Source organism: Thermoplasma volcanium GSS1 (assembly GCF_000011185.1).
Classification (GTDB): domain Archaea; phylum Thermoplasmatota; class Thermoplasmata; order Thermoplasmatales; family Thermoplasmataceae; genus Thermoplasma; species Thermoplasma volcanium.
In genome coordinates, this window is record NC_002689.2 from 1,208,419 (window position 1) to 1,323,761 (window position 115,343).

Sequence of the window (115,343 nt, forward strand, 5' to 3'; positions counted from 1 at the left end):
TTGAAAGCGTAATCTCACTCGTGCCACTAGCTGCAGATGAAACCATTGGAAGCATAAACAAGGCGATCACCAAAACGATGAGTAGGATCGAATATTTCATACTATAAAAAATGAATACCAAGTTATAATCATTTCTATCTTTACTAATTACTGAATCATAATATATACTTCTTAATACGGAGTTGAAATTCATCCAATACTTCCTTAGTGTGCTAATTTTAAATTAATTTGTATGTTATCGATTAAAACAACATCTATACTAAAGGTTGAAGTGGCGCAGTATGTTGCCATCTTTGCTAAAATAGTAAACTACAACTCTTTCTTCGTTCTCTAACTTAAACCTAACTATCATAGAGTATTCTTTCAGAGTTTCGTCGAATTTAAGCCTTTCCGGCCGGATATCATCTATTTTGCCATAACGTTCCTCCAGGTCTCTTTTTATCTTGTCAACTGCTTGATCTGTTTCCATATTTCCCTATGGCTTATGAATAAAAATCTTTTTCGTCATATGTTGAATAAATACAACGTATATTATTACGAAATTTGACATAAATATTGTGTGTCACGCAAAACAATTTATAAAAAAAAGAGATAACAAGGCAAATGCTCACGATCATCGAGATTGTTATCAGGTTTCTATCTATACTCATTGGCGCATTCATAGCCGGATTAATAGGCTCCCTTACCGGACTGGGAGGCGGAACCGTACTGGTACCAGTACTGACGCTCTTCTATGGAGTCCCAATAATATACGCTACAGGCGCGAGTCTTATTTCGACTATAGCGACTTCAGCCGGATCAGCGAGCGCCTATGCGAAGGAAAAGATAGCCAATATCAGGTTAGGCGTTGGCTTAGAGGTAGCAACTACTACTGGTGCAATAGTTGGTTCGCTTACTGCAGTCTATATTTACGATCATCATCTCTCTTGGTTGGTATACGTAATATTTGGTATGGTACTACTGGGTTCATTAATACCAACAATACAAAGAGGAAAATATGAGATACCTAAGATCTTGAAGCCTGACTGGACAACAAGAATATTTCAGCTTTCTGGATCGTACTATGATGCAAAGCTTCACAAGAATGTTGAATACTCCGGAGTAAGGTGGTGGCTTGGCGAAATAATAATGTTCTTTGCCGGGCTTATATCAGGGCTCCTTGGCATAGGAAGCGGGGCCCTCAAAGTGCTAGGAATGGACTGGGCTATAAACTTGCCTATGAAAGTAACTACCACGTCGAGCAACTTCATGATAGGAATAACAGCGGCAACAGGAAGTTCTATATACTGGTATGCCGGATACATACAACCTTTTATAGCAGCTGCCACTGCCATAGGTGTTCTGATCGGTGCTTTTCTTGGTGCGAAAATACTTGTGAGGATAACTAACAGAAGTATTAGGTGGATCTTCTTTGCCATTCTTATGTTTCTAGGAATACAGATGGTTCTCAAGGGCCTTTACATAATAAACGTAATAACAATATCTCCGTACATACAGTTCGCGATATCAACAATAATATCAATTATCTCGATAATAATCCTTTTCCAAGTTATGAAAAAAATAGAGGCAAGGGGTGATGTTTCTTGAAATTTGATAGAGATCTAACAATAAGTTACGCCTTGAGAATTGGCGTTTCCATAAGCATGTTCTTCATTATCGTCGGGGTTATACTTTTATTCGTCAAAAACGGAGGTTCAGGATATACTCTTGCACAAATAGCTAGTTACCATTCGCAGATGAATTCTAAGTTCATATACTTAGGGCTCATACCCAAGGGTCTACTCGATCTAGATGGGATATTTTTTATAGCTACAGGCCTATGGGTACTAGTATTTACACCCATAACCAGTGTCGTTATCGCTCTGGTATCCTTTTACCTGACAAGGAATAAGCTCTACATTGCATTGAGCATTATAGTCCTCTTCAACCTGTTCTTTGCTATGCTTGTGATCCCGCATATTTGAGGATTTGTGCTAAAGAAGGTTTATTAGTGAAATAATAATGATGAAAGGTGTGATCCAATGCTCAGTTTTGAAAGAGTCAGGATCCGGAAAGCAGACCCTGTCAAGCGAGTGGGAACGTTCGAATTAGAGCCATTAGAAAACTACAATGATGGAGAAGCAATAGCTGAGGCCAGCAGATGCATAGGTTGTAATATGTGCTCTGCTGCATGTCCTGCTAGTCTAGATATTGGTGGTTACGTAAGAAGCACAGCCGCTGGAGATCCTGCACAAACGATCAGAATAATAATGGAAACACTTCCGTTTCCAGCAATAATTGGCAGAGTATGCACACATATGTGCGAGGATGTCTGCGTATTGTACGATGGAGGGGGGCCAATAGCCATAAGGCACCTGAAGAGGTACGCAGCTGACAAATTTGATGATTATGGCGAAATATTAAAACCCCAGAAGAGAAAGTTTATTGGAAAGCGTGTTGCTGTTGTTGGCGGTGGCCCGGCTGGGCTGACTGTTGCTTACTATCTCACCTTACAGGGCGTGAAAGTCACTGTTTTTGAAGAGAGGCCTGCTTTAGGCGGGTTTATGAAAACTGGCATACCAAGGTACAGACTTCCGCAGAATGTTCTTGACAAGGAGATAGGGTATATATTATCCAGAGGTGTTCAAGTCAAGCTCAACACTGCTGTTGGACGAGATGTCAAATTCGAAGACTTAATGAAGGAATATGATGCTATTTTCCTGGGTGTTGGAAACCACAAACCACGCATGACCGGCACTCCTGGAAGCGATGCACCTAATGTAATGCACGCTACGGAATTTTTAGAGAGAGTAAGTTTTGGTGAAAAGATAAACGTCGGAGAAACCGTAGCAGTAATAGGTGGTGGTTTCACAGCCAACGACTCTGCTAGGACTTCCTTAAGACTGGGAGCGAAGCACGTATATATAATGTATCGGAGAAGGGACGTGGATAGGCCTGGATATCCAAGTATGAATGCAGACGAGGAGATGGAAGAGGCGGAAGAGGAAAATGTAGAGTATGTATGGGAAGTGACGCCTTTCGAATATGTAAAGGAAAATGGGAGAGTTGTGGCTATGAAATACTGGAAAAACGAAATGGTGTCACAGGGAAAAGGAAGGGCAAAGCCTGTACCAATAAAAGATAAATTCTATACTATAAAAGTCGATATGGTAATTGAGGCTACTGGCCAGGAAACAGATTATTCGTTCCTAGGCAGCTATGTAGAAAAGCTCAGACTTAACGATAGGGGGGAGCCCATAGTTGATCAATACGGAATGACGTCAATACCGGGTGTATTTACCGGAGGGGATTCTACCAACCCTAACAGGGATCTCATAAGTGCGGTTAGGGATGGGGATATAGCAGTTCAGGGTATTTTAAGATACCTCAATGTTATGGATCAGGTATCCTACGATGATCTGCCGCTTTTAGATAGGTTTAAGCCATATTCATATACAGCAGCAGCGGAGGCTTACGCGTCTCGTGGGCTTGAGTAAGCAAGCCACTAAGATCCAACCATTTTTACTGCCGCTGCAGTGTATCCTATTTATTAACCGATGGATTCCAAGAGGGCGGTATTTTACACCTAAATAAAAACTTTTATTGAATATTAACAGCAGATAAAAATAGATGATAATTTTTTAATGTAATAAACACTATAAAATAAATTGATGGCATCTTTTCGCAAATAATTTATATTTTAAGGGTAAATTTGATAGATGTGAAGAGCATAATTTTGATAGTTCTAGACGGATTAGGAGACAGGCCAGGAGAAATTTTAGGCTATAGAACACCACTCCAAGCGGCATATCACCCGAATATGAACAGAATGGCTTCTTTAGGGATGACTGGTTTAATGCATCCAATCTCTCCAGGTATAAGAAGCGGATCAGATACCTCGCACATGTCATTGTTGGGTTACGATCCAAGGGTATACTATCAGGGAAGAGGGCCATTCGAAGCACTTGGGCTGCATATGGATATGAAACCGGGAGATCTGGCATTCCGCGCTAACTTCGCTACGAATAGGGACGGAAAAATAATAGACCGCAGGGCTGGGAGAATTAACGCCGGAAATGACCAATTAGCCAGTGCCATAAGCATAGATATAGGTAACTATAAGTTTAGGGTAAAGAGTGGTGTAGAACATCGTGCTGCACTTGTAGTATCGGGACCTAACTTGTCCGACAAGATCTCAGATTCCGATCCACACTCAGAGGGCAAACCGCCGGAACCTATTCGGCCGCTTGATCCTTCTGCCGACAGTACTGCTAAGATCATGAACGAATACTTAAAAAGAATCAGGGAAATATTAAGGGATCATCCAGTTAACGTAGAAAGAGAGAAGAATGGCCAGATCCCAGGAAATGAGTTGCTTATAAGAAGTGCTGGCAAGGTTCCTGACATTCCATCGTTCCAGGAAAAGAACGGCATCACTGGCGCATGTGTAGTTGGCAGCCCGTGGTTAAAGGGACTTTGCAGACTTTTGGGCATGGCCGTCATTGATGTTCCTGGAGCCGCGGGGACAATAAATTCGAATTACACAGGGAAGATTAAGACTGCTATAGATGCATCCAAAAGATACGATTTTGTTCTTGTAAACATAAAAGCTACCGACGTTGCCGGACATGACGGGGACTATGAGTTAAAGAGAAGGGTTATAGAAGACATAGACATAGCCATGGAACCTCTACTTGGCCAATCGGATAGAATAGTAGTGGCGATAACCGGTGACCATAGCACACCATGCTCCGTAAAAGATCATTCAGGTGATCCTGTACCCATAGTCTTTTACACCGACGGCATCTATTCGGACGATGTAAAGCTCTTTGACGAGGTAAGCGCCATGAAGGGGGCTCTTAGGATAACGACACAGGATGTGCTGAATATCCTTATGGAGATGGCCGGAAGAGCAGAAAAATTTGGATCGTAATTCACCGTTTAATCAACAAATGAGATATTTATTTTTTAATATATATTTAAATTTCAGGCGATCGATAAGTGTAAATACTTTTTCTTATATTGTCTGACGATGGCATACTCCACTGCAGATGAAGGGAAAGCAAAATCCGAGATCAAGGCTAATACAAATCCATACTCTCAAGAAGCAGGTGTTTTATATACCTTGCTTTTTTCGGTTCTTCTATGGTGGATGCCAGTGATTGGCCCTGCGTTAGCGGGTTATCTAGGTGGCAGAAAGTCTGGCAGCATAAGGGCCGGCCTTATATCTTCTCTAACGGTTTCAGGTCTCTTCGTTATAGTTTCGATTTCGCTTCTACCCTACAAGGATAGTATTCTGGGGAAAGTAGGTCAGTACATTTCCTATGGTGTTTTGCCCATATCCGGCTCAAATTTGGTCTCTGTCTCTAATTTAGCCACTTATCTTTACTCTTCGGTAGGTTTTGCTTACACCTTTTTTCTGCTTGTTCCTTCTTCGTTGATGATAGTCGTGATTTTCTCCATACTTGGAGGCTTCGTATCCAACCTGCGAAGATCTGAGACCGGAAGTGAGGAAAAGTTGGAACCTGTAGAAGAAGATGAAGATGTAGAAGACAATAAGTACGATTATCTATAAAAGATAAAAAATATTATTCAACTGATCTGAGTCTTGTCCCCAACGTTTCGGGCCCAATCCATTGGCCAATGAATATTATGATTGCCCCAATCATCAACAGCACTGCTGTCGAAAACCAAATGTTAGTAGATGTATCTATCGATTTGAAGAGATAGTTATGCATCAAAGGAACATATATACTAAACCAGCCGCCAATGAAGATGCCTGATGAGTAGCCGAACCCCACTCCTGAGGCCCTAACAGCAGTTTTAAACCTCTCAGACAGGTAAACAGGAACAATACCCCATGGACCTTGTGTAACTATTCCTATTATTATTGACATTAACACTGCCAATGGTACGTTTCCAAGCTCTGCTGCTCTCATAAGGCCGTAATACATTGGTACTGATATTATTATAGTCATTATTGCCCAGATAAGAGTTAGCTTTCTCCTGCCAACTTTCTGGCTGGCTATTCCAAATCCAAAAGCGCCGAAGAATGCCCCGGCAGTACCTATCGTATACACCGTAGTTGCCAGCCCTAAATTTGAAGACCAGGCAGACGGTGCATGTTCAAGTATCGTTGGAACATAGGCAAAGAGTGCGTATGCATAAAAGAACATACCAGTCATCCAGATCATGACCTGCAAGAAATCCTTTCGAACAGGTTTCTTGAACAAATCGATAAATGGAGACCTCCTAATCTTATTCTTTTCCTTTAATTCAGTAAATATTGGGGTATCCTTCATGGAAAGCCTTATGGCTAATGCAATAGCTGCTGGAATCAAAGTTGTAAGGAAGAGGTATCTCCAAGCATAACTAACAAGGCCGGTTTCACCGTATATGTGAGTAAACACAGCAACTGTAGCTGCTGCCGCAAGAGCACCGAATGAGAAGCCGCCTTGGACGAGGCCACTTATCAGCCCACGCCACCTAAACGGGGTCCATTCCATAACAAATGGATGGCCGGCAGAGTACTCGCCGCCTGCGAATATGCCAACAAATATACGGATAATTATGAAGAGGACGAACGACAGTATGCCAACGCTTGCATACGTCGGAAGTGCAGATGTAAGGGCACTTACGATCCCAAGCCCTAGGACAGTTATTATGAGATCTGTCCTTCTACCAAGCCTATCGCCTATATGCCCAAATATCGCGGATCCAACAGGCCTAAAAATTATGGTAAGAGAATACGCAAGTATCACCGAAAAAACTGCAATGAGAGGCGAAGACGGAGGCAAAAGCACGGCAGCTACAACAGGTGCAATGGACAGTATCATTGTTAGATCAAAGGAATCAAGCAAGAATCCAAGAAACTGGGATCCTGTGGCCTTTGCAGAATCTCTTCCAAATCTTTCAAGGGCTTTAAACCCTTCAATATTTGTAGTATCAGCCATTGCTACGTCAACTCGTAGCAATATTAATATTTTTCTACATTTATCTAATTAATTATTCTACACATTTATTTTTGATAAGCTATTATTGTTTTGCTGTCAATTAAATTAGAAATTTCTTCCGACCTAAAGCCAAATTCCTTTAGCACATCTATAGTATGCTGCCCCAATACAGGCGGGGCGGAAAATATCTGCCCAGGAGTCCTGCTCATCTTAAGAGGGGAGTTTATAAGCTTTACCTTGCCATAAATGTCGCTAAACACACCGACTACCATGTCCCTATAATTGACCTGATCACTCTTCAACGCTTCTGATACAGTGTTTACCGGTGAACAAGGTACACCATATTTTGTGAGTTTGCTGTATGCTTGTGAAGTCGACAGCCTTGTTAGATATTGCTCTATTACAGGAACAAGTTCGTACCTGTTTTTTACCCTCAACTCGTTTGTCATAAACCTAGGATCCTGCTTCAGTTCTGGCATTTCAATTGCATCACATAGATTTTCCCATATTTTTTGGCTTCCAGCAGTTATTACAATGTATCCATCCTTTGTTCGGAAGGCCTGATAGGGGGCTATGCTGGAGTGCGCCGATCCGAGCTTAACAGGGTCTTTGCCCGTTGCAAAAAAGTACGTAGCCTGATGCGTAAGAATACCTACTGCTGAATCTATCATTGCTGTATCTATGTACTGGCCTTCTCCAGTTTTATCCCGAAAGCGTAATGCGGATATTATAGATATTGCTGCAAACATACCAGTAACTATATCAACTATAGGCACTCCAAATTTTACAGGCCCACCATTAGGTTCCCCAGTTATACTCATAAGCCCGCTAAACGCCATAACACTTAAATCGAATCCGGATAACCCCATGTAAGGACCGGTGCTCCCGTAACCAGAGATGCTGCAGTAGATAACATTCTGGTTGACCCTCTTTGCATCTTCGTAAGATATACCGAGCTTTTCAGCTACCCCTGGCCTAAAATTTTCAACTACTATGTCAGATCCTTCAATTAGCCTTAGCGCTATATCTCTCCCTTCACTCTTTTTAAGGTCTACAACTATGCTCTTCTTATTTCTGTTTACACTTAAAAAATAAGCGCTCTGACCGTTCATCATTGGTGGTACCCAGCTTCTTGTTTCATCACCTTCTGGGCTTTCGACCTTTATCACTTCTGCTCCAAGATCTCCTAAGATCATTGTTGCGAATGGACCTGACATTGCCCTAGTAAAATCGATGATCTTTATGCCAGACAATGGCTTATCCATAAACCGTCATGTATATAATAATAAAGAAACTTATGAGACTTATATACTTTAAAACTTTTATTGAAGCGTTTCCTCTATTTTCTTTAGTATACGCCGAAACTCGTCTAATTCGCTATCGGTTAGAGAACTTAATGATCTTTTCAAGAAATCAAGGTATACCTTTTGGCTCTCATTTAGAACTTCTATGCCCTTTTCAGTTATATGAACATTTACTACCCTTCTGTCCTCTCCGCTTCTTGACCTAACTATAAGCCCCTGACTTTCCATCTCATCAAGTGTCCCCGTTATCCACGCAGGTGTAACGTCAGTTAATTCTGCAAGCTTATTCACAGTAGATTCGTCTTCGGAGAGGAGGTACAGTATTCTTACTTCTATCGGCTTCGCTGAGATGTGTGATAGCGATTCACCCATTTTTTTCTTGCTTAGGTTGAATACCCTGATGAACATGTGCCAGATATCCATGAGATTGGTGCATTTTTCTTCGATCATTTCTTTCCATCCCTTCCAGCGTTGACTTTAACTTCAGGACCTACGCTTGACACCGTAATAGACTTTCCGATCTCTTGAACCTGCGCCTCTTTATTTATGTTTTCGTCATAAATAAACCTCTTTCCACGTAACGCCGAAAGAACAGCTGCTATAATGAGTATCCCGGCCCCTGCATAAAATGAATCATGAAGTGCCTTCATGAAAGCAGGTGCCAGAGCAAGCGGGAACCAGTGGGTTCCTTCAAGGATCGATAGTGATGATGGGCTTATTAGAGAAACAAAGCTTGACGGCAGAAGGGACAGTATAGTCCCCATTGGGTTGTATCCAAGAAATGCCGAGAATAACGCCGAAGTTGCTGGGATCTTATCAAATACAGGTATTAGTACAGATGCACCTGCAGATGCTAATGCTGTATTGAATGAGGATGAGAGATAACTAGACAGCGTTATAAGCACTATGGAAAAGAATATACCCATACTCGCAGTCTGGCCTGTGTTTTGAAGGGTGGCTCTCATTCCTGAACCTGTTCCTCTGTAATGAGCTGGCAGTGAGTTCATGACGGCAGTTATGTTCGGTGCTCCGAACATGCCCATGCCAGCACCCATCAAGAATAAAGTGGCTGCGAAAGGTGGATAGCTGAAGTTATATGGGAATAAAGTTAGGAGTATGAAAGCAACTGCACCTATGATCATACCGACAGTCGTTAGGAGTCTGGCTCCTATCTTATCAGATAGGGCTCCGCTTATTGGACCAAGTATGACAAAGCCGGCCATCATTGGTATGGTGTATATACCTGCCCAAAATGGAACGGAGGTGTAGGAATAACCATGAAGAGGCAACCAGATTCCCTGGAGCAGTATAATGACCATAAACATTACTCCGCCCATACCCATCGACTGGAAGAATCCTGCAAAGTTTCCAAATGTGAAACCTCTGTACTTGAAAAGATGCATGTCAAACATAGGCTGGTCAACATGCAGTTCTATGAATGGGAAGGCTACCAGCATTCCGATTCCGATGATCATAGCGGTGAGAACCCATGGGTTTGTCCATCCCATGCTGGATGAACCATAGGGCATTAAACCATATGTTATAGCTATAAGGACTAGCGTAAGGCCACCAGCAAAAGTCAAGTTGCCTGGTACGTCTATCTTTTCGTCCTTTCTCCTTATAGACTGATCTTTGAGCTTTAGATACGACCATGCGGTACCAAGCACACCAACTGGAACACTCACAAGAAAAACATACCTCCAATTTATCGTGGCGAGTATCCCTCCTATTATGAGACCTATCAATGATCCTGCCAACCCTGCTATCTGGTTTATGCCCATGGCCTTCCCCCTCTCACCAGCGGGGAAAGCATCGGTAATTATAGCGGCTGAATTAGCAAAGAGGAAGGAACCTCCAACTGCTTGGATCATCCTGAAAAATATTAATTCAGTTGCAGCTGTTGTCCCCTTGCCAGGCGTTAAGAAAAGCAGTATAGATCCGACGGTAAATATAAGAAAGCCAAAGTTGAATAGCCTTACCCTCCCAAATATATCTGATAGCCTCCCAACAGTTACAAGAAGCACAGCTGTAACTACCATATATCCCATCAATATCCAAAGGAGGTACTGGAACGATGATGGGAGGAAGGGATTTAGGTCGATGCCTCTGAATATCGCAGGAAGAGAAATCATTAGTATCGTAGCGTTTATCGATGCCATAAGCACGCCTATGGTAGTATTCGAAAGCGCTATCCACTTATACTGAACCATGGTTGGTGAATGTTATACATGTATAAATAGATAACTAATAAATTATTTATTAATTAATTACTAAAAAACGTTTTATACTTAAATGAAATCCCCTTTCATGCTTTCAAGAAATGCAACGGTAGCAATCAGCGTTATAGTTCTTATAGTTTTTGCCGGTGTCGCCTACGAAGTTATACACAATTCTTCATCTACTTCAGAAACGCTAAAAATATCAGGTAACATAAAGGTTAAACCTGATCTCAAGCCTTCTCTTACAAAAACCGTAAATAATACAACTTATCCAATATATTTAGTATCGCAAAATACTAACTATATATATCTCAATTTTACGTTAAACTCAACATCCAATACAGTATACGTTTATGACATATCGCCATTAAACTCTAGTACTTACTCATGGACTAATCTGACGTTCTTTAACGGTACTGGAAATTATGTGGAGTTGGCAAATGTTTCTTCGGTGCCTATCAACTACAGCCTCAAACTATATATTAACAAGGAAGCAATACCTATGATGAAACCGGATATCCCGTACGATGTCGTTATTCTATTTATATCGGATCAGGGTGTATCGACCTATCTACCTCTTATATTTATGACTTTGCAATAGAAATGCAAAAGTGCATATGACAAAAAAGTTATATATTCCTAGCTATTCGATTATATATGCCTGAGAGAGCCGTTGAAATGGTGAGGCGTGAAGGGGATAGATACTTTGTCAGACTAAGTGTTGAAACAGCGGTATACACTTCACTGGAAGGCAAGCCTGATGAATTCCTCTTGTTAACAATTGTAGGATCCTATGACCCAAAGTTAAAGATGCTAAAACAAAAGATAAACGAAAAGGCTATATGTAGAACATCGACTTTCAAAGACAGCAGAGGTTTTGATCATCCGAGTGTCATAATACCTGCTGAAATAGTAAGGGAGTATAAGATTGAAGAAGGTGAATACCTGGAACTTCTCATAGAACACATAGTGAAGGAAGATAAAATAGCTGCTATATATCCAAACCTTGAGGTTTTGCAGTCTTACCCATACTGGTGGAGAAAGATAACATAAGCTTATTTTTCTGTATTATAAAATAGTTTCTTACTAGATTTCATCTATTGCGCTATTGGTGGTGTTTATTCGATAGATATCAAATGAAACTCTGCCACTGTTTATAGCTTCCATTACTGCTTTTTCCCTCTCAGTGAGCTTAGATGCACCGCTCTTGACCTCTAAAAATACTATCGATGTTATGTTACCGTTATCCATCCCATCAAAGATTATAAGATCGATAGGGGTACCGATAAACCTCACATCTTTCGGATTATATTTGAATCCTGGAAAAAAAGGAGCTAGCTGTTCACTGACTCTCCCGACCACAACGTCTCTGCTCTTGCTTACAGATTCTCTACGCGCATCCTCTATTTTTTTATTTATCTCCTCCTTCTCTTTCATGGCTTCTTCTCGCGATGCCATTGCCTCGTTTATAAGTTCGTTTGCTTTCTTCAGAGTCATTTCAACCTCATGCTGTTTTAAGAGCACCGATCTCTTAAGCGATACTATATAGAATATAAGCAAAACTATGACGAGAAAAAGAGCAGCCAAAACTAAGATAAGAAATGTAATAAGGTTCATGAAGACTATATTTTCAAGCTGTATTAAACGCATATGGTGCATAACGCTTTATATCAAGTATACTGATCAAAGGGCATATATCTATTGAAGTCATTATCACGCATGAGTGATCAATTTGTACAGGTAAAGTCCAAAAAAATTCATTACATCGAGGAAGGTAGCGGGATTCCGATAATAATGGTACATGGAGCGCGCTTTTCATCAGAAACTTGGGTAGAAGTAGGAACTGTTTCCGCTGTTTCATCTATTCCTATGAGAGTAATTTCAGTAGATCTTCCTGGATACGGCAGATCTGAAGGTGGTCAATGGAAGGACCTGCGGGATTTTATGAATGATTTCATAGATGTATTAGGGATACAGAAAACTGCGCTCTTAGGGGCTTCCCTTGGAGGAAACGTAGTAGCGTCTTTCGCCGTTTCCAAACCCGAAAGTGTACTGGCATTAATACTAGTTGGAGCTGTAGGCATAAGGGATCTTAATGCAGATCTATCTAAACTTGACGGAAAACCCACTCTACTTATATGGGGCAGCAAAGACACCGTTTCCGACAGAAGCAACTACGAAACATACATGAAGTATGTTAAGAGTTCACAGTTCATGAACATAGGAACAAATCATGCTTGCTATTTTGATGATAAAAATACCTTCAATAATGCGGTTGTTTCATTCTTAAAAAAATTGAGGGCATAACTTATTTGGTTTTCCTCATTTTCTCTAATATTTTTATTGCGTTGCTCATGGTGATTTCCTTGGAGGATATCATTTCATTGACAACACTGTCGACTTCCTCCGGCGATGCACCTGCCGATAATGCAAGGTTTCTAGCATGCAGTTCCATATGCCCACGCTGAATCCCCTCAGTGGCAAGGGCCCTAACTGCAGAGAAGTTTTGGGCCAAGCCTACCGCAGCCAGTACCCCTGCGAATTCAGTTGCGTTGCTAACGCCGAGGATCTTCCTGGCTATCCTTGCCTTGTCTATGCTGCCAGTGGTTCCACCTACTGTTCCTACTGCTATGGGGATTTCTATGGTTCCAACGAGATCTCCATTCGAGTTCTTCTCATACTTTGCCAATGGCCCATATCCTTCCAGCGCTGCATAGGAATGTGCGTTAGCTTCCGCAGCTCGCCAGTCATTCATTGTTGCTACTAACACTGCATCTATCCCATTCATTATACCTTTATTATTAGTAGAGGCCCTGTATATATCTACTACGGCCATCCTATAAGCCTCAACTATGTTATCGACCGCTTCCTTGCCTATAATGTCCTTACTGAAAACTGCCGATGCATAGGCCACCCTATACTTTGTAAGATTGCTAAGTATCCTTAAATTGACCCTACCGCCAGTTATTTTTTCTATTTCCGGTGCTACGTATTCACACATGCTGTTAACTACATTTGCACCCATGGCATCCCTAACATCAACGATTAGGTGTACGATCAGCATCCTGTGAGGCCTTTCGTATACGTTTACCTCTATATCTTTAGCCCCAGCTCCAAGCGAAGAGAGAGTTTTGCTCCTTGTATTAGCTAGTTCCAGTATCCTCGATTTATCCCTAAGTATATTCATCTTGGCAAGGTAAAGCGAATCTATGCCTAGAACCTGGATTTCTCCTATCATTACAGGTTCAGTGGCATAAGCGTTGAAACCTCCGCTCTTCCTTGCGACCTTCGCCGCATTGGAAGCTGCAGCAACAACGGATGGCTCTTCGATTGCCATAGGTATCAGGTAGTCCTTTCCATTTATCAAAAAATTTACCGCTATCCCCAATGGCATTTCAATAGTTGTTATCACGTTTTCTATGATCTTATCTGCCTTGTCAATAGCTAAGGATCCATTGGTTCTCAATATGCGAATATCATCATCGCTGAGTCTGCTGAACTCCTTCACGAAATTTAGACGCTCATCAACAGTCATCTTGTAAAATCCAGATACCTCAGATGAAACCATATTCGAATATAATGGTAAATTATAATAATTTTAACCTTTAACGTTACTGCGGACTAGACGACGGCATTCTCCTTATTATAGATCCGTTCTTGAGGGATTCGTACGCTATGTATGCCATAGGTATCAACATGACGATCATAGCTACCCTTATATTAACGATCTGCGCTATAAAACCAAAGGCGGGTGGCAGCAATAGCCCCAAAATGTTGAATATTATATTAAAGGTCGCGAATGCTATTGAAACCTCACTCTTTGATACAGAGGATGAAACGCTCATCGTTGCAATAGGGTATATAGAACCATGGGGAAACCCGAGTATAAACATTGAAAGAAGGAATAGGTAAATATTATCGCTAAATATTAACACAATAAATCCTAATACAGTAGTGACTAGCGATGCAAGCATGAGATCGTACTTATTTTTCGGCGGATAAAATGACATAGATAGCCTTGTGATCATCGATACCCCAAAGAATGTAGCAAGTGCGTAAAAGAAGATAGATGGGTTAATGCCGGAATAGTATTTTGCTATTATACTACCGTACGCTATTATTATTACGAATGGAAAAGAATAGGTAAGGTTTCCGAAGAAGCCGAAGTTGAAGCCTCTATTTTTAAATAATTTCGGTATAGTTTGAACGATCTTCTTTGTAGTGACTTTAGATCTGCCGCTATCTTCTTTTATTTTAAGACGTGATGCTATCACAAACATTAGAATGGCCGAAAGAAGAGGTACGGGAAAAAAGTACAGAAACAGTGAGCGGACTGATACTGACACGGATGATGTGAGATATCCCTGCAAAAAAGTTCCAACTATAAGGCTTATCGAGAGCGCAGACGTATAAAAGCCTAGGACGTTGTCCCGAACTTCGTCGTATGAGAGTGAAATCATAGTGAGCAAGAGCGGAGGTACAAGGCCCATGGATACACCGTCGAGGGCGGATATTGCTGAAACCTCCCACACATTTGATGCCATAAAGTAAAGTGGCATCGTAAAAGCCATCACAAGCAAGGAAATAGCTATGGCCTTGCCTATCATTCCGTTGTTTATCCGCCCATTTATGAAAAGATTGGCGAGCAATCCCGTAACAGCATAGAGAGCAACAGGGAGTGAAGTAAGAAACGTAGTTGTTAAAAGTGTGAACTTAGTCAAAACAGGAATCGAAGTCATTAGCATATTTGTCGTCATACGCATCGTAAACGTAACTGCCAGGATCAATATTATTGTAAGAACAGTTGATCTTGAGAATTTAGGCATAACTATTCACTTCGCCTTGATTTCTTTCTTAAAAATATACTTTTCTAATAAATATTTAATATTTAAAATATATCGAAGTTGGATTGAATATTTTTATTTTAGATGACCTAAATATGTAGGCAGCGTTTAGAAGATTTTACATATTCATAAACGGTAACCCTCTGATGTCTGATATTTCGACTACACTTGCCGGAATAAAACTCGTGAATCCTTTTATGGTAGCTTCCGGCATACTCGATGAAAATGGCTATACCATGAAAGAATTGCTGGAACGTGGGGCAGCAGCCGTTGTAACAAAATCCATTGGCATATCTGAGAGGGACGGGTATCCAACGCCTGTCATAGTAGAGTATGGTGATAGTCTAATAAATGCGGTTGGCCTATCAAATCCTGGCATTGAAAACTTTGGCGAAGAGATTAACATTGCGAAGGAGGCCAAAAGACCTATAATTGGAAGTGTATTTGCATATAATGCAGAAGAATTCACTAAACTTTCGGTGAAGATGGAGGAGTACGGCGTTGACGCAATAGAACTAAATTTGAGCTGCCCCCATGTAAAGGGGTTCGGCCTTGAGGTTGGTTCTGATCCAGATCTAGTTGAAGATATTGTTAACGAAATTAAATCAAAAGTAAAGGTGCCTGTATTTGCCAAACTTAGCCCTAATGTCTCCAACATAATTGAAATAGCAAAAGCTGCTGAAAAAGCGGATGCTTATGTGCTCATAAACACTGTAAAGGCAATGGCAATAGATATATACTCTCGCTCGCCAGTCCTATCGAACCTCTATGGTGGCCTCTCTGGACCAGCTATTAAGCCGGTAGGCATAAGATACGTCTATGAAGTTAAGAAAGAAACTGGCAAGGAAATTATAGGTGTCGGAGGAATATCAAACTACAAAGACGCAATAGAATATATTATGGCAGGGGCATCAGCTGTCCAAATAGGAACTGCCCTATACAAGTACGGAAAAGGTATTTTCCGTGAAATGGAGTGGCAGCTCCGCACCTTTATGGATGAAGAACGGTTTGAAAAAATAGAGGAAATGGTCGGGGTGGCGATCAAAAGATGATAAACCTAAAGATTGAAGAAAATGTTAAAGAATCACAAAACGTCAATACCCTCTATTTCAATTGGGATCAAGATATAAGGCCAGGACAATTTGCAATGATATGGATTCCAGGGTACGGTGAAATACCTATGTCTTTTTCTGGATTAGGGAGGAGAAAATCCATAACAGTAAAGGCTTATGGATCTGCATCCAGAAAGTTGACCGAATTGAAAGCTGGCGATGATCTATTCTTAAGAGGGCCTTACGGAAACGGCTTTGATGTGAGGGAAGGACGAAAACTACTTGTAGGTGGTGGATCAGGCATTGTATCTCTTTACCCTATAGCTGACCAGGAAACAGACGCCCTAATATCTGCTAAAACGCGAGACGAGCTCATATTCAAGGACAGGTTTCCGGAATCAAGGAGATTTATAGCAACTGACGATGGCTCTGATGGTTTCCATGGATTTGCCCATGAGCTGTTACAGCGAATAAACATCGACAGTTATGAAGCTATTTACGTATGCGGCCCAGAACAGATGATGTACAAGGTCCTTCAGGTATTAAAAGGGCGTAAAGTATTCGTACAGTTCTCGCTGGAAAGAACTATGAAGTGTGGCATCGGTATATGCGATTCTTGCTCTCTTGGAGGAAAACAGGTATGCAAAGAAGGCCCAGTATTTAATATTGAAGAGTTAATTGGCAACCCCGAGTTCGGAGTGTACAGAACTACATATTCCGGTAGGAGGATAAGGCTGAATGTGAAATGAAATTGTGATCTAAGGAGGAAATCCTTAATTTTAGTGATTCTATTTTTGGTTATGGAAAAAGCCCTTACTCTCCAACAAATGCCGGACTTTATAGTCTCTACCATACCTAAAGGACAGGCGTCTTATTTAGTATTCGGAGAGCGATCAATAGGAAAAAAGGATGTTATAGATATAGTAATTAAACAATTAGAGAAGATCGGATTTAGAACAGGAGTTGAGCAGGTACCTTCTGTGGGTGAAACGTATAAGAATCAGACGCTCAACTCTATTATGGATAAAATTACAGGTAAAACGGAGGTAAGGGATAAGAATACGATTATAAAGGAGTACGATGAATTTACAAGAAACAACAAGGAAAAGATCGTGATAGCTGTCTATGGTGTTGAGAAGCTATCTATGGAATCTAAGAACTTATTTCTGTATATGTGCAGGATATCAAGGAATCGCAACGTAACTCTTATAGGGACATACAATGCAGACAGTACTGACGAATATGATAGATTCATTAATTTAATAGCAAGCGAGGACTACATCAATATAATTAAGATAGAAAAGCCGACAATAGAAGATATAGCATTTCTAGTAAAAAAGATGGGATATAAGTTACCGGATGACTTCGTAAAAGAAATTGCAAGGCTTACGAACTATAACATTGATTCTATGAAGTATGCACTTAGATACTATCAAGATCTAGGAGTCATAAACGACCGTAAGGAGATCAATACCGTGTCTTTCCGATATATACCTGTCCCGCCAACCACTGAACTATACTATGAAAAAATGATCAATTCCCTGACAGATCTGGAAAAGAACGTGGCGTACCTCATGGTTATGCTAAGCAACGACATCGATGTTGATTCTGCAGCCATTATCCTTAATCGAAAAAGGACTGAAGTGCTCAATATCATTAGAAAGCTTGAAGATAAGGGGCTCGTAAAATTTAATGGCCAGGTTGTAGGGTTCTACAGCGATAAAATTAGAAGAAGCGTTGAAAAAAGCATGAAAACTTCCGATATAGCTTACATGACGAGCCTAATAGAATCGAGCCAATTGTTCATGAGGATGCCCCCGGCTCAAAGAATGCACATACTTATGAAGGCCAATAAGCTAGACGAAATAAGGGATATAATAAAGGAAAAGGGCCAATCTCTTGTCGACGGATATAACTCAGTGGATGAGGTAATAGAAGATCTTGAACAGCTGGGAAATGTGTTTTCTGAGGACTCTGATGTAAAAAAAGTACTCTGCCATGCCTACTACCTTAAAGGGCGTTTTGACAAGGCTATTTCATGCTATATGGATATAAAGCCAGACCATGATTTAGATTCAATGATAGACCTCTCATCGATATATTCTAATATGGGGAAGTTTGAGGAAGCCGAGAAGATATTAGAAGATGCAAAGAATAATTTCACCGATGACTATCCTCAGACGATAATAAGTTATAGGATAGCCGCCCTATATTATAGAATGGGAAGATACAAAGATACTATAGATATGCTTACACCCCTCCTTGGGAAAATTGATGCTGAGAACATGTCTGGAGTTAAAGCTGGTATATTGAATATTCTTGGAAACATTGACATGACTTCGTATAGATATGGCGATGCGCTAAAGAAATACAATGAAGCTCTTGAAATTAACAGAAAGTTATCAAACTATGCAGAGATATCGAGAAACCTTAACAATATAGCCCTTATAGACGTATATACAGGAAAGTACGATCTTGCGATAAGCATACTCAAGGAGTTAATAGAGACTACCTATAGTACCGGCGATCTAGTTTCTAGAATATATGCTATTTACAACCTTTCCGAAATATACTATGTTATAGGAAAACAAGAGTATGCTGAAGGCTACATCCCATTAATGATGAGGATTCTCGACGTAGTAAGCGAGAAGCGTGTTTCTTTCCATATATACCGTTTCCTCACTATGTACTATGTTGGCCTCCTTGACTTTAAGATGGCAAAGAAATATGCAGAGCTTGCGATAGAAAATGCCATAATGGAAGATCAGAAGATAATGGCTATAATTTTTCACAAGATTATAAATTATGTCTTGACTGGCGAAGATCCTAACATTGATACGCAGGAAATAGATAGCACAAACTTTACAGATGATTACACAAGCACCTTCCTCATAGCTCTTGCCTATTACTACAGAATTATAGAAAATCAAGAAATGGCCAAGCACTACGTTGATATGGCTGAAGAAGCTGCATATAAAATGAAAATTCCTTACGTAATCGTAAACGCTTCATTCCACAAGGCAGTTATACTGCTTTCAATTGGAGATCTGGACGGTTTCAGGAGACATTTTGAAAGAATGCAGAAACCTCCCACAACTATCCAGTTTTACGATGATTCATTCGAAATATTCAGATCGATATACGACGGAAACTTTGATGCGATAAAATCTTCGAAATATAGGATCATAGAGGAAGATCACGTAAATGGCACGCTGAAAGGCCTTATGCCAGTAATATTAAATGCATTTGCACTTTATAAGTTCTCTGGCATCCCAGACGATCTGCACCACCTTATAAATGTGACTCCGGAACCTTATTCACGACTACTTGCGTTGATAACGAACTACCATTGAACTCTATTATCCTCTTGGACATAACTAGTTCGTCCATGCCTATATAACTAGCTGTTTCTATTTCTTTGAGGCTTAATTCTCGAAGCCGCAGTATATGAAAACGCACCGCCCTTGTATACGGATCTGCAATTTCGTAGGTTTGTTTTAGGAAATCTGAGTACTTGCCTAATATAAAGGCTTTGAAAACTTCATGATCGGGAAGAGAGCTTATCTCTATGAAAGAATCTCCGATCCTCCCTATTGAATAGAAATAGAATGCCCGACCGTATGAACTGAGTTCTACAATGTCTCTATTCCTATAGTCCATTATATCTGTGTATAGCCCATTTATAGTTTCAGTACTTATCCTTTCCGTCAAAATCTTCTCTTTGAGCTGCTGAAGGTCGCAGTATATAGCACTTTTGCCCAGCTTCATTATCAGATCTCGCACGGATTTGGAAAATGTGTAAGCATAGTTATCGTTAAAATCCATACTCTGGAACGGGGCATTGAGTTGACTCGATGCAACGGAGTTATCATTGAAATTGATCTGCGCCATAGATAAAACATCCTTTGTTTCAAGTGCAAGCACCATTTTCCATATTCTGAATACGGTGCTTCCTGGAAAGATTGATATTGCAGTATTAAGTGTGGATTTGGCTTCTTCAAAGCGCCGGCAAGTAAAGAGTATTGATATTTTATAGTATAGGAAAGAAACGTCAGGTGAATCCTCAATCACTTCATCTATTATTCGAAGGGCCTCCTTGTATCTTCCTAACTTTATTAGTATTTTAACTCTATCCAAGAGGTCATAATAATCATTCATCAAGTTATTTTCATAGGGCCATTTTGTAAATAGATTATTTGCAATCTCATATGTATACTCTACGTCACATATGAAAATCCAGAGACAAAGAGCTTATAGCCACGCCCATATTTTAGCTTTATCTCCTCCCTACCCTTATTTATTGAATTGTAAACTGACTTATCCATGGCTATTTTTACCTTTTCATTACCAAAGAATAGCAAATTCTCCGAAACCCTATCGACTATTTCTGCCTGCAATTCCCTTATGACTTGGCACATGCCGTCAAGGCAGGGCCCGCTCTCAACTCTAGTAGTCAAAAGTATGTACTTGCCGTTTAATGATGAGGTTATATTCTCATCAACTAGCACTTTCCCGGCACCCACCTGAAATTCACACCATGACATATCGATTACCCTTGCTATTTTGTAATCACTTAATAGATTTTAATGATTCAGTTATAACCATTTATTCTACTATCGATTTGGCGATAAAGACTGATCATCGCTTATTTTTGATTTTTTATAGGTACAATGCAAACAACCATAATTAGGAAATTAGAATTTAATCCTCGACAAAATTAGTGGCTTTATCAAATGTCCGTTGACGTTTGGCTTCTTGCCGTCTGCTCAACATCTTCAATTAACGAGCCTTTAAAGGATCTTTTCGAACATGTACGAACACTTCTCGCTACATTCGTGTATGCATTAACATCTCTATCGATATTAAGACCATAGTATTCTTTCCCTTTAGGCTTTAACGAGTGCGACTGCCATGTTACTTATCTTTGAATAATAATATGAAAGCATCTCGTATTCTTCAAGTTAATTATAAATTTACTTTGATAAAGAATATCTTGATATAATATTTTTATCGACAATAATATTCAGCATGAAATTAACCATACCAGTAAATTCGTACATGATATCTTTCAATTTATCGGATGGTGGAATATTCTGTGTTATGGCCTTATAGCATACACAGATATATACTATATATGAATCTACCCGCACCATTTCATGATCCTCATTCATCATCTCATTCGATATACCGATCTATTAAAAATCAACAAAAAAATTGACAACGTCAAATTAGCAAAAAAATTTAACGTGATTACCGCTATATGTCTATGGATTTCGATTTTACAGAGGATCAAAAGCTGCTGCAAAGTACAGCAAAAGACTTTGCAGAAAAAGTTATTGCACCAAATATTGAAAGAATGAGAAAAGACAGACGCATACCAAAAGAAGTTTTCGATGGGTTAGCAAAAATGGGTTTTTTGGGCATGGCTATTCCTGAAAAGTACGGTGGGATGGGAATGGATGCCGTTTCAACAGGTATTGTCGCAGAGCAAATTGCGAGGGCTGATCCAACTGCATCCATACCAGTTCTCTTTCTAGTTGACAACGCATGGTCGTACCTTATAAGCAAATACGGTAATCCTGAAGTCTTTTCCGGAATCCTGCAAAAGGTTGCTAGAGGAAGCCTTATAACTGGCATAGGCTCTACAGAGTCCGGACATGGATCCGATGTAGCTGGCATAGATACAGTAGCCGTGAAGAAGGGCGACGAATATATTGTGAATGGTGAAAAATCGTTCATAAGCCTTGTAAGGGATATCAAGGAAATCGGAGGAGGCTACGTAACAGTGGTAAAGACTGATCCAAAGGCTGGCGCAAGAGGCATTTCATTGCTCTACATACCCTATTCTGAGGAAATAGAGATCGGTTATCTCGAAGAAATGGGTAGGGAAGGGTCCTCTTGGGGCACACTAAGGTTTAATGATCTGCACGTTCCAGCTAAATACTTAATTGGACAGGAAAATAGGGGCTTCAATATAGTGCATGAAGGTTTTGAATTTGCCAGGGGCTTAATCTCGGTTATATCTGCATCAATGGCCTTAAAATCGATAGAAAACGGAGCTGCGTACATGAAGCAAAGGAAAGCCTTTGGAAATTCCATTGCAACCTTCGAGGGGCTTCAATTCCAATTGGCAGACGATGTTGCAAAGATGGAGGCTGCACTTAACTTTGCATACAAGGCACTGTGGATATACGATCAAGAGCAGAGATACGGGAAATATAGCAGATTCCAAGTAAGCAAAATGATAGCCATGGCTAAGCTCATATCTACCACATGGGGATTCGATGCAGTCAATGATGCTATGCAATGGCAAGGAGCCTATGGATATTCAAAGGATTGCCCAGAAGAGTGGGCATTAAGGGGAATAAGATCCTTCCAGCTCGCTGAAGGCTCTAGAGAAATAATGAAAATCATAATTGCCAGAGAAACCTTGGGAAAGGAATTCATAAAATAATTAGAAATTTTTATCTACAATGCTCTTTCAAATTTTTATGGTATATAACCAATAATTACACGTTCATACTCTATCGCGTCGAACTGGAACGGCAACCTTGATATGCTTGGAAACAATAGTTATTTGCGGTGAGATCGAGATGTTTCTTGAAGCTATAAGAGTTCCAAAAGACAGAATTAAAGTAGTCATAGGCAAAGATGGCGAAGTTAAAAAGAAAATAGAGGAAATGGGAGAAGTAAAGCTGACGATAGACACCGCAGAGGCAGAGGTAAGTATTGATCAGCTAGGTGATGCTGTCAAATCGAGCATCGCCAAAAACGTCGTGCAAGCCATTGGCAGAGGATTTAATCCAGGAAAGGCCATGCTCCTCTTTGAAGAAAACATGCAATTGGTAATAATATCACTCAGAGAATTCGCAAAACCAGGGTCGAGCAAGATAACTCAAATCAAGGCTAGAGTGATAGGTACGGGAGGAAAAACTAGAGCTATAATCGAAGAGCTAACTGGATCTTACCTCTCGGTTTATGGGGATACGATATCCATAATAGGTGATTACCTGGCTGTAACGTATGCAGAAGAAGCGATAAACATGATAATAAACGGAAAGAAACACAGAACCGTCTATGCATTCCTTGAAAAGAGAGCTAGAGAGTTGAAGTACAAACGTATTGAGGAGTCATTCGGATGATTGGGAAATCATTATATCTCTGCATGCGATAATGGAAGAAAGCGGGGTGGGGTAGTCAGGAGATCCCGATGGGCTCATAACCCGTAGATCGATGGTTCAAATCCATCCCCCGCTATCTTAATCTTCTTGTTCTAAATTTTTAGGAATTGCATTCTTTATATCTTGGATCATCTCTTCAAAGCTGGTTTTAATCCCATGTTTTGAGAAGAAGGTCGATATATTTTTTATATCCCTCTTGAGGAACTCCGTTGCCATAGGATGATCTATATCCACGGCTTGCGCTAGATCTATAAAATAAACCCTTCTTCTATGGTATAGTATGTTGTACTCGCTAAGATCAGAATGTACCAGCCTTGCAGAAAGCATCTTCTTAATTCCATCGAGCGTCATGGTATATATCTCCTCGGTGACCTGAACATCCTTTAACTGGGGCGCAGGCTTTTCTTTTGTTCCAATATAACCTTCAACCAGTATGTTCTTGAAGAAACCAATTGGCCGTGGTACGGGCACGTGCTTTTCATATAAAGTAAGCATATTCGTATACTCTTTCCTTACCCACAATGAGATGATGCTCATTCTGTCAATGCGCTGCTTCACAAATCTCTGATCACCTTCTATGTATTCCCTTATGTTCATGAACTTGAGCGTAGACATCTTAAATACTTTTACTACAACGTATCTCTTGTCGCTGACTGCACGGAAAACTACAGACTCCTTGCCTGTAGATATTGGAAAATCGAGATAATCTATACTGTACCTTGAAAATGCGTACTTAATTGCTTCTAGAGTTCTACGATCAAAAACAAGGTCAAGGGTCTTTCTATCAAGGTTAGATCTGAAAGCAAATTCATCAAGTTTTATTAATTGTTTCAGGGCAGATTCATCTATCTTTTACCACCTCTACTTGAAAATATCAATTACTTCAGGGAGCATATGATTTCTGCTGAGGTAGCTAGCCTGTGTCTTAGTGTACCTATAGACAACATCCGCTTTTTCGGGCTGGAACTCCCATGGCTTTACTATAACAAGATCCTTTTCCCTAATCCACATTCTCTTCCTCATCCTACCAGGGATCCTGGCATTTCTTGTATATCCGTCTTCGCACATCACTGATAATCTAGACGCACCTTCCATCTTCTCGACAATTCCAAACATTTCCCCTTTTTTCTTGTTTGGAAGGATAACTCTCCCAAGTGATTCTTCTTCTTCATTAAATTGATCTTGATCGACGTTAACGTCCTTATCTTCGTCTTCAGTTTTATCTGGGCTCATTCGTAACTGTATGTATAACAGATATAAAAATATGGTATTATTTATGACGTAGAATTTTATAACTCTGCATCAGGAAATTACTGCTTCACACTTATAGTGTTTATATTGAAGTACCTAGACACAGCGTCCCTGAACAGCTTAATGTTTTTGCCCTCCTTCCCTATCACTTTGCCTATTTCCTCTTGCTTGACACCAACAACTATATCAGTTCTATTATTCTTCCAGCTGATCTGAATTTCATTTACTCCGTACCTGAAGAATATATTCCTCACAAAGGTGAGAAGGTCCCTTGATATCTCAGCAACTAGTATATGTTTATTGATCTTATCCTTCAAGTCAGAAATGACGTCTTTGTTTTTCTTGAACATCTCAGCCATCTTATGCTCTCCAACAATGAAGAGTGCCATATCCTCGTTCTCGACACATTCCATTAATTCAACCTTAGCTATCTTCTCAAATATGGCAATATGCGCCATAATTTCATTATCAACGGTTATCTCCTTCATCCCTATTCCTCATTTCTTGGTTTTCGGATAGCCTTTATATATAATGTCTACCGCACCTGTACCGAGGGTTATGGGCTGTCCTACTATAATATTTTCTGCAACCCCTGCCAGCTTATCGACCTCTCCCATGATGCCAGCCCTGAGGAGGTGTTTTGTAGTTATTTCAAAGGCTGCCCTTGCTAAGACACTGCTCTTCCTGCCAGAAATACCTGTTCTTCCAACTGCACGTACTGACCCGCTGAAGGTCATCATGTCTGCTACAAGCATTAGATGCCTCACATCGACGTTAAGCCCCTGTTCCTGAAGCGTTCTTTGGGCCTCGTTAAGTATTGCATTCCTCGCTGCTTCTATACCTAGAACAGTAGCTATTTCAACTATGTCATTGGTATATGTTCTCGTAGGATCTACTTCATCTACTTCAAGTACGTCTTTGAGATTTGAGCCTTGTGTATAAATAACCCACCTGTGCTCCTTTCCCTCTACTCTGGCAATCGCCCTCTTTATGCCAGATATGCCTTTAATCGGGAGTGCCTTTATCTGCTCCTGGAGCAAATAAAGTTTCTTAAACGACTCTTGTTGTGGCTTCACTATTATCTGACCAGACTCCTCCATCACAGTTACACCCTTAACCTTGTAGATGGCGTTTACAAGATCATCTTGGTTTATGAGCCTGTCATTCATCTTGTTCGGATCTGGCCTAACCGTTATTGTAAGCTCGCCGATATCAGTTATTATATCTGCAACATCACTAACGCTTGTATTTTCCAGCCTTTTAACGACATCCATGACAACTTCATCGTTAGTTTCAAATTCTGGCTTTAGGTATATTGTCATGGATGGCGTACTCGGAATTCTCCTTGCATCGACTATTTCAATTAGTCTTGGCAGGCCAAGGGTGACGTTCATTTCCCTAACGCCGGCGAAGTGGAACGTTCTCATGGTCATCTGAGTGCCCGGTTCACCTATACTTTGCGCGGCAATTATACCTACAGCTTCATAAGGATCTATTAGCTCGTCCTGGATCTCCTCGCCTATTCTCTTCAGTATCTCTCTGTATTTCTTTTCTCCCCATTCTTCCTTTCTGCGAAGTATTTCCTCAGCGACAGACTCAGGTATATTGTAACCAAGCTTTTTTGCCTCCGCTATAACATCAAGCACCTGCGACGAGACCTTTTTTTCGTATTCATACTTCTCCCTTATTTCCGCTGTCTCTCTCTCTGCTATGGCGTATGTCAAAAGTTCATCGATCCTCTTTCCAGATGATCTAAACTCCATTATTGAAATAGGTTCAATTTTCTGTATTTTTTCGATTTCCATTATAGATTTAAGGCCTGATTTCTTTTTCTGAATTACATCGGATTCATTTGAATATGGCGCTACCGAGGATATCGATACGTGGTATGTGAATCTCTTTTTATCTGAAGTCACATAACCTTCAGTAATTCCCTTTGGCACCTCAAAATCAACAGCGTATTTAGCAGGTACAGACTTGGATAAGAGGGACATATTCTTGGCTGTATCTTTCCATATGATCACTTCCGTAAGTATCACCTCCCAGCGTTTTCATCGAACAGAATATAGTTGATGTCTATTGCCCTGCCTTTTTCGCTTCTAGTTGGGTCGATTCCGTCTTCACCGTATTTAATCTGTATGAGCGATCCCACGGTATCCTTGACTTGCCTCTCCTCATCTACTTTTAGATCCTCAAATGCATTAATCAGACGCCGCTGCATGTACCCACTTCTCGAAGTTCTTACTGCCGTGTCAACTAAGCCTTCCCTTCCGCCAATACTGTGGAAGAAATATTCTGTTGGAGTAAGACCAGTCATATATGAAGATTTAACGAATCCACGTGCATCAGCGCCAATGTCGCCCCTCTTGAAGTGGGGCAGCGTCCTGTTGTAATAACCTCTGTTTAACCGGCCTCCTCTTACAGACTGCTGGCCCACAATACCGGCTACTTCTGATATGTTAAGCATGGTAGCTCTGGCCCCTGACCTAGCCATTATGACAGATGGTACGCTTAAACCCAAGTACGAACTAGCTATCTTTCCTGATTCATCCCTTACCACACCAGCCTCCGACAATATCTCTATCTCAAGGGTGTCTTCAACCGATCTTCCTGGTGCAGGTTGAAGCTCGCCACGCTTGTAGGTTTCTATAAGCTTATTTATACGATCCTCGGCCTGGTTGACAAGCTCTTCAATTCTAGCTGTAGCACTATATGGGATATCGTAATCACTTATACCTGTCGAAAATCCGTAATAAGTTATAAAGCCTACAGCGAGCCTAGTCATGCGGTCGATGAACTTCGCAGCCTCGTTCGGGCCAAATTTCCTAAATATTTTGTCAATGATTGCTCCCGAGAACGGGGATATCGCAGCTTCATCTATTGTTCCGTGGATGAGTTTACCATCGACTATAGTTACGTAAGTATCCTCCTTTTCCTTTTCGTACTCACATGTTTCCGAGGATCCAGAACACAGTTTGCTGCGGAATCTAAGGTTTAGCCCCTTTGGGAGTATAGTTGAAAATATATTTCTACCAGAATAATATTTCTTGCCATTTACAATGGTAGCATCGGGTATAAGATCCGGATCGACATAGCACATAATGTGTATCATTTCTTCCTGCGTGAACAAGGGATTGTTGTGCGTAAGGAGAAACATAGCCGTTACGTGATCATGTATTCCACCTATGATCGGGCGGCCAAACCTAGGAGACATTATCTGCTCTTGAACTTTCATTATTATCCTTGCTTCTGCGCGTGCTTCCTCCTTCTGAATTACGTGCAGGTTCATTTCATCACCATCAAAGTCTGCATTGTATGGTGTACATACGGCAAGATTGAATCTAAATGTCTGCCCTGGAAGCACACGGACAGTGTGGCCCATCATCGACATCCTGTGGAGGGACGGTTGCCTGTTAAATAGCACGATATCTCCTTCCATTAGCTGCCTTTCGACTGTCCAACCTATTTCGATCCTGTTTGCATTTTCCTCTGCATTCTGATCAGTAATCTTTATCCTTCTGCCATCAGGCCTTATCACGTAGTTGACCCCAGCCATATATTTACCATATTTATCCCTAGGGTTTCTGCCGCGCTTTATGAATTCTCTCATTTCATCAATGTTGAATTGATTCACAATTACGGGTACTGTAAGTTCTCTTGCAGCCTTCTCTGGTACTCCTACTTCGTTAACCGAAAGGTAAGGTTCTGGGGATATAACCGTACGAGATGAGAAATTGACTCTTTTACCTGATAAGTTTGACCTGAAACGCCCTTCCTTCCCCTTAAGACGCTGTACAAGCGTCTTCAGAGCACGTCCTGATCTATGCCTAGCAGGAGGTATCCCAGGCGTCTGATTATCGAAATAAGTCGTAACGTGAAACTGAAGCAGATCCCATAGATCTTCTATAATCAGCTGTGGAGATCCGTTATCCCTACTTTCCCTCAACCTCTGGCTTATCCTTATTATATCGACAAGCTTGTGTGTTAGATCATCTTCACTTCTCTCTCCTGTTTCAAGGGTGATCGACGGCCTTACGTTGATTGGAGGTACTGGTAATACCGTCAAAATCATCCACTCTGGTCTTGCTGTCTTAGGATTAAAACCAAAGAAGACAAGATCATCATCAGGTATTCTTTCCAGCCTTTCTCTTATTTCCTTTGGGGTTATCTTTACATTCGTGCCTTCCTCCCTAAAAGTAGTAGGCTTGTCTAGGATTATTTTGCTCTGCTGCGCACCACAGTGTGGACATACCATACGCTGGGATGCCAAATCTACGAACCGCTTAGTCATAAGTTCGATATCTTCCGGATCACCCGTCTCAAAATCTACTTTTTGGACTTCAGGCAAATAGGTCTTGATCTCGTCGTCCGTAAGCTTTATTCTCCCGCACGACTTGCAAGTTGCATCAAGAAACATTTTTATTTCTTTCACGAAGCCTACATGAACAACGGGCATAGCAAGTTCTATGTGACCAAAGTGACCAGGGCATTCATCTACCTTCCCGCCACAAGTAGCGCACCTGAGGCCTGGTTCTATAACACCCATATGCAAATCCATAAGCCCGTGTTCAATTGGATACCCATCATCATCATAGGTATCAGCGGTTATAACTTTCACCTGACTCAACTTTCTTATCTCGTCTGGAGAAAGAAGCGCAAATTTAATACTTGAAATTCTTTTAGAAATTCCCATCATTTCATATCACCCAACATAAGACGCATAACAACACCGAGAGATATCAGCTCATCCCTCATGAGCTTAAAGGCGTAACTGGTCTCTATTGGATAGATGTTACCTGTATTGCCGCAAACTGGACACCGAAGAGTTCCCTTTCTCCTGTCGTATATTGCTATATGCCCACATGAAGGGTTACCACACACGTAAAGTACGGTGCCATCGCTCTGATCTAGCAAGCGATCCTTTATTACCATTGCAGCCCCATGCGCAATTAACGTATCTCTTTCCATTTCTCCGAACCTTAAACCACCCTGCCTGGATCGGCCTTCGGTTGGCTGCCTGGTAAGTATTTGGACAGGCCCCCTAGACCTGGCGTGGAATTTACCTGCTACCATGTGGTGCAACTTCTGGTAATATATTACACCCACAAATATGTCGGCCCTGAACTTACGTCCGGTTATTCCGTCGTACATAACCTCTGTTCCAGACTTCCTAAAACCATATTTGACAAGTTCGTCCCTGAGGCTCTTTTCTGGTTCCCCGCTGAAAATTGTACCATCGATGAACTTGCCCGTCCTTGAGGCTATTTTCCCTCCAATCATCTCAAGTATATGGCCAACGGTCATCCTTGACGGTATAGAGTGCGGGTTGAATATAAGATCCGGTATTATACCTTCCTCGGTAAACGGCATATCTTCCTGCGGAACTACTAATCCAATGACGCCTTTCTGACCGTGCCTAGAGGCAAATTTATCCCCTAGTTCAGGAATCCTTTCGCTCCTTACCTTTATTTTAACGACCCTGCTATTACTCTCTGAAACTGTGAGAAAAACGTTGTCTACATAACCGCTTTCGTTTGGTCTCATCGTAACAGAAGACTCCCTTCTTCTCTGCGGACCGAGCCTTTCCTCTCCTTCCTCTAGGAATCTCGGCGGTGAGGTCTTTCCTATGAGGACGTCAGAGCCTTCTACATATGCTTCTGGGTATATTATTCCACTTTCGTCGAGGTTCTTATAATACTCTTCCGCCCTGGCCCCTATTACGTCGTGAGTGGGAATTTCGAACTTATCTTCCTGACCGCCGGGGTATCTTCGCTCTTCAGCTGAATAAGTCCTGAAGAATGTGCTTCTTCCTAGTCCACGGTCTATTGCAGCCTTATTTATAACCAGTGCATCCTGTATGTTGTAACCTTCATAGGATAGAACGGCCACTACAAAGTTCTGCCCTGCTGGCCTTCTGTCGTAATGCGTGTATTCCATCACACGAGTACGTACAAGCGGAACCTGAGGATAGTGAAGCAGGTGTCCTCGCGTATCGGGTCTTATCCTCACATTAGATTGAGCAAAGCCAAGAGACTGCTTTGCCATCGCAGATGCAATAGTTATTCTTGGTGAAGAATTATGCTCAGGATACGGAATTATCGATGCTACAACACCAAGTATCATTGCTGGGTCTATTTCTAAATGTGTGTGCTCCGGAGTTATAAGCGATGGGACTTCGAATTTGTTGTAACAGAATCCGCACTCAAGGATAATATTATTGGAGCCTGGGTTAGACCAGTCAACCATAGATCTGTATAGGTAACTCGAGCAGTGTGGGCATTTTTCGGGTATATTATAGGCATACACTGCTACGTATGCATCTTCCTCTTCTTCTGCATCAAGCCATTCTAATGCACCAACCTTAACAAGGTCTTCGAAGCTGTACTCGTCCTTCCTCAGCTTCTCTATCATGTCTTCGGTTATCACGGTACGGCCGTCCTTAAGAACAAGAAGCGGCCTTCTCAACCTGCCCCTATCGCAGTTAACAATGACCTCATTTGTGTTATCATCATACCTTACATTGATCTCGTCCGATATACGCCCTGCACGACGTTCTTCTCTTAATCTCCGGACAAGATACCTTGGATCGTCGTGGTAACCCACGAAATCTCCATTGAGATATACTCTGCCCTTGTTTGGGCTTTCCTCTAGGACCTCCTTAACGTCCATACCTTTCAGGATCTCCATCACAGTTTCAGAATCTATTCCTTGAGTTACGTTGATGAGAAGGGCTGCGTTTTTAACAAGGCCGCAGTTTTGGCCTTCTGGAGTTTCGTTGGGACATATCCTCCCCCACTGAGTAGGGTGTAGATCACGAGCTTCGAAGTGAGGCTGTGTCCTGGTAAGCGGAGATATTATTCTGCGCAGGTGACTTATTGTACTTAGATTAGAGACTCTATCAAGTAATTGCGATACTCCAGTACGGCCACCGATCCAATTTCCTGTTGACATAGCATGCAGTATTCTTTGCGTCAGCAGATCCTGCCTTACGGCTGGCCGAATCTTTATCCCTCTCTTCCTGTTGTAAGTTTTTTCTAGCTGATATTTTAGGTCCTTCATCACGGATTGGAATGCACTCCTGAACAGTTCGTCCATAAGGTCCCCGGCAAGCTTTATCCTCTTATTTGCCAGGTGGTCTTTGTCGTCTTCCTTCCTTATGCCTAGGCTTAGTTCAAGTAGAGAACGGGCCATCCTTCCAAGATAAATAGCCTTTCTAATCCTATCAGATGCTGAATCGCCCAGATGTGGAAGAAGTGAATGATCAAGCATCTGAGATATCTTCTTGTCCCTAAATTCCTTCGCCTGGCCTGCAGCAAACCTCTTTTCTAAGTATGATATAGCGTCCTCAGTCGTATTTACCCCGTTCGGCGGCAAAATCTTTGGGTTTTTAGAATCCTCTATGTTGGCGTATATGATCGGCTCCATTTCAGGAACTGATGCTATTGCATCGTGGACGTCTACATCACGTTCAAGACCTAATGCTTTCATAAGTATAACTAGTGGCACTGTTCCGGCGACGCTTGGAATCGATACATTTATAGTTCCGTCTGAGCCCTTTTCCATAGATGTTAGGGCACGGAAACCTCCACGCTGTGAGAATACCTTGGCGACCTCAACTTTACTCTCATAGCGATCCTCCCATTCAACCATTATCTTGTTGGGAGCCAGATCTTCCAGGGAAACGATCACTCTCTCAGATCCGCCTATTATAAAGTAACCTCCTGGATCGTCAGGGTCTTCACCAACATATTGGAGTTTTTCCCTGCGCGAAAGGCCAATTGGGCCATTGTTCTTCTCAATATACTGATCTAAATTGCCTTCAGCCAACGTGCATATTTTGGATCTTACCATCACAGGTATGTCTCCAACTTTTATGGTTTCGCTTCCCTTTTCTATACCGTCCTCAACTATTCTGAGCTTTAAAGTAACCGGAGCCATATAATTTAGGTCTCTAAGACGTGCCTCATTTGGCGTTATCTGGTTCGAAGCGCCGGAAGCTTCTTTTATTTCAGGCTTACCGACAAATATTGTTTGTTCTCCGACATAATGCCCGTTTTCTCTTACACGGCCATAGTATATCCTTATGTCGTGCCCACCAGTCTTAGCTGGATCCAAAACAAAAAACCCCGGGTCTGCATCGTCCGATACCTTAGTCTCGTCTACGATCTGCTGCATAACGCTGTTGGGGTTATCAGAGCTTGCATAAAAAGAATTCATTGAATCGAGCTGATGATTTACAATTCCATATTTTTTAAAATAAGCATCAACAATCTCTCTCACTTAAACACCTCAGATGCTACAACGCGATAGTAAACAGAATGGCCCATTGTTGGGCTGTTCCTTATTATCTTAATAACCGTACCATCCTTTATCTTGCCATGAATTGCCTCCAAAGCCTTTATTACAGGATCGTTTGGACTTATTCTCGGCAAAAATTCCTTTTCAATACCAAGTTCCTTCAGTATGGTTTTCTCCTCCTCTTCACTCACAATATGATGTTCCGGAACGAGATTATGATCTAATACATTAAATTTTGCCATCTTCTTCCACCACGCGTGAACGGGCCCGAGGGGGTTCGAACCCCTGACCACCTGGTTAAAAGCCAGATGCTCTACCTGGCTGAGCTACGGGCCCATAATTAGAAGCCTACATAACGAGGCGATTAATAAACATTTTTAGGCTTGATCTCATTAATGGATTATTCCGGTTCAACCGCCTTGTATCTCTTAAGCGAAATTTCGAAGATCTCTCCAGACGATCCAAGCGTGTTCAGTATTTCATCAGTAGTGCTTTGATCTATCCCCATATTCTTAGCTGCTATAACAATGTCTTCATACTTGCAGCCTTTTCCATCCGTATCGTTTTCCTTTATGTAATTCAGTATCTTCGATCTAACTTCCGGCAATTGGGTAGGAGTCGAAACCGAATAAATTGCTGTTTCTATTGCTTCAAGTATTCTCTGATAATCGTATCCTGGAAAATTTTTGATCGATGAAATAGCAGCCTCAGCTTCAACTCTTGAATACCCTAAGCTTATCAATTCATCTGCTTTAGGATCCTGAAGCTTCTGGGCTTCTCTAATTGCATATATTCTGCGCTTGGCAAAGTAATAAGCCTTCAGAGTCCATAGCCTAAGAGCATCTTCTCCTGTTTTAGAAACAAGCTCTGGTCTGATTGAAAAAAGATATACTCCTTCAGATGTGCGGTACGGGTTTATCTTGCCCATAACCATGGCCTTGTCATCTACTTCCAGCGAGTCAACCATTGCCTTTTCTTCTGGATTAAATCCTCCTGAAAATGCTGTAACATAAAAGCTTCCTATGGGATCAGCTAGCGATATTCTAGCCATTCGATCATCGCTTTGCTTTGATGAGACAGTGCCAGCTATCAATATCCTTTTCGCGGATAATCCAAGCGGAGTTATAACGATCGACTTCCCATTTTCTTCGCTCACCTTTGATTCCCTTAACTCAACAGAAAATATCCAATAATCCTGCTCTCTCTTGTTCATCATTGGAACTCCTCCTGTATTGTTTTTTCTATGTCCTTTACAGAATCTGCATCTGCTTCCTTGATTGAACTCGCGTTCATGGTGATCTTATCATCCCGCAGCCTAAGATCACCCGTTACTGATAGGCATTTCCCAAGTATGTTCTTCTTTATGAGCATGTTAGGATTCATGGAAAATGCCTGCGATTTGAATTCCTCAGTATCCATCTTTATGTATGGCAAAAAGCTGTCCTTGTTCAAATAACAGGTAAGCGAACCAGTGCCGTCTGAGAGTAAAAAATAACCAAAAATATCTAAGTATACGGGGGCCCGTGGATGATCCTTACATTTGCCATCTTCAAGTATCTTCTTACAAATGCTGCACTTCGTGAATATTCTACTTCCCTGTCCCACGCTGACTGCAAAACCCGTTATAGTCACACCGCCTATCGGTGATTTTATCTCTGCAATAAAAATTGGCCTTGATCCTACTTCAATCTGTGCTTGAACATTATCGATGCTTGAGTTTTCTCCTATTGATATGCCCATGTACCCGTTGTACTGAGATACCCTCGCATTTTCCACTCTAACTATCTCACCATCTTTCAAGGGTTTTCCAAATGATGATATTCTTACCTTTGCGGTTTCGTCTTCTATGAATCCTTGATAAACTATTTTCGATCCCCTATCACTGTCATAGTTTTTTTCCTTTATTCCGGAGATTCTGCCTATCACAGATACATACGGTGTCGTAAGGGAAAGATCCCTAAGTTTAACAAGCTCCACAGTCCTCTTCACTTCTAAATATTCGTCTGGCTTTAAAACTACCTGTGATCGGCTATCTACGTATATTCTGATCTTTCCGTTGTATAGACTAGAGTAGCAATTCTTTATTTCCACTACATCACCACTCTTTACGGCTGCCGGAAAAGACCAGGCAGTAAACGATACGGTACCGGTATCATCGCCGATTATTCCATAGAAGTATGTCGTTTCTCCCCTGTCGTTTTTTATAGTCTTTTTATTCAAAGACAAGACCTTGACCTTAAGATCTAACCCCTGCCTTGCTGCATCTATATTTGCAATTTTTGACAGCATAACAATACCAATCATCCTGCTTATTTCAAATACCTATTTATTCTTTTTAATGGAGTGCCTCGGTTCCTAGGTAAAATAATCTCTAGACTTGTGATAATTAGTAGCAATACTTAAATGCGATTAAAACTATTCATTTTTGATGGAAATTGAGCAAAGAAGGTGAAAAAAATTTAGAGCCTATATACAACAAGTCCATTAATTTTCAAGGTAAATTTAGGATTGCTTCGAATGTACGTATAAAAGGGTTATCAGGAAATGAACACTTTTTTGATTTTGCTATTATAAACGAAGATGGAACGACCATACCCATCATGATAGCTAAAGATACCCTTGATTCCGCACTTCTAAAGGAATTTGAGAAAAAGTCGCTTGATGTTCAGTCGAGAATAAAAATTGTTGTCCTTCATTATGGCCCTGCCATACTTCAAGAATTGAATGAATTGATGTGGGATGGGAACATAATCGTATTTATTCCTAACACATTGTTCAATTCATATGACGATAGTTTATTGAGCCTGGATGAAAATAGGCCTATAAAAGAAAATGATTCCACGAGATATAAGGACAATTTATCTTTGCTAAAGAAAAAGCGTACGAGATTGGCCATGGTATTAGAAATGCTCTCTTATCTTAAAGATGCTGAAGGAGGCCTTCCCTTAACACGATTGTTTTTCAGATGTAATTTAAATTACAAAAAAGGCGAGGAAATAGTAAAGGGGCTACTTGATTCTGGTATGGTAAAGATTAAAAACGGTAGAAGACAAAAAAATGTGATGATAACGCCACTCGGGGAGAATTTCCTCCGCAATTATTCAAAACTTCATAGTGAACTCCATAAAATCTAGGGATTCCTTAAATTCGGCTTTGTCAAATATCCATCGATATTTGGCTTCCTGCCATCTGCTCCACATCTTTTGACTGCTTCACAGCTTCACCTGGCAGGCCTTTATGGGATCGTTTCAGACATGTCCGATACCTGAATGCAATGTTTATGCATGCATTCACATCACGGTCTATCTCAAGACCGCAGGAATCACACTTCAGGATCCTGCCATGCTCTATTCGGGTCAGTGACCCACATACCGAGCACATCCTGCTGGTGTTCCTTGTTTCCTTTCTTGTCAGCTCTATGACAGGAAGGCCTTCCCATGATGCCTTATACATTACCTGGGATGCAAGCATTCCATATGGAAACGCATTCTTAAGAAGGAACCTGTAATCCTTCCCTTTTCCATCGCCCTTCTTTGTAATCTGATTTATTCCTATAATGTTCTCAAGGACGATCATCTCTTTTTTCGTGGATGCGTTAGAGACAATTGCCTTGCTTGTTTCATGCATGATCTGCTTTACCCTGTTTCTTTCCCTCTTTCCATACTTTGATAAAATCTTCTCTCGAATCCTCCTGTCATTCCTGTGGAAATGGGATTCCTTCTTCCTGTAGCGTTGCTTGATCTCAACTATATTCGAGAGATCGTATATTTCATGATGGAATTCATTCCCTACTGTTATATTCCTTAAATTCCGATCAACACCGACTGTAGTGGTGCATTCAATAGCATCGACATCCCTCCCTATGGTGAGAGAGAGTGTGTACGCCGACAAAGCAAAAGAATGCACTTTCACCATCGATGTTGCATCTCTTACATATGCATTCAGTGGTATGCTTTCGTATTCCCTATTGGCTATTGGGATCATTATGTTTCCGCCAACTATCTTAAACCCATAATATGTGGATAGCATTGGTTTCTCGACGTGAGGCACGGTTGCCTTCTGCTTTTTCTTCAATCTTTTCCTGTATGTCTTCACAAGTGCAACTGCCTTGTTAATGGCTTCTATATAATAATACGAAGGTATCTCGTATTCCTTAAGTTTATGATAAACTTCATTCGATACAGAATTTCTTGATGTAAGATTCTTCTCAATCATAATATTTATCGTGAAATTGACCATATCAGTAAACTTATGCATAAGCACCTTCAGGTTATCAGAAGGATAGAAATACTGTTTTACGGCCTTGAAAGCGTACACAAATACATATACCACTATCATACATAAATTTACTTACAGGTCAAAGGATTAATAGATCAACTAAGATTTGCAAATGTCTTAAATTCAAAAAGTTTATATTGTAGTACCTCTCAATTATATCTTTGCCTTTATCTGTTATGGTAAAGGTGTGCTTTGCTTTATTTTGGTACGTCTTTATCAAACCAGCATTAGATAAATCTTGTGTTAGGGATTTGATAAACTTGTAATTCGTATTGGAACTAAATATTAATTTCGTAATTCCTACTTCTCCGTTATTGGTGTAGATTATTTTAAGTATATCTAACATAATTTCGTTCCTTTCCCTGTTTCTTTTCACAAAATGAAAATTAAGATTTCTTTGCATAAAAATAAACTGATTTCAAATTAATAAATATTTTGTAATTCAAATTCCAAAATTTTACACAAAAATTCGTAGCATTATACTATACGCACGAGAAGGGCTGGGCATCTCTAGTTAGTTGATATTCTTCCGGTTTTAGTTGTTAATACAATCTTATTTGAGCTAATTTGTTATAGATGTTATAGATCCTTTATCATTATACAATAAAAAATTAAAGATAAAGTATAAAAATTAAATCAACTTGGTTTTGAAGTAATCTATAGGCGATCTAAATCAAACCTTCGGACCTATTGCTTGAGCCTGGCCTCTGCTAGCTGCTTTACGGCTTCATCTCTTCCTTTAAATCCATGGAATTTCATAAATTTGCCTTTTTCGAGCTCCTTGTAGTGTTCAAAAAAGTGCTTGAGCTTGTCCTTTTGGTATTCAGGTATATCACTTTCGTTTCTAACTATCGATGAAGCTGGATCTACCTTATCAACAGGGACTGCTAGTATCTTATTGTCTTCTCCTTCTTCATCATTCATTTCTGCAACTCCTATGGCACGGCACCTCACTATTATTCCTGGATTTATTGAAACAGACGAAAATACAAGAACGTCTAATGGGTCTCCGTCCTTTCCTCTTGTGTCTAAAGCAAAGCCATAATTGGCAGGATAGGTCATAGCTGTGAAAAGAACCCTATCCAAAACTATATTATCCAATTCCTCTTTATATTCATACTTACAATTGCTACCCATTGGTATTTCTATCATTACGTAGAAACTTTCTGGAAAATCCTCAGTCTGCTTGTTTTTCATGCATGCTTTAGCCTATCTTTATATTAAAATTTAACTTAATTGCGCTTTCGAAACATAATTAAAATTCTAAAAATTAAACCGCATTCGTAATTTCCACTGCGCTCACTGGTTGTAATCAGCAAGCTAATGATTTTCAAGTAGAATGGGCCCGACCGGATTCGAACCGGTGATCTCCGCCTTGTAAGGGCGACGTCGTAACCACTGGACTACGAGCCCTTAATAGGTGATTTGGATTTAATTTAAAAATCTATTCCTCTCCTTGCTAGTATTCCTCTCTGGTAGGGATGTTTAGGGGATGAGACCTCAGTAACGAGATCGGCTCTGTCCATAATCTCTTTAGGCATCTTCCTTCCAGTAAATACGAGTTCCGTGTGCTCCGGTTTCAATTCAAATATCCTCATAACTTCATCCATTTTTAATAAAGAGTAATATAAAGCCACATTTATTTCATCATATATAAATATGTCCCATCTTCCTGTCTTTAACTCTTCTAATGATCGATTAAAATGGTTAAGTACTGCCTCTCTGTATTCACTCGGTGGATTTCCTTTTTCACAAATTAATACGTTTTTAACCTTTTTTAAGTCTTCATCTGGGATGTCTCCCTTCCATGCTATAAAATAGGGCATGCCAACGAAGTCCACGATAAGTCCATCATCGAACTTTATAGCTGATTTATTTTCTCCATATGTACCAAGCTTCATAAACTGTAGCACATATACTCTGTACCCCCAGCCAAGGGCCCTAAATGCAAGCCCAAAAGCTGCAGTAGTTTTCCCCTTTCCGTCACCGGTAAATACATCGATAAGACCAAGTTTTCCATCTTGCATACTGAATGTTTTATCATTATTCTGTATTTAAAACATGGATAAAGCCAAATGTAATAAATCCATTAAATATGCTAGTGTATGCTTCACCTTATAGTAGCAGATTCTGAACTCGAAACTATACCAGAAGAGATGTTAGATGATCCAGGAGTTAGAAGATTTGCTAAGAAAAGAAATAAAAGAGTTGACAGGATGATACTTGACTCAAATTATATGCACGCATTTATAGATAAATATTATCCAGGTGAATCTAAAAGAAGAGGCAGGCCAGACATTATATACATCCTTCTTGAGATGGCACAAGAATCCATACTTAATAGGAAAAACCTATTAAGAACATATATTCACACGCGGAACGATTTTGTAATAAAAATAAGTCCTATAACGAGAATGCCTAAATCTTATAACAGATTTATCGGACTGTTTGAAGACCTCTTCGAGAAAGAGATCATAACTAACAATGGAAAGACATTGCTTTCGCTCGAAAGAATGAAACTAGACGAACTTCTTGAATCCTTAAAAAAAGATAGAACGATACTACTTCATCCAAAAGGTGAGTTTAAAAAGCCTTCGGAATTTATAAGTACAGAAGATATCGCAGCAATTATAGGCGGGTTTTCAGAGGGAGATTTTAGGTCGGATGTTTCAAATATTCCAGAGAAATACTCTATATTCAGGGATGAGCTTACGATATGGTCTGTTGGATTAGAGATCGTTGCGAGCTATGAAAGAGCAATTGGTCTTCTATAGTTGGTATTTATTCTTTCCTGCTCACGTCAAAATATTCTTTGGAGAGAAAGAGTAAAATATAGCCGCAATATAGCGATTCCACGGATAGGTGGCAGAGTGGTCATGCGTGGGACTGCAGATCCCATTTACTAGGGTTCAATTCCCTACCTATCCTTAATGCAATTAAGTGCAATAATATTTATTTAAAGAAAAGAGTAAGCATCTTAACATTTCTAATCTATATTAATTATATTATCACTTTTTTTCATTGCTACTATGTGTTCTTTTAGCATAGTTTTAGATGTCTCCCCAGCAACATTAGTAGGGCTATTCATTGGTGGCATCCTTTTGTTAGGTATATCTCTAATATATGTTTTTATATATTCAAAACCATAATATTCGAATATATCCTTTATAGCATAGGATGTTGGAAGTATAACAGTATTTACTATTCTATTAGCAACTACGTGAAATGCGTATCCATTGTTTTTTAATATCTTGCCAACATATTTTATTGACATTTGCAAATCATGGTAATGACACTTCTATCGCACATTTCTTGTTCTTTTTTTCTATTTCTTATATAGCTTTGTTCGATAATAGGGTGTTTCATGTTTTAGCAAGAGACGATTTTCATTATCTACCTTGGCTTTTCCCCCGCTTCTCTGTTTGATATCACCACGAGATTGTACGTAATTGCTTTCAGGCCTATCGCAGTATCTTAGTGTCTGTTCACAGTGTACCTGATATTCTCGCACTTCAGTATCTCTTCAAGTATGCCGAAAGTACGCTCTATTTCCCATCTAAGAGGATACATTGAAGCATTTTCTTTTCTCAGGTCAATACCTATTTTCCTGTTTACGGGTAACCTATCAGGAATAATTCCCCCTCTTTTATTGGTATCAATTATTGGTAAAGGATGTGTGTTCTCAAACACAAAGTCATAAATATCAGATGCATCGTAAGCAGAATCTGCAAGAATATATGAGAAATTTCTAATAGAATTTACCATATCGGTGATACAAACGAATCATGCATATTTCCCTTTGTAACAAGTCATTCCATTATAATGGGATAATCTATATCAATTGACATATGGCATTTTCTACCATAAGACCATCCCTTTGTGGTCTTAGACCATCCGGATATAGGGTCTTTGTAATTACCCATACTTTTCTCCTCACTGCAGTTGAATGCTTGCATATATGGATCATAAAAGAATCTATTGTAACAATGGTTTCTATTGAATAAAGAGTGGTAATTTCGTTGTTTACTGCATGGAGGTCTATCATTCTGGCTCTTCGTCAAGGACAATATCATTATGTTGAATTTTTTTCATTTTATTATGTATAAAAATACCACCAACTATTACCCATATGGCAAATGCAATAGGCATTATAGCAAGCAGAAATGTCATTCCGACTAAAGAGTATTCGATAAAGTTTTCAATTTACGTGAGTAGTAAAAGGACTCCTAGTGAGGGAATCGATCCCATGGGTATAGCTTATCGCCATAATCCACCATCTATGTAAAACCTCTTTTTTCCCATCCTTCACTGAAAAGATTGAAATCCTTGTTTGTCTCATCAGCAAGATAGTCTTTCACGCGATCCTTGAGTGATATTCCTATTCCCGGTCTTTGTTCTACCTTCTCATAACCTGATATTATTTCAGGTTTGCTGTCCACAATATCCCACGTCCACTCGGGATAGGCGTACTCGTCGAACATTTCCTGGATCTTAAGGTTAGGAAGTGTCGCATCGAACTGCATTGTAATAAAAGTATTCACCGGACCTTCAGCTTGATGGGGGGCTATTGCAATGTTATAAGCCTCTGCCATTGAGGCTATTTTCTTAGCTTCAAAGAGGCCACCAGTATTAATAACATCTGGCTGAGCAATGTGAATTGCACCTAGTTCAAATGGTTTAATAAAATCAAACCTCGTAACATATCTTTCTCCCGCCGCTATTGGGATACTAGTGGATCTGGCTATCATCGCCATTCCTTCGATGTCTTCTGGAATTACTGGCTCTTCAAACCAACCTATATTTTCAAAACCTTCTAGATATTTGGCAATCTTTAAAGCTGTAGATCTATTGAACCTACCGTGTCCTTCTATTAAGAGTTCTACGTTCTTGCCAACTGCATCGTGGACAGATTCAATTATATCTCTTGCTCTATTCCATTCATTATCGTCAAGAAAACCAGATCCCGCTCCAAAAGGATCAAATTTAAGGGCTCTATATCCCCTTGATACAACACCTGATGCGAGTTTTTTCCAATCATCAATGGTGTCTGCTGAAGTATACCAACCATTGGCATATACTTTTATTCTATCTCTAAATTTTCCTCCAAGAAAAGTATAAACTGGGCATCCAAAGTGTTTACCCATTATGTCCCATAATGCTGTTTCTATTCCACTCATTAAACTAATACTAATAAGATCTTTGCTTCTATTAAATGTCCTCAACATCCAGTTAGTTACGAATTTATCTATCTCAAACGGATTAGCTCCAGTTATAAGATCCCCAAGGTCCCTTATTCTTTCCTTAAGAGAAAACTGTCCATTATAAACTGTAGCCTCCCCTGTACCTACGGTACCATCATTAGTTATGAGTTCAAGAAAGACCCATTTCTTCCAAGGATTTCTCACTATATATGTTCTAATATCTGTAATCTTTTCCTCATACATAAATGACTATGTTTTTAAAGAATATGTTTTTTTGTCCAATTAATAATAGTATCCAAATTTTGTCTCATTCTCGTACGATAATGATAAAAATTTCATAAAAAATACCTTTTCCAAGAGGAAGCAAGATCTAGTGGAAGAACTGGATAAAGAGGTATATGGGATAGTTCTATCGGCTTTAAAATAATTTACGTAATCTCTAATAAACTGTTATTTCCCTAAATTCCTTGAACAAAAAGGAGTGCAAAGAAACGGTTCTTACGAGATGGATTTTGGAGCAAGGTATGGAAATATCGATGATACATGTGCGTACAGATTGTAAAAATTAATTCCATACTGCTTTGTTAGACAAGTATTAGAGGAATATTGGTACGCACAGAATAATATCAATGTATTCAAAGGATATATCAACAGGGAAGATTGCTGATATCCTAGAATAATCATTTCACAATAGATACAGCAGATCAATAATATCACGAATAACAGACATAACAGTTCCGGAAATAAGAAATGTTTACAACGGAAATTGTATAAAAGATACGTTGGAATTTTCATGTATTCAATGTTCTTTTCATTGAGAAGGGATACAGTACAAACGGGCATGTAATATTTGCAATGGTTATACGATATAACGGATAATAAAAAATCCTAGGATTCTACATGAATCCCATAGGAAATAATACAGCATATGGAAATGTATTGATCGATCTAATGAAGAGAGGCTTCAACCAACAGCTTTGTTCATAGTGGACATGCCCGAAATAGGGGAAGAGATCAAAGAATTGTATCCTAGAGCTTATTTCTATTTACGTACAATTCATGCATAAAGGAATTTCCAATCAAATGTAAGAGATCACAATATAAATAAAATCTATTCCGGTCTTAAGTAAATATTGCTATTACGAACTAAAGAAGAAGCAATAAGCATGTTCGATGAATTCAAAAACAAATGGCCAGAGAAGTATACTAAGCCTATATACAATATGGGGAAGAACTTAAACTCACTCCTAAAATACTATTGTCCGAATAAATAAGGAGATCGATACATTCTACTAATCCCATCGAATTAACGAACATAAGATAAGTAGGAGAATAAATATCATCCAACAACACTAAAAGGATAATATAAATGCATGTAAGAGAAATGGACATGTTCCATGTGAGGCATCCTTTATAAAAACACAACATTTAGAACACTAAATTTTCTGCTATTACGCTTATGTATTGACAGTATATATGACAATATCATATTATATTATCGTAACATGATGATGTATGAAGGTGATAATTTATTCAGATATCCATGCAAACCTAGAAGCTATGAAGGAAGTTATCAAGAGGGAAAAATTTGACATTGCAATATTTCTTGGAGATGTTGTAGATTATGGCCCAAAGCCAGCAGAGACCCTGGACTTGGTTATGGAAAACATGGATTATGGTGTAATGGGTAACCATGATTATGCAGCTGCGACGGGTGAAGACTGTAATTGCGCGCCAGATATGCACGATCTGAGCGAATTTTCCAGGAAAGAAGTTACACTTCCGAGCCTGTCCAGTGAAGATCTAAAAAGACTTAGCTCATTAAAGGAGTTCGTAGATACGGAGATAGATGGTAGAAAAATTTTAATGACGCACGCATCTCCGAATAATCATTTATTTGGCTATCTCTTTGCTACTGAGGCGGAGATGGTTTGGAAAGATAAGAGATATTCATCGTACGATCTCATAATGGTTGGCCATACACATTTCCAGATGCTGTATAGGAACAAAATCATTAATCCAGGTAGCGCTGGACAGCCACGTGATGGAGACTGGAGGCCAATGTATGCCATATGGGATACAGATGCTGACGAAGTAATCTTCAAAAGGTTCAAGTACGACAACAACACCACATGGAAGCAGATCAAGGAAATCATCCCAGAGGGATCGCCATATCTGGATCAGCTGAGGAAGTTCTATTTTTGATTCTCCTTATTTTTCGTCACATGTTATTATATTGAGTTCGCCGTTTGCTCGTGGAATGTATATTTTCATATTAACATAGATACGTCATATGGTCAAACTCTAGTAGAACTACAGATTATAAAAGTACCAACAATAACTCCAATTCATAGAAATATATAAGACTAGCCAAGTTAAATGAAAATATATTACAAGAACCAAGCATGATGTAATTAGTTTCGTACATATAGAAGCCATCATATGGTATATCTCAGCATTAACGGTACATTATTCATGTGACTATTTACAGACTTCACCTTATTATTGGTTTTTTTGATAGAAACAAAATATTTCTTTCTATTTGAAATTGATCTTATAAAATGCTGAAAGGCTTAGAACAGTAGCTAACTCGTGCGGAATTATAAAAAATAGATGACCTAATTTTAAACCGTAAAATTTCATAGAAATCAAAGGAAATCCTAAGAAGGCCCGAGCACATTATTATGCGATTATATAGTAAGGTATGATTAAGCACCAATGAGGCCTTTTAAGATAGACAGGCTAGATTTAGATATAGTTGAGATGCTTGAGACTGACTGCTCATTGACATACGAAGAAATTGCCAAAATGACAGGAAAGAGCCTATGGACTATACGGGACAGGATTTTAGCGCTTAAGAAGAGAGGGGTGATTAAATCTTGCAGGGCAGAAATAGACTACGATAAACTCGGGCTTCCATGCAGGGCAATCATAGGCTTCAATGTACCACCAGATAAAATAGACGATTTCGTTGAACAAGCAAAGAAAGACAAAAGGATCAAAAAATTTATAATAACTACAGGTTCCAGACGTTTCCACATAAAGATTATAGGTAAGCAGTGTGGAGAGATCAGAGAATATGCCAGGACAATACTCCCTAAGTTTGGAGTATTTGATGTAGATTTTGAGGTCGTATTAGATGAAATTATTTAGATGATTAGTAGCTGTTCTTTAGTGAATTGCCTCATATCTTCCCTCTTTACCAGATTTTGTACGATTCGATTATTAAGGTGTATGATTTCTTATTCCAACACGAAAATGAAATTTTGAAACTCTGAAAACATATCTAACAAAAATTGTCAAGCCATATTTGGTATGGTAGTTCTACTCATCGATCATGTAGAATGATATGGATGAAATACAACGTTTCGCTAAATCAACCCTTGGTGCAATGCCAAGGTAATAAAACTACTCGATAAACATAACGTTGAAATAGCAAAAGATCAGTTTCCAGAAAATACTACGCTATAACTTGGAAGAACACACCTACCTAAAAAACTCTGGCACTAAAGGCCCTTTCGGTGTTGCCTGGAAATGGGCAGAGTGATTCTGCACTGATACACATCAAACTACCCCAGAAATGTGGGGCCAGTATGCCGGAAGTATTAGATGCTATCAAAGCAGCAAAAATGGCGCCCGTGTCCTCCACTATGGTGCTTATGGGCCCATCAAACCAATAGTAGAGAAATACACTGGTTCGATCAGCAACAGTACAGAAGTGCAAGACATTCTGGACGGGATCAAGACAGAACCTAGGATAGACTTAGTTCCAGAAGATCTATCCGCATTCGCGCCCATATCCGTCGACATGCTGGAAGAACATCTTAAGGAAAAGAGTGATTTGATGTCTCCATTTGAGGTAGAATAGAAGTATCTTTTCCTTATGGCGTTTGCTGTGAGTATTACAATAAAATATGAAGGTGCTAGAAAGTTTACCTTACTGAGTTATTCCTGAGTGTAGGGAAAAAAGAGATGGTGTTTATCTGTATGAAAACTATACTTCAATTCCCAACATTGGTACATAACCGGTGTATCCGTTGGCATGTCTCACTGTGAACCCGACAAAATTACATAAGCGTTAATGTCATAATTTGTAGGGGCGTCATATTGCATGTATCCGGCGGATAAGGAGAGACCAATGCCAAACTGCAAGTACCAAGGCGGAGACATACCACTGCAAGAGCCGTTCCAACTAGTGCAGCCAGCGTAAATGCCAGCATAATATTACCCAGACCTGTTCCAAAGATAATCCAGGATGAGTCTGAATCAGTATACTGTTCTAAAAGGGTTTGTGAAGATAACTGATAAAATTGTGATCCAATATTTCCTATTCCCTGGGCAGCCTGGGCAGAAGTTTATCGATGCAAGCTATTAAATCATTCTATGTTGCTAATGGGTGTCGTGATACCATACTGGATCGAACTCTGTATACTGCTGCCACCTAACTATACATTTACAACTCCAACATCGTAAAAATATTCATACACGAAGCGTGTACCTTAGCAATTCACATACCAAAGTGAATAGTTTGTGCTTCCTACATGGGCGTTAATGTAAACATAACCCGTGGAATTGGCAGTTGAAGAATAAACCGTTTCACCATAGTTGAAATTATAAACGATGCCTGAACTGGCTGAATATCCTGATCCTCCGGCATTGTACTTACTACAAGAGGTGCTTCCGGGATTTAATGCATAACCCACGTTATTAGTTTAAGGGCATCGCAGCGTTTGCATTTGTATATGCTTGAGAATCACCGGATATGTAGGTAAACGTCACCGGTATATGCATTATTGGTATATAGTTTGCATAATCCTGAATCCAATCAAAGCAAGGGCCACCAGGAATTATCGTTGGCAGGGTATAACCATATGGTACCACATTGGCTTGAACTAAAGCGGCAGGTTGAACTTAAAGGAACACTTTTGGTATTTCACGATCCATATTTATAATCAATACCCTTGCCTCATCACCTTCCCTTAGCCACTGCAGATCCTTTAAATTTGGATCAGCAACCTTTACCGGTATATGAAATGCTTTGACAAGATTCTCCGCATCAATATTTGGCTTCAAGAAGTCTTTGTCCGCTACCTCGTTATAATAGCTTTTTGAAAAGCTCCTTAGTATCATATATCCGCCATTGTTCAATATTATAATCTTCAAGGGTAGATTGTACCTTTCTATGGTCCATAAGGTTTGAGGAGTGTACATGAATGAACCGTCGCCTACCACGGCAAGTACTTTTCCTTTTTTTAAAGACATACCGGCTCCTGCTGGCAATGCCCATCCCAACTGTCCAGTTTTAGCAGTAAAATACGAATTATGCTCGTAAACCAAAAAACTTCTGAAAGTTTGTGAAGCTGAAATCGATTCATCTACTATTACATAATCTCTAAATTCCTTGGCTATCTTGCTCATTACGTATGCCGTTCCCATCTTTTTCCTAGCCAAGGTTATTGAAGTTTTTACTGTATAATTAGGTGATCTTGAGAAGTTACATTTTCTTTGTACCAATCCCATTATCTCCCTTAGGAACATTTTTGGATTCATCTGGTAATGTGTACCGATCTTTCCCGAGTTGTCTGTACCAACAAATATAACGGTTTTTCCTTGCAATGGAGGTGGTGGAGTATAAGGATAAAGGGTTATATCCCCACCAACAACCAGGACAAGATCGTGTTGCATAAGTTTCATGTTTAACAGGGCCGATGCAGGTGGGAGATCCCCAGCGTACTGAGGGTCATCAGATGGATAACAGCCCCTGCTCGCCAACGGCTCACAATAAACGGGACATCCAAGTGCATGAGCGAAATCCTTTGCTTCTTCAAAAGCGTCGTAAAGATCTATTTCATATCCAAAGACTATGGCCGGATACTTCGCCCCATTTATCATGTCTGCTATTTCCCTTAAAGCCTTCTTATCTATCCATTCGTAGTCTATTTTATGGAAATCATCAAATTTTTCATTGTATTCTTCATCCATCACATTCATAGGAAAGCTCAGGAATACTGGACCTTTTGGTGGAGCCTCTGCTATTTGATACGCTCTTTTTAACGATCTGTAAATGTCATCGGCCTGTTTCACTTCGTATTTATACTTAACTAGTCCAGATACAAGGCTAGTAAGGTCTCCGGATAATATTGGCTCGTAAAAGATATGCCTATAGTCCTGCTGTCCAGCAGTGACTATGACTGGGGATCGATTATAAAAGGCAGTGTGCAGAAAGGCAATTGAGTTCCCTATTCCAGGAACTGTATGTAGGTTGCACAGCGTAGGCGAACCTGTTACTTGTGCCTTTCCATCAGCCATACCCACAGAAATAGAATCATGCAGCGTTAATACATAGTCATTTACCGATCTTAGCATTGGAATCTCCGTGGTTCCCGGGTTGCCAAATACCTCTTCTATACCAAGTTTTTTGAGGCTTTCGGCGAATATCTCATATCCCTTCATCTACAACACCCTGTTTAAAGGATCTACACCCTGCATGTACCTAATCACATTGGCTACCGTTTCTTCTATAAATCTCCTCTGGCTCTCCACAGTCACACCTGCTATATGGGGGCTGAATAGAGCGTTATCCATCTGAAAGAGTTCAGAAGAAAAATCAGGTGGTTCTCTGTCGTATACGTCTATGCCTGCCTTTATTTTTCCCTGCTTTAGAGCCCAAACTAGATCCTTAGTAACTACAACTTCCGCCCTAGAAGTGTTTATGAATATGCATCCGTCCTTCATCTTTTCAAATTCCTTTCTCCCTATCATTCCCTTCGTAGTTTCTGTGAGCGGTACATGTATTGATATTATGTCAGCAGAGGATATCAATTCGTCCAAAGTTACGTACGTAATACCAAGTTCGTCTTCAACCTCTTCTGGAAGCCTTTTTACATCATAATAAATTATTCCTACACCAAATTGGATAAGCCTCTCTGCAAGCTTTCTCCCTATAGCACCCATTCCAATTATTCCAAAGACTTTCCCCATAAGATCGCGAGAAAATGTCAGAATCGGCCAGTTGCCATTTCGTATTTCCCTGTCCAAGTGCCCGAAATCTTTTAGGAAATATAGAGCCATCCCAATAACATGTTCTGCGACGCTTTCTTTGTTTGAACTAGGAGAGTTGCACATGAGTATGTTTCGGCTCTTAACTTCCGTCACATCGACGTTGTCATATCCCGTACTTGCTACCTGGATAAACTTCAGTCTTGGAAATTTGTCCAGCAAAGCTTTATCAACCTTTGTAAAAGCAGTTACAATTAAGATATCGCTTTCATCGCTTTTAAAGTCAAGATCTGTTATTATGTTAATATCAGGCAGCACTGATGCCGCAAGCTTTCTTATTTCACCAACAGGAAGAAAGTTAGGAAGCACAGCTGATACTTTCATATTAAAATTAATGATAAAATCTATTTATTATTTACCATTTTATATACATAATATAACTAAGATATGAATTTTAAAACATAAATATAAAGCTATAAGTACAAAGGTATGCCTATGGGATAATATGAGATGGATAACAAGGGAAAAGGCTAAAGTGGACAGAATAGCCTGCCCGTGGCTAATATCAAGATTTATCGATCCTGAAGGTGAATTTTTTGTTCCAAAGGATCAAGTATTAGTGAAAGGGAAAGAATTTGGTGCGGTTCCATTCTACGTTCAAGGCTGTGAGCTTACATATTTTGTAGAAAACGGTACAGAATACGTAAGCTTCGATCCTATAATTAGGAAATATGGACTAGATGATCCGGCCTTGCTAGAGCTTGCTAAGATAATGAGAAGCGCAGATCCTGCCCAACCAAACCCTGAGAAGAAGAGATTCGGATTAAAAGTGCTAGCAGAAGGTTTTCGCATGATTTCTAAGAACTATTACGAAAACATGAAGCTCCAATTTCCCGCATACGACGCACTATATGCATATTGCAGATCAAAAATAAATAATTCCGGTAAAACACGAATGTTAATACAAATATTTTAATAACTCAATTTTATTAAAACTTTATGCGAATCAAGTTAACAAGGCTCGTTATAACGTTAGTTATACTGATAGTTTTGCTATTTTCCATGTTCACATCTATAGGCCCACTGCCACCTTTGGCGAAGATACTTAATCCGTCTACAGGTATCTTTTCAGCTCCATCAAAGGATTCCTCATACAGTTATATCCCCGGAGCTGAGAATATCTCTATACAGTATAATGGCCAGAAATACACGGTTCTCGTGTTTAAACAGGCTGACGGGTTCATAGGAGTCGCATCCAATAATTCAAATGCAGTGTTCTATGAACAAGGATACCTAGAAGCACAATACAGGCTTGAAGAACTTGACTTTCTTAAAAGAACGGCTCTTGGTAACCTTTCTGCTGTTGTTGGTCAAACCACGCTAAGTACAGACATCCTGATGAGAGAACTGCAATTTTACAATACAGCAGTCGAAGAATACCAGAACCTGCCGAAGACATCCTTTACGTATGAATCGCTCCATGCCTTTGTTTCCGGAATAAATGCGTACATTCAAAACCTAACTTACTCTAAACTGCCGATATTGTTCAAAATATTGAATTATGAGCCGCACAAGTGGAACGTAACCGACGTGCTTGCAGTTCAGCAGTTATTTTTATGGGAAAACAGCGCGGGTGGATTTGATCCTGTCTATTTTAACATTGCCTTAGAAAAAATGCCTGAAAGCTTAATAAAAGCCATTTATCCAGCATATCCCGCGGGAATACAGCATCCGATAGTTCCGTACAACCTGAATCCAAGTGTATATAACGAAACTGGAGATATTTCCAACCTATCCCTCTACACTCCAAGCTTCAATGTAACTTATTCTTTATCTGCTTCATCCAGTGCTCTCATCTCATTCTACGATTCTGCCCAAAATGGATATTTAGAGGCTTCTAGGCTCTTTACTGGCAACGATATGAATTTGAAGATTTCCTACTCAGTTTTCCACGATTTCGGAAGCAACGACTGGGCAGTAAATGGCATCAAGACGCATAACACATCTGCTCTTTTAGCAAATGATCCACACCTAACAACATCTTTGCCGCCTATATGGATGGGTTTCCAGCTGGTAGCGCCTGGAATGAACGTTATAGGTGTGACATTTCCAGGTTTTCCAGGCGTCATTCTTGGGCACAACCCCTACTTAGCGTGGGGTGCAACAAATGGGCAAATACAAGAAACGTACTTCTATGCTGAAGAAACATCTTCCCAGCATCCAAACAGTTATTTCTTCAATGGATCATGGATAAAATTCAAGATTGAAAATGAAACAATACAGGTAAAAGGTTCAAAACCCTACTTTATGAAAATTTATGTAGCCAAGAATGGTGTTGTAGTCGAGAACAGTTCTTCATCACCCATAGCTATAGACTGGACTGGGTTTATGCCTACTTACGAAATAACTTTCTTCCTCCATATCGACAGAGCGCAAAGCGTATCGCAATTCAGACAGAATCTCACTCAATACTTCAAAGTAGCGATACAAAACTGGGCTGTAGCCGATTCTCGCGGGAATATAGGGATATTCCCTTACGGATTGTATCCTATAGTTGAGAGAGGAAACCCAAGGGGAATACTTCCAGGTACTGGTCAGTATGACTGGATGGGGTTCGTGCCAGTATCACAGTTGCCCTATTTATACGATCCGCAGAATGGCTTCGTATTTTCCGACAACCAGATAACCGTATCTCCAAATTATCCCTATTATATAGGCTGGGACTATGAATCAGGATACAGAGCCGATGAAGCGTATACGCTTCTTAACTCCACATGGGATTTCAATTCAAAAGATATGGAAATGATACAGCTTAACGTACATGATTTTACGACGGATATATTCCTGCACCCATTGCTAAAGGCAATGGACTACTACGGGCTTTCTGGAACCGAGGCATACCATTCGCTTGAAGCCTGGAATGGGGACATGTTGGTAAACTCAACAGCCGCGACCATATACTACTACTGGATTAGGGATTTCGTTAACGATACTTTCATGCCGTATATGCAGCACTATGGCATAAATGAAAGTGACGGATTATACCAGGTATCCTTCTTCCTTGGGAGTGATGATTATTACCATGGGCCACTGATAGAAGACCTTGTAAATTGGACTTTAACAGATCCTAATATAAATTACTTCAATAATCCTGTTACAGGACAAAAAAGAAATGAATCTCAGGTAATGGCAGAAGCAATGAACCAAACGCTCGCATATATGACTAAGAAATATGGGCCGTACTCTACAAGTTGGGAATGGGGCAACATACATAAAAGGTACTTGTCCAGCTTCTTCGGAATAAACGCCATGAACTCCGCTGAATTGCCAGCCGCAGGCGATGGAAATACACTGAACGCCGCCTATGGAACGATCTCTGATTTTGGCCCATCTTGGAGGATGGTTGTTAATATGAGCCACCCAGTAACATCCGTTGGGATATATCCAGGCGGCATATCCGAAAACCCGCTTTCTCCATACTACGACAACACTTTTGTGGCGTGGAATAACGGGCAGTACTATACTCTGATAAGCAGCAAAGCACCAGAGCAATTCTTTTATTTATACCGTGGGGGTGAGGTTCCTTGAATAAATGGACATGGTACACAGCAGCTATCATGGTTGCTATGTCGTTTATCCTCTCATATTATGGACTATGGTTCCTTATATTTATCCCTGGCGGTCTTTCTGGCCTTGCCTTGAACAAGAAATACGAGGCCATTATACCTTCAATCTTTTCCGCAGCTGGCACGTCGCTTTATATGAGTACAGACATAAGTTATAGGCTTAGAGAAGCTTCGCTTTTTGATTCTATTGCTGGCCTGCCTTCAGGCTATTTACTGCCCCTCGTATTAGTGTTAACAATAACCTTTGCAATTTCACTCCTTGGCCTCCTTATAGGTAGTTCTTTCAGCGTCGTAAAAACTACACCTCAGGGAAATTCTATAAAGTGAGAGATAAGTGATGATAGGGGTTCCATATTTATTTTAGCCTCTTGCTTCTGCCCTTCTAAACATTTTTAGGTATCAGTTTGGATCTGAAATCTAGCTTAGTTTTTTTCTATAAATAATTTTGAGTAAATCGTGTGTAAAGGTTAGTATTTATTGATGCATTCGAATCGACATTGTTCTAAGGAATGTAATCAGAGCTACTTCATCTAACGGAATTCCAAAAACTCTTTTCCACAAATATAAAGATCCTAAAGGAGTCAAGTACTACCTTATCGTTTCCTTTTCTTGATCTCAAACAAGGTTTATATGATACACCGTGTTACATTAAGTTCTCGTTTTGCTCTTATTTTAAGGATATAGACCGGGTATTTCTTTGGTGTAACTAAAAGTAAAAGTTATTTCTTTAATTCGTCTAGCTTTTTTCTGTATTCCTCTTCAGATATCTCTCCCTTTGCGTACCTTTCCTTCAATATCTCTGTTGCCCTAGAATTTTCATCTGACATAATACTTCCATCGTGAAAAGCTCCAGCTATAAGATAGATGAAAAGTATGATAACAAGTATGGAAATTGCGGCCATTATGGGCATAAAAAAGTACATTCCGTAATATGGAAGGCCCATCATCCCAAAGTATGGCCCCCTATATCCTACACCATAAATGCCAATCGGTATTAGACTCAAAACTACAACTACTGCTATCAATCCGATCAATATCCACAATATCCTATTTACAAACTTATCCATATAAATTTATATGCTGAAATAGCTAATAATGGTGATTGAAATGCATTTCAAAACTTTATGTTATCCACCTTTAACCTGATCTCGTTTGTCATCCCTTTTCTTTGCCTCTCGATTAAGCCGTAGTTCTCTAGAGAAAAGAGTATACGAGAAACAGTAGGCGCTGAAAGACCAGATTCTCGAACTAGTACGTTCTGCAAAACTATCCCGCCATGTTTCTCGAGTATAGAGACTATCAATTTCTCATTATCTTTGAGTAATAAATTTCCTGATACGGTATTTTCTATACCTGCAGCTAATTTTGGGTAGACAACAAATCTGTACCTTTTAAATATCATATTTAACGACAAGCCAAGCATTAGGGCATTGACGAGTATCACGATAAAATACTCTAGATATTCTAGGGCATTAATTTTGTACCCTATCTCTATAGTCATGACCATCATTGAGGAAGTTATGGAAAGTACTATTATCGAAAATACAGCTATTACTGCAAATAGAATGAGCCTACTATTATCGTATCGTGCGTCTCCATCATCCAGTTTGCTATTCATCCGTAAATAGATTTTATAGACTTTATTAAATTTGCCTAAAGGCTATTTTTTCAGACTAAATGCCTTATAACATACAACGGCACTAAAAAAACAAAACTTTGGAACTATCGTCGTCTAATATTAGTTTACATTAACAAACAATTCAATTTCTTCCATATCCTAGAATATTATCTGAGTTTTCATCGGAACTTGGATGAAAATACGAAAATTTTATTCTGCCTGATCCGCTGCTTCAATGTTCCTAATCTGTCTTAATTCACAAGGATCAACCAAAAAGGAAACATTACTAATTCAAACTGTAAAATACCAAGCAAAAACCCATCACAATTTACATTTTAATTTGGAAAACACTCATTTATTAATCGATTGATTACAAAATCTCAAACATATTATACATGATATCTATGTGTATGCAATGTTTAAAGACGAAAAAACGCCAGATGAATACGCAGAAGAAGCCAGATCCGACATAGCTGCTGGAAACTATGCAGAGGCTATAGAAAAAATAGACAAAGCTATAGATAAGGAGCCAAGGAATCCTTCTCTGCACCTGATTCGGGCAGATGCACTATACAGGCAAGGTAACTATTCTAGCGCTATAGAAGAACTCAATTTTACAGAACATATGGACAAGAACAATCCCGAGTTATTTTCCCTTAAGAGCATATGTTATGGTTCAATGGGTGATTTTAAGAGGTCAAAAGAAGAGGCCGACAAAGCAATAAAGGCAGATCAAAGTTATCCCTTTGCTTACTATAACCGCGCAGCTGCACTCAGGGGGCTTGGAGATGTTGATGGAGCAGAAAAAGATTTTCGAAAATACATAGAAATGCAGCCAAGTGACCCAGATCCTCACTACGATCTCGCAGAAATATACTTTGAAAAAAAAGATTATAAAAAAGCTATGGAAGAGGTAAAAGCAGTCCTAAGAAATGATAAGAGCAATGAAAAAGCCTATGACCTGAAGCTCCAAATCCATCTTGCGACAAATGACGGAGAGGGGTACTTCAAAGCACTTCTTGAAGCTTTCAAAAACACAGAGAATTTCAAATACATAGGAACGCTGACTGACGGGCTGATAGGCATAGGGTCGTACGATACTGCAGAGGACATATTGAAGCAGTTTATAAAAGTCTATGAAAAAGAGCCGTATTTGTACGATCTGCTTGCGAGAACTTACGATCAGGAGGGAAAAGCAAAGGAGGCAGATGAAACTTACAATACGCTTCTTCGCCTTAACAATAGCAGAGAATCCCACATCTATTGGTTCGACTACTTGCTTGATTCTGGCAGATATGACGATCTGCTGTCCGAAATTGAAAAATCAGGATTCAAAGATGAAGAGATTCTTGAAATAGAGTATATTGCCCAAGATGCTTCTGGAAAACACGAAGAAGCTCTGAAAACTGCTGGCGAACTCGTAAAAATGGATCAAACACCGTATTCACGAAGCCTATATGCAACGCAGCTAAGAAAACTTGGCAAATTAGAGGATGCGTTGACATATTTGGGATCTGGTGACCAAGATAGCGATGAAGTTCAATTCGAAAAGTTTAACATATTACTTGAAATGGGAAATCATTCCTTAGCTATGGAATCTCTTAAGAATTCTATAACTGCATCTGATGATGATGAAGAGAGATTAGGACATTTAATAACCGGTATATCGTCCGCAATATCCAAAGCAGATTTTAACACTGTAAACAATTTCCTTGACGGCCTCAAAATGCCGGAAGAAGAAGAGAATATAGCGGTATACGCCCTCAAAGGCATAGTTTCCGGTATATTCGAGAGCTATTCTAAAGGCAAGGATATGCTTATCGGATTGGACGAGGATAGAGATAACGTTTGTGACTTCGCTTCATACTTGGCAAATCTCATGCAAGGAAAGGCAAGTGAATTCTTGAATAAATTTATTGAAGAAAACTGCAAAAAGCCTGAAGAATAAAAATAGAATAGAAAATTATTATTTTTTCAGATTATTACTTATTGTGAAAATTGTACGGATATATGATACTGCAGATCTAGATGATGTGTTAGGCGTTATAAAATCAGCATGGAACTCGCAGAATGTTAACGGCGCGTTTAAAGACACTATTGCATCGATGAGGTACCATGGCGGGATTATACTTGGTGCTTATTCGAACGACAGACTAGTAGGCATGTCGTTCTCATATCCAGGGTACAGACACGGTAGCGTATACCTTTACTCTCATATGACTGGAGTCATAGAGGAGGAAAAACACAGGAACATAGGATACGAGCTTAAGATGAAGCAGAGGGAAGTGGCAAGATCCATGGGATACGAACTCATAGCTTGGACATTTGATCCGGCTAATCCGCTAAATGCCTATTTCAATCTGTCAAAGCTTAAGTGCATCTCACGGACGTATGTAAAGAATTTCTACGGAAGGATGGAAGATGGTATAAACAGGGGTATGCGTACAGATAGGCTAGTAGCAGAGTGGTGGCTAAACATCGATCTTGATGTTGATTATGATAACGTTGTGTTCATAAATTCAGGAAAGGAAGGAAACTACAAACCAATAGAATACTCGAATTCGGATGTCTTAGGTTTTAAGATGCCAAATTCCATAAACTATTTCAGTGAAAATATAGAGAGAGGAAACAACCTAAAAGATATCATAGAAAAGGTTTTCAACACACTCTTTGAAAAAGGCTATTCCATAGTTGATTACAAGAGAGGTGAGGATAATTATTTCGTCTTTAAGAAAATAGAGAATATACCAAGTCGGATATTCGATAGCAATATTCCTATATGATCTTTTCTAAACATATCAATAGTGTATATAACTGAAATCGAAAAATTTTGTCCAAAATCAGAACTGTGAATTGCGTATGCTTTATAGTGAAAGAAATCAGGGGGCGTGAAATAACGTGCCTGGGAAAACAATAACTTATATGATTTAATTCTATATTTTATGTTTTAGACTTTAAAAATCAGGTTTAAATAATTTTTTCTGCTAATAAAATGATGACAAACCCAAAGGTTATAATACTTGGCGGTAGGTTCGGAGGCCTGCAGACGGCCTATGAACTGAAACGATATCTCAAAGGCAAAATAGATATTAAGCTAATAGAAAGAAATCGGTATATATATTTTCGGCCTGCATTGCCACACGTGGCCATAGGGCTTGAAAACCCTGATGATCTAAGGATTGATATATCTGAGGCACTCTCTGCTAAAGGCATTGAGTACATTCAGGGGACTGTTACACGTATAGATCCTGCAAAAAATACAGTAGAGTACAACAAGGAAGGTGCTGGGCCTTCCAAAGAAAAATACGACTACCTAGTAATTGCTTTAGGATCGCATTTAGCTACAGAGCTTATAACAGGTTTCGAAAAATTCGGTTCTAGCGTATGCGAAGCTGATCTAGCGCTAAGTATGTGGAATAAACTCAATGCCTTTAAGGGAGGGAATATAACGCTTGGATCTGCTAAATTCATACAGGACAACAAGAACAGGCCAACAAACAACCCGGATGCCTATGCTCCTCTTTTAGAATCGGCTTGTGAAGGCCCTGTATACGAGATGTCGATCATGCTTTACGACTACTTCAAGGCTAAGGGAATGCTAGACAAGGTCAAAATGACAGTTTATTCGCCTGGCAAATATTTGAGCGATCTATCGGAGACAAATAGAGCAACAGTAGCTGCAATGTATAAGGGTATGGACATAGATATCGTAGACAACTTCGTGCTCAAGGAAGTTACGGAGAAAGAGGTTATCAGCGAGGATGGGAAGAGGCTTCCATCAGATCTCAGTTTTATATTGCCACCATACATGGGCCAACAAATGGTCAAGGATGCAGGACTTGGAGATGAGGCTGGTTTCGTATTAACAGATACAAACATGAAATCCGTAAAGTATGACAACGTATACGCAGTAGGAGATATAAACGCATTGATCGTTCCGAAGATGGCGGCCCTTGCTGTAAAATCTGCAAGAATAGCAGCTGCAAACATAGCCAACAATCTCGGAAATAAAGTTCCAATAGAAGTCTACGATCCCAAAATTGTATGCATAGCAGATGATCCTTATGGAAAATATGCTGTGGCAATTGTAGATTCAACGGCATATGGAGGGAATATATCAGAAGCAGTCCCATCAGCTGCAAATCACCTTAAAAAGAGCTTGTTCACAAGGTACTTTTTGTGGAGCAAGGGAGACCTTGCTATGGATAAATATTTAACGAGCTGGTAAAGATGTCGCTATTAAGCCAACTTAATAATCTGAGTAAAATAACACCGGAAGATATTGAAGTAATACAGAGGCTCTCTAAAATAGCTCAAAGGATACAGGATCTTGGCCTACTTGATGTAATTGAAGGAGTACTAAACGATGAAAGGACCCTAGGACAAATAATAGCATTATTTACGAGTGACACCGTATTAGATATCTTAAACAATAGGGAAAACTTAATCAAGCTTATAGACGTATTATCTCAAGCCAAAACATTAGAGAACCTTACAGAGATACTTAATAAGCTGAGTTAAGCTCACATAAAACATTTATACACCTATATTTTTACATTTAAATATATCCTAAAAACTATCTTCAGTTAGAATTATGACGTATATTTTATATTGTGCTGTCATGAAACAGAAATTTGACAAATTTTATAAACTGGATATAGATTTCGTTAAAATTAGGTGTATCCATGGCAAGAATGCATACAAGAAAAAGAGGAAAATCTGGTTCCAAAAAGGTCTATGGGGTGGAGCCAAATTGGGTCCAATATAGCAAGGATGAGATCCTGAATATTGCAGTTGACTTAAAGAAAAGTGGAATGACATCCTCTGTTGTAGGAATAAGGCTGAGGGATCAATACGGTGTCCCGACGGTTAAAGCTATATTTGGTAAAAAACTCAATAAATTGCTTGCAGAAAAGGGGATAAGAGACGAGATTCCTGAAGATTTAAACAGCCTTATAAAGAGGTACAACAACGTTGCAAAACATGTAGAACTAAACCCAAAGGATCATAGCAATAAGCGGGGAAGAGACTTAATAATGGCAAAAATGCTCAGGCTTGTTAGGTATTATAAAAGAACTGGAGTCCTAGACCAAAAATGGAATTTGAGTAAAGTACTAAGATGATAGACGACATATTGCCTGCCAGTATGGTAGACAAGTACCGCCAGGCTCTCGATCTTATTAAAGAATCGAAATACTTGAAAATAATAACACATTATGACGGCGATGGGACTAGTTCGGCCATAATCTTAACAAGTATGGCCAAAAGAATGGGTAAGAAATTCCATTTGACATACGTTAAAGACCTAAGCCAAAATGGAATAAGACCATTATTGAGTGATGACCTAGTAATTTTTGCCGATGCTGGTTCCGACCAATTAAGATTTTTTCCTGACGCTGAGAATATAATCGTGCTTGACCACCACTTTTATCAGAAATCTAATTATAAGGCACTAAATATAAATGCGAGAGACTTCGGCTACGACGGCACAAGAGGCGCTTGTGGCTCTACAATGGCATATATCATGGCACTTATAGCGAACGAAGAAAACGCAGACCTATTTCCTTTCTTCATGTCAGGTTTAATAGCGGATAAGCAGGACCTTGGGGGTATCTCTGGGTTAAACCAGGTAATCATCGATGCCTATGGATTTAAATATAAAAAAGAAAGAACAATAAATTTAGAAGCACAATCGATGCTGGATTCAATCACATATTCAACTGATCCCTTTTTTGAGGGTCTTACCGGCTATCCTGACAAGGTAAAAACCTTTCTGGCGGACATTGAAATTAGCCCAGACGCAACGCTCAATGAAATTAATGAAGAGCAGAAAAAGAAGCTAGCAAATGCACTCTCTACTCTTCTGCTAAAACAAAGAGTTGGACTGGAGGCATTGGCATACATCGAAAACGATATTTATTACTTCGATGAACTTGGATATAATTCTAAACAGCTTTCATCAATAGTTGATGGAAATGGCAAGATGGGCCAGAATTCAGTACCAGTAGCGTATTTCCTAGGATATCAAAGTTTCAAAGACGAAATGGAGAAGAATTGGAAAATGTTCAAGACAAAATTGATCGATTATGTGTACAGAGCTAAATCCGAACTTTTCCCAGGCAAAAATGTTTCTTACTTTTATGCCCCAGAATCTGAAATGGCTGGTGCAATCTCTGGTATATTAATGCTGTATTTAGCCGACCAGACTAGGCCAGTAATAGGTTTCAGCGTGGGGAAGGAGGATACAAAGGTTTCCTCTCGTGGCACTAGAAAACAAGTAAATAGAGGGTTAAACCTCTCCATCGTTATGCGGGAAGCTAGCCAGGCAGTCGGAGGGACTGGTGGCGGACATGATATTGCTGCAGGCGCAGTTATTCCTAAAGGCCGAGAAATGCAGTTTTTAGAGATTGCAGACAAAATCGTTGGTACGCAGCTTGGGCAAAAAAACGAAACAGTTCTTAATTAGATATTTTATTATCTTCATTCAATTATATATAAATATTATCGAAAAACATTTAAATGATGATTCAATATTAAATTGAATGCCAAGGATTGGAATCATAACATATGACTTCAAGTTTTACCATGATGTGATCCAGTACCTTAGGAGGTGGAAGCTCCCTTTTGTAAGCCTTGAAAACACTTACAGTATACCGGACGATGTTGTTGTTATTATAAGTTCAAAAAACGATAATATTGAACTTCCTGATCAGATAAAGGCTGAAAATGGGCTTGATGGAATACGCAGGGCCATACCAAAGCTGCTGAATAAGTCAAGTTTTGTAGATTTGGTTATAGGCATTGACCCTGGGCCAAAGCCGGGCATAGCCGTTCTTGGTGATGGGATCCTTATAGAAGCTTTTGAATGCCCCCGTGTTACTGAGATCAAAACATACGTAGAATCCATAGCTTCGAGCTATACATATCAAAATATTACATTGAAGATCGGTAATGGCGATAAGCCCAATAGAGACATAATTATAACTCGTGTATCTGAGATAGATATACCGATAGAAATTGTGAATGAAAAGAATACAAGTACCCCCCATAAGATTCACGATAATGCTCTTTCTGCCGCAAGGATTGCTTTAATAAATGGCCTTTACCCGATTAAAAGAATACCAGTAAAGTTTAGCAGGAAAGACGTTTACGAAAAGGAGTTTACAACTTTAAGATCAGCAATTGGAAATGAAATAAAATAAAAATTTACTTTTTGGTTCTCTTCCACTTAGGCTGTGAGGCTCTTCTGCCGGAGCCCATAACCATGATTATCATAACTCCCAAGACTACAGCAAATACGTAGAATATCCAGTCGTAGTTTGGAGGACTTCCATAATAGAATGATGTCGTTATGTAATTGCTGTTTCCATCTATCTTTATATTTGGATTGTTAATCTTAACTATCAAAGTGTGGCTGCCATGTGCAAAATTGGGGTTTACATATGTTACATTGACCTCAACAGTTGAGCCAGGCATTATTTTGGGAACAGTTTTTGCGGCTACCGGAATGCCATCAACGTAAAATGTGGCAGTTATATTATATATAGGATATGAGGTTGGGTTTTTGAGTTCTACGTGAAAGTATACTGGACTAACAACGTCGATAGAAATGGTCTGAGTGTAGTTATATTGAATGCCGTCAAATTTGGCAGAAGTAACTACATACAGATATAAAGTTTGAGGTACAGACGGGGCGACCATACTGAAGGTATACATCGGATTGTTTGCTGAATAATGATGTATAGTGCTTGTAGGACTTATCCCAGTAAGATTTGTTCCGGCGAAATAAACTGTAAAATTGTAGTTAGCGAAGTTAGCTGTGCTAACAATAGTGACGTTAAAAGATTGCCCAGCCCCCACATCTGATGGATATTTTATGCTGGAGGTATAAAATGGAGCAGTAGCAGCATTTGATCCTACACTTGACAGTACCATTAAGAGCGCAAATATAAGTGCAACTGAATAGACGATGTACTTGCTCTTCATTTCTTTCTCCCCCTATACGCTGATAGCGCAAGGCCTACAACAACCGTTATTGCTATAAGTATAAGTCCTATTGTAAGGGACAGATACGGATTCCCGTGGTAATTCGATATAATACCCGTGCCATTGGCAACTACACTCACCTTGGAAAGCTGCGGATAAGTGGCATTCAATTCAATGGATTTATGAATATTGTTGTAAGATACACTCATGTAAAAACTAACAAACGGAGCCGGCGTAGTAGAGGTCGGAATCAAAGTTATGTTGACTATCTTTGATCCGAATGCCGATACGCTTACATAACTTGGATATGTAATATTATAATTCAAAGACCTGAGGCTCTGTATATATGAATTAGATATGCTCAAATTCACCGTTATATTAGCATTGCCAGTGTTATTTATCACTAAAGGCACCTCAACATTCGTGCCATTCACTTCCGAAGGAAGCGAAGAAACCGTATAAGTATAAATAGTCGGGAAATAGGCCTGGATATACTTTGTAGTGTTGCCTAAGGTATAGTTAAGATTAACTGGGATATTTACAAGGCCAGAACTTATTATGGCCTTAGGAGTTACGTTAACAGAAACATTGGCAGACTCACCAGGAATTAACTCTAGCTTTGATACATTGAACGCCATAGCATACAAAGATGTATTCCCGTTCTGAAGTGTTATATTAACAATGGTATTCCCAGTATTAAGTATTGTAATATTGTAATTTATTGGCTTATATAATACCGTATCGTTCACTACCGTGTATCCGAATGTTTTCACCTTAGAGACAAGTGATGTTGAAAAAGAATACACTTTCTGTTCCACTAAATTAAGGTTGATGTATGTAAGCCCGTTCACATAATAAGTTCCAGAAGTTGCGTATGAAATTGTCACATTTTCAGTCGGGAAGTGCCTGGTTGTGGATATGGAAGATCCGAAGGTGTAGTTCCCTGTTGGCAAATATATGTAATTTACTGAACTGTTTACTATAAGCTCACTTGACCCAAGTGAAATACTGACATTTAGATATGTTGGCTCACCGTTTAATGCAGTGTATATGTATACTGGATATGAATTTGAAAGACTTGAATTAAACACCACTGATGTCTCAAACGGATTTATATTTAAGTAGTTAAATGCGGCCATTTTGTGATTTGTACTAATAGAGTAAACGGTAAAGCCCCTTGTGGGCAGCATAAAGCTTGCTACACCTGTAGAATTGGCTCTTCCGGAGGCATAAGTTGATCCGTTACTTAATACGTAGACATATGAGTATGGCGAGTTAGTTAAGATTGTTGTATTTGCGAATATTTCTTTCATACTTACATTTACAGACAAGTTAGTATTTCTATTCAAGTATAGGCTAGCATTTCCATAAACATAGAATGAACCTGTACTATTTGAAAACCTTGAGTTGAAACTTATGTAATAATTGCCAGCTGGCAGCACAAATGACCCGTTTCCTGGTATTACAAAGTAGGATCCCTTTACAAGATAGTTGCCGGATACGTTAAGACTGTTCGTAACGTTAAGATAATAACCGTTCGCTAAACTTATATTACTATATACTGTATTATTCGTTATAGCGATTTCATTGACAGATACTTTAGAGCCTTTCGCATAGTAGACAATATAATTACCTATTGGTACAGGGCCGAAACTTAATTGACTTCCAGTCTTTGTTAACAAACGTACCCCGCTTATATCCGATGTAAAGTTGGCGTAGATTCCGACATCAATGAGATTAGAGCTACTCGGTGTAATAGCAGTGTCGTTATAAATTAGAATGTTTGTTCCATTCCATATGGATAAGTAATAAATGCCAGGCATAATGTATCCGTATGCCTTACCAGAAACCATAGTAAGGTTATAGTTATACAACCCATAAAGGTCGATGTAACCATTAAATTCTGGCTTAAGGCTCTTATTGTAAAGCTCAAATGATGCTTCTATTGTTACAGGTTTCATTCCTAGAGTGATAGGTTTAGCATTCAAACTAATATTCTCCTCTAGGTAGTATGGTGATATCACTGTTGCAACAGGAGAATAAGTAGATAGAGGATATACTACGTTTGAGTATCCTGAATACTCGACAGGAAAGACTTCAATCAGTACGTTACCAGAATACAACAGGACTATTCCAGAGTGTACTGCATCAGTCACGTTGAAGGAATTAGAAATTTTATTGTTGTAAAGAGCGATCGTGCTAATCGATGCATTGCTCAGTTCAACTGTATTACTGTAATTGGATTTGAGATTGATAACCAATTTTCCCGCATAGCTTAGTCCTGCAATAGTGGCAGTCGAATATATTCTATATATTCCAACTGGCAATCGGAAATGAACCGTTGAATTTGAAGAATATGGGTAACCTAAATAACCGTTTTGACCTACTATTGAGTAGTACCCACTTGATACAGCTTTTTCACCTACGTAAGAATCAAGAGAAACGCTGTATGCAGGTGAACCAGAGACATTTAACTGCGTATTTTCTGTAATTTCTATTGTCCGCATATAGGCGGTTCCCTTACCAGATCCGTATATTGTGTATACTCCGACTGGTATAACCACACTGAACTTGCCATTGGAGACGTTTACTGTGTATGTAGCGTTGTTAACTTGACTATCCATATAGAACGTGATTCTGCTTATATTTGAGGCTGAACCGTAAACCATTACCGCAGGCTGAGCTGCCATCGTAATATTGTATACTGAACCCCATCCGGTGAAGTTGACATAGTATTGCCGTGTAGCCGTATTATAGGATCTAGCATATACCGTGTAATTGCCTTCAGGCACGTAAACAATATAAGTACCATTGACAAAGTTTGATGTATAACTGCCGCTTGCTCCTTCTGCATAAACAACCATTGACTTTACAGGCTTTCCACCCACAGTTACATCTGCTCTTATCTGATTATATTTTACAGATATATCGTATACAACCGATGATCCAACAGTAGTATTCAGTATTTGTACATCTTTATACAGTGTCCCATTTGCTAATACTGACGCCGTATAGTCATATGGAGGTATAGGACCGGTTGAATATCCACCATTCAGTATGGGGAATTTAGCGGTATAGTTATAGGTGGAATTATAGAGTATTATAGTGCCATTATTTATAGGCACACTTTTTGAGGTGGAACTATTTAGAGGATATGAAAATTCTACACTTCCGGAGATAGTAGTATTTTTAAGCTGGAAGTTGTGGAAAAAGTAGTAATCGGGAAGTCCTGTTGTTGAATTAAATGTTGTAGTTATTCTTTCCGCCTGTGCATTTGTTATATGGACGTGCCAGTAAGAAATTACGTTAGAACCAACTAGCGTTAGGTGATCAAGCGTTCCAGTACTTATTACTACCGTATCATTGCCGGGTAAACCAACCAGGCTGAAATAACCCGAAGAGTTTGTTAGAACCATTTCATGTGGGATTCCATATTGATCATATATTGTGACGTAGATTCCCCCTACACCCCGACCATCATATGTTGTAACTTTGCCAGTTATGGTGGCACCAGGATAATACGCTACTATTGGGTCTGCTGCAGAACCTATCTCAGATATAGGCGGTAGAAGTTGTGCACGGCCCTTACCTTCTGATACGAGCGTGTAAGCCTGTTGTATTGGGACTATTTTCCATGCGTTCGGATGGGCACTAGTATTGTTGTATGGATTGTAAGGAACTCCTAGGTAAACTAGTTCGAAATTACTCATATTCCAGGCTGGCATAATCTCGTATTGACCAGCCCCATACGATATCCCAGGTATACCATTTGTCTGGCCCACAGCTGAAGGTGGGTATCCTATAAAGAACCTGTAAATAGATGTGTTATAAAATGCCGGCGTGTAGGTTATATTAAGACCAGTGATAGTAGCAGTTGATGGAGTTTGATTCAGTGGGAATGTCCCCTCATCCGTAGACGCATAAATTTGATAAAATGAATACGGAACTATTTCTCCCTGGTAGGAATAAGAAACCTGATCCGTTAAATAAGCTGGAGCATAGAAAATTCCTGGATTAACCCCACTGAACGGGAATAAACTGTGATCTATCTGTACATATTTAACGTTGTAGCCTGTGGCATCTTCCAGTGCGAGGTAAGCACTGTTTAGGATATTGAGCGAATAATGACTAGCGAGATATCCCTTCAGAAACCCATAATATAAATTATCAGATGTAGGAGACTTAATAAAATTACCATATATGCTAGAATTTGAAATCACAGTGTTAAGGAAACTATTAGGGTCAAAATATGCTTTGTAAACTGTACTAATACCCGATTGACCGAGGTATGGAGAAAGCGTACTATTTATTAAGGAAAATGATTTATAATTTGTATAATAGCCTTTAACGAGTAGAGCTATTAATATGGATACTATTTGACTTTGATTCTGCGATAGGAGTATTTGACCAGCGGGTACATATCCTTGCTGGAAATCATCTGCCACTGTTGGATGCTGGCCCTGAAATACTTCCTGGAAACCATAGTCCCACCATGACACGTATGCTGGTCTTTCACCAATAGGAACATTGGTATCCTGTGTAGAAAGCCAAGAAAAAGATTGAGCCAGCGGCTGGCTGGAATTATCTATAAAGAAACCTGAAGATCCAAAGTACTGGCCTGTTGTATTGTTTGATCTCATAAATGCTGGCAGCTCACTTTGTATCTTAGAATTTATTATGTTTGCATTGTTTTCTGGTATAGCTGCATTCACTACCCCAATCCCTGATGGAATAACAAGAACCAGTACAAGTATTACTGCAAATGCAGCATGAACCCAATTTATATTACCCTTTACAGTCTTAGAAAAGCTCGTACTACCAACGTTTCTTTTCCTAACTTCTGTAAGCTTTGCCATATCAATAAAGTATACCAGCAGCCCGCCGCCAAGTATTCCATAAGCTGGTGCTGCCGTTATATTGAACCTAGCGGCTTCGAAGCTCATAAATATTGATACTACTGCAAATACAAGGATGAACATCAGTGCATCGGATTTTTCCTTTACATATTTGTATATGACGTAAACGATACCGCTCATTCCTATTATAAATTGAGCGACGCCAAAGCTGTTTATATATTCGCCCAGCGGAAGAGGAGCCGCTTCCGCTATAGTCGTATAAACCCTTGACTTTATGAAGTATCCAGCACCTGATATCAAGGTATGCATTACAGTAGGTTCTATCTTAAATAGAACGAAAAATCCAGCGAGGGAAACAACGATGGTGAGGGGTACAGTTATTATCCATGGCTTCCGTCCGATTATATTGATGAGAAGGAGAAAAGCTATACCTAAAACTGCAAGTTGAATTTCTGGTATAAACCACCCGTAAAGCTCACCATCTCCATAATAATAGTAAAAGCCCATCAAGAAGCCAAGAGCCATAGCGATTGATGTTAGATACGTCAAATAGCCTGTCGGTCTCCTCGTGAGCAGATTAATAACAGCCTGAACTACTATATAAATCAGCAATATAACTTCAATATATGCGTATCCCTGCCAGGAGAGCATCAGCCCTCCAATGGATGCTCCAGATAATAATGCATAGATTGTTGCCTTTCTATTTCTCTTATAGAAATTGATTATAGATGGGATGTAAGATTTAAAATCCAGCATATTCTGCAGAAACAACGATTTTTTGCTGGTTATAAGAGCCTTTTCAAAGAAATAAATCGTGAGGAAGGCAAAGAAAAGTTCCGGTGTATGCATCCTGCCATCGCTCAGTATTCCGGCCGAAAGGTTACCCGGCATCAGAGCGTAAAGAAACGCAGCAATAATGCCGGCCTTTTTACCGAATATCTCTTTGGCCATCAAATACACTGGAATTATCAGAAGAGCCCCAAAAACAGCATCGAATTCTTCAAAAGCATAATATGCTACCTTGAAAGCACTGCCGAATATTGGCGAAAGTATCGTAGCTACAAATACTATCATCCAGTGGAAAAATGGCGGCCTCGGATTGCCTGAACCTATTGGATAGTGCAGAAATATTTCATGAAGGAGTTGAGTGTGATAAGTTAATATGTATTGTATAATATAATAATTAAAATACGGATCACTGCCACCAGAGTTTGTAAGAAAAGGGTATTGCATGGCCTGTGACCAAGAAAAGTAATTGGCTACAAATAGGTAGAACACAACTAGCAGGCCAAGTGCGATCTCTGTTTCGTATCGTCTTAACACGGATACGAATTCAAATTGGTTTCGATGCTTATCAACGTTTTCTATCATACCGTGAAATCACTAATTAAATCTCCATATAAAAAACTGATCAGACAGGAGTCAAACATTAAGAAAACTTTCTGCTTAGGACTGATGTTTAATGCTAAAATATTCAATACATATAAATTTATCAGACAAATATAAGATCATGCATTCTGCCATTATATATATAGATCAGGTAAAAGCAGAAGTCCTAGCTCCTGATATAACTCAACCCATAGGGAGAGCAAAGTTAACCATAGCAATGAAAGGAGACTGTTTTTACATTTATATAGAAGCACCTGATACAGTATCGCTTAAGGCATCATTAACTTCTATAGCAAGACTAATTCATGTTATAGAAGAGGTGGAGGGAGTATTAGATGGTCGAGCCAAATATTAGTTCATACTTACAAAATCAATTGAAGCAAGCTCAAGAATTAGAGGAAAATATAGAAAAAATAGCAACCCAGAGATACCAGCTGGATCTTAGTTTAAAGGAAATAGAGAAAACCCTTCAAGAACTTAATAAAATAGATGATAAAACTCCGGTTTACAGGAGCATTGGTTCAATACTTTATAAAGTTGATGACAAAAAGAAGCTCATAGATGAGTTGGAAGAGCAGCTTGAACTGACAAAGATAAGGATTAATACCCTTGACAAGCAGCAGAAATCTCTTGAGGAAAAATATAAGGAATTACAGGCCGCAATAAGAGAACGTTATAATCAGGACAATAAGAAAGGTGCCGTCAGTTGATAGATTTTCTCGATGTTCAGGCTTCAACCCCTGACATAAGGATTTCAGTAGACAAGGTCGGTATTCGAAGAATGAAATTTCCAATTAAAATTGGAGACGAAGTAGCCATTTTATCAGCTGATTTATATATTGATATACCCCAGACTAGGAAAGGGGCCGATATGTCTAGAGCTGTCGAATCTATTCAATCGGTTCTTTCTCGGCCGTCAATTAATTTAGAATCACTAGGAATAGAAATATGCAAAGAAGCCTTAGGGCGTTTCAATTACGCATCTAGGGTTGAAGTCAAAATAAACGGGGAATACTATAAAAAATCAAATGGCGGATACGATGAAATTTCCCTTTACATAAGGACAAAATGTGGAATAGATGGTAATATAGAAAACTTAACTGGTTTATCTTATGAGGCAATAACTGCATGCCCATGTGCAATGGAAACAACAAGGGCACTTATTAGCAAAGACATACCTGATTCTGAAAACGTACTCTATTATATCCCAACCGTGACGCATAATCAGAGAAACAGGACAAAGTTAATAGTGAGCAATAACGCAGGCAAGATAAGCTTCTGGGACATATATAAAGTACTAGAATCAGTACAGGGAAAACCGCTGGAATCTCTTTTAAAAAGGATCGACGAAGGCAAACTAGTTTACGAAGCGCATAAGAAACCTAAATTCGTGGAAGATGTTGTGAGGGAGGTAGCATTTGCGGCTGTAACTTTGCTTCCACTATCTGATGATGATATGGTTATAGTATCCTCAGACAGTGAAGAAAGCATACACCCACATAATGCCTACGCAAGTATGAAGAAGAGAGCCTTAGACTTAAAAAAGGAACTAAATCTTTGAGCGTCGTGCTCTGTATTTTCACGCATCTATTTTTAATATCTTTCGCCGATCAACTCCATAATCTTCTTTCTTACCGAAGAGGAGCTATTCAGTTGTCCGTCATACTTAGATATTCTCACTATTTTAACGGTAATTCCCAGCTTATTTATTTTACTTTGTAATTCTGCCTCGTCGAACTTCTGATCGTAACCCAAGGTTATAATGTCTGGTTTAACTTCAATCACCGTCTTCATCATGTCACCTTCATGGCCAAGGATAGCTCTATCGACGACCTTTAATTCTGAAATGAGGGCTAGCCTTGAGTTCTCATCAAATATTGGAATCTTACCATTATTGCGGGCTGTAGAATCACGAGCAACGACAACTACAAGTTCATCTCCGAGTTTTTTTGATTCCTTAAGATAATGAATATGACCCAAATGTAGAATATCGAAAACACCAGTTGCCATTACTCTGATCATCTTAGCTTAATTTTTACTCCATAGATAAATATTTGTAGAAAACCTATCAGCCTGAATATGATAGTAAGAAGATATCTTAAGCAGGATCTTTGCGCTGTGGCAAGACTTGAAGTTCGTTCTTTTGAGATCGGTCCGTATGATAAGGAATATCTAAGGGAGGTACTTGAGAATGCTTCCTCCATTAGTTATATAGCCCAAATATCTGATAAGATTGTAGGCTATATTGTCGCAATGCCTTTGAATTCACAGGAAATAGATATAGAAAGCATAGCGACTGATCCGGATTTCAGAAAAAGATCTATCGGCACGAGACTAATAGCAAGAATTGAGAACGAGTCTAAGTCATTAGGATACCGAAACATAATACTTGAAGTAAGGAAGGAAAACATTGAGGCTATATCATTTTACAGCAGGTTGGGTTTTAATATAAAAGAGTTCATTGTAAATTATTACGAAGAGTATTACAGAGGCTCAAGAGATGCCTATCGTATGGTAAAATCCCTATCTTAATCTCCTGTGCTAATACTAACATCTTTATAGATGTCATGAAATTACCAGTTACAATGTATGAGCCATCTTGCGTGTTCTGCACAGAGATTATACAAAAAAGGAATGCAGCAGTTGTGGCGGAAAACGAATATACAATAGCCTTTATGGATAAGGCACCAGTTGAACCAGGCCACGTCCTGGTAATACCAAAAAGACATTTCATAAACATATTTGACATAGACGACTTCTACTATATTGAAGTTCAGAAAATGGTAAAAAGAGTTTCAAAGGCAGTTCTTGAGGCACTTTCTGCAGACGCGCTGAATGTAGGGCAGAACAACGGGAGATGCGCCAACCAGATAGTTATGCACTATCACGTTCACGTTATACCTAGATGGTGTGATAGGCCATTTAAGTGGGGGAGAATAGAAGCATCTTTTGAGGAGCTCCAAAACACTGCTAAATTAATATCAGAAACTTATGATAGACTGTTTTCTGTTAAGGGCAAGGCTTTATCAAATACCCGGTGATATTTGGCTCCTCCTCATCTGCTTCCCGTTCGCGATTTTTTATAACTTTACTTGAAGTACCGATTCGTTAAAAAATCAACAAGAAATTGACAAAATCCTAGAATGCAAAATTATAATAAGGGATGCATTATTTCTTAATGTAGAGGGTATATGCATGAAGAGCATCGAGGAGTTATACAAAAGAGCGCTCGAGCTTAAAAATAAAGGAATGAGTGATAAAGAAATATCCACAGAATTGCACCTCTCTGTAAATACTGTTACCTGGCTACTTAGCAAAGAATTCTTAAAGGAAGGGGCCGTTCAAGACGTTAAGATTGGTTGGAGGAGCTTAGGTGTCTTTGGTTCCAGAATTATAAGCATTGCAGAGGTAATGAGCGATATAATAAGAGAGGAGATGCAAAGAAACTCATTTGAAGTTGATTCCATACTTGGAATTGCTATCAATGGTATTCCGTACGCAACGATGGTATCGTATCTTATGGACAAGGAACTTATAGTCTACAGACCACATCCAGCACGAAAGGAAGGCTTCTTTAGTTCTAATTTTGCCGGTGTAGAAGGAAAACGTATAGTTATAATAGATGATGTGGCAAGCACAGGTGAAACATTAAAGAGAACCATCACAGACGTAACAAAAGAAGGGGGGAAAGCTGTACTATGTGTTATCTTAGCGTCAAAGATGGGCGTAGACGATCTCAATGGCGTACCAGTGAGGTCACTGCTTAGAACTCGCATAATAGGCGGCACATAATTTATATTTCCTAGATAACGTCAAAAAAAACCAAATATTTAATTAACCTGACTATGCACTATAGTATAAGATTGCTTCATTTAAATTGCTTGATCTTCGGTTAAGCGTTGTTACACAACAGTTATTTATATATTGAATATCCCTCCATAGTGATTTAATTGTTCTGGGCCGATGCAGCAGTTAAGGATTTGATAGGGGAACAGAGAATTTCGACGGGTATATCGCCGTCCGGGCCGATCCATGTAGGCAACATGAGAGAGATACTCACAGGGGATATACTCTACAAGGCCGTTATCAAGAGGGGCCTAAAATCAGATTTCATCTATTTATGTGATGACATGGATCCGCTGAGAAAGGTTTATCCGTTCTTAGATCAATCTTATAGCAAGTATGTAGGATTTCCTCTAAAAAATATACCATCACCGGATGGCGTAGGAGTTTATTCTGATCACTTCTTGAATCCCTTCATTGAAGTGATGAGAAAGACGGGCATTCCTGCCAGAGTAATAAAAACATCAGATCTGTATGGCAACGGGATACTAGCCGATGCTATAGATACAGTTATGGAAAGAAGATCAGAAATCAAAGATATACTTGAAAAAATTACCGGCAGAATGATAGAAGGCGATTTTTATCCATACGAACCACTTTGCGAGAAATGCGGCAGAATAAATTCTACGTCTGTTATATCCTATAAATATCCCTATGCCGAATATACGTGTAAATGTGGTCACCATGGCTTTGCAGATATCAGGCGAGCTGAGGGGAAAATGCCTTGGAGAATAGAATGGCCGGCTAAATGGTACGCACTCAAAGTATCAATAGAACCATTCGGTAAGGACCATGGTGCTCCTGGTGGGTCATATGATACAGGGAAGAGAATCGCGCGTGAAATATTTGGGATTGAACCTCCTCTTCCACTCGTATACGAGAGGATAATGCTAAAAGGAAAAGGTGCCATGCACTCTTCAACCGGACTAGCTATACCTGCGTCTGAAATAATAGATGTAATGCCACCAGAGCTGTTAAGGTTCCTAATAGCAAGGGTTAATCCTTCTCGTCACATAGATTTTGATCCCGGCTTAGGTCTTCTTAATTTGTTCGATGAATTTGAAAGGTATTTGAACAAATACAGAGAAGGAGATATCGATGGAGACAGCAAAGCAATTATAGAGTATTCGTTGATAGAAAAAGAGAAATTATCTTATCCTATAGATTTCAGGCACTTAATAACGCTAATTCAGATTTACCAGAAAAAGGAGGATATATTAAGGGCTGCCATGGCATCCACTAAAGATCAACTTGATGAAAGCGCACTATACGATGAGATAAAATACGCCAAAAACTGGCTTGAAAGATATGCTCCTGACAACGTAAAGTTTAAGCTTTTAGCAATTGACGAAAAGGCTGAGTTAAGCGATCAGGATAGAGCTATACTTTCAAAGTTTCTGGAAGTATCGAATTCAATGGCTTGGGACTCCAACGAGATTCATTCAACGGTCCATAATGTAGCAAAGGATCTAGGCATAGGACCAGATGCTGCCTTCTCAACATTCTACAAGGTATTTATTGGCAAAGAACGTGGGCCTAGGCTTGGATATTTCCTGTTTAACCTCGGCAAAGATTTCACTATAGCAAGGATAAAGAGCGTTTTAGGTGGTAATTCCTGATGACTACCTGTAATATTTCTTTAGAAGTGAAAAAGAAAATAATAAGAACAGGTAATCAAGCTTAAGGTGATTGGCATAAAGATACTTGTAAACTGTGCGCTGCCTTATGCAAACGGGCCGTTACATGTTGGGCATATTGCAGGAGCATACCTCGGTGCAGACGTATTTGTAAGGTTTAATCGCTTAATTGGAAATGAGGTTCTATATGTATCCGGAAGTGATGAATATGGAACTCCTATCACTGTGAGGGCAGAAAAAGAGGGGAAAAGCCCTCAGGAGATCGCCGATAGATACTATGCAGAACACATAGAAACATTCAAAAAACTTGGAATAAATTTTGATATTTTTATGAGGACAACGTATCCCGAGCACAGTTCTGTTGCACAGGAGTTTTTTTTAAAATTGCTAAACGAAGGTGTAATAGAAAAAGGAACAATGATAGCTCCGTACTGCAGAAAAATAGGCAGGTTTATGCCTGATAGGTACATAGAAGGAGAATGCCCCTACTGCGGTTATAAAAAGGCGCGTGGAGATCAATGCGATAACTGTGGGAGAACCCTCGATCCACAAGAACTAATAAACCCTGTGTGCATACTCAGCGGGGAAACCCCAGAATTCAGGGAAACTGAACATTTTTTCCTAAGGCTGGATCTATTCGAGGAAAGGTTGGAAGAGTGGCTAAAAACGAAAACATTCTGGAAGCCAAATGTATTGGCATACACAAGGAATTTTATTCAAGGTGGACTTAAAAAAAGAGCCATAACTAGGGATATAGATTGGGGTGTTAAAGTACCACTCGAAGGCTACGAACACAAAAGGATATATGTGTGGTTTGAGGCTTTGATTGGATATATCACAGGAGCAAAGATGTTTTCAGAGGTCATAGGAAAGCCAAATTATTGGAAAGAATTTTACTTCGATAAGGATGTAAAAAACTATTACTTTATAGGAAAGGACAATATACCTTTTCATAGCATAATATGGCCGGCTATGCTGTTGGGCTACGGAGAGCTTAACCTTCCATACGATATTCCTGCAAACGAATATTTAACTTTCAAAGGCGAGCAGTTTTCGAAGAGCAGGGGCATCGGCTATACTGTTGATGAATTGCTCCGCGTAATACCCCCTGATTACTTGAGGTACTACGTGGCATCCATACTTCCTGAAACAGGCGATTCTGATTTCTCCTTGGAAGAACTTGTTAAAACTGTAAATTCTGATCTTATTGACAAATATGGCAACTTTGTCCACAGAACCTTATCGTTTATCAACAAATATGACTTGAAAATAACTAAGCCTAATTCTCTAAATGATGAGGCCTTCGAATATGCTCAGAACGCCTTCAAAGAATATTGTGATGAACTTTCACAGGTTCATATAAAGAGATCTTTAGCGATCTGGCTAAACTTAGCTATATACGCAAACTCGTACTTCAACAAATCAGAGCCGTGGAACTTAATAAAAACAGACAGAGATCAGTGCAATTATAAGCTTTATGTCTCTCTCAAACTTGCCCAATACCTTACTGCGATGATATATCCATTTACGCCAACATCAGCAAAGGCCATATGGGAACAACTTGGAGTTAACATGGACATTGATTCTTCCTTTTCTATCCTTAATTCAATAAACGATTTCTCTGTGAAACCATCCCGAATACCTTTTGAGAAATTAGACATTGATAAGTTAAAATTATAATTATATTTATAATCAATAATAATTTGTTTTCAGTATACATTATCTTATTTAAGCTTTTTTTTAAATAGGTTAATATATGATTAATATAATAAGCAAATAACGGGGACTTTTCATTATCGTTTCTAAATCAAGCTCCCCAAGAATTAGGTGTAGAAATGGTGCGTAAAAGAACAGGATTGAAAAAGAATGCTATCGGGTTAATGCAGGGTGTATTCCAGTCTATGGGAAAAGTAGCACCGGCAGCAGATATTGCTATTCTGCTTGTTGCAACGTTCTCGATCGCAGACTCTAAAACTATACTTTCTGTAATATTTGGATGGCTAATATACGCTCTCTTTATGGTAACGCCCTATCAATTCTCTAAATACAAATCCAATGCAGGCAGCTATTATGCTTACGCATCAGCTTCAACAGAAAGCGGAAAACTGGGACCGATAACTGCGTTGAGTTTTATGTACTAAGATATTACCGGAGCGGCTTTTGGTATACTAGGTTTGTCGTCATTCATTTTTTTAATATCTCCAAAGATAAGCTCCATACCAGGTTACGATTTCTGTTAACAATGTTAACAGCCACCTTTGGAAGTTATCATCTGTCTTATGCTTAAACTTCGTGGATATAACCCTATACCCTCTATCCCGTTAGCAAAAGCTTCGGGGATTGCTTTCTTTATTATGTTGTACGAAGACTGTAGATCAGCATGAATCAACTTTCCAGTTGCAGATCGGAATATGCCCCTATGAATCCGCTTGCCCATGTATGTGTCATGATGTTCTATGCTCTCATTGTCCAGGAATGAACATTTGCTTGTGTAATCCTCGTTCTGCATTATGACAGTGATCCCAATCTCTTCGGCTTTGTATTTTATCTGGTATATGAGCATGTTGAATGGCAGCTGGACAAAGTTCTGGTTATTCTTCTTTCCCATGTTGGATGAATCCTTCCATCTGTTGTTATGGCCTATAACTATTGTATCGATGTTCATGATCTTTGCATACTCCACAATGGATTTCGAAACCTTATGCATGATGTCCTTGACTTTCCTGTTTCTCTTCATGAAGAGTTTTCTTATCTTCACTGTCTGTTTTCTCTCATTTCCCTGGAGATCGTTTATGCTCCTATACCTTGCAAGCTCCTTGTTGAAGTACTGGTTGATCGATTTGAGCAATCCTGCCTTTACAGCAATCCCTATTTCATGGATGTTGTTACCTATAGTTACAAGATTCCTCACACCGATGTCGATGCCCATGGCCCTTTTCGGTTTTGTTATAGGCATGTCCGCTGTCTCCTTCTCGTACACTATTTCTATCATGTATCCTGTGCCCTGAGGCACTATCCTTACTTCTTTCAGCTTAATTTCATTTTCATTCAGCCTTGTTTTTACCTCCATGTTCATTATCTTAGGGAATTTCAGTATACCATCCCTGATCCTGCACTGCTGATTCGTAAAGACAAGCAGGAACTCACCATCTGTTTCCTTATATCCCGGCAATCTAGGCCTTCCCTTGAATTTATCAGGATGCTTCTTCCATGCTTTCATGGACTTGAAGAATGAATACCATGCCATTACAGTCTTCTTTACTGTCCACTGTGCTGTCTGTGCCGGCAACCTCTGGTAGTTGTTGTGATCCTCTATCTCGGATGGTTCCTGGAATAACTTCACAAGATCCCTATAGCCAGTGAGTTTCTCCCCCTTCAGGAACTGCTGCCTGAGAATGTAGTTGACCTGGTTGTAGAGATTCTTGGAGAGATGGCACATATATGAGATGGTATCATTTTCCTTCAGGTATATCTGTTCTGTTCTCCTAACCTTCATACCCGACCTCGATGTAGTGATTCTTTCGTTTGGAATACATCTTCATGGAGTAAGAGTGCAGCATTGAAACTATTTCTTCAAAGACTTCCTCAGAATCAAGTTTTGTATTGCCTACTTCCGAGATAACAGCTATCTCTGTCCTGTACTTCCTGAACAGGTAACTAAAGAGATCGAAACCAACCCTGCTTAGCCTGTCCTTATAGGTTATTATGACTTTTTCCACCTTATTGTTTATGATCTCATCTAACATCTCAAAGAATCCTTTCCGTTTCTCCAATGATATTCCGGATGCAATATGGGCGTATATTGCACTTATTGTATATCCGTTCATGAAACACTACTGCTTCATCTGGTTCTGAAGATCGTTCTTCTGCTTTGCCGTTGATACACGTTCATACAGCACAGTTTTTCTCTTAACATCCTTGTTAAGGATTTTATAAACGTCTTCCTCATTGTAATTGTATCGTTTGTTCGGCATCACAGTGTACCTGATCCTGCCATCCTTTGAATAGACATGAAGAGTTTTTCTGGATATCTGCAATAAATTCAAAACTTCTTCAGCTTTCATGGTCAATGTATTATACATAATAGGTATACATCATTATCGTTTTAATTAACCATATATTTGGGTAGTCTTTGCTGCTGCATTTACAATATACATAATCGTCATAACGTACATCGGAATAAAGCCGTCCCTTGGCTACAACGCGGTGGCATGACTAGCAGAAGTGCTATTTCTCTTGATTGGAGCAGTAATAATAATTATAAAAGTTGGGAATGGAAACAGTCTAGAACCCTTTTCCATCCCCACTAACTTGGGTGTCGGCTTCTCTGCCATAATGTTCGGATCAATATTTTCAATATTGGATTTCACTGGAACGGGAGTAGTTACGACAGTATCCGAAGAGATGAGAGAGCCAAAGAAGAATATAGGCCGCTCAATAGTTTACGCTATGATACTCACAGCAATATCGATAATTCCTGCGACCTATGCCTTGACAGTGGGGTGGGGCATATCAAACATATCGTCATTTGCATCAAGCCCCGATGCCGGAATTATCGTCTTCGAAAAATACCTCGGGCCCATTGGAGCAGTACTTCTTATCATATTTACAATAAACAGCTACCTTACGAATGGAGTCTCTAAGGCCACGGCAATTGGAAGGTGGTGGTATTCCGCTGCAAGCGATGGTATAGTATTTCCAAAGAGATTTAGCAAGGTGCATTCAAAATACAAGTCGCCGTACTATGCGATACTAACCTGGAGTGTTAGTTCGTTTGCACTTGATGTGATAATGGGACTTTACTTTGGCCCAAAAATAGCTGCTTTCATACTTGAGGCAGGTACAGGAATCTCTATCATAATAGTGCACATAATGGCAAATACATCCCTAACGTTGTATACAAGAAGGATAGATAGATTCCACTTCTTAAAACACGCGCTTGCTCCTGCATTCGCTACTGTAATTAGCCTTGTGGTTGTTTATTTTACTATATCGGATATATGGTCGAAATGGGTAACACATCCTAATCCTGTAAACGACGCTTACTTTGCTTCATTCATAATAACTCTTTTGTGGGTAATTGTAGGAGGCTTAATCGTTACCCTATACTATTCCAGAAAGAAGCCGAATGTATTAATAAACGCAGGAGAATTCGATGTTGAAAATACCAGGGTATAAAATTAGTTTAAAACTTTTGATACCCTTTTAATAGTTATGGGTATCACATTATTTTCAAACTCTATTGTTGCAATGTCAACAGGATCAATAACATTTTTTGGTATGTCAATAATAACAGGGGCACCCATAGCAATTTGAAGGGCTCTTGCCCCAATAATCCTTGCCTTCTCAAATTTTGTATACTTCATATAAACCTGGCATAACGTTATTAAAAACTTGTATAATATCTTTACTAAAAAGATCTAGATCAAACGTTTATTTATAAGTAACCTGGACCTTCTTCATCTTGAAGCCCTTAGGACAGTTAACATTCTGCCCAATAGATTTAATAGCAACCTTCAAATCGTTTTTTTGATAATATAAGTTGCATTTCTCTATATTCGGGCACGTTATGTAGTCGCAGTTCATTGATTTCATAGTTACTATGGCTCCCTCTTGAAGCTTTTTACTTTCCTGTATTATAAAGAAATCCTCTAATTCTTCTACTTCCACAGTGTTAACTTTGTCTCCATTGAATATTATGCAGGGATTGAGCTGTTCTCTTACTTTAGTTACTCGATATTTGTGCCCTTGTTCCAAGTTGAAACAGACATTTTTAACTCTGCAGTCTGAACACGTAGGAAGTGGGCCTGCAAAAACGAATTCAATACCTTCTTTAGCAAGATCTTTACCAATTAAACTGATCTTCGGCAATGCTTAACACCTCTAGGAGATATCATATAATTCCAGTCAGTTCCAAAGCCTTAACAGCTGCATCGTAAGACATATCACTCTCTCCAAGTATAGTATACCTCTCCGGCCTTATCGCATGTGCTCTTCGAAGGGCCTCAATAACCACTTCTTCTTTGAGGCCATAGTCTCTGGCCTTTACGGATACCCCAAGCGATTCAAAGACATCCCTTATCTTCTGCCAGTTATCATCGTGGAGATAAAGAGAGACGATGGTTCCCATCGCACACATCTCTCCGTGGAGCATGTTATTTACTCCTGCAGCTTCTAACGCGTGCGCAAAGAGATGCTCACTTCCACTCCCAGGCCTAGAATTTCCTGCAATAGCCATCGCTGTACCGGAAGCTAGTATATTCTTTGTCACAAGCCATACAGATGATTCATCATACTTTCTAATCTCGCCAACCTGAGATATTACTTCCTGTGCAGAGTATTCGGACATCGCCGCTGCACTTGAACTGAATTCTTCGCCCCTTAACCTATGCGCTAATTTCCAGTCCTTAACTGCGCTTATGTTGGATATGACATCAGCTGCTCCAGCAGCAAGGTATCTGTAAGGGGCTTTTATCATTACAGATGTATCAGCTATAACACCAATTGGCATAGCACCTTCTTCAGAATAGGATATGCCATTTCTTCTTAAGGACGCACGCGGAGAGGCAATTCCATCGTGGCTCGGAGAAGTAGGTATGCTAATGAAAGGTAGATTCTTATCGTAGGCAAGCTTTTTGGCGAGATCGATCTTAGTACCTCCGCCAACTCCAATAATTATTCCAGCATTTACATCATTCGTCTCTTCCTCAATTTTCTTGAGGTTTTCATAATTAGCCTCGCCTGCGAATGATAAGTGAACTTCATAGGGAGATGAAGCAAGTATCTCTACAATTTTCTTACCCGCAAGTTCGTATGTCGTATTTCCGGTTACGATTATCACATCGCGTGTCCTACTGTTCTGATCTACAACATCCAACACGCGATTCAGGACATCATGCCCTATATAAACGTCCCTAGGAAAATGCATGGTCCTGTATTTTTGAAATTCCATTGTGAACAACAAACATACGAAGGATATAAACCTTTCATCCATAAAGATAAAGAATATACGAATAAAAAAATTTAATTTCCGAATTTAGTACTTTATATTTGTTGAGATGTTGCCTCATCTATTACCCTGGAATGCTCCTTTGATGGTTGAACCATAGGCGATCTGTATCCACCGTTTATGTTATGCTTTTTATAAAAAGCATAATAATACCCCGAAGGGAACGTAGGCGCATTAACCGCATACATAAGAGGGTTAACTTTGTTCAGTTGTATTTCTCTAGATTTCTTTAGATCCCCAGATTGGAAGGCTTTGTAAAGATCAACTATACTTCCTGAAATATTTGAGAGACCGCATACTCCGCCGTTTGCACCCAAGGCCATAGAAGTAAGCAGAAGATCATCCTGCCCTTGAAATACGCTGAAGTCCTTTGAAACAAGAGTTACTATCCTGGAGAAGAACCTCATATCACCAGAACTATCTTTTATCCCCTTTACCTGCGAAAACTCAGATTTAAGTTTTTTTATGACATTCTCAGGTACCCATGAGCCGGCAAGCTGCGGGATATTATAAATAAATAGGTCGTTAGAGGAAGCGGATATGACCTCAGAGAAATGCTTGTACATCCACTCTTCGTCCGGCTTTATGTAGTAAGTTGGCATTAGCACCCTTACCTCAATTCCCACATCCTCTGTAAACTTAGACAGTTCTATGGACTCTTGCGTGCTTGATGAACCAACACCCGCGTATACTGTCAAATTGTTCCTATTTTCGCTCACAAACTGCAAAAACTTCTTTCTCTCTTCCAAGCTGAACATAGGGAATAGGCCAGTTGAACCCATCGGAAATAGCCCAGATACACCGTAACCTTTCAAATCCTGTATTAAGAGCCTTGTTGCATCGTAATCTATTTCTCCTGCCCTGTTAAAGGGAGTAAGCATAGGTGTAACGATCCCATTATACATACGTAGCTATCATAAATAAGTAATTAAGTCTATTGAGGCGTCGACTCCTTCGACCCGTTTGCCGAATTTGTCATCTCCATCTTTACGGCCTTATTTAGATTGATTTTGTATCCGAGATATCCGATCACAAGGACAGATAGGACGACCAGGAAGAAAGGTAGACCAAGAGCATCAAGATTGTGAATCTTTATCCCCGTAATTATTTGATAATTCCAGAGTTGTGGGAATATTAGCGTAACTATCCCTGCAATAACAAAGGTAATTCCACCGTATGAAAGAACAAAGTGGCTTATTCCTCTAGCAACAAAGGCTATACCGTTAACAGTTAGATCTTTCTTCTTGGAAAGCCAAAGCCCGAAAAGTGTGCCGGCCAGCACCTGCATTGTCATCGTACCAAGACCAAACATGAGGCCAGGCAAAAACCCAAGATATATCGGCATGTTGGGAGCTATAACGAAGTAAATAATAAGTGCAAATGCACCAAATCCAAATCCAGCGATCAATCCATGAACAAATGCCAGCTTTGTTGGAACTGGGCGGTATACTCCATCTTCATTAACCATTACAGGATTCTCCATATGTTCAAGTTCCAATTTTTCCCTCTCTTTGTTGTGCTTGTGTATGCCAAATATCCTATACAATGATTCTTCTATGATGTGTATGTGTGGATATTTGAGCTTATTTGCTATGTAGAAACCGGATAACGCCATAACAGCTCCAACTATAACATATACTATACTATTGAAATAGGTATAAAACATGAAGCTTGCAAGAGCTAGGGCAGCTATCTCAGACATAAGTGCCCGCTCAACTGTAAAGCCTGCTGAGAACACAAGACCGGCCTTTGCACCACCCTTCGTTGAATAGTTGCCTACTGCGTAAGAAAAAGTGATAGGCCAGGTATGTTCATCTGGGGTTATACCGTGAACTATGCCTAGGAGATAAGATATAACTATCGCAGCGTATAATCCTTCATAACTTGGATTCCAAAGGTTAATAATCATATTCTTAGCATTATGCTAATATATTTAAATCTTTTGAATAGCATGGTGCATGTTCATCTTTAAATTGCGAATTTCAATTCTTACTAAGTAACGAAAGGTAATAGTATTGGAAGCTAATCTATGCCAGATGGCTTCCAATATTAAGATCGTATTTTTTGGTACAGGAGGATCTTGGCCCACACCTATAAGAGCTATGCCAGGGGTGGGGATACAAATAGATGATGTATTTAACCTGTTTGACTGCGGAGAAGGCACCCAGAAACAGATAATGAAGAGCAAATGGTCGTTTATGTCAATTGATAATATCTTTATAACGCATTTTCACGGGGACCATTTTCTTGGGCTCATCGGCCTTGTACAAAGCATGTCGTTTAACAACAGGACAAAAGACCTCAATATATTTGGACCCAGAGGAGCCATCGGTATAATATCCAATGCTATAAACATCGGCTATTATACCCTACGCTTTAGGATAAATGTCTATGAGCTTGAACCTGATAAAACCTATGATCTCGGGAAGTTCCTTTTAAAGACTACCCTAAACGATCACCCAGTGCCAGCACTCTCATATACCATAGAAGAAAAAGACATAATACGCGTGGATCCTCAAAAGGCTAAGGAACTCGGAATACCTTCAAAGATAATAGAAAAGATAAGAGACAACGGTACTTATGAATACAGAGGCCGTAAATATTCCATAGACGAGATAAGCGGTGGCATAAGGAAAGGTAGGAAAATTGTCTATACCGGGGATACAAAACCCATGCAAAAGATGGCTGACTTCGCGAAGCATGCCGATGTCTTGATACACGATACTACTACCGATTCTTCATTTGAACCGGCGGTAAACCAGTTTGGGCATTCGTCAGCAAAGCAAGCGGCCAGAATAGCGAGGGATGCAGGCGTATCAAGACTCTTTCTTTATCATTACAGTCCCCGGATCACGGATGTGTCGCCGTTAGTAGACGATGCTAGGGCAGAATTCCAAGAGAGTTATGCAAGTGAGGACCTTATGGAATATGAGGTGAAGGTGAAGCATTAAGTTCTCTACGATTCTGATCTCTCTTTTATTCGTACAAGAGCGTGCGTCGCACCCTCTCTAAAGTGGTTGAAACTCCACTTTCCAAAAATTGAGTAAGGGAATATAAGCTTAACATCAAAATCGCAGGAGAGTAATGTTGAATCGTTTTCTTTGCAAGTTCCTATTCGAACTATGCCTCGTAATGGACCTTTGATGTATTCCTCTACAACAATTCTTTCTCTTTCTAATAATATAAATTTCATCACGCCATTAGCAGGAAATGCAAATCTTATCTTAAATAAACCATTGCCTAAATTAAGGATTTTAGTGGTACCGTGCCAGTAATTCGGAATATCTTCCCATTTGGATACAATTTTCCACACTTTTTCGGGATCAGCTGATACTTCTATTTTTTCCTGAAACCTTATGTTCACACAAGATTAATGTAGAAACGGTATACAATTTTTTTGATGCAGGATATATTACTATGCCGACATGCTTTAGCGGAATGCTGATCTATCTTGGGAATCTCATGGTTTAGTATCAATTTGGGAGCACATTCTTGCGGGTATTGCGAAACATTTTTCATTCAACAATTTTATTAACTAGAGAAAAATAGTCTTTCATGAAGATTGGCAGATGCCTTTACCAAGGAAAAGAAACTCTGTTTTTATTTAGCAATGGTAAATATTTCAGCATAAATGGAAAATCAGATATAAACGAGATTATTAAAACTGGTGCTGATAAAATAGATGTGGGAAATGAAATTTCAAATTTTCAGTTCCTTCCAGCAGTAAACCCTCAGAAGATCTTTCTCCCAGCAGTAAATTTCAGGTCACATTCCGCAGAATCAGATACAAGATTCCCTCCTAAACCTTACTTCTTCACAAAATTCAGCAACGCACTAGTTGCAAACAATTCAGAATTGCGAACGCCAGGTACAATTAAAAAATTAGATTATGAAGGGGAAACAGGCGCTGTTATAGGTAAAAAGTGCTACAATATTCCAGCAGAAGATGCCTACGACTGCATATTTGGCTTTACTATAGCGAATGATTTATCAGCGCGTGATTTTCAGTTTCCGGAAATGCACCCATACGGATACAATTGGGTTCAGGGAAAGGCGTTTGATGGAGCGTTGCCAGTCGGCCCTTACATAACGACAAAGGATGAGATACAATTCCCGCTTGAAATAGAAACGAAGGTTAACGGTGAGACAAGGCAGAAAGGAACGACAGATGACATGGTATTCTCATTCCAGGATCTAATTTCAACTCTATCGCAGAACATAACACTGGAACCTGGAGACATCATAACATCAGGCACACCCGCCGGTGTGGCTGCTTTTTCAGAAAAGTTATATCTAAAGAGCGGGGACGTTATTGAAATTTCAGTAAGCAGCCTTGGTACATTAATGAATAAAATATTATAATTTAAAAATTATAGTAATATTCTAGCGTCGACTACGGTTGCACCTTTAGTCGATACGATCATCGGATTTGCATCGACGCCTTTTATCTCTGGATGATCATACTCAAGCCAAGAAAATCTTACTATCTGATCGACAACTGCGTCTATATCCAGCGGCCCTCTCCCTCTGAATTCCTTCATAAGCTTTCCGGCAATGGTTTCGTTTATCATGTCGTATGCTTCTTTCTTGCAGACTGGTGCCATCCTGAATGATACGTCTTCAAGTACCTGCACAGCTGTACCGCCTAGCCCAAACATAACAGTAGGCCCGAATGTAGGATCGTTTATTGTACCTATTATTGTTTCAAGATCACCTTTCAGCATCTCTTCAACGACAATACCATCGATCCTGGCATTTGGTACGTTCTTTTTAACATTGGAGATTATGTCGTCATATGCCTTTAGAAGTTCATCGCTATTGCTTATATTCAGAATAACACCGCCTACATCGGTCTTGTGTATAACATCAGGGCTCTGTATTTTAGCTACAACAGGATACTTAAACTCCTGGGCTATTTTCATCAGATCGTCCTTACTCCTGGCAAGTTCTGTCTTGTTTACGTTTATCCCATATTCAGAGAATATTTTCTTGCTCTCTAGCTCACTTAGGGACTTTACGCCAGCCTCAATGTACTTCTTAAGCTCCGATCCAATGCCATCCTTTTTCAAATCTGACGGTCTTTCCGGTCCAACACATATAAGATCATTCATCTGCTGGTGTTTTCTTAGTGCAGAAATGGCCTTCACTGCTTTGTCAGGAGAGTCGAAGGTTGGTATTCCATTTTTGATTAGATATAGCGATGCATTAATAGAGTTTTCGCCACCAACAAACCCAGCGACTACAGGTATCTTCCTATTTGATGACAGTACACCATTGATTATTCCCTTTGCTGCATCTGACGGGTCAAGATTTGCTACTTCGCAATAAAGTACGACAAGGCCGTCAACACTCTCATCCTCCATCACCGTTTTTATTGTATCTGCATATATCTGAGGTGTGGCCATCGCACTCATATCTATTGGGTTCTTCGTACTTCCAAACGAAGGTATTATTTGCTTTATCTTTCCCTGAAGATCGTTAGAAGGCGTCTGCAAAGGCAAACCTGATGCTTCCGCTTGGTCAGTTGCGAGAACTCCTATTCCGCCGCCGTTTGTAACAACGATGAGATTATCGCCTTTCATTGGCTTTTGAAGAGAAAGCGTTAAGGATAGATCGAAAAGTTCTTCTATCGAATAAGCTCTTATTACTCCAGCTTGTTTTAATGCGCCATCATAAACACGGTGAGACCCAGCTAGAGATCCAGTATGGGAAGCCGCGGCAACTGATCCATGTTTTGAAACACCGGATTTAAGCATAACTATTGGTTTGTTTATTAACCTTGCGGTGTCTACAAACTTCCTTCCTGCCTTAAGGCCTTCTGCATAGAGAGATATGCATGAGACATTTTCATCATCTGCTAGGAAAGTTACGAGATCGGAGAAGTCAAGATCGGCCATATTGCCAATACTTATAAGAAAGCTTGTTCCTGTTTTATTTGCCCATGTCATAGCATCTAAGCCGACTATCAAGGCACCGCTTTGAGATATCATGCCTATTGTTCCAGGATAAGGCAGATAAGGCGCAAATGATGCATTCAACTTTATAACATTGTTCATAAGCCCTACGACATTCGGACCTAAAAGCCTTACTCCGTATTTCTTGCAGGTATTAGCGAGTTGATCTTCAAGATCTTTATTTCCTACTTCTGAGAACCCGGAAGCTACAACAATTATTCCAAAAACCCCTTTTCTACCACATTCTTCAGCCGCCTGTGGTGTATACTTTGCAGGTATTGAAAGTATTGCAAGATCGACTTCATCTGGTACATCCAGTATAGATGGATAGGCCTTGTAGCCAAGTATTGTGCCGTCTTTTGTGTTAATAGGGTAAATCTTCCCCTTATAACCCCCTTCTTTAAGATTTCTTATTATCTGGTAACCTATCTTTGTGTTATCGTTGGAGGCGCCTATGACTGCAACTGAATCAGGATAAAACAATTTTTTTAAGTCCATGTCTTGTAATCCTTAATGCTGTAAAAAACTTTTTTATTATAATATTTAAATGAAATATATTAAGATAGCCTTAATTATATTTATTTATTTGTAATAAATTTATTATATTTTACTTAATCAATAAGCATATGCAAATATGCGGGAGATGTTGACTTTATCAGAATATATCGAAATATATGTAATGGTATATATTTACAATGTGTCAGTTCAACAAACAAGATAGCTTAGCGCATCTATCGCCTGTTTACGAGCAATTTAGTCAAATTATAAAATGTGATTCGTGAAATTCGGAATAGACGATCAATGCCCACTTGTGAGAATATTATATCTGAAAACTTCTGTTTCTAATTGCTTCAATGAATTCTTGAGAAAGCCCCGACCTTGCAAGATAGTACCAACCAGGTATAAGATTCCTATTTATAGCCTCAATGATTATCTCATAAAGGGGCATGTATCTCGACTGAACACCATATCGTGTGCCTATTATCCAAGGAGGAGTGTCAAAATAGTTTTTAACTTTTCCTGGGACTGCGTCATAGAGTATTTCATTAAGTATGCTGGCAATCTTTTCGTTGTAGTACCATTTGTTTACTATTGGCCTTTCTATGTACGCTGGTGGCTGATATATCTTCCACAATATACCAAAGAGCGTCTGCTCTCCAACGTATACAGCATTTCCACCAAAATCGTCGATTATTGTAAGAGGAGCAGTTTCTTCTTGTCCAGTCATAGTGTTAACTATTTTGACATCAGATTTTCTGTAAATACCCATGTATTTCATCACTATTCTATCGAGGGATTCGGCCTCTGATTCTGATATCTCTGCATCATTCTGATATTCCTCTACTATGTACGGGTAGTCCCTGACTGAACTGTTCAGTATTATCTTCAGGTAATAATCATACCTGTCTATGGACGCAAGACTCACCCCCTACTTCGAAACGCTTCTAAGTATTTCTGAAGCTAAACTGCCTCTAGCAGACGGCCCAATCTCACAAACATTCATGTGCTGCATAATCACCTTATGAAATATAACGAATATTCATATATAAATGTTAATGATTAGCATGGAACACAAAGCCGTACGGAATTTCTTTTAGGCTAGATTTAAAACGCTGATGCGTAAAGTGAATACTTTGGCCCTACTTATGTTGTTTCTAATTCTTTTGCTATACTCAGAAATCGATATCGATCACGTCACTTTGAAAAAATAACTTTTTATAATAACATATGATCATAATCTAGTACGGCATACAAAAGCAAGTTTCTGAATGTGATGAGAAGATACAGAAGGAAAAACTCAAGTATCCCGATAATCGTTGAAGGTAGAAATGATCTTGCATCGTTGAGAAAGTTGTCCTTTTACGGTGAGATAATAGTATTTAATCGAGGTATATCTATAACGTCATTTTCTGATGAAATATCAAACAAATACAGAGAAGTAATAATTCTTACAGATTTCGACAATAAGGGAAGTTTTCTCAAAGATCGATTCTACGGATACCTAACAGGGATGGGTGTATATGTGGATCTATACCTGTGGAATTTCATAAGGAAGCATGTGCCAATTAGGACAGTCGAAGAACTTCCGGCAGAATTTGAAAGAGAAGTTGAGAAGGAAATACAGATGTAAAAGGTTATATACCCAACTAAGATAGAGTGTTGGTCTTTCTAGAGACATTCTAGAGACAGGATAGTAGTAGTATGGAAGATATAACGAAAATAAAGGATCTAACACCCTCCTCACGGAGAGTGAATGTTTTAGGAAAAGTTTTGTCCGTTGGAGAACCAAAGACAATCCAGACAAAGTTTGGAGACCAAAGATCGGTTACAGAAGTGACCATTGGGGATGACACTGGCAAAGTTATTTTGTCCTTATGGGGTGACCAAGCAGCCCAGGCTAAGACAGGAGACACCTTAATGATAGGAAACGGCTATGTTTCATTAGTCAGAGGCCATATCCGCCTTAACGTTGGCAAATATGGTTCATTAACTGTTTCTGATGAAGAAGTTGACGAAGTCAATGAAAGTTATGATGCGAGTGAAAAAGAATACGAAAACGTATATAGAAGCAACCCTCACAGGGGAAACTTCAGAAGGGGAAATTACAGAAATAACAACAGAGATGAAGAAGAAGAGTAACTTAACTCTTCTCTTCTGTTAATGTTTTTTTCTGTTCCTTGTACATTTCTATTATTTCCTGAGTTGTTGTAGAATCTTCTGGTTTTTTGTCGTCTCTCCATTTGCCGGTGAACCTGGGGAATCTTATAGACAAGCCTGCATCTTTTTCTATTATGCCGAAGGCACACGTATGTACAGGGCTTATTGTTATTTCAGCGCCTATTATCTCCATGACAATTGAGGGGTATATCCAAACATCTGGTTCGATAGTGCTTACAACTCTGGCTGGTTTTTCTTTGCTGACAAACTCAGCAAACCTTTTTGGCAACGAAAATAGAACATCATCTGTAAATCCCGAACCAAGTTTACACACAGTTTCGAAAGTATCATTCTTTTCGTTATAAGTTGCAAGAAGCAAAGCGCCGTACGTTCCACTCCTTCTTCCGTGGCCCATGAATGCACCAACTACCGTTAGATCAATAGTATCCCAAAGCTGGGCCTGATAGTCTCTCTTTAGTTTTATCCAAAGCCATCCCCTAGCACCAGCCTTATAATAAGAATCATCGGCCATGCTCTTGGCAACAAGGCCCTCGCATCCGTCTTCTATTGCTTGATTAAAGAACTTTGTTATGGTTCCAGTATCACTTGATACAATCCTCTTAGCCAGTTTGAAATTGTCATTTTCCTTGAAAAGACCTTCAAGGATCCTGCGCCGTTCAGCATATGGAGTCTTTGACAGATCTTTTCCATTGATATATACTATATCGAAGAGAAAAACGGTTATTGGAATTTCGTTGGAAACTTTATCGAGGTCATACTTCCGGCCCCTTCTCTGAGAAATAACCTGGAAGGGATAAAGTTCCCCTGTCTCTGGGTTGTAGGGAACAGCTTCCCCATCCAGTATAACAGAAGAGACATGGAAAGTTTCTTTAGCCGATTTCACTATATCAGGAAATTGACCTGTAGTTTCTTCGTTTCCTCTCGAAAACAACCTCACTTTTTCATCTACTATATGGATCTCTGTTCGCATACCGTCGTACTTGTATTCGAAAGCACATTTACCGTTCATTTTTTGGACTATTTCATCTACAGAACGTAGTCGTTCAGCTAACATTACCTTAAACGGAACCATTGGGGTGGGGCCCATGTTTATTACTGATTCTAAGTTTCCTAATCTTAACTGTACAGCTATGTATCCGAGATCGGGATGGAAATTATATGCATTCTCTATTTCCTCGCTGTACTTTTCATCTGAAAAAGCCAGGATTATTGCGTCAAGTATTGTCGCATCGGATACACCAATACGGAGTTTTCCTGTTATTATCCGAGTTATATACATGAGATCGGCAGGAGTCCCGCTAAGAGCCAAGTCTACATAGGCATCTATTCTAGCCTTTGTACTTCCTGAACCGCTAGTTTTCGCCATTCTCATAAGTGTATCGTGTACGTACTTAACGGTTAAATCCTCATTCACGAGAGATCTCATGTTTTTTTTCGCTGCAATTTCTCTTGCCACGGATCCGATATCTCCTAGCTTGGAGTAAGTTTCTGATACAGCTTCCTCCGGTATATTTGAAACTATGGAGAGTGCTTTTATTATGAGTTTATCAGACATCTGAGTTTCTATGCCCTGGTAATCTGGAGCAAGTTTTCCCTCAATTAGATAAACAAGGGATTGTAAGTCTTCATCTGCGGATTTAAGGAGCTCTACCAATATTTCCGTAAGTTCTGTGCGCTTAGTCGTCTTTGACATCTTCTCAAAAGCGTCCGTTACCAGTGAAAATTTCATATAAATAGATATTATAAAATGTATTTAAAGTTAATTTATTTTCCAACGGCTTCACGAGCGGATTCTTCAAAGACGTACTGAGATCCAGATTCTATCATTTCTGTTATATCCTCGGTTCTTATGCCGCTTCTTACAGACCACATATAGAATATGAAGCTTATCACCGCCACTGTTACAAGATCGAACGGGAACTTTATTACCCCTATGCCGCCCAGAGAGGTATCCCCAATATATGAAAGCACAGTGAGTACAATTATAAATATAGGTACCCAAAGCCCTGCTTTTATGTTTTCTTTTGTGAAGCTGTTTTCTATAGCACCTAATAACAACAAAACAAAGTATACGGCAAAACCAAGGAATATGGCTATAGCTAGGTATAGAACGAGGGGCCATCCAGACCAATAGACCACTTCTCCTGCTCCTATGAACGCGATGGGAGAAAGCACTCTGGCATAAGGCAGCTTGAACGGCCTCTTTAGTTCAGGTGCTGTTCTTCTCAGGCTCATAAGTGCGGCGCCGCCTACTATATAGGTGAAAGCTGTTGCACTTGTTATAAAGCCCACCATTTTGTACCAGCTTGGGAACGGCAAGAAAAATATATATCCAATTAGCAATGTAGCAAGAAGAGGTATAAATGGTATCCTGTTTTTGTCCATTATTTCAAGTAGTTTCTTAGGCATGTGGCCGTTGGCCGCCATACCGTATAGCGTCCTTGTTGATGTTCCTAAATACACGTTTAGCGTACCCGATGGGGATATGTAGGCATCAGCAAACAATATATATGTTAAAAACACAAGTCCAGCAGCCTGTGCTATATGGGCAAATGGAGCATCATAGAGTGCGACAGCCTCTGGATTGGAATTGGAGGTAGCCAGAGAATATATTTGAGCCCATGATCCTGGTACAAGACCAAGCTTTCCCCAATCTATTCCACCTATAAATACGATCTGAAGAGCTGTGTATAGTAATATGCCTATAAGTACAGAAAACACTGTCGCTAGAGGTATCGATCTTTGTGGGGTCTTGGCTTCACCGCCGTAATCGATGCCCTGCCTGAAACCAAGGTAGGAGAAGACTATGCCAGAAGTAGCTACTGCAGAAAAGACAGGAGCCCATCCGTAAGGAACTATACCACCGACAATTATGTTCGAAGGCCTAAAAGAAACGACTAGCAGTAATATTACTGTAAGCGTAGGGATTACGAATTTCCACCATGTAAGCCCTGTATTCGTTTTTCCCATTATCTTTATTCCAGCATAGTTCAGAAAGAAGAAACCAAGCATTAGCAGCATCGCAAGAAAAGTTCCTAGAACACTCATAACACCAGTGTTCGTCAGTAGAACTATTCCATACTTAGAGGAATAACTAGCTGCGTAAGTTATTACACCTTCTGCCTCGATGGCTGGCACGGATACGGCGCTGAGGAAATAGGCCCATCCCAAAACGAATCCGGCAAAGCTCCCATGGGAAAGGTGGCCATATCTTACTATTGCACCGCTCCTTGGTATCATTGCGCCAAGTTCTGCATAGACCAGTGCTATAAAAATAATTATAACTCCTCCAATAATCCACGCAAAAATTGACCCGGGACCGGCAGTAGTAGCCGCACCAAATGCAGCAAAAAGCCAGCCAGAACCTATGATCCCACCAAGGCTAAGCATTAAAAGATCCCATGTAGTCAACTCTCTTCTGAGCTTTCTATCAGAGACACGTGAGTCCATGAAACATGATCTCATGCATTATTTAAATTTTTTCTAATTATATATGAAACGTTCGTCTGCTTAGACTTATTGATAACCATATTAATTTAGTAGCAAACATTTTTTTAAAAATTATCAAATCCTTTAATGAAATGTCATAATCCATCACACGGAAAAAATGCTAATAGCAAGGTGAATCATGTATTTTATCGTTCGGAGATAGACAACGTTAAAATATGATGACTAATTCTGTTTCTTATGTATGGAATCAACGGCAAGATACTTTGGGTCGACCTGACCTCTGAAAAGATATGGGAAGAATCAATTCCAGAAACTATTTACAAAAAATACCTTGGTGGTGTAGGTTTAGGTGCGTACATACTGAACAGGGAAATCAAAGGCCCGATTGATGCTCTTGGCCCGGATAATGTGCTCGGTTTCGTCACTGGTATTTTTAACAGCCATAACGTTCCATTAGGCGGAAGACTGGAAGTTGTAGCAAAGTCACCGATGACTGGTACTTGGGGCGATTCAAACTGCGGAGGCAAGTTTGCTCCAGAGCTTAAGAATACAGGATATGACGGCATATTCATCCGCGGCATAGCAAAGAAACCCGTATATTTGAAAGTGATAGATGATAAGGTTTCAATAGAAGATGCTTCTGCTCTCTGGGGAAAAGATGCTTACGAAACGGAGACGGAATTGAAAAAGATAGATCCAAAAGGGCAGGCAATGGTCATCGGTGTTCCTGGGGAGAAGATGATGTACGCGGCCGCAATAATGAACGAATACGGAAGGGCAGCAGGCAGATCGGGCCTGGCGGCGGTTATGGGTTCCAAAAAGTTGAAGGGAATATTCGTAAGAGGAACAAAGAAAATACAGCCTTACGATGAAAAGCTGCTCATGGAGACGATAAAGAAGATACAGATTCAGTTCAGAAATTCTATGGATTTAGTTAATCCATGGCACATGTTTGGTACTACACAAATCACAGAATCTTCCCATCTAAATGGAGATACACCTATAAAGAACTGGGCCGGAGTAGGCATAGTAGACTTTGGAGAAGATAACGCAAAGAAAATAAGCGGTGAAGAAATAAGAAAGGACGTATTGAAATCCTATGGGTGCGCGCAATGCACCCTTGCATGTGGTGGACACGTAAGAAGGGAAACAAGATACGGTAAAGTTGAAGGGCACAGGCTTGAGTATGAAGGTACGGGTGCTTTTGGTGGCTTAAATCTTGTTTCTGATCTGGATGCTATGTCCATGAGCTTTGAACTCTGCAACCGCTATGGGCTTGATATTATAACTACTGGCGCTGTGATAGCTTTTGCCAACGAGTGCTATGAAAAGGGGATACTTACGGAAAATGACGTTGGATTCAAGCTTGGCTTTGGAAACGCTGATGCAGAGGTAAAGCTAACCGAACTCATAGGAAAAGGAGAAGGGATAGGCCGTATACTTGGGATGGGCCAAAAATATGCTTCAAAAGTGATAGGCAAGGGAAGTGAACAGTTCGCAATGCATATTGGAGGCCAGGATCTGCCAATGCACGATCCTAGGCTAATGCCATCACTTGGAAACACGTATATCTCTGATCCTACACCAGGCAGGCACACAGCAGGAGGCATAGGCTTTAATGAAGGCTTCGAGCTTGTTCTGCCATTTAATCATAGTACATCCAATACGAAGATAGAAAGGTACCAGTATAACGGTAAAGGGAAGCTTCAACTTTTCGCAGCTGCTGGACAGGAGATCATAAATTCCACAGGTATGTGCATGTTTTCAACGAACATTTGGCCTAACAGCTATCCGTACAGAGATTTGATAAAGGCCATAACAGGCTGGGACATAAATGAAGATGAATTAATAAAGATTGGTTGGAGGATTCAAGTTATTAGGCACATGTTCAATGCAAAGCAAAACGTTAACCAGTATGAGATAAAGCCACCTGGCCGGGTAATGGGATATCCTCCGCTGACAGCGGGACCTACCGCAGGCGTATCTATTGACTATGAAACTCTCAGAAAAGAATACTTAGAGGAAGCGGGAATTGACAGGCAGGGGAAGCCTACAAAAGAAGTAATAGAAAAACTGGAAATTGAACCTGAACTTATAGCGGGGTTATATTAACCCTGCTATTAGGACACAAAAGTTTCCCCTTGGTTCTTAGTATATTCATACATTTTCTCTGATTGGATGCTTTTTCTTATACTTTTCTTAAGCCTCAAAGAGTTGAGTACCACGGTGGTAGAGCTCATCCCCATTGCAAGTGCAGCTAGAATTGGCAACACAGAATATACGGACGTGGAGAACACTGGAACTAATACGCCGCCGGCAATAGGTATCAAAGCGCTGTTGTATATTATAGCCCAGAATATGTTTTCTTTAACCTTCTTTATTGTGCTTCTTGATATTGTCAATATGTCTATAATAGTTGATAATTTATTATTCACAAGGACGATGTCTCCGGCCGCCTTTGTTATGTCAGAGCCTGAACCCATAGCTATACCTGCGTCTGCTGTCTCTAAAGCTACGGTATCATTTATCCCGTCTCCGACAAACATTACGTACTCTCCTTTTTCCTGATATCTTCGTACTACCTCGGCCTTCTCTTCCGGATTCGAACCTGTTATTACTTCATCTAGTTTAAGAGGTTCAAGGACGGATTTAGCTTCTTTCGATGTATCGCCAGACAAAACCGAAACCTTTATTTCCATCTTTTTTAATGCGCTAACTGTCTCTATAGCATCATCACGCAACTTATACCTTAATCTGAACCTGCATGCAACATCTCCATCAATTTCTACTATTGTAGCTCCGCTCTCATCTTGTGCTATTCGCACTTCTTTTCCATCGACCTTTCCCGTTATTCCTATTCCAGGTTCTTCTACAACTTGATAAGCTTTTTCTATTCTTAGCCCAAGATCCCTGGCCTTATTAACTATGGACAACGCAACCGGATGGTTTGATCCGGATTCTACAGAAGCTGCATAAGCCAGGGCCTTTATATCTCCAGTAAGATCGTAAATTTCCGGCAGCGGGCTAGTTAAAGTGCCTGATTTATCGAACACTATACGATTTATCTTTCTTATTCTATCAAAAACACCCGTATTCTTGACGAGTATTCCGTGTTTAAACGATTCCTCGGCCGATATCAATAGGGTGATAGGGCCAGCTAGCCCAATTGCGCAAGGACATGCTATAACAACGACTGAAACGAAAGCAAGTATGCCTATTTCAGGAGCTAATGGGTTTCCTATTGATTTCAAATAAAAGTACCAGAAGAGAAACGAAGCGGTAGCGGCAACAAGAACTACAGGTACAAAATAAGATGAAAATATGTCCGCGATCCTTTGAACCTTTGTTCTCCCTGATGAGGCCATGACTATTAGGCCGTGTATTTTTGACACCGTCGTATCTGCTCCAACAGCTTCCGCCTTAACTATTAGCATTCCATTCAAGTTTTTTGTTCCAGATATGACCCTATCTCCTGCTGTCTTGAGGACAGGTTCTTGCTCTCCAGTTATACTAGATTCATCAACCTCGCTCCTCCCTTCCAATATGGTACCATCAACTGCTATAATCTCACCTGGCCGCACTTGCAATGTAACGCCTGCCTTCAGCGATGAAGCCTCTGCATCCTTAATGGATGCACCAGAAACGATGTGCACGATCTTTGGCATCATCTGCAGCAGCTTGTCGCCGGCACTAGACGCCCTCTTTTTTGAAATGTTCTCAATGTAGCTTCCAGTCAGTATTAAAGATACGATAAAATCAGAAGAATCAAAATATACAGACGAATTCGGTATCGCCTGTGGGAAAATGGACACAAAGAGCGAAAAGAAGAATGCTGTGAGTACACCTATAGATATGAGAAGATCCATATTTCCCGAAAAATTTCTTATTGCTGAATATGCCCCTCTATAAAATGGGAACCCAGAGTAAAATACAACAGGAATAGATAATATGAATAATACCCAATCCTTTTGCGGAAAGAGCGCGTAGCTCAATATTAATACCGGAATGGAAAATAGCCATGCAATTACTAACCTTCTCTTTAGGCTTCGACTCTCTCCTTCAGGAGACAGAAACTTTTCCATGCATCCCTTTGAACAGAAATAATAACGTTGACCATCTTTATCGACGTAAAGGTCGGACGTTTCTGGAACATACATTCCACATACCGGATCAGTTGGCATATATGTTCATAAAATTTAGACTGATAAATATATGCTGTGCATTTTGCACTGAATAGAATTAAATCCTTTCACGAAATGAGGATATATGATTGATCCTGTCTGTGGAATGAAAGCTGATAAGAACTCAAAATGGAAATCAGTATACAACGGCAAAGAATATTATTTCTGCAGCGAGCACTGCAAAATTCAGTTCGACAAAAATCCAATAAGATATACTAGATGAATTACATTTATTATTGCATAACTAGTATAAGAAAATATTTATTAATAACTATAAGTTATGTTATTCATGGCGAAATATGTGTTTAAGTGTAGCGATATCGGCATGAATTGTGGTTTTGAAGCCTCCGCAAAGAGCATAGATGAACTGATGCCAAAAATTGTGGAACACGCTAAGACGGCACACAACATAACTGAGATCAACGAAGATCTAAAGAACAAGGTCACATCGGCAATTAAGAAAAAAATGTTTTAATTTGAAGATCTAAAATATTCTAATTCTGAAAGAGTTCTTTTCCTTATTTCTTTTGGTTCAGGGTATTGGCTTAAAAGCTTCCCATGTTCCATGTACTTTACAATAATATTGTGCATTACACCTCCACAGCTGCAAGGCTTTGATTCAACTCCATATGGTACTACTTCAACTTTTCTGCACTTTTCACACCTTAATACGCTCTTCTTACCAGATAATTTTCCTCTCTTTGTTTTAGGTTTATCGTCTATGCTTACTATATCAAGGGCAAAATCAAATGGCTTTGCTGAAGATATGGAGGTACCGACTCCAAAAGCCTGTGCCCCTGCTTCTCGAAGTTTGGCTACGGTATTTTCATCAAGGCCGCCAGATACCATTATTTTTATATCGCTTCTGCCCCTCAGAGCAAGTTCCCACTTTACTTCCCTTACAAGTGCTTCAAAGTTACCTCTCCTCGACGATGGTGTATCTAGCCTTATATAATCAACGTGTTCGAATTCTTCTGCTACCTTTATGGCAGCGAATTTTTCATCCATATAAGTATCTATCAAGATCACAGATTTTTGGCCATTTTTTGTATTCTTTAATGTTAATCTCCATGCCTCATCGTCACCAAGAATAATTGATAATGCATGTGGCATAGTTCCTATAGGTTCTTCCCCTATCAGCTTTGCTCCAAGTATTCCAGATACACCGTCAGCCCCTCCTATAAATGCAGAACGGTCAATCATTGGTGAAACTGCTGGATGCATCCTCCTTATTCCAAAGGAAAAGAATGGGCAATCACCGGCGGCTATTCTAACCTTTGAAGATTTAGTCGAAATACCGGAGGCCTGGCATATCATCCCTAAAATGGAGGTTTCGTACATTCCGAAATCGCAGTAATTTCCCTCAATACGAATGAACGGTACAGGAATACCGTTAGAGTCTCTTGGGTACAGGATGGTGCCTTCAGGGATAGCGAACACATCTACATCTATTCCCTCTAACAGCTTCAGAACTTCGTCAAGGCCAGAAAAGTTTATCCATGTGTCGAGCGGCCCAGATACTGTAGCTTCCATTGCAACCCTGTGATCTTTGCATGTTTCTGTCAGAGTTGAAATGCTTCTTTCAAAATAAACATCTGAGGCAAGACCCTTCTTTATGTCGTCCTCAGAGGCAATGTTAAACATCTTCATATTCCCCACTTTTTGTTATCACCCTATTTTTCCGAGGTATTTAAATTGAGCAAGATCTATTCTTGCCACCAAACGGTAACGTCACCACGATCCTCTATATGTATTCCATTCTTCTTCAAGACGTCTCTGATCGCATCGGAAATTAGGAAGTTCTTTTCCTTCCGCATTCTTGTCCTCAATTCAACAAGGTCATCTACTATTCCTTTGCTTACCTCCTTTTTTTGCTCTAAGATTCCGAGGAAGGTGTCAACCCATAAGTACACTTTCTTAAGTTCTTCCGCAACTTCCTTGTTTATCCCTTCAAAGTTCCTATTTATTTCTCCAGTGATGGCGAGCAGTTTAACTATTACCGAATGGAAATCGAAATCGTTTTCGGCAAGTGAACGCATCTCAGAAATTACCGAATTAACATCAATCTTGAAATTGCCAGAACCATTGACATACTCTAGCTTTCTATAGGTATCGTTTATGTAATCAATCAACTTCTTTGACTCTTCCATCAATTCCTTGGAAAATTCAATTTGGGTCCTATAATTTGCATTAAGTATTGCAAATCTAAGGTCTTCCGGTCTATAATCCTTAAGTATATCCCGTATAGTTATGAAATTTTTAAGCGATTTAGACATTTTCTCCTTATTTATGTTTATCATTCCCGTATGTATCCAGTAATGGGCTAGATATCGTTTTCCGCTAATTGATCTCATCTGTGCGATTTCCGCCTCGTGATGCGGGAAAATAAGATCTGATCCGCCTCCATGGATATCATACTCATCGCCAAAATAAGTTTCTGTTATTGCAGTATCTTCAATATGCCAACCGGGCCTTCCTTCTCCCCATGGAGATGGCCACGATGGCTCTCCTGCTTTCTTCTTCTTCCATAGTACAAAATCTTCAGGGTTTCTCTTGTTTTCATTTACTGCTACTCTATACCCAGCTATAATTTGATCTAAGCTCTGGTTAGATAATTCACCATAATCTTTGAATTTCCGTACTTCAAAATAAACGCCGTCATCTGTTTCATATGCGTATCCTTTCTCCATCATCCTGCTGATTTGCGATACGATCTCATCTATGTAAAGTGTTGCCCTTGCAAAGAAATTGACAGAATCAACCTTAAGCCTTTTCATGTCTTCCTGGAATTCGCTAAAATATATTTTTGCAACTTCAGATGGCTCGATTCCCATTTCTTTAGCTCTGTTTATTATTTTATCATCAATATCAGTAATATTTTGGAGGTAAAAAACAGAGTATCCTTCCAACTTCAGAAACTTCGCAACAGCATCGAAGAAAATATAGGTCCTGGCATGCCCTATATGAAAGTGATCCTGAACCGTTGGCCCGCACACAAACAGGTTCACCCTACCCCTGTGCATCTCGTTGAACTCTTGCAAACGTCTGGTCAACGTATTATATATAAGCATTAATTGTTCATAACACGCAATAATAATAATGTTATTGGTTTGATCAATTACCATCTGCTACGGTTTCGGAGATTTGGTTTCTAAATCTCCTATAACATTAAAATCTAGTTATAAGGCCCTCCTTTAGTATATAATGCGAATATGTGATAATGACATGTTTCTGCTTCAAATATTATTATTAATTTAGTTTAAAAATAAAAATATTGACTTAGCTGTAATAGTCCATGCTTACGTTCTTTGTTTCTACGCCTATGAACATCCATACTATGGCTGCTACCAACCCCAAGCACCACAACGCAAGATTAAAAAATATATACTGCGACAGTGTGAACGAAGCGGTCAGGTAAATAGATGCAATATACGCGAGTATAGGAAATACTCGAACAAGGCCTATGGATGTGGATCTACGCTTTGTTCCAAAGAGTTCTGGTTCAAGTGTAGTCCTTGAAGCCCAAGCAAATTCTGAGAACATCATATTGATAAAAAGAAGCGGGAGAAAAACTAGCATGTTATCTACGTATTTTATCGTGGCAAGTATAAGTAGTATAGAAATAGTGCCACCCAAGTATGATAATATAGCATACTTCTTTCTGCCGATATCAACTAGGAACATAGCGATTATGCCGGCTACAGAAGCACCAAGCAATGCATAGAAAATTATCTCACTTACCTGGGCTGGTGAGAAATAATAAGGGCCTACGATGTATGCCATAAGCCCGAACGTTAGATATTGTGATATTCCAAGGATAGCAAGAAAAGCTAACGAAACACTGAAATTCGGTTCTTTTATCCGTATACCGTCTTCACTGATCTTTAATTTTTTATAGAGATTTTCAGCTTCCTTCTCCGATCCAGTTTCACGAAGCCACCTGAACGACTCCGGTATAGATCTTCTAGTGTATAAAGCGAGAAACACAGCAAAGAAGGCGATAATTAGGAAATACAACTTTTGTATTTGGATAGAGGATGAGTTAAAATATAGAAACACAAACGCAATAACAGCACTTCCTACATTATTCATATTAGGCACAAATGCGAGGAATTTACCCCTGTGTTTTATCGGAACATCTTCAGATATCAGGGATAAAGTCGTAACCTCTTCGCCCCCTACGCCTATCTCAGATAGGGCGATACCTATAACAAGCAATACTACATTATTCGAGGCAAAGATGATGAGAAGTCCAGCCAAGTAAAAAAGAATTGTCATTAGGTATATTGGTTTTCTACCTAGGATGTCTGAAAGTTTACCAAGGATCGTATTCCCAGTCAGTAAAAAAACAGATGGCAAAGAAAGAAAAACAGATAAATAAACTCTTGGAAGCCCTTTAACATAAGGCCACGCAGTAGCAAGCGGAGCTATGCTTGCTATTATGCCCCATATAAACATCCCAGCTGAAGCAGACACTAAAAGAGATCTTACATAATTTCTATCTCTACTATATGCATCCGACATAATTTCCCTCCGCCGGCATTACCCGGATCAGGTTCAAAGGGTCGATCCTCCTCGGATCCTCTCAGCCTCCTACGAAGCTCCCCTTTATGAACTGATATTCTCATCGCATATTTAAGGTTTGATCATGTTGACATTAATTGAGACATACAAAAATATATGTAATAAACTATTATAAGAGTAAAAGTACAGTGATTGAGATGGCATACGATGATGACGAGAATTCCATGGCCATCAAGGTATGGAGACTCTACGTAGACCTTTGGAAACTTTGGTATAAAAAGAACGAGAGGAATTTAAATAAGATCGACCTGTCGATCACCGAGTTCACCATAATGAGGCATTTAATTGAAAATGGACCTATGTCAATGGCTGCTATAGCCTCTCTCATAAACGTTACTCCAGGTTGGATCACCGGCGTAGTAGATAAAATGGAAGAAAAAAATTTAGTCACTAGAAATAGAGATTCTACCGACAGGAGAATAATTAAAATAGCAATAACAGACCGGGGAAGGGAAGTATACGAAAATGCAAAGAAAAATCATTATGCATTCATAAGAAAAGCCCTTGCTGAACTCAATGAAAACGAGTTACAACAAACCTATGTTTTGCTACAAAAAATGATGGATGATGTCTCTAAACTTGAATCAAATTGAATATAAATAATGCGAAACATAGTATTAACCGCTTCATAGAATATCAGAAGATATACACCTCCTCAAATCTAATCAACACTTGGTTATTCGACTTTTGGATCGCCAGCATTTTTATTTTTCTGCGTTATATTCTCAGCAAGCGATACATTTACGACGGGTACTTACTATGAATAAACTTACGTTTAAATTTTATGAAACTTTTTTAAAAAGAAAAATGATCCTGTTGAGCTAAGGAAATTTACATTTTAAAAACAGTTAAACTTTGTCTGCCTATATTATAGAAAAATTAGGCTCTTAGATCTTTATCTCAAATTTCATCAGTTTATATGCCGGGATCGGGGATCGAACCCGAGACCTCCGGATTTCTCAGATTACCTTATGAGTCCGGCGCTCCTCCAGCTAAGCCACCCCGGCATCTTTATTTAATTTTGCACGACAGGCTCCTCTCCGGAATTCTGAGATCCGGCATGGATTTCAGAAATACCGGAAAGTGAAACTAACTCAGATTTCCTAACCTCGATCTTCTTGAGTGGGTATATATCCTTGGTAGCGGATATCATATCATTATAGATGTCATCGCCTATCAAGTATCTAACAAATTCGGAATATGGCAATGACAACCCCTTATTTAATATGAAATCCGTCAATACCTTTCTTATCTGGAACTTCTTAGTGTTGGTCACCTTCCCATCTGTTACAACAACAATTTTTACGGTTATGATGCTATTATCTGAAGTTTTGACGTCTTCGATTATATCTATTCTCTCTTTCCTTCTTCTTACAAGGCGCCTGATATAATCGTCACCTATGTAATGACCTATGAAAATAGTTTTACACTTTGTACCCTCACAATTTGTTATCCTAAATAAGGCCTTTTCATTAGATTTTTTGAAATTTCCGGTAAGCTCAGATATCGGAACCTCTACTACCCTATTTACCATAGAATTTGAATCCTCACCCAGAGCAACCGAAACTTCTTTTGAACCTAGGTACGGAGGGGCCTCTACAGTATACCAGACTTTTTCTTTCCATTTTTCTTTTCCTTTCTTTTGAAACTTTTCACCAGCCATTCAATCCCTCATCATTCGATTAGCGTGAATATAGGGGTAATTATTGCACTAAATTAAACCTTTCGTATGGGAGCTTTGCCAAATGTCATTTGACATTTGACTTCCTGCCATCTGTCCCACATCTTCACTTAACAAGACCTTAAAGGATCTTTTCGAACATGTACAAACACTTCTCGCTACATCCGTGTATGCATTCACATCTCTATTTATAGTAAGACAATAGGAATCACAATTCAGTATTCTGCCTTATTCTATTCTGATAGTCGATCTACATACCTATCATTACGTATGGGAACTATGAGGTTCCCATCTATGATCTTAAAGCCAAAGTATGCAGATAGCATTGGCTTTTCCACATGTAGTATAATTGAGTTTTCCTTTTATCTCGGCCTTTTCCTGCAGGCTTCAACAAGTGCAGCTGATTTATTAATTATATTCTAATAATAATACGAAGGCATATTGTATTTTTTAAGATCATTGTAAACTTCCTTTGATGCAGAATTTCATTACGTAATATTCCTTACCGATCATAATATTCATCATGAAAGTGACCATATCAGTAAATTCGTACATGATGTCTTTCAACTTATCATATGGCAAGAAATTCTGTGTTATGGCCTTATAGCATACACAGATGTGTATAGTTACCATATATGAATTTACTTATACTATTTCATTATTTTTCATCATTTTACTTGAGATATCGATCCATTAAAAATCAACAAAAAATTGAAAACATCAGTATGAGAAAAAATGTTTGTTAAAAATATTTCTCAATAACGTGAATAATATGAATTTTAAAGTTATAGTTTATCACTTAACCTTCTTCATGACTATTTCGTAGTAGCCGTTCCGGTCGAATACACCAACGAGCTCCTGCCCAGACTTTGATATCCATGCAGGGGCATCCTTCTTTGTGCCTGCATCCGTAGAATAAACGGATATGATTTCGCCAACCTTGGCCTGCTTGTAAGCCTTTATAAGCTCCATCAATGGACCTGGGCAGTAGCTGCCCCTTGCATCAATAACCCTATCTGGTTTTACATCCATTGCTATCACCTCATATAAACAGCGTAGTGTAAGAAGATTCCGTCATTGATACGAACTCACCTACACCTATTATGTCCTCGACCATATCATCCAGATCGTCTTTGGATATGCCCATTACATCGGCCATAAGCGCACATCCGTAGACATGAACGTTTCCGACCTCCTTTGCATTCCTTATCATCTCTATGCCGCTCTGTATCTTCTTTTCATTCATCTTCGACAGGACGAGATCGCTTATCTCAGAGCCATCGTAGCTGAGCTTGTTCACAGTATTGTCGTTCTTCCTAAACTTCATGAGCGCCCAGAATGTGACGAATATGTTGACATCGATGCCGTTTGCGACTGCTCCAGACGTTATAACACCTGCAGCTGCTATCTTGTCTATCGTGCCCGATGCGAGCACAATGGAGAGTGTCTTTGACATAACTATCGAAAAGATATACTAAAAAGATTAATAAAACTTTTCATTAATGCAAAAAAAGATTGAGAATAGACATTTGTCTACAAATAATAAATTTATTAAGTCGAGGATAGTCTAATAAAAGTTAATACTAGTAGAATTAGTAAAAAAACCGAAATTGAAATATGTATAATTGAATAAAAAATATTTATATCAATATTCGTAATATCATGACGGTGATAAAATGAGTGAGTTTATCGATCCGCTTGCTGTAATGCTTCTTGGGCTTGGAATGGGCACAGCTCTAGGCGCTGCCTATTTCCTCGCGCATGGCTTAAACAAAAGGGATGCTGTTAAGAGCCTTGTCGTACCAGCTTTCGGTGTTGGATTTTTCGATTTTGTAAGTGGATTTATAATGTCATTCACATGGCCTTTACCATCTAGTTACAACATGCTATTCGGGGATCCTCTACTGATGTTCGGTCTGATACTGATGATGTCATCATATATGGAGTACCGCGGTTTTGACCTTAGGTTTAATTCAATACTGCTACTTTTCCTAGGTATTTACGTGCTGGTCGCCTCAGCTGGAATTGTGCACTACAAATTAGAAACCGGAGACGATCTTCTCTCTTCAATGGGACTGTATATATTGGATGGTATAGCTGCGGTTCTAGCCCCGATTATGTATATAAAACCAGAAAATGGTAAATATCTCTACTTGTTAGAGTTCATCATCCTTCTCCTTGGTACTTTTGTTGCCCTTTTCATTGGATATGAGGCAATATGGGGCCATCTCCTAGACTTCATTAAATACTTCCCATAATGGAAGTCATTTTTATGAATTTTTTTCAACTTTATTTTTAAATTCATCATAGATAGGAAGTTTATCTAGGAAACTTTGTGATATAAAAAATGTTCGTCCATATTTATCGCCCATCCCATAAACTATGTTGTTTTGCTCAAGAATATGCAGATGATGCTCAACTGTTCTATAATTAACACCAAGTACCCGTGAGATCTGATGCTGATTAGATGGATTGTTTCTTATCAGATCAATTATCTTTCTTCGCATATCGCCTCCTCTAGTAGCATAAAAAAGCCACCAGATTAAACGTTTATACTCCCCTGAATAGTCCGAATCAACCAATGGCATAATATATAAAAAACAGTTATAGATTTTACTAATTCTCTGGTATAGTTCTTTGCACACGCTTTAGCCCATACGAATATTATAAATCACAATATGCTTTCATATAGCTAAAACGTATATATCAGCGGCTAATAGAAGATTGAACCGGTGGTTTAATGAAAGTTATAATAGACGGAGAAGTCAGGACATTAAAGGCAGCATGGTACGAAGATGGTGAAGTCAAGCTCATAGACCAGAGGGAACTCCCAGACAAGATCAAAATATTTTCTGCAAAAAATTCTGATGACATAGCATATGCAATAAAGAACATGGTAGTCAGAGGTGCACCAGCTATTGGCGTAACAGCAGCTTACGGACTCGCCATGGCAAGCAAAAATGGAGAAGATATGAACAAAGCAAAGGAAAAGATAAGGGCGACAAGGCCAACCGCCTATGACCTATTCAAAGCGATAAGATACATGGAAGTCAATGGCTACGATATGAATGCGGCAAGAAGATACGCAATGGAAATAGAAGGCCGCAGCAAAAAGATTGGTGAATTGGGTAACGAACTTATAAGAAATGGGGCAAAGATTCTAACTCACTGCAATGCAGGTGCGCTAGCCGTCCTCGACTGGGGCACGGCACTTTCTCCAATGAGGATTGCTCATAATGAGGGAAAGAACATATTTGTATTCGTAGACGAAACTAGGCCCAGGCTTCAAGGAGCCAAGTTAACTGCTTGGGAGCTTGCTCAAGAGGGAATAGACCATGCTATAATTGCAGATAATGCAGCTGGTTTTTACATGCGCAGAAAAGAAATAGACCTTGTTATAGTGGGAGCGGACAGAATAGCTAGTAATGGTGATTTCGCAAATAAAATAGGCACCTATGAAAAGGCTGTATTAGCAAAGGTAAACGGGATACCTTTCTACGTAGCAGCACCTGGGAGCACATTCGACTTTTCTATACGAAGTGGGGATGAGATCCCGATTGAAGAGAGGGATGAGAATGAAGTACTTGAGATCAACGGCATCAGGATCGGTCCTAACGAAAGCCATAGTAAGAACCCGGCTTTTGACGTTACTCCAAATGAATATGTAACGGGATTCATAACTGAATATGGGATATTTAAGCCTAATGAACTTAATAAATTGAAAGATTTGATGGACAAAGATCTATTCATGAATATAAAGTGATAATTTTTCTCTTGCAATTTCCCTTTTTTCCTTTATATCTTTTAAAAATATGGACATTTTATCGGCTATTTCCCTCTTGCAGTATCCGCACATCCTCTTTCCCGATTTGCACTCTTCAAATACTTCGTTTACGTATTTGTCATCGTCTATTTCATAGTTGTATAGATCGAAGACTGGGCATTTTTCAGGTTCACCTCCCAGTTTTCTCTGTTCTTCTTCAGTATCCCTGCCTCCAGTTAGCGCACGCATTATTTTCCTTTTAGCTTCCTCCACATCATCATTCATCGAAATAAGAGAATCTGGAACCGATGAAGACATCTTTCCTCCTTTTAAACCCTTCATAAGTTTCTGGTAGGTTGCAGATGGAGGAATGAATGAAAATACATTAAACTCTGATCCGATCTTAGCAAGATCGATGTCTGTTCTAACAATATCTTCTTCCTTGCCATCCTTGGCCTTTACCACTCTGTATTCATAGTCTTTTGTCACTTCAGAAAATCTCTTTGAAAGGTATTCATAAGCCTGATCTACAGGCATCGTCGAATCTCCCTTCCCTTTTATTGAAACTGTAATCCCACCATCATAGAAGACATTGAAAATCCTCATTCTTTTAGCTAGATCCCTCATGAGCCTTATATGTGGATCCTGATCAAAACCTACAGGAACTACAGTGGGTGCTGGCCCGCCATAATTGTTCAGCTGTGTATGGAGAACGTCAGCTGCCTGGATGAGAGGCGCATTGATGTGTAAGATATCATTTGAATCAGTAAAACCGTACAGAGCTTTGAGCTCATTCATATTAGTCCAATTTCCAAGGATATAGGATAGAAACTGAACATCTTTGTTTTTAGATTGAAAATAGATCTCACAAGGTTGAAGGCCCATAGCGATGTAGTTAAGTATGTATTTCTCAATAGCTATTTCCCTTGCTTTATCGAGCGGTATACCCCTAGTAGAGTACGATTCAAGATCAGCTACCGCTATAGATACGCTTCCTCCAAGCTTCTGAAAGTAAATAACTTGATCGATAGCACTCTTATTTCCCAGATGCATTTCTCCTGACGGCATTAACCCGGTCATTACGTTGAACTTGATCTTATTATCAATTGCATACTTAATGTATTCAAAGCCACGCTGACCGAGAATCACCTTCCGTCGAAACAAGAAATGATCAATATTATCGGATTGATCTGAAATTCCAAATTCCTTCTTCAACCTCTCATAATCAAAGAAGTCGCTCGAAGACCACGGATTTATCATTACACCCTTATCTATAACCTATTAAAAAATTTTATAATCAAATGGCAACAGCATACTACGCTTCCCGTACCCTCGCGGAATACAGTACAACGTAATACGCAACAGGCTTAACCGTCGAGTTCGGAATGGGATCTGGTGTTTCCCTATTGCTATGACCGTTGCCAAACACTAAATAGATAGGCTGTATATAAATTTTACATATTGCGGAATATGCGTGGCTTCGTTGTTTGAATCAAATGAAATGCTATCCATTTAAATACGATGGGATAATATTAACTTGATGAGGTACGTAATAGCCTCCAGTAGGTGTCCCTTTTCGCATGATGTTGTAATGGGTAGAGAACTTGTCAAAGAGAATGTTGGCGGCGTAGCTACCGCCCTTAAAAGGGCAATATCTAAACATGGTGGGACGTGGATATGCTGGGGAGACGGAAAGGCAGATAACCGATACGTTAACGAGGATGTTGGGACTTATAAAATAAAAAGGATAATACTGACCCCACAAGAGAAGAGAGGATATTATGACATGTATTCAAACAGAACTCTGTGGCCGCTCTTCCATTATTTTAGGGAGAGAGTACAGTATACAGATAATGGATACGAGACATACAGAAAGGTAAATGAAAAATTTGCAGAGGAGATACTTAATAATACGTCACAGGAAGATATAGTTTGGGTACACGATTATCAGCTTTCTCTCGTACCTGGAATACTACGGCAAAAAGGCCTTAAAAACAGGATCATTTTCACTTGGCACATCCCGTGGGTATCTAGAGAGATGTTTGAAACTCTTACTGAAAGCGATGAAATAAAGGAAAGCGTTGGTTCAGCGGATTTTATAACATTTCACACTGACCTATACAGAAAGAACTTTGAAAGCCTCTTTGAAAATAGAAAACATGGTAAGTCTATAGCTGTGCCTCTTGGTATAGACTACCGATACTTCGAAAAGGCTAAGTCAAGTCAAATTAAAAGTTACGCTCTTAAAGACAAAATAATGCTATTCTCTATTGATAGATTAGATTACACCAAAGGGCTTACAAATAGAGTTCTCTCTATAGAGAGACTTATTCGAAATCATCCTGAAACATCAGGGAAATTTGTTTACGTCATGATAGTTACACCAAGCAGAACTTCTGTATCGGATTACGTATCAATGAAGAGAGAACTTGAAATGAATATAGGTAGAGTTAATGGAGAATTTGGAACCATTTCCTGGATGCCAATACTATATATGTACAGAAAAATTTCAGATCATTCGCTAGTCTCATACTATAAGTCCGCCGATATCGCTCTTATTACCCCGCTTATAGATGGCTTAAACTTGGTCAGCAAGGAATTTATTGCATCTACTGAGAAAGGCATACTTGTATTATCTAAATTCGCAGGAGCTTCAAATTGCCTCAGAGGTGCGCTTATAGTTAACCCAAATAGCCCGGATGAGGTTGCTGATGCTATATACAAGGCGATGAACATGGAAAGAAAGGAAGCTGATGAGAGGCTTTTAAAAATGAAGGCCATTGTCAAGGCAAGAGACACGGATTGGTGGATAAAAAGAATATATAGGTTAGCCATCGCTAAAGAACATGATAGACGGGTTACTAATAACAGAATTGAATAAATTGACTCCTGGTTCGTCTTACATTTTTTTAGACTACGATGGAACACTCGTCCCTATAATAATGAACCCAGAGCAAAGTTTAGCTGATCCTGAATTAATAGAGATGCTTACCGAATTGAGATCTAAATACAAGCTTTTTATAGTATCTGGCCGTTCCCCGGAAGAAATAAAGAGATTTATTCCCCTGGATTTAAACCTTATATGCTATCATGGCGCCTGTTCTATAGTGAACGGCAAAACGTACTACTATAACAATGCCCAGTCTTTCTTAGGCATATTTAACGAGATATATCAAAGTTCATTAAATCTAGTGAATGAATTTCCAGGTCTAAGGATCTACAAAAAGAATCTTGCCGTACTGTATCATTTTGGGCTTATGAAACCCCAAGATGTTCCCGCATTGGAAAGGGTTATTGTAGAAATATCCCAAAAAGAACACGTAGATGTGTACAAAGGAAAGATGATATTTGAGCTCCGTGTTCCCGGCGTCAATAAAGGCATAGCTATTAAAAATGTTAGAGACGAAGAAACTGCGCTTATTGCTGGAGATGACGCTACGGATGAATGTTCCTTCAAATACAACGAAGATGCAATAACCATAAAGGTTGGCCCTGGTAAAACCTCAGCACATTTCAGAGTTAATGACTATTCCGAGATGAGAGAAGTGTTGAAACTCCTATTAAATAATGCCGAAAAAAGAAGTTAACCGGCAAAATTTATTATACTTATAATATTCATGTTTTGATAAATATGGTACTTCAAGACATAGATGATATATTTGATTCACAGGCTGTTTTAAAGGGTTATCTAAATAGTGATTTGACTGTCATTAATGAAAAATATGGCCTTTTCTACCTTATGCTGCCAACAATAGATGAAAGCAAGCAGGTTTCCTTTTATGTGTTCCTAAATGACGACGAAATACCTGAAAAGCATAGAGAGGAAATAGAAGCCGTCATAGGGACATACAAGCCTACCTTTAAAAACGGAGTGTGGAAAATCTACTTAAATACAGAAAAATTTGAGTTTAGCGAACCATTCTCTAAATATTTCGATGTTGATAGCATAGTATTTGACATGGCTTCCATGAAAAACGGTGAACTTATTCTGCCTATAAGGTTCATGTCAAGGGATAAGGAGGCACTAGTGGATTCAATAGTCGAATCTGCAGGCTATGGTAACAGCATTTATCTGCACTACCTTGGGCAAAATAAGGGATTCGAATACTCCTTTACTGCGATTAAACTTTTAGACCAGATCTACAGGATCTCAATATTCGTTGACAATCCTTCATCACTTCACGGCATATACGAGGAGACAAAGAGATCCATAGCTTGGAGGAGGGAGTCTAAGGCACCTTATAAGGACAACACAGAAGATTACATATACGCACTAGACGATTCTCATTCGATACCAGAGTTGCTTATTGATACCGCTTATACGGGGGAAAAAGGGACAAAATATATAGGGAAGCACTCAAATTACGACATATATCGCGCGTTCTTCGGTGATGCCCTTGCAAACCATATGAGCAATATAATGATGGCGGAGAATGTTTATTATCTCAGAAGGTGGTCGAAGTACGAAGACGGAAAACTTTACCTGTATTTTTACACTACAGACGATCTTTTAAAGATCATACCTAGCGTAATTAAAAAGACAAGAGAAAGCTTTACTAGAGTGCATATAAATGTAGAAGAAATAACCACAACATAATTTGCACTCAGATTTTTTCAAAGAGGCTTACGTCAAGCACATCGTAAATATCCGTTCTTCTCTCTTTTAACAATGGTACTTCGGATCTATACTTTTCCACAACTCCTAGGTCTATATCCATAGATATGTAATTTTCATCCTTATCCAGCTCAGCTACAACATCGCCATAAGGTGATACTACCATTGAATGGCCAGTGAACATATCGCCTGTCTGAGCTGAACCGATAACAAAAACTCCGTTTTCCATTGCCCTAGCCCTCAGGAGAGTTTTCCATTGATCATATTTTCTTTCTCCAGAGAACCATCCTGCCTGATATACCAATATCTTGGCACCGTACAAGGTAAGTATTCTTGCTGCCTCTGGAAACCTTAGGTCATAGCATATTTGAACACCAAACGGGGTTTCTGAAGAATTAAAAACCATAGGGCTCATGTTCCCTTTCTCAAAAAAGGCGCTTTCCTTGAAGTTGAAAGCATCAAAAAGATGGAGTTTTCGATATTTCATAGTAGTTCCTAACTCATCTATAAGGACTGCAGTATTGAATGGCTTCAGGTTAAAGGCATTTTTCTCTGGTATATTCACAAGTATTTTACTCTTCCTCTCCTTTGCATAGTTTGCTATATTTGACATGAACTCTCCACTTTCAGATTCCGCAATGTTTATCATATCCGATCCATTTTTGAAATCTGGTACAAAAATCTGGTATTCCGGGAATATTATAAGGTTTGAATTTCCAATACTATCAAGGAACTTAAATGTTTTTTCTATGTTTTCGCTTTTATCTGAAGTAGAGGCCATCTGAACCACGGTTACTCTCATAATTGTTTCACCATATTTGGATCACTATTTGAAATGTTAAGTACGTTAGTCCTTAACGTTAATATGATCACTCAAACAGATATTATTTTTTCCAAAGGGAACCTTGTCAATTTTTTCGTTGATCTGTCAACTTGACTTGCAGGTAAATTTAAAGGGATAAATTACTTGAATTTCTAATGCGCTTAAGGCAGTAAAACATGGCTTTCTCTCTTCCAATGGACTTATCGAGATCATGCACAGGTTTGCCGGCCTGGTTAATTTTAGCATTCAAAACTTGAATCAAGAAAAGCTATAACCATACATTAAAGGCCATTCAAGTGAAAATATGAAAAGTATATACAGATAAGCCAAGTATCGAAAAATATTGATAAAGTTAGATGCTGCTAAGTATAGAACCTCAAAAATCGAAATTGCCATAGTAGCGGGTAATGTATGTATTAAGTATTCTATAAGTAAGGCCCCATATTATCCAATCTCCAAATCTAAATATGTTGCCCTTTTTTTCGTCATAATCCTTTACTAAATCGCCTATATCTGCAATTTTTATCTCATCGACCTCATCTCCAGGCAATGCATCATCAAAGCTATACGACTTTATTATGAAAGGATGGACAGGCAACTGCTTTGATATAGGGTAGTGCAGCGGCATCTCAGCCAATATATCGTACTCGGTGAAGTAAAGAGAGACTTCTTCCTTTATCTCCCGTATTACAGCTTGAGCTGGGCTCTCCATTTCCTTCAAAAAACCGCCCGGGAAGGCAATGTCCCCAGACCACGGATCATCCGGTCTTGCCTTCCTCTTTATAAACAATACCTCACTTCGCTGAACTATCAGACCCACAGCAGCCTCAGGTTGCCTCATTACTTATCTACGTCCGGCACGAAGTACACGTCCGTAACGTTCATCTTTTGATTCCTTCTAAACTTTGCTTTTACCGGCATGCCTATGTATATATCCTCCGTGTCTGCACCGATCAGCCTGCTCATAAACAACGAGTTTACACCCTCAAATTCAACCATTATTAGGTTGAATGGAGTCTCGTTCAGGAACTCCTCTCCGCTGAAGTAGCAAGTAGTGAATGTATGTACTTTTCCTTTTAGTGGAAGCTCATACCATTCAGTCTCAGATCCGCACATCATACAGTGTGCCCTAGGAGTTGCGTATACGTATCCGCACTTTTTGCACTTGCTTCCCATAAGTTTATGCTTTCCTAAGGCCCTGAAAAACTCACTGTCCTGTGCATAGCTGTGGATGTAGTCGATCTCGTAATGGTACTTGATCACTAGCGGGTCCGTGCTGAATACTATCGTACCGCTCTCGTCTTCCGGTAGTTTTGCATTAGGATTTATCGTCATTTTACCGCCTCCATTATTGTTACAGTAACATAAGTACCTGTACCGGCATGGCTGTGTATGAGGCCACGCTTTGCGTTAGGTACCTGCAGATAATCGTCGTGGAAGTGCTTCTTGATTGTGTGCTGCAACTGCCAGAACATGAAGACAGCCTGCATTATGCCTGTGGCGCCCACAGGATGACCTGCAGCTAGAAGTCCCCCAGACGGATTTACAGGGATCTTCCCCTTAAGTTCTGGCTTTCCTTCGTCTATGAATTGGCCACCTTCGCCGTATTTGCACAAACCGAGATCTTCATAGGTTTGGATCTCAGACGATGTGTATGCATCGTGCAGTTCGATCAGGTCTAGATCGTTGATCGGATCCGTTATTTCAGCTTTTTCGTAAGCTTCCTTTGCCGCCATTCTGCCTGCCCTGAATGAATGTACGCCAGGATATTTCAGACCTTTGTAATCGGATGGGCTTTCATTGGGGAGGAGAGGTACTTCACCAAATGGCCTATCTGAAAGTCTCATAGTATCGGTACCAGTACCTATTGCCTTCACAAGGACTGGATGATCCGTTATCTCAAACGCTTTGTCTTCAGATGCAAGTATGGCTACAGCCGCACCATCAGACATAGCACATACATCTAGCCTAGTTAAGGGGTAAGACACCATAGGCGCTTTCCTAACATCTTCAACCGTGATCTTCATCGGGCTCTGCGCATAGGGGTTGTGAATTGCGTTGCCATGGTTCTTCACAGATACTTTTGCCAT

The 115,343-nt window shown here is 39.5% G+C and carries 109 protein-coding genes, 5 tRNA genes, 1 rRNA gene, 1 pseudogene and 1 riboswitch (2 of these 117 only partly in view); of the genes and pseudogenes, 53 read left to right on the forward strand and 63 right to left on the reverse strand.

Annotation, left to right across the window (positions count from 1 at the left end):
- Together TVG_RS06170 and TVG_RS06175 are read right to left on the reverse strand one after the other, a co-directional pair.
- Nucleotides 1-100 carry the beginning of a COG1470 family protein gene (locus TVG_RS06170; protein ID WP_241760267.1) on the reverse strand. It extends 836 nt beyond the left edge of the window, so 100 of the gene's 936 nt are visible here — the first part of the coding sequence; the start codon lies at nucleotides 98-100; its stop codon lies beyond the left edge, outside the window.
- 159 nt (nucleotides 101-259) lie between these two features.
- Nucleotides 260-469, reverse strand: a complete 210-nt coding sequence (locus TVG_RS06175; protein ID WP_010917412.1) for a hypothetical protein — start codon at nucleotides 467-469, stop codon at nucleotides 260-262.
- A gap of 134 nt (nucleotides 470-603) precedes the next feature.
- Between TVG_RS06175 and TVG_RS06180 the strand changes: the two genes are divergently transcribed.
- From TVG_RS06180 to TVG_RS06200, 5 genes are all read left to right on the forward strand, one after another.
- On the forward strand, nucleotides 604-1,587 hold the full coding sequence (locus TVG_RS06180; protein ID WP_010917413.1) for a sulfite exporter TauE/SafE family protein: 984 nt from the start codon (nucleotides 604-606) through the stop codon (nucleotides 1,585-1,587).
- Entirely contained in the window at nucleotides 1,584-1,964 is a 381-nt protein-coding gene (locus TVG_RS06185) for a DUF1634 domain-containing protein (RefSeq protein ID WP_010917414.1), read from the forward strand. Before TVG_RS06180 ends, TVG_RS06185 begins: the two co-directional genes overlap by 4 nt.
- Nucleotides 1,965-2,021: 57 nt before the next feature.
- Nucleotides 2,022-3,476, forward strand: coding sequence for an NAD(P)-dependent oxidoreductase (locus tag TVG_RS06190; RefSeq protein WP_010917415.1), 1,455 nt, complete (start codon nucleotides 2,022-2,024; stop codon nucleotides 3,474-3,476).
- A gap of 215 nt (nucleotides 3,477-3,691) precedes the next feature.
- Nucleotides 3,692-4,912 (forward strand): 2,3-bisphosphoglycerate-independent phosphoglycerate mutase, encoded by a 1,221-nt coding sequence (locus TVG_RS06195; protein WP_010917416.1) that lies wholly within the window; start codon nucleotides 3,692-3,694, stop codon nucleotides 4,910-4,912.
- A gap of 99 nt (nucleotides 4,913-5,011) precedes the next feature.
- Nucleotides 5,012-5,554 carry a hypothetical protein gene (locus TVG_RS06200; RefSeq protein WP_010917417.1) on the forward strand — a complete coding sequence of 181 codons (543 nt, stop codon included), beginning with the start codon at nucleotides 5,012-5,014 and terminating at the stop codon, nucleotides 5,552-5,554.
- A 13-nt stretch (nucleotides 5,555-5,567) separates the two neighbouring features.
- Here the strand turns inward: TVG_RS06200 and TVG_RS06205 are convergent, their stop codons facing one another.
- The 4 genes from TVG_RS06205 to TVG_RS06220 all read right to left on the reverse strand — a co-directional run bounded on the left by TVG_RS06205 (nucleotide 5,568) and on the right by TVG_RS06220 (nucleotide 10,446).
- A complete protein-coding gene (locus TVG_RS06205; RefSeq protein ID WP_010917418.1) occupies nucleotides 5,568-6,932 on the reverse strand; it encodes an MFS transporter in 1,365 nt (454 codons plus the stop codon).
- Nucleotides 6,933-6,997: 65 nt separating this feature from the next.
- Nucleotides 6,998-8,197 carry a CaiB/BaiF CoA transferase family protein gene (locus TVG_RS06210; RefSeq protein WP_010917419.1) on the reverse strand — a complete coding sequence of 400 codons (1,200 nt, stop codon included), beginning with the start codon at nucleotides 8,195-8,197 and terminating at the stop codon, nucleotides 6,998-7,000.
- A 57-nt stretch (nucleotides 8,198-8,254) separates the two neighbouring features.
- Nucleotides 8,255-8,686: a MarR family winged helix-turn-helix transcriptional regulator gene (locus TVG_RS06215; protein ID WP_010917420.1), complete on the reverse strand. Its 432-nt coding sequence runs from the start codon at nucleotides 8,684-8,686 to the stop codon at nucleotides 8,255-8,257.
- On the reverse strand, nucleotides 8,683-10,446 hold the full coding sequence (locus TVG_RS06220) for an MFS transporter (protein ID WP_010917421.1): 1,764 nt from the start codon (nucleotides 10,444-10,446) through the stop codon (nucleotides 8,683-8,685). The genes TVG_RS06215 and TVG_RS06220 overlap by 4 nt, the downstream gene beginning before the upstream one ends.
- Before the next feature lie 97 nt (nucleotides 10,447-10,543).
- Between TVG_RS06220 and TVG_RS06225 the strand changes: the two genes are divergently transcribed.
- Together TVG_RS06225 and TVG_RS06230 are read left to right on the forward strand one after the other, a co-directional pair.
- Complete coding sequence (locus tag TVG_RS06225) at nucleotides 10,544-11,056, forward strand: hypothetical protein (protein ID WP_010917422.1); 513 nt, start codon at nucleotides 10,544-10,546, stop codon at nucleotides 11,054-11,056.
- Nucleotides 11,057-11,112: 56 nt separating this feature from the next.
- A complete protein-coding gene (locus tag TVG_RS06230; protein WP_010917423.1) occupies nucleotides 11,113-11,508 on the forward strand; it encodes a hypothetical protein in 396 nt (131 codons plus the stop codon).
- A 33-nt stretch (nucleotides 11,509-11,541) separates the two neighbouring features.
- Here TVG_RS06230 and TVG_RS06235 read toward each other — a convergent pair whose 3' ends face one another.
- The gene (locus tag TVG_RS06235) at nucleotides 11,542-12,072 is read right to left on the reverse strand and encodes a Holliday junction resolvase-like protein (protein ID WP_010917424.1); all 531 of its coding nucleotides are present in this window, start codon (nucleotides 12,070-12,072) and stop codon (nucleotides 11,542-11,544) included.
- Between the two features lie 102 nt (nucleotides 12,073-12,174).
- Between TVG_RS06235 and TVG_RS06240 the strand changes: the two genes are divergently transcribed.
- Nucleotides 12,175-12,762: an alpha/beta fold hydrolase gene (locus tag TVG_RS06240; RefSeq protein ID WP_010917425.1), complete on the forward strand. Its 588-nt coding sequence runs from the start codon at nucleotides 12,175-12,177 to the stop codon at nucleotides 12,760-12,762.
- 1 nt (nucleotide 12,763) lies between these two features.
- Here TVG_RS06240 and TVG_RS06245 read toward each other — a convergent pair whose 3' ends face one another.
- Both TVG_RS06245 and TVG_RS06250 read right to left on the reverse strand, forming a co-directional pair.
- A complete protein-coding gene (locus TVG_RS06245; protein WP_010917426.1) occupies nucleotides 12,764-14,023 on the reverse strand; it encodes a hydroxymethylglutaryl-CoA reductase, degradative in 1,260 nt (419 codons plus the stop codon).
- A gap of 43 nt (nucleotides 14,024-14,066) precedes the next feature.
- Nucleotides 14,067-15,281: an MFS transporter gene (locus tag TVG_RS06250; RefSeq protein ID WP_010917427.1), complete on the reverse strand. Its 1,215-nt coding sequence runs from the start codon at nucleotides 15,279-15,281 to the stop codon at nucleotides 14,067-14,069.
- 164 nt (nucleotides 15,282-15,445) lie between these two features.
- Here TVG_RS06250 and TVG_RS06255 point away from each other — a divergent pair, with 164 nt between their 5' ends.
- Genes TVG_RS06255 through TVG_RS06265 form a run of 3 tightly spaced genes read left to right on the forward strand, consistent with a single transcriptional unit; the run spans nucleotide 15,446 to nucleotide 19,704 of the window.
- Nucleotides 15,446-16,351: a dihydroorotate dehydrogenase gene (locus TVG_RS06255; protein WP_010917428.1), complete on the forward strand. Its 906-nt coding sequence runs from the start codon at nucleotides 15,446-15,448 to the stop codon at nucleotides 16,349-16,351.
- Nucleotides 16,348-17,100, forward strand: coding sequence for a dihydroorotate dehydrogenase electron transfer subunit (locus TVG_RS06260; RefSeq protein ID WP_010917429.1), 753 nt, complete (start codon nucleotides 16,348-16,350; stop codon nucleotides 17,098-17,100). Before TVG_RS06255 ends, TVG_RS06260 begins: the two co-directional genes overlap by 4 nt.
- A 51-nt stretch (nucleotides 17,101-17,151) precedes the next feature.
- Nucleotides 17,152-19,704, forward strand: a complete 2,553-nt coding sequence (locus tag TVG_RS06265) for a tetratricopeptide repeat protein (protein WP_010917430.1) — start codon at nucleotides 17,152-17,154, stop codon at nucleotides 19,702-19,704.
- On the opposite strand, the gene TVG_RS06270 is transcribed toward TVG_RS06265, so the two are convergent.
- Together TVG_RS06270 and TVG_RS06275 are read right to left on the reverse strand one after the other, a co-directional pair.
- Entirely contained in the window at nucleotides 19,643-20,509 is an 867-nt protein-coding gene (locus TVG_RS06270; protein ID WP_010917431.1) for a tetratricopeptide repeat protein, read from the reverse strand. The genes TVG_RS06265 and TVG_RS06270 overlap by 62 nt on opposite strands.
- A gap of 59 nt (nucleotides 20,510-20,568) precedes the next feature.
- Nucleotides 20,569-20,895 (reverse strand): hypothetical protein, encoded by a 327-nt coding sequence (locus tag TVG_RS06275; protein ID WP_070097249.1) that lies wholly within the window; start codon nucleotides 20,893-20,895, stop codon nucleotides 20,569-20,571.
- A 722-nt stretch (nucleotides 20,896-21,617) separates the two neighbouring features.
- Between TVG_RS06275 and TVG_RS06285 the strand changes: the two genes are divergently transcribed.
- The 3 genes from TVG_RS06285 to TVG_RS06295 all read left to right on the forward strand — a co-directional run bounded on the left by TVG_RS06285 (nucleotide 21,618) and on the right by TVG_RS06295 (nucleotide 23,608).
- The gene (locus tag TVG_RS06285) at nucleotides 21,618-22,805 is read left to right on the forward strand and encodes an acyl-CoA dehydrogenase family protein (RefSeq protein WP_048054141.1); all 1,188 of its coding nucleotides are present in this window, start codon (nucleotides 21,618-21,620) and stop codon (nucleotides 22,803-22,805) included.
- A gap of 106 nt (nucleotides 22,806-22,911) precedes the next feature.
- Nucleotides 22,912-23,493, forward strand: coding sequence for a KH domain-containing protein (locus TVG_RS06290; RefSeq protein WP_010917434.1), 582 nt, complete (start codon nucleotides 22,912-22,914; stop codon nucleotides 23,491-23,493).
- A gap of 40 nt (nucleotides 23,494-23,533) precedes the next feature.
- Nucleotides 23,534-23,608, forward strand: a tRNA-Met gene (locus TVG_RS06295).
- 2 nt (nucleotides 23,609-23,610) lie between these two features.
- Here the strand turns inward: TVG_RS06295 and TVG_RS06300 are convergent.
- From TVG_RS06300 to TVG_RS06345, 10 genes are all read right to left on the reverse strand, one after another.
- A complete protein-coding gene (locus tag TVG_RS06300; protein ID WP_156769116.1) occupies nucleotides 23,611-24,381 on the reverse strand; it encodes an RIO1 family regulatory kinase/ATPase in 771 nt (256 codons plus the stop codon).
- A 12-nt stretch (nucleotides 24,382-24,393) separates the two neighbouring features.
- The gene (gene eif1A, locus TVG_RS06305) at nucleotides 24,394-24,765 is read right to left on the reverse strand and encodes a translation initiation factor eIF-1A (protein WP_010917436.1); all 372 of its coding nucleotides are present in this window, start codon (nucleotides 24,763-24,765) and stop codon (nucleotides 24,394-24,396) included.
- A gap of 77 nt (nucleotides 24,766-24,842) precedes the next feature.
- Complete coding sequence (locus TVG_RS06310; protein ID WP_010917437.1) at nucleotides 24,843-25,271, reverse strand: transcription termination/antitermination protein NusA; 429 nt, start codon at nucleotides 25,269-25,271, stop codon at nucleotides 24,843-24,845.
- A gap of 9 nt (nucleotides 25,272-25,280) precedes the next feature.
- Entirely contained in the window at nucleotides 25,281-26,777 is a 1,497-nt protein-coding gene (rpoA2, locus tag TVG_RS06315) for a DNA-directed RNA polymerase subunit A'' (protein WP_048054143.1), read from the reverse strand.
- 41 nt (nucleotides 26,778-26,818) lie between these two features.
- Nucleotides 26,819-29,479, reverse strand: a complete 2,661-nt coding sequence (gene rpoA1, locus TVG_RS06320; protein WP_010917439.1) for a DNA-directed RNA polymerase subunit A' — start codon at nucleotides 29,477-29,479, stop codon at nucleotides 26,819-26,821.
- A complete protein-coding gene (locus TVG_RS06325; RefSeq protein ID WP_010917440.1) occupies nucleotides 29,476-33,063 on the reverse strand; it encodes a DNA-directed RNA polymerase subunit B in 3,588 nt (1,195 codons plus the stop codon). Before TVG_RS06325 ends, rpoA1 begins: the two co-directional genes overlap by 4 nt.
- Entirely contained in the window at nucleotides 33,060-33,323 is a 264-nt protein-coding gene (locus TVG_RS06330; RefSeq protein WP_010917441.1) for a DNA-directed RNA polymerase subunit H, read from the reverse strand. Before TVG_RS06330 ends, TVG_RS06325 begins: the two co-directional genes overlap by 4 nt.
- A 20-nt stretch (nucleotides 33,324-33,343) precedes the next feature.
- Nucleotides 33,344-33,417 (reverse strand) — tRNA-Lys (locus TVG_RS06335).
- A 64-nt stretch (nucleotides 33,418-33,481) separates the two neighbouring features.
- Nucleotides 33,482-34,297, reverse strand: a complete 816-nt coding sequence (locus TVG_RS06340; protein WP_010917442.1) for an RPA family protein — start codon at nucleotides 34,295-34,297, stop codon at nucleotides 33,482-33,484.
- A complete protein-coding gene (locus TVG_RS06345; RefSeq protein WP_241760270.1) occupies nucleotides 34,294-35,385 on the reverse strand; it encodes a replication factor A in 1,092 nt (363 codons plus the stop codon). Before TVG_RS06345 ends, TVG_RS06340 begins: the two co-directional genes overlap by 4 nt.
- A 131-nt stretch (nucleotides 35,386-35,516) precedes the next feature.
- On the opposite strand from TVG_RS06345, the gene TVG_RS06350 reads away from it, so the two are divergent.
- Nucleotides 35,517-36,215, forward strand: coding sequence for a winged helix-turn-helix domain-containing protein (locus TVG_RS06350; protein WP_010917444.1), 699 nt, complete (start codon nucleotides 35,517-35,519; stop codon nucleotides 36,213-36,215).
- A gap of 22 nt (nucleotides 36,216-36,237) precedes the next feature.
- Here TVG_RS06350 and TVG_RS06355 read toward each other — a convergent pair whose 3' ends face one another.
- The 5 genes from TVG_RS06355 to TVG_RS06375 form a co-directional block, all read right to left on the reverse strand.
- Complete coding sequence (locus TVG_RS06355; RefSeq protein ID WP_241760271.1) at nucleotides 36,238-37,398, reverse strand: RNA-guided endonuclease InsQ/TnpB family protein; 1,161 nt, start codon at nucleotides 37,396-37,398, stop codon at nucleotides 36,238-36,240.
- A 40-nt stretch (nucleotides 37,399-37,438) separates the two neighbouring features.
- Nucleotides 37,439-37,762 (reverse strand): winged helix-turn-helix domain-containing protein, encoded by a 324-nt coding sequence (locus TVG_RS09015; protein WP_010917446.1) that lies wholly within the window; start codon nucleotides 37,760-37,762, stop codon nucleotides 37,439-37,441.
- A gap of 284 nt (nucleotides 37,763-38,046) precedes the next feature.
- The gene (ppa, locus tag TVG_RS06365) at nucleotides 38,047-38,556 is read right to left on the reverse strand and encodes an inorganic diphosphatase (RefSeq protein ID WP_010917447.1); all 510 of its coding nucleotides are present in this window, start codon (nucleotides 38,554-38,556) and stop codon (nucleotides 38,047-38,049) included.
- A gap of 143 nt (nucleotides 38,557-38,699) precedes the next feature.
- Nucleotides 38,700-38,772: transfer RNA gene (locus tag TVG_RS06370), tRNA-Val, on the reverse strand.
- A 23-nt stretch (nucleotides 38,773-38,795) separates the two neighbouring features.
- Nucleotides 38,796-39,386 carry a cob(I)yrinic acid a,c-diamide adenosyltransferase gene (locus TVG_RS06375; RefSeq protein ID WP_010917448.1) on the reverse strand — a complete coding sequence of 197 codons (591 nt, stop codon included), beginning with the start codon at nucleotides 39,384-39,386 and terminating at the stop codon, nucleotides 38,796-38,798.
- A gap of 78 nt (nucleotides 39,387-39,464) precedes the next feature.
- Between TVG_RS06375 and TVG_RS06380 the strand changes: the two genes are divergently transcribed.
- Both TVG_RS06380 and TVG_RS06385 read left to right on the forward strand, forming a co-directional pair.
- Nucleotides 39,465-40,133 (forward strand): 16S rRNA (pseudouridine(914)-N(1))-methyltransferase Nep1, encoded by a 669-nt coding sequence (locus TVG_RS06380; RefSeq protein ID WP_010917449.1) that lies wholly within the window; start codon nucleotides 39,465-39,467, stop codon nucleotides 40,131-40,133.
- Nucleotides 40,134-40,215: 82 nt separating this feature from the next.
- Nucleotides 40,216-40,287: transfer RNA gene (locus TVG_RS06385), tRNA-Cys, on the forward strand.
- 58 nt (nucleotides 40,288-40,345) lie between these two features.
- Here the strand turns inward: TVG_RS06385 and TVG_RS06390 are convergent.
- The 3 genes from TVG_RS06390 to TVG_RS06400 form a co-directional block, all read right to left on the reverse strand.
- The gene (locus TVG_RS06390) at nucleotides 40,346-40,639 is read right to left on the reverse strand and encodes a hypothetical protein (protein ID WP_156769117.1); all 294 of its coding nucleotides are present in this window, start codon (nucleotides 40,637-40,639) and stop codon (nucleotides 40,346-40,348) included.
- Between the two features lie 194 nt (nucleotides 40,640-40,833).
- A complete protein-coding gene (locus TVG_RS08855; protein ID WP_010917451.1) occupies nucleotides 40,834-41,124 on the reverse strand; it encodes a transposase in 291 nt (96 codons plus the stop codon).
- Nucleotides 41,125-41,636: 512 nt separating this feature from the next.
- Nucleotides 41,637-42,803, reverse strand: a complete 1,167-nt coding sequence (locus TVG_RS06400) for a mandelate racemase/muconate lactonizing enzyme family protein (RefSeq protein WP_010917452.1) — start codon at nucleotides 42,801-42,803, stop codon at nucleotides 41,637-41,639.
- Between the two features lie 1,272 nt (nucleotides 42,804-44,075).
- Here TVG_RS06400 and TVG_RS06405 point away from each other — a divergent pair.
- From TVG_RS06405 to TVG_RS06415, 3 genes are all read left to right on the forward strand, one after another.
- Nucleotides 44,076-44,765 carry a metallophosphoesterase family protein gene (locus TVG_RS06405; protein WP_010917453.1) on the forward strand — a complete coding sequence of 230 codons (690 nt, stop codon included), beginning with the start codon at nucleotides 44,076-44,078 and terminating at the stop codon, nucleotides 44,763-44,765.
- A 513-nt stretch (nucleotides 44,766-45,278) separates the two neighbouring features.
- A complete protein-coding gene (locus TVG_RS08190; protein WP_010917454.1) occupies nucleotides 45,279-45,713 on the forward strand; it encodes an Lrp/AsnC family transcriptional regulator in 435 nt (144 codons plus the stop codon).
- Between the two features lie 427 nt (nucleotides 45,714-46,140).
- Nucleotides 46,141-46,428 (forward strand): hypothetical protein, encoded by a 288-nt coding sequence (locus TVG_RS06415; protein WP_048054024.1) that lies wholly within the window; start codon nucleotides 46,141-46,143, stop codon nucleotides 46,426-46,428.
- 1,043 nt (nucleotides 46,429-47,471) lie between these two features.
- On the opposite strand, the gene TVG_RS06420 is transcribed toward TVG_RS06415, so the two are convergent.
- Together TVG_RS06420 and TVG_RS06425 are read right to left on the reverse strand one after the other, a co-directional pair.
- Nucleotides 47,472-49,013, reverse strand: coding sequence for a thiamine pyrophosphate-binding protein (locus tag TVG_RS06420; protein WP_010917455.1), 1,542 nt, complete (start codon nucleotides 49,011-49,013; stop codon nucleotides 47,472-47,474).
- Complete coding sequence (locus TVG_RS06425; protein WP_010917456.1) at nucleotides 49,014-49,943, reverse strand: NAD(P)-dependent oxidoreductase; 930 nt, start codon at nucleotides 49,941-49,943, stop codon at nucleotides 49,014-49,016.
- Nucleotides 49,944-50,064: 121 nt separating this feature from the next.
- On the opposite strand from TVG_RS06425, the gene TVG_RS06430 reads away from it, so the two are divergent.
- Genes TVG_RS06430 through TVG_RS06440 form a run of 3 tightly spaced genes read left to right on the forward strand, consistent with a single transcriptional unit; the run spans nucleotide 50,065 to nucleotide 53,512 of the window.
- Entirely contained in the window at nucleotides 50,065-50,535 is a 471-nt protein-coding gene (locus TVG_RS06430) for a chromate resistance protein ChrB domain-containing protein (RefSeq protein ID WP_010917457.1), read from the forward strand.
- A 23-nt stretch (nucleotides 50,536-50,558) separates the two neighbouring features.
- Nucleotides 50,559-53,147: a penicillin acylase family protein gene (locus TVG_RS06435; protein WP_010917458.1), complete on the forward strand. Its 2,589-nt coding sequence runs from the start codon at nucleotides 50,559-50,561 to the stop codon at nucleotides 53,145-53,147.
- Nucleotides 53,144-53,512, forward strand: coding sequence for a hypothetical protein (locus TVG_RS06440; protein WP_156769118.1), 369 nt, complete (start codon nucleotides 53,144-53,146; stop codon nucleotides 53,510-53,512). Before TVG_RS06435 ends, TVG_RS06440 begins: the two co-directional genes overlap by 4 nt.
- A gap of 392 nt (nucleotides 53,513-53,904) precedes the next feature.
- Here the strand turns inward: TVG_RS06440 and TVG_RS06445 are convergent, their stop codons facing one another.
- Complete coding sequence (locus TVG_RS06445) at nucleotides 53,905-54,252, reverse strand: SHOCT domain-containing protein (RefSeq protein ID WP_010917460.1); 348 nt, start codon at nucleotides 54,250-54,252, stop codon at nucleotides 53,905-53,907.
- A gap of 47 nt (nucleotides 54,253-54,299) precedes the next feature.
- The gene (locus tag TVG_RS06450; protein WP_010917461.1) at nucleotides 54,300-54,803 is read right to left on the reverse strand and encodes a helix-turn-helix transcriptional regulator; all 504 of its coding nucleotides are present in this window, start codon (nucleotides 54,801-54,803) and stop codon (nucleotides 54,300-54,302) included.
- 415 nt (nucleotides 54,804-55,218) lie between these two features.
- On the opposite strand from TVG_RS06450, the gene TVG_RS06455 reads away from it, so the two are divergent.
- The 7 genes from TVG_RS06455 (at nucleotide 55,219) to TVG_RS06485 (ending at nucleotide 62,005) form a co-directional block, all read left to right on the forward strand.
- Nucleotides 55,219-56,751, forward strand: coding sequence for a tetratricopeptide repeat protein (locus tag TVG_RS06455; RefSeq protein WP_010917462.1), 1,533 nt, complete (start codon nucleotides 55,219-55,221; stop codon nucleotides 56,749-56,751).
- Between the two features lie 43 nt (nucleotides 56,752-56,794).
- Complete coding sequence (locus TVG_RS06460; RefSeq protein WP_010917463.1) at nucleotides 56,795-57,586, forward strand: hypothetical protein; 792 nt, start codon at nucleotides 56,795-56,797, stop codon at nucleotides 57,584-57,586.
- 209 nt (nucleotides 57,587-57,795) lie between these two features.
- Nucleotides 57,796-59,031 (forward strand): NAD(P)/FAD-dependent oxidoreductase, encoded by a 1,236-nt coding sequence (locus TVG_RS06465; RefSeq protein ID WP_010917464.1) that lies wholly within the window; start codon nucleotides 57,796-57,798, stop codon nucleotides 59,029-59,031.
- A 2-nt stretch (nucleotides 59,032-59,033) separates the two neighbouring features.
- A complete protein-coding gene (locus tag TVG_RS06470; protein WP_010917465.1) occupies nucleotides 59,034-59,324 on the forward strand; it encodes a hypothetical protein in 291 nt (96 codons plus the stop codon).
- 164 nt (nucleotides 59,325-59,488) lie between these two features.
- Nucleotides 59,489-59,926, forward strand: a complete 438-nt coding sequence (locus TVG_RS06475; protein ID WP_010917466.1) for a 30S ribosomal protein S15 — start codon at nucleotides 59,489-59,491, stop codon at nucleotides 59,924-59,926.
- A complete protein-coding gene (locus TVG_RS06480) occupies nucleotides 59,923-61,269 on the forward strand; it encodes a single-stranded-DNA-specific exonuclease RecJ (RefSeq protein WP_010917467.1) in 1,347 nt (448 codons plus the stop codon). The genes TVG_RS06475 and TVG_RS06480 overlap by 4 nt, the downstream gene beginning before the upstream one ends.
- A gap of 76 nt (nucleotides 61,270-61,345) precedes the next feature.
- On the forward strand, nucleotides 61,346-62,005 hold the full coding sequence (locus TVG_RS06485; protein ID WP_010917468.1) for a hypothetical protein: 660 nt from the start codon (nucleotides 61,346-61,348) through the stop codon (nucleotides 62,003-62,005).
- A gap of 4 nt (nucleotides 62,006-62,009) precedes the next feature.
- Here the strand turns inward: TVG_RS06485 and TVG_RS06490 are convergent, their stop codons facing one another.
- Together TVG_RS06490 and TVG_RS06495 are read right to left on the reverse strand one after the other, a co-directional pair.
- The gene (locus TVG_RS06490) at nucleotides 62,010-62,789 is read right to left on the reverse strand and encodes a CARDB domain-containing protein (protein WP_010917469.1); all 780 of its coding nucleotides are present in this window, start codon (nucleotides 62,787-62,789) and stop codon (nucleotides 62,010-62,012) included.
- Nucleotides 62,786-69,016 carry a glycosyltransferase family 39 protein gene (locus TVG_RS06495; RefSeq protein WP_010917470.1) on the reverse strand — a complete coding sequence of 2,077 codons (6,231 nt, stop codon included), beginning with the start codon at nucleotides 69,014-69,016 and terminating at the stop codon, nucleotides 62,786-62,788. The genes TVG_RS06490 and TVG_RS06495 overlap by 4 nt, the downstream gene beginning before the upstream one ends.
- Nucleotides 69,017-69,155: 139 nt before the next feature.
- On the opposite strand from TVG_RS06495, the gene TVG_RS06500 reads away from it, so the two are divergent.
- Genes TVG_RS06500 through mptA form a run of 3 tightly spaced genes read left to right on the forward strand, consistent with a single transcriptional unit; the run spans nucleotide 69,156 to nucleotide 70,595 of the window.
- Nucleotides 69,156-69,389 (forward strand): KEOPS complex subunit Pcc1, encoded by a 234-nt coding sequence (locus TVG_RS06500; protein ID WP_010916502.1) that lies wholly within the window; start codon nucleotides 69,156-69,158, stop codon nucleotides 69,387-69,389.
- The gene (locus TVG_RS06505; RefSeq protein WP_010917471.1) at nucleotides 69,370-69,744 is read left to right on the forward strand and encodes a prefoldin subunit beta; all 375 of its coding nucleotides are present in this window, start codon (nucleotides 69,370-69,372) and stop codon (nucleotides 69,742-69,744) included. Before TVG_RS06500 ends, TVG_RS06505 begins: the two co-directional genes overlap by 20 nt.
- Nucleotides 69,741-70,595, forward strand: coding sequence for a GTP cyclohydrolase MptA (gene mptA / locus TVG_RS06510; RefSeq protein ID WP_010917472.1), 855 nt, complete (start codon nucleotides 69,741-69,743; stop codon nucleotides 70,593-70,595). The genes TVG_RS06505 and mptA overlap by 4 nt, the downstream gene beginning before the upstream one ends.
- Before the next feature lie 32 nt (nucleotides 70,596-70,627).
- Here the strand turns inward: mptA and TVG_RS06515 are convergent, their stop codons facing one another.
- On the reverse strand, nucleotides 70,628-71,056 hold the full coding sequence (locus tag TVG_RS06515) for an adenylyltransferase/cytidyltransferase family protein (protein WP_010917473.1): 429 nt from the start codon (nucleotides 71,054-71,056) through the stop codon (nucleotides 70,628-70,630).
- A 57-nt stretch (nucleotides 71,057-71,113) separates the two neighbouring features.
- On the opposite strand from TVG_RS06515, the gene rimI reads away from it, so the two are divergent.
- From rimI to TVG_RS06545, 6 genes are all read left to right on the forward strand, one after another.
- Nucleotides 71,114-71,566 carry a ribosomal protein S18-alanine N-acetyltransferase gene (rimI, locus tag TVG_RS06520; RefSeq protein ID WP_010917474.1) on the forward strand — a complete coding sequence of 151 codons (453 nt, stop codon included), beginning with the start codon at nucleotides 71,114-71,116 and terminating at the stop codon, nucleotides 71,564-71,566.
- Nucleotides 71,567-71,619: 53 nt separating this feature from the next.
- Nucleotides 71,620-72,075 (forward strand): HIT family protein, encoded by a 456-nt coding sequence (locus tag TVG_RS06525; RefSeq protein WP_010917475.1) that lies wholly within the window; start codon nucleotides 71,620-71,622, stop codon nucleotides 72,073-72,075.
- Between the two features lie 154 nt (nucleotides 72,076-72,229).
- Entirely contained in the window at nucleotides 72,230-72,826 is a 597-nt protein-coding gene (locus tag TVG_RS06530) for an orotate phosphoribosyltransferase-like protein (RefSeq protein WP_010917476.1), read from the forward strand.
- A 158-nt stretch (nucleotides 72,827-72,984) separates the two neighbouring features.
- Nucleotides 72,985-74,496, forward strand: coding sequence for a lysine--tRNA ligase (gene lysS / locus TVG_RS06535; protein ID WP_010917477.1), 1,512 nt, complete (start codon nucleotides 72,985-72,987; stop codon nucleotides 74,494-74,496).
- 66 nt (nucleotides 74,497-74,562) lie between these two features.
- Nucleotides 74,563-76,194, forward strand: coding sequence for a methionine--tRNA ligase (gene metG / locus TVG_RS06540; RefSeq protein WP_010917478.1), 1,632 nt, complete (start codon nucleotides 74,563-74,565; stop codon nucleotides 76,192-76,194).
- A gap of 155 nt (nucleotides 76,195-76,349) precedes the next feature.
- Nucleotides 76,350-76,655 carry a cationic amino acid transporter gene (locus tag TVG_RS06545; protein ID WP_010917479.1) on the forward strand — a complete coding sequence of 102 codons (306 nt, stop codon included), beginning with the start codon at nucleotides 76,350-76,352 and terminating at the stop codon, nucleotides 76,653-76,655.
- 104 nt (nucleotides 76,656-76,759) lie between these two features.
- Here TVG_RS06545 and TVG_RS06550 read toward each other — a convergent pair whose 3' ends face one another.
- Together TVG_RS06550 and TVG_RS06555 are read right to left on the reverse strand one after the other, a co-directional pair.
- Nucleotides 76,760-78,010 (reverse strand): RNA-guided endonuclease InsQ/TnpB family protein, encoded by a 1,251-nt coding sequence (locus tag TVG_RS06550; protein ID WP_010917480.1) that lies wholly within the window; start codon nucleotides 78,008-78,010, stop codon nucleotides 76,760-76,762.
- Nucleotides 78,000-78,578, reverse strand: a pseudogene (locus tag TVG_RS06555) (IS607-like element ISTvo1 family transposase). Before TVG_RS06555 ends, TVG_RS06550 begins: the two are co-directional and overlap by 11 nt.
- 160 nt (nucleotides 78,579-78,738) lie before the next feature.
- On the opposite strand from TVG_RS06555, the gene TVG_RS06560 reads away from it, so the two are divergent.
- Nucleotides 78,739-79,692 carry an amino acid permease gene (locus TVG_RS06560; RefSeq protein ID WP_010917482.1) on the forward strand — a complete coding sequence of 318 codons (954 nt, stop codon included), beginning with the start codon at nucleotides 78,739-78,741 and terminating at the stop codon, nucleotides 79,690-79,692.
- A 2-nt stretch (nucleotides 79,693-79,694) separates the two neighbouring features.
- Here TVG_RS06560 and TVG_RS06565 read toward each other — a convergent pair whose 3' ends face one another.
- From TVG_RS06565 to TVG_RS06585, 5 genes are all read right to left on the reverse strand, one after another.
- Nucleotides 79,695-79,880, reverse strand: a complete 186-nt coding sequence (locus TVG_RS06565; protein WP_010917483.1) for a DNA-directed RNA polymerase subunit K — start codon at nucleotides 79,878-79,880, stop codon at nucleotides 79,695-79,697.
- 67 nt (nucleotides 79,881-79,947) lie between these two features.
- Complete coding sequence (locus TVG_RS06570; protein WP_010917484.1) at nucleotides 79,948-80,385, reverse strand: UPF0179 family protein; 438 nt, start codon at nucleotides 80,383-80,385, stop codon at nucleotides 79,948-79,950.
- A gap of 22 nt (nucleotides 80,386-80,407) precedes the next feature.
- Nucleotides 80,408-81,466 carry an NAD(P)-dependent glycerol-1-phosphate dehydrogenase gene (locus TVG_RS06575; protein ID WP_010917485.1) on the reverse strand — a complete coding sequence of 353 codons (1,059 nt, stop codon included), beginning with the start codon at nucleotides 81,464-81,466 and terminating at the stop codon, nucleotides 80,408-80,410.
- Between the two features lie 92 nt (nucleotides 81,467-81,558).
- A complete protein-coding gene (locus TVG_RS06580) occupies nucleotides 81,559-82,428 on the reverse strand; it encodes a dihydrodipicolinate synthase family protein (RefSeq protein WP_010917486.1) in 870 nt (289 codons plus the stop codon).
- Between the two features lie 29 nt (nucleotides 82,429-82,457).
- A complete protein-coding gene (locus TVG_RS06585) occupies nucleotides 82,458-83,432 on the reverse strand; it encodes a hypothetical protein (protein WP_010917487.1) in 975 nt (324 codons plus the stop codon).
- A gap of 127 nt (nucleotides 83,433-83,559) precedes the next feature.
- Between TVG_RS06585 and TVG_RS06590 the strand changes: the two genes are divergently transcribed.
- Complete coding sequence (locus TVG_RS06590) at nucleotides 83,560-84,474, forward strand: ribonuclease Z (RefSeq protein ID WP_010917488.1); 915 nt, start codon at nucleotides 83,560-83,562, stop codon at nucleotides 84,472-84,474.
- Nucleotides 84,475-84,479: 5 nt separating this feature from the next.
- Here TVG_RS06590 and TVG_RS06595 read toward each other — a convergent pair whose 3' ends face one another.
- The gene (locus tag TVG_RS06595; RefSeq protein ID WP_010917489.1) at nucleotides 84,480-84,887 is read right to left on the reverse strand and encodes an SRPBCC family protein; all 408 of its coding nucleotides are present in this window, start codon (nucleotides 84,885-84,887) and stop codon (nucleotides 84,480-84,482) included.
- Nucleotides 84,888-85,078: 191 nt separating this feature from the next.
- On the opposite strand from TVG_RS06595, the gene TVG_RS06600 reads away from it, so the two are divergent.
- Entirely contained in the window at nucleotides 85,079-85,885 is an 807-nt protein-coding gene (locus TVG_RS06600) for a fumarylacetoacetate hydrolase family protein (protein ID WP_010917490.1), read from the forward strand.
- Between the two features lie 8 nt (nucleotides 85,886-85,893).
- Here TVG_RS06600 and acs read toward each other — a convergent pair whose 3' ends face one another.
- Both acs and TVG_RS06610 read right to left on the reverse strand, forming a co-directional pair.
- Nucleotides 85,894-87,975, reverse strand: a complete 2,082-nt coding sequence (gene acs, locus TVG_RS06605; RefSeq protein WP_010917491.1) for an acetate--CoA ligase alpha subunit — start codon at nucleotides 87,973-87,975, stop codon at nucleotides 85,894-85,896.
- 322 nt (nucleotides 87,976-88,297) lie between these two features.
- Nucleotides 88,298-88,903, reverse strand: coding sequence for a hypothetical protein (locus TVG_RS06610; protein ID WP_010917492.1), 606 nt, complete (start codon nucleotides 88,901-88,903; stop codon nucleotides 88,298-88,300).
- A 348-nt stretch (nucleotides 88,904-89,251) separates the two neighbouring features.
- Here TVG_RS06610 and TVG_RS06615 point away from each other — a divergent pair, with 348 nt between their 5' ends.
- Nucleotides 89,252-89,608: a toprim domain-containing protein gene (locus TVG_RS06615; protein WP_048054026.1), complete on the forward strand. Its 357-nt coding sequence runs from the start codon at nucleotides 89,252-89,254 to the stop codon at nucleotides 89,606-89,608.
- A gap of 71 nt (nucleotides 89,609-89,679) precedes the next feature.
- Nucleotides 89,680-90,117 carry a single-stranded DNA-binding protein gene (locus tag TVG_RS06620; protein WP_010917494.1) on the forward strand — a complete coding sequence of 146 codons (438 nt, stop codon included), beginning with the start codon at nucleotides 89,680-89,682 and terminating at the stop codon, nucleotides 90,115-90,117.
- Between the two features lies 1 nt (nucleotide 90,118).
- On the opposite strand, the gene TVG_RS06625 is transcribed toward TVG_RS06620, so the two are convergent.
- Both TVG_RS06625 and TVG_RS06630 read right to left on the reverse strand, forming a co-directional pair.
- Nucleotides 90,119-91,885 (reverse strand): ATP-dependent DNA ligase, encoded by a 1,767-nt coding sequence (locus TVG_RS06625; protein WP_010917495.1) that lies wholly within the window; start codon nucleotides 91,883-91,885, stop codon nucleotides 90,119-90,121.
- Nucleotides 91,886-91,920: 35 nt separating this feature from the next.
- Nucleotides 91,921-93,606 (reverse strand): APC family permease, encoded by a 1,686-nt coding sequence (locus TVG_RS06630; protein WP_241760272.1) that lies wholly within the window; start codon nucleotides 93,604-93,606, stop codon nucleotides 91,921-91,923.
- A 237-nt stretch (nucleotides 93,607-93,843) separates the two neighbouring features.
- Here TVG_RS06630 and TVG_RS06635 point away from each other — a divergent pair, with 237 nt between their 5' ends.
- A complete protein-coding gene (locus TVG_RS06635; protein ID WP_010917497.1) occupies nucleotides 93,844-95,718 on the forward strand; it encodes an aldehyde ferredoxin oxidoreductase family protein in 1,875 nt (624 codons plus the stop codon).
- Nucleotides 95,719-95,726: 8 nt separating this feature from the next.
- On the opposite strand, the gene TVG_RS06640 is transcribed toward TVG_RS06635, so the two are convergent.
- On the reverse strand, nucleotides 95,727-97,787 hold the full coding sequence (locus TVG_RS06640) for a heavy metal translocating P-type ATPase (RefSeq protein WP_010917498.1): 2,061 nt from the start codon (nucleotides 97,785-97,787) through the stop codon (nucleotides 95,727-95,729).
- Nucleotides 97,788-97,872: 85 nt separating this feature from the next.
- Between TVG_RS06640 and TVG_RS08225 the strand changes: the two genes are divergently transcribed.
- Both TVG_RS08225 and TVG_RS06645 read left to right on the forward strand, forming a co-directional pair.
- Nucleotides 97,873-98,010 carry a YHS domain-containing protein gene (locus TVG_RS08225; RefSeq protein ID WP_010917499.1) on the forward strand — a complete coding sequence of 46 codons (138 nt, stop codon included), beginning with the start codon at nucleotides 97,873-97,875 and terminating at the stop codon, nucleotides 98,008-98,010.
- Nucleotides 98,011-98,076: 66 nt separating this feature from the next.
- Complete coding sequence (locus tag TVG_RS06645) at nucleotides 98,077-98,262, forward strand: DUF1059 domain-containing protein (RefSeq protein ID WP_010917500.1); 186 nt, start codon at nucleotides 98,077-98,079, stop codon at nucleotides 98,260-98,262.
- Here the strand turns inward: TVG_RS06645 and TVG_RS06650 are convergent.
- The 3 genes from TVG_RS06650 to TVG_RS06660 form a co-directional block, all read right to left on the reverse strand.
- Nucleotides 98,259-99,437, reverse strand: a complete 1,179-nt coding sequence (locus TVG_RS06650; protein WP_010917501.1) for a nicotinate phosphoribosyltransferase — start codon at nucleotides 99,435-99,437, stop codon at nucleotides 98,259-98,261. The genes TVG_RS06645 and TVG_RS06650 overlap by 4 nt on opposite strands.
- Before the next feature lie 56 nt (nucleotides 99,438-99,493).
- The gene (cysS, locus tag TVG_RS06655) at nucleotides 99,494-100,912 is read right to left on the reverse strand and encodes a cysteine--tRNA ligase (protein WP_338384077.1); all 1,419 of its coding nucleotides are present in this window, start codon (nucleotides 100,910-100,912) and stop codon (nucleotides 99,494-99,496) included.
- Between the two features lie 154 nt (nucleotides 100,913-101,066).
- Nucleotides 101,067-102,311: an MFS transporter gene (locus tag TVG_RS06660; RefSeq protein ID WP_010917503.1), complete on the reverse strand. Its 1,245-nt coding sequence runs from the start codon at nucleotides 102,309-102,311 to the stop codon at nucleotides 101,067-101,069.
- Nucleotides 102,297-102,405, reverse strand: a riboswitch (TPP riboswitch). It overlaps the preceding gene by 15 nt.
- A 103-nt stretch (nucleotides 102,406-102,508) precedes the next feature.
- Between TVG_RS06660 and TVG_RS06665 the strand changes: the two genes are divergently transcribed.
- Nucleotides 102,509-102,964, forward strand: coding sequence for a MarR family winged helix-turn-helix transcriptional regulator (locus TVG_RS06665; RefSeq protein WP_241760274.1), 456 nt, complete (start codon nucleotides 102,509-102,511; stop codon nucleotides 102,962-102,964).
- A gap of 327 nt (nucleotides 102,965-103,291) precedes the next feature.
- On the opposite strand, the gene TVG_RS06670 is transcribed toward TVG_RS06665, so the two are convergent.
- The 4 genes from TVG_RS06670 to TVG_RS06685 form a co-directional block, all read right to left on the reverse strand.
- Nucleotides 103,292-103,378: transfer RNA gene (locus TVG_RS06670), tRNA-Met, on the reverse strand.
- 8 nt (nucleotides 103,379-103,386) lie between these two features.
- On the reverse strand, nucleotides 103,387-104,034 hold the full coding sequence (locus tag TVG_RS06675; RefSeq protein WP_010917505.1) for a 30S ribosomal protein S3ae: 648 nt from the start codon (nucleotides 104,032-104,034) through the stop codon (nucleotides 103,387-103,389).
- Between the two features lie 813 nt (nucleotides 104,035-104,847).
- Entirely contained in the window at nucleotides 104,848-105,084 is a 237-nt protein-coding gene (locus TVG_RS06680) for a sulfurtransferase TusA family protein (protein WP_010917506.1), read from the reverse strand.
- Nucleotides 105,085-105,094: 10 nt separating this feature from the next.
- Nucleotides 105,095-105,508, reverse strand: coding sequence for a DsrE/DsrF/DrsH-like family protein (locus tag TVG_RS06685; RefSeq protein ID WP_010917507.1), 414 nt, complete (start codon nucleotides 105,506-105,508; stop codon nucleotides 105,095-105,097).
- 220 nt (nucleotides 105,509-105,728) lie between these two features.
- Between TVG_RS06685 and TVG_RS06690 the strand changes: the two genes are divergently transcribed.
- Nucleotides 105,729-106,310 carry a DUF981 family protein gene (locus TVG_RS06690; RefSeq protein ID WP_010917508.1) on the forward strand — a complete coding sequence of 194 codons (582 nt, stop codon included), beginning with the start codon at nucleotides 105,729-105,731 and terminating at the stop codon, nucleotides 106,308-106,310.
- A gap of 12 nt (nucleotides 106,311-106,322) precedes the next feature.
- On the opposite strand, the gene TVG_RS06695 is transcribed toward TVG_RS06690, so the two are convergent.
- Nucleotides 106,323-106,640 carry an ArsR/SmtB family transcription factor gene (locus tag TVG_RS06695; protein WP_048054027.1) on the reverse strand — a complete coding sequence of 106 codons (318 nt, stop codon included), beginning with the start codon at nucleotides 106,638-106,640 and terminating at the stop codon, nucleotides 106,323-106,325.
- A 152-nt stretch (nucleotides 106,641-106,792) separates the two neighbouring features.
- Here TVG_RS06695 and mtnA point away from each other — a divergent pair, with 152 nt between their 5' ends.
- Nucleotides 106,793-107,815 (forward strand): S-methyl-5-thioribose-1-phosphate isomerase, encoded by a 1,023-nt coding sequence (gene mtnA, locus TVG_RS06700; protein ID WP_010917510.1) that lies wholly within the window; start codon nucleotides 106,793-106,795, stop codon nucleotides 107,813-107,815.
- Here the strand turns inward: mtnA and TVG_RS06705 are convergent.
- On the reverse strand, nucleotides 107,795-109,075 hold the full coding sequence (locus TVG_RS06705) for a tryptophan--tRNA ligase (RefSeq protein WP_010917511.1): 1,281 nt from the start codon (nucleotides 109,073-109,075) through the stop codon (nucleotides 107,795-107,797). The genes mtnA and TVG_RS06705 overlap by 21 nt on opposite strands.
- A 42-nt stretch (nucleotides 109,076-109,117) precedes the next feature.
- Nucleotides 109,118-109,238: ribosomal RNA gene (gene rrf, locus TVG_RS06710) — 5S ribosomal RNA — on the reverse strand.
- A 117-nt stretch (nucleotides 109,239-109,355) separates the two neighbouring features.
- On the opposite strand from rrf, the gene TVG_RS06715 reads away from it, so the two are divergent.
- From TVG_RS06715 to TVG_RS06725, 3 genes are read left to right on the forward strand one after another with little or no spacing between them, the layout of a single operon-like run.
- Nucleotides 109,356-110,696 carry an alpha,alpha-trehalose-phosphate synthase (UDP-forming) gene (locus TVG_RS06715; protein ID WP_010917512.1) on the forward strand — a complete coding sequence of 447 codons (1,341 nt, stop codon included), beginning with the start codon at nucleotides 109,356-109,358 and terminating at the stop codon, nucleotides 110,694-110,696.
- A complete protein-coding gene (otsB, locus tag TVG_RS06720; RefSeq protein WP_010917513.1) occupies nucleotides 110,662-111,402 on the forward strand; it encodes a trehalose-phosphatase in 741 nt (246 codons plus the stop codon). The genes TVG_RS06715 and otsB overlap by 35 nt, the downstream gene beginning before the upstream one ends.
- A gap of 44 nt (nucleotides 111,403-111,446) precedes the next feature.
- The gene (locus TVG_RS06725) at nucleotides 111,447-112,412 is read left to right on the forward strand and encodes a hypothetical protein (protein ID WP_010917514.1); all 966 of its coding nucleotides are present in this window, start codon (nucleotides 111,447-111,449) and stop codon (nucleotides 112,410-112,412) included.
- Between the two features lie 7 nt (nucleotides 112,413-112,419).
- Here the strand turns inward: TVG_RS06725 and TVG_RS06730 are convergent, their stop codons facing one another.
- From TVG_RS06730 to TVG_RS06745, 4 genes are all read right to left on the reverse strand, one after another.
- Nucleotides 112,420-113,232 (reverse strand): carbon-nitrogen hydrolase family protein, encoded by an 813-nt coding sequence (locus TVG_RS06730; RefSeq protein WP_010917515.1) that lies wholly within the window; start codon nucleotides 113,230-113,232, stop codon nucleotides 112,420-112,422.
- A 397-nt stretch (nucleotides 113,233-113,629) separates the two neighbouring features.
- Entirely contained in the window at nucleotides 113,630-114,094 is a 465-nt protein-coding gene (locus tag TVG_RS06735; protein WP_010917516.1) for an NUDIX hydrolase, read from the reverse strand.
- Nucleotides 114,094-114,588, reverse strand: a complete 495-nt coding sequence (locus TVG_RS06740) for a Zn-ribbon domain-containing OB-fold protein (protein ID WP_010917517.1) — start codon at nucleotides 114,586-114,588, stop codon at nucleotides 114,094-114,096. The genes TVG_RS06735 and TVG_RS06740 overlap by 1 nt, the downstream gene beginning before the upstream one ends.
- Nucleotides 114,585-115,343, reverse strand: partial view of a thiolase domain-containing protein gene (locus TVG_RS06745; RefSeq protein ID WP_010917518.1) — the 3' portion only. It continues 504 nt past the right edge of the window; only the last 759 of its 1,263 coding nucleotides appear in the window; its start codon lies beyond the right edge, outside the window; the stop codon is at nucleotides 114,585-114,587. Before TVG_RS06745 ends, TVG_RS06740 begins: the two co-directional genes overlap by 4 nt.

What these genes read in the sequence shown, in the direction of transcription:
- TVG_RS06175 (WP_010917412.1), bottom strand. Translation starts at nt 469, where the DNA reads ATGGAAACAGATCAAGCAGTTGACAAGATAAAAAGAGACCTGGAGGAA.
- TVG_RS06180 (WP_010917413.1), top strand. Translation starts at nt 604, where the DNA reads ATGCTCACGATCATCGAGATTGTTATCAGGTTTCTATCTATACTCATT.
- TVG_RS06190 (WP_010917415.1), top strand. Translation starts at nt 2,022, where the DNA reads ATGCTCAGTTTTGAAAGAGTCAGGATCCGGAAAGCAGACCCTGTCAAG.
- TVG_RS06200 (WP_010917417.1), top strand. Translation starts at nt 5,012, where the DNA reads ATGGCATACTCCACTGCAGATGAAGGGAAAGCAAAATCCGAGATCAAG.
- TVG_RS06205 (WP_010917418.1), bottom strand. Translation starts at nt 6,932, where the DNA reads ATGGCTGATACTACAAATATTGAAGGGTTTAAAGCCCTTGAAAGATTT.
- TVG_RS06210 (WP_010917419.1), bottom strand. Translation starts at nt 8,197, where the DNA reads ATGGATAAGCCATTGTCTGGCATAAAGATCATCGATTTTACTAGGGCA.
- TVG_RS06215 (WP_010917420.1), bottom strand. Translation starts at nt 8,686, where the DNA reads ATGATCGAAGAAAAATGCACCAATCTCATGGATATCTGGCACATGTTC.
- TVG_RS06220 (WP_010917421.1), bottom strand. Translation starts at nt 10,446, where the DNA reads ATGGTTCAGTATAAGTGGATAGCGCTTTCGAATACTACCATAGGCGTG.
- TVG_RS06225 (WP_010917422.1), top strand. Translation starts at nt 10,544, where the DNA reads ATGCTTTCAAGAAATGCAACGGTAGCAATCAGCGTTATAGTTCTTATA.
- TVG_RS06230 (WP_010917423.1), top strand. Translation starts at nt 11,113, where the DNA reads ATGCCTGAGAGAGCCGTTGAAATGGTGAGGCGTGAAGGGGATAGATAC.
- TVG_RS06235 (WP_010917424.1), bottom strand. Translation starts at nt 12,072, where the DNA reads ATGAACCTTATTACATTTCTTATCTTAGTTTTGGCTGCTCTTTTTCTC.
- TVG_RS06240 (WP_010917425.1), top strand. Translation starts at nt 12,175, where the DNA reads ATGAGTGATCAATTTGTACAGGTAAAGTCCAAAAAAATTCATTACATC.
- TVG_RS06245 (WP_010917426.1), bottom strand. Translation starts at nt 14,023, where the DNA reads ATGGTTTCATCTGAGGTATCTGGATTTTACAAGATGACTGTTGATGAG.
- TVG_RS06250 (WP_010917427.1), bottom strand. Translation starts at nt 15,281, where the DNA reads ATGCCTAAATTCTCAAGATCAACTGTTCTTACAATAATATTGATCCTG.
- TVG_RS06255 (WP_010917428.1), top strand. Translation starts at nt 15,446, where the DNA reads ATGTCTGATATTTCGACTACACTTGCCGGAATAAAACTCGTGAATCCT.
- TVG_RS06260 (WP_010917429.1), top strand. Translation starts at nt 16,348, where the DNA reads ATGATAAACCTAAAGATTGAAGAAAATGTTAAAGAATCACAAAACGTC.
- TVG_RS06265 (WP_010917430.1), top strand. Translation starts at nt 17,152, where the DNA reads ATGGAAAAAGCCCTTACTCTCCAACAAATGCCGGACTTTATAGTCTCT.
- TVG_RS06270 (WP_010917431.1), bottom strand. Translation starts at nt 20,509, where the DNA reads ATGAATGATTATTATGACCTCTTGGATAGAGTTAAAATACTAATAAAG.
- TVG_RS06275 (WP_070097249.1), bottom strand. Translation starts at nt 20,895, where the DNA reads ATGTCATGGTGTGAATTTCAGGTGGGTGCCGGGAAAGTGCTAGTTGAT.
- TVG_RS06285 (WP_048054141.1), top strand. Translation starts at nt 21,618, where the DNA reads ATGGATTTCGATTTTACAGAGGATCAAAAGCTGCTGCAAAGTACAGCA.
- eif1A (WP_010917436.1), bottom strand. Translation starts at nt 24,765, where the DNA reads ATGAGCCCAGATAAAACTGAAGACGAAGATAAGGACGTTAACGTCGAT.
- TVG_RS06310 (WP_010917437.1), bottom strand. Translation starts at nt 25,271, where the DNA reads ATGAAGGAGATAACCGTTGATAATGAAATTATGGCGCATATTGCCATA.
- rpoA2 (WP_048054143.1), bottom strand. Translation starts at nt 26,777, where the DNA reads ATGTCCCTCTTATCCAAGTCTGTACCTGCTAAATACGCTGTTGATTTT.
- rpoA1 (WP_010917439.1), bottom strand. Translation starts at nt 29,479, where the DNA reads ATGATGGGAATTTCTAAAAGAATTTCAAGTATTAAATTTGCGCTTCTT.
- TVG_RS06330 (WP_010917441.1), bottom strand. Translation starts at nt 33,323, where the DNA reads ATGGCAAAATTTAATGTATTAGATCATAATCTCGTTCCGGAACATCAT.
- TVG_RS06340 (WP_010917442.1), bottom strand. Translation starts at nt 34,297, where the DNA reads ATGATGAACAAGAGAGAGCAGGATTATTGGATATTTTCTGTTGAGTTA.
- TVG_RS06345 (WP_241760270.1), bottom strand. Translation starts at nt 35,385, where the DNA reads ATGATTGGTATTGTTATGCTGTCAAAAATTGCAAATATAGATGCAGCA.
- TVG_RS09015 (WP_010917446.1), bottom strand. Translation starts at nt 37,762, where the DNA reads ATGCAAAGAAATCTTAATTTTCATTTTGTGAAAAGAAACAGGGAAAGG.
- ppa (WP_010917447.1), bottom strand. Translation starts at nt 38,556, where the DNA reads ATGAAAAACAAGCAGACTGAGGATTTTCCAGAAAGTTTCTACGTAATG.
- TVG_RS06375 (WP_010917448.1), bottom strand. Translation starts at nt 39,386, where the DNA reads ATGCAAGATGGAAAACTTGGTCTTATCGATGTATTTACCGGTGACGGA.
- TVG_RS06380 (WP_010917449.1), top strand. Translation starts at nt 39,465, where the DNA reads ATGCTTCACCTTATAGTAGCAGATTCTGAACTCGAAACTATACCAGAA.
- TVG_RS08855 (WP_010917451.1), bottom strand. Translation starts at nt 41,124, where the DNA reads ATGGTAAATTCTATTAGAAATTTCTCATATATTCTTGCAGATTCTGCT.
- TVG_RS06400 (WP_010917452.1), bottom strand. Translation starts at nt 42,803, where the DNA reads ATGTATGAGGAAAAGATTACAGATATTAGAACATATATAGTGAGAAAT.
- TVG_RS06405 (WP_010917453.1), top strand. Translation starts at nt 44,076, where the DNA reads ATGAAGGTGATAATTTATTCAGATATCCATGCAAACCTAGAAGCTATG.
- TVG_RS08190 (WP_010917454.1), top strand. Translation starts at nt 45,279, where the DNA reads ATGAGGCCTTTTAAGATAGACAGGCTAGATTTAGATATAGTTGAGATG.
- TVG_RS06415 (WP_048054024.1), top strand. Translation starts at nt 46,141, where the DNA reads ATGTGGGGCCAGTATGCCGGAAGTATTAGATGCTATCAAAGCAGCAAA.
- TVG_RS06420 (WP_010917455.1), bottom strand. Translation starts at nt 49,013, where the DNA reads ATGAAGGGATATGAGATATTCGCCGAAAGCCTCAAAAAACTTGGTATA.
- TVG_RS06425 (WP_010917456.1), bottom strand. Translation starts at nt 49,943, where the DNA reads ATGAAAGTATCAGCTGTGCTTCCTAACTTTCTTCCTGTTGGTGAAATA.
- TVG_RS06430 (WP_010917457.1), top strand. Translation starts at nt 50,065, where the DNA reads ATGAGATGGATAACAAGGGAAAAGGCTAAAGTGGACAGAATAGCCTGC.
- TVG_RS06435 (WP_010917458.1), top strand. Translation starts at nt 50,559, where the DNA reads ATGCGAATCAAGTTAACAAGGCTCGTTATAACGTTAGTTATACTGATA.
- TVG_RS06445 (WP_010917460.1), bottom strand. Translation starts at nt 54,252, where the DNA reads ATGGATAAGTTTGTAAATAGGATATTGTGGATATTGATCGGATTGATA.
- TVG_RS06450 (WP_010917461.1), bottom strand. Translation starts at nt 54,803, where the DNA reads ATGAATAGCAAACTGGATGATGGAGACGCACGATACGATAATAGTAGG.
- TVG_RS06455 (WP_010917462.1), top strand. Translation starts at nt 55,219, where the DNA reads ATGTTTAAAGACGAAAAAACGCCAGATGAATACGCAGAAGAAGCCAGA.
- TVG_RS06465 (WP_010917464.1), top strand. Translation starts at nt 57,796, where the DNA reads ATGATGACAAACCCAAAGGTTATAATACTTGGCGGTAGGTTCGGAGGC.
- TVG_RS06470 (WP_010917465.1), top strand. Translation starts at nt 59,034, where the DNA reads ATGTCGCTATTAAGCCAACTTAATAATCTGAGTAAAATAACACCGGAA.
- TVG_RS06475 (WP_010917466.1), top strand. Translation starts at nt 59,489, where the DNA reads ATGGCAAGAATGCATACAAGAAAAAGAGGAAAATCTGGTTCCAAAAAG.
- TVG_RS06480 (WP_010917467.1), top strand. Translation starts at nt 59,923, where the DNA reads ATGATAGACGACATATTGCCTGCCAGTATGGTAGACAAGTACCGCCAG.
- TVG_RS06485 (WP_010917468.1), top strand. Translation starts at nt 61,346, where the DNA reads ATGCCAAGGATTGGAATCATAACATATGACTTCAAGTTTTACCATGAT.
- TVG_RS06490 (WP_010917469.1), bottom strand. Translation starts at nt 62,789, where the DNA reads ATGAAGAGCAAGTACATCGTCTATTCAGTTGCACTTATATTTGCGCTC.
- TVG_RS06495 (WP_010917470.1), bottom strand. Translation starts at nt 69,016, where the DNA reads ATGATAGAAAACGTTGATAAGCATCGAAACCAATTTGAATTCGTATCC.
- TVG_RS06500 (WP_010916502.1), top strand. Translation starts at nt 69,156, where the DNA reads ATGCATTCTGCCATTATATATATAGATCAGGTAAAAGCAGAAGTCCTA.
- TVG_RS06505 (WP_010917471.1), top strand. Translation starts at nt 69,370, where the DNA reads ATGGTCGAGCCAAATATTAGTTCATACTTACAAAATCAATTGAAGCAA.
- TVG_RS06515 (WP_010917473.1), bottom strand. Translation starts at nt 71,056, where the DNA reads ATGATCAGAGTAATGGCAACTGGTGTTTTCGATATTCTACATTTGGGT.
- rimI (WP_010917474.1), top strand. Translation starts at nt 71,114, where the DNA reads ATGATAGTAAGAAGATATCTTAAGCAGGATCTTTGCGCTGTGGCAAGA.
- TVG_RS06525 (WP_010917475.1), top strand. Translation starts at nt 71,620, where the DNA reads ATGTATGAGCCATCTTGCGTGTTCTGCACAGAGATTATACAAAAAAGG.
- TVG_RS06530 (WP_010917476.1), top strand. Translation starts at nt 72,230, where the DNA reads ATGAAGAGCATCGAGGAGTTATACAAAAGAGCGCTCGAGCTTAAAAAT.
- TVG_RS06545 (WP_010917479.1), top strand. Translation starts at nt 76,350, where the DNA reads ATGGTGCGTAAAAGAACAGGATTGAAAAAGAATGCTATCGGGTTAATG.
- TVG_RS06550 (WP_010917480.1), bottom strand. Translation starts at nt 78,010, where the DNA reads ATGAAGGTTAGGAGAACAGAACAGATATACCTGAAGGAAAATGATACC.
- TVG_RS06565 (WP_010917483.1), bottom strand. Translation starts at nt 79,880, where the DNA reads ATGAAGTATACAAAATTTGAGAAGGCAAGGATTATTGGGGCAAGAGCC.
- TVG_RS06575 (WP_010917485.1), bottom strand. Translation starts at nt 81,466, where the DNA reads ATGGAATTTCAAAAATACAGGACCATGCATTTTCCTAGGGACGTTTAT.
- TVG_RS06580 (WP_010917486.1), bottom strand. Translation starts at nt 82,428, where the DNA reads ATGTATAATGGGATCGTTACACCTATGCTTACTCCCTTTAACAGGGCA.
- TVG_RS06585 (WP_010917487.1), bottom strand. Translation starts at nt 83,432, where the DNA reads ATGATTATTAACCTTTGGAATCCAAGTTATGAAGGATTATACGCTGCG.
- TVG_RS06590 (WP_010917488.1), top strand. Translation starts at nt 83,560, where the DNA reads ATGGCTTCCAATATTAAGATCGTATTTTTTGGTACAGGAGGATCTTGG.
- TVG_RS06600 (WP_010917490.1), top strand. Translation starts at nt 85,079, where the DNA reads ATGAAGATTGGCAGATGCCTTTACCAAGGAAAAGAAACTCTGTTTTTA.
- acs (WP_010917491.1), bottom strand. Translation starts at nt 87,975, where the DNA reads ATGGACTTAAAAAAATTGTTTTATCCTGATTCAGTTGCAGTCATAGGC.
- TVG_RS06615 (WP_048054026.1), top strand. Translation starts at nt 89,252, where the DNA reads ATGAGAAGATACAGAAGGAAAAACTCAAGTATCCCGATAATCGTTGAA.
- TVG_RS06620 (WP_010917494.1), top strand. Translation starts at nt 89,680, where the DNA reads ATGGAAGATATAACGAAAATAAAGGATCTAACACCCTCCTCACGGAGA.
- TVG_RS06625 (WP_010917495.1), bottom strand. Translation starts at nt 91,885, where the DNA reads ATGAAATTTTCACTGGTAACGGACGCTTTTGAGAAGATGTCAAAGACG.
- TVG_RS06630 (WP_241760272.1), bottom strand. Translation starts at nt 93,606, where the DNA reads ATGGACTCACGTGTCTCTGATAGAAAGCTCAGAAGAGAGTTGACTACA.
- TVG_RS06635 (WP_010917497.1), top strand. Translation starts at nt 93,844, where the DNA reads ATGTATGGAATCAACGGCAAGATACTTTGGGTCGACCTGACCTCTGAA.
- TVG_RS06640 (WP_010917498.1), bottom strand. Translation starts at nt 97,787, where the DNA reads ATGCCAACTGATCCGGTATGTGGAATGTATGTTCCAGAAACGTCCGAC.
- TVG_RS08225 (WP_010917499.1), top strand. Translation starts at nt 97,873, where the DNA reads ATGATTGATCCTGTCTGTGGAATGAAAGCTGATAAGAACTCAAAATGG.
- TVG_RS06645 (WP_010917500.1), top strand. Translation starts at nt 98,077, where the DNA reads ATGGCGAAATATGTGTTTAAGTGTAGCGATATCGGCATGAATTGTGGT.
- TVG_RS06650 (WP_010917501.1), bottom strand. Translation starts at nt 99,437, where the DNA reads ATGAAGATGTTTAACATTGCCTCTGAGGACGACATAAAGAAGGGTCTT.
- cysS (WP_338384077.1), bottom strand. Translation starts at nt 100,912, where the DNA reads ATGGTAATTGATCAAACCAATAACATTATTATTATTGCGTGTTATGAA.
- TVG_RS06660 (WP_010917503.1), bottom strand. Translation starts at nt 102,311, where the DNA reads ATGTCGGATGCATATAGTAGAGATAGAAATTATGTAAGATCTCTTTTA.
- TVG_RS06665 (WP_241760274.1), top strand. Translation starts at nt 102,509, where the DNA reads ATGGCATACGATGATGACGAGAATTCCATGGCCATCAAGGTATGGAGA.
- TVG_RS06675 (WP_010917505.1), bottom strand. Translation starts at nt 104,034, where the DNA reads ATGGCTGGTGAAAAGTTTCAAAAGAAAGGAAAAGAAAAATGGAAAGAA.
- TVG_RS06680 (WP_010917506.1), bottom strand. Translation starts at nt 105,084, where the DNA reads ATGGATGTAAAACCAGATAGGGTTATTGATGCAAGGGGCAGCTACTGC.
- TVG_RS06685 (WP_010917507.1), bottom strand. Translation starts at nt 105,508, where the DNA reads ATGTCAAAGACACTCTCCATTGTGCTCGCATCGGGCACGATAGACAAG.
- TVG_RS06690 (WP_010917508.1), top strand. Translation starts at nt 105,729, where the DNA reads ATGAGTGAGTTTATCGATCCGCTTGCTGTAATGCTTCTTGGGCTTGGA.
- TVG_RS06695 (WP_048054027.1), bottom strand. Translation starts at nt 106,640, where the DNA reads ATGCCATTGGTTGATTCGGACTATTCAGGGGAGTATAAACGTTTAATC.
- mtnA (WP_010917510.1), top strand. Translation starts at nt 106,793, where the DNA reads ATGAAAGTTATAATAGACGGAGAAGTCAGGACATTAAAGGCAGCATGG.
- TVG_RS06705 (WP_010917511.1), bottom strand. Translation starts at nt 109,075, where the DNA reads ATGATAAATCCGTGGTCTTCGAGCGACTTCTTTGATTATGAGAGGTTG.
- TVG_RS06715 (WP_010917512.1), top strand. Translation starts at nt 109,356, where the DNA reads ATGAGGTACGTAATAGCCTCCAGTAGGTGTCCCTTTTCGCATGATGTT.
- otsB (WP_010917513.1), top strand. Translation starts at nt 110,662, where the DNA reads ATGATAGACGGGTTACTAATAACAGAATTGAATAAATTGACTCCTGGT.
- TVG_RS06725 (WP_010917514.1), top strand. Translation starts at nt 111,447, where the DNA reads ATGGTACTTCAAGACATAGATGATATATTTGATTCACAGGCTGTTTTA.
- TVG_RS06730 (WP_010917515.1), bottom strand. Translation starts at nt 113,232, where the DNA reads ATGAGAGTAACCGTGGTTCAGATGGCCTCTACTTCAGATAAAAGCGAA.
- TVG_RS06735 (WP_010917516.1), bottom strand. Translation starts at nt 114,094, where the DNA reads ATGAGGCAACCTGAGGCTGCTGTGGGTCTGATAGTTCAGCGAAGTGAG.
- TVG_RS06740 (WP_010917517.1), bottom strand. Translation starts at nt 114,588, where the DNA reads ATGACGATAAATCCTAATGCAAAACTACCGGAAGACGAGAGCGGTACG.